At 46.4% G+C, this 115,343-nt stretch carries 106 protein-coding genes (2 of these 106 only partly in view); 86 read left to right on the top strand and 20 right to left on the bottom strand.

Translation table 11 applies throughout. From position 1 onward, the window contains the following. Together AXG56_RS10705 and AXG56_RS10700 are read left to right on the top strand one after the other, a co-directional pair. Positions 1 to 196 carry the final stretch of a lactoylglutathione lyase family protein gene (locus AXG56_RS10705; protein WP_026578129.1) on the top strand. It extends 299 nt beyond the left edge of the window, so only the last 196 of its 495 coding nucleotides appear in the window; its start codon lies beyond the left edge, outside the window; it ends in the stop codon at positions 194 to 196. Between the two features lie 115 nt (positions 197 to 311). Then, complete coding sequence (locus tag AXG56_RS10700) at positions 312 to 749, top strand: RDD family protein (protein WP_062514402.1); 438 nt, start codon at positions 312 to 314, stop codon at positions 747 to 749. Positions 750 to 824: 75 nt separating this feature from the next. Here AXG56_RS10700 and AXG56_RS10695 read toward each other — a convergent pair whose 3' ends face one another. Genes AXG56_RS10695 through garR form a run of 3 tightly spaced genes read right to left on the bottom strand, consistent with a single transcriptional unit; the run spans position 825 to position 4,568 of the window. Beyond that, entirely contained in the window at positions 825 to 2,174 is a 1,350-nt protein-coding gene (locus tag AXG56_RS10695) for a GntP family permease (protein ID WP_008636753.1), read from the bottom strand. Between the two features lie 23 nt (positions 2,175 to 2,197). Beyond that, positions 2,198 to 3,625, bottom strand: a complete 1,428-nt coding sequence (locus AXG56_RS10690) for a four-carbon acid sugar kinase family protein (RefSeq protein WP_082794469.1) — start codon at positions 3,623 to 3,625, stop codon at positions 2,198 to 2,200. A 16-nt stretch (positions 3,626 to 3,641) separates the two neighbouring features. Further along, positions 3,642 to 4,568, bottom strand: coding sequence for a 2-hydroxy-3-oxopropionate reductase (gene garR / locus AXG56_RS10685; RefSeq protein ID WP_255358537.1), 927 nt, complete (start codon positions 4,566 to 4,568; stop codon positions 3,642 to 3,644). A 161-nt stretch (positions 4,569 to 4,729) separates the two neighbouring features. Here garR and AXG56_RS10680 point away from each other — a divergent pair, with 161 nt between their 5' ends. Then, positions 4,730 to 5,341 (top strand): GntR family transcriptional regulator, encoded by a 612-nt coding sequence (locus tag AXG56_RS10680; protein ID WP_008636750.1) that lies wholly within the window; start codon positions 4,730 to 4,732, stop codon positions 5,339 to 5,341. Between the two features lie 79 nt (positions 5,342 to 5,420). Here AXG56_RS10680 and AXG56_RS10675 read toward each other — a convergent pair whose 3' ends face one another. After that, complete coding sequence (locus tag AXG56_RS10675; RefSeq protein WP_008636749.1) at positions 5,421 to 6,539, bottom strand: copper resistance D family protein; 1,119 nt, start codon at positions 6,537 to 6,539, stop codon at positions 5,421 to 5,423. Positions 6,540 to 6,545: 6 nt separating this feature from the next. Continuing rightward, positions 6,546 to 7,115: a copper resistance CopC family protein gene (locus tag AXG56_RS10670; RefSeq protein ID WP_008636747.1), complete on the bottom strand. Its 570-nt coding sequence runs from the start codon at positions 7,113 to 7,115 to the stop codon at positions 6,546 to 6,548. Positions 7,116 to 7,392: 277 nt separating this feature from the next. Between AXG56_RS10670 and AXG56_RS10665 the strand changes: the two genes are divergently transcribed. Continuing rightward, positions 7,393 to 9,276: an LTA synthase family protein gene (locus AXG56_RS10665; protein ID WP_062514396.1), complete on the top strand. Its 1,884-nt coding sequence runs from the start codon at positions 7,393 to 7,395 to the stop codon at positions 9,274 to 9,276. Between the two features lie 40 nt (positions 9,277 to 9,316). On the opposite strand, the gene AXG56_RS10660 is transcribed toward AXG56_RS10665, so the two are convergent. Next, entirely contained in the window at positions 9,317 to 11,821 is a 2,505-nt protein-coding gene (locus AXG56_RS10660; RefSeq protein ID WP_062514394.1) for a cell wall-binding repeat-containing protein, read from the bottom strand. Positions 11,822 to 12,091: 270 nt separating this feature from the next. On the opposite strand from AXG56_RS10660, the gene AXG56_RS10655 reads away from it, so the two are divergent. The 9 genes from AXG56_RS10655 to AXG56_RS10615 all read left to right on the top strand — a co-directional run bounded on the left by AXG56_RS10655 (position 12,092) and on the right by AXG56_RS10615 (position 21,278). Further along, positions 12,092 to 13,027: an LCP family protein gene (locus AXG56_RS10655; RefSeq protein WP_026578135.1), complete on the top strand. Its 936-nt coding sequence runs from the start codon at positions 12,092 to 12,094 to the stop codon at positions 13,025 to 13,027. Positions 13,028 to 13,087: 60 nt separating this feature from the next. Continuing rightward, positions 13,088 to 13,972: a hypothetical protein gene (locus AXG56_RS10650; protein WP_062514392.1), complete on the top strand. Its 885-nt coding sequence runs from the start codon at positions 13,088 to 13,090 to the stop codon at positions 13,970 to 13,972. A gap of 492 nt (positions 13,973 to 14,464) precedes the next feature. Further along, positions 14,465 to 15,292: an MIP/aquaporin family protein gene (locus AXG56_RS10645; protein ID WP_062514390.1), complete on the top strand. Its 828-nt coding sequence runs from the start codon at positions 14,465 to 14,467 to the stop codon at positions 15,290 to 15,292. Between the two features lie 28 nt (positions 15,293 to 15,320). Further along, positions 15,321 to 16,814 (top strand): glycerol kinase GlpK, encoded by a 1,494-nt coding sequence (gene glpK / locus AXG56_RS10640; RefSeq protein WP_026578138.1) that lies wholly within the window; start codon positions 15,321 to 15,323, stop codon positions 16,812 to 16,814. A 71-nt stretch (positions 16,815 to 16,885) separates the two neighbouring features. Further along, positions 16,886 to 17,881: a dihydroxyacetone kinase subunit DhaK gene (gene dhaK / locus AXG56_RS10635; RefSeq protein WP_062514388.1), complete on the top strand. Its 996-nt coding sequence runs from the start codon at positions 16,886 to 16,888 to the stop codon at positions 17,879 to 17,881. A gap of 16 nt (positions 17,882 to 17,897) precedes the next feature. Then, positions 17,898 to 18,509 carry a dihydroxyacetone kinase subunit DhaL gene (gene dhaL, locus AXG56_RS10630; RefSeq protein WP_062514386.1) on the top strand — a complete coding sequence of 204 codons (612 nt, stop codon included), beginning with the start codon at positions 17,898 to 17,900 and terminating at the stop codon, positions 18,507 to 18,509. Between the two features lie 2 nt (positions 18,510 to 18,511). Continuing rightward, entirely contained in the window at positions 18,512 to 18,889 is a 378-nt protein-coding gene (gene dhaM, locus AXG56_RS10625; RefSeq protein WP_008633086.1) for a dihydroxyacetone kinase phosphoryl donor subunit DhaM, read from the top strand. A gap of 126 nt (positions 18,890 to 19,015) precedes the next feature. Continuing rightward, positions 19,016 to 20,620: a sensor histidine kinase gene (locus tag AXG56_RS10620; RefSeq protein ID WP_008633087.1), complete on the top strand. Its 1,605-nt coding sequence runs from the start codon at positions 19,016 to 19,018 to the stop codon at positions 20,618 to 20,620. Continuing rightward, positions 20,601 to 21,278 (top strand): response regulator, encoded by a 678-nt coding sequence (locus AXG56_RS10615; protein ID WP_008633089.1) that lies wholly within the window; start codon positions 20,601 to 20,603, stop codon positions 21,276 to 21,278. Before AXG56_RS10620 ends, AXG56_RS10615 begins: the two co-directional genes overlap by 20 nt. A gap of 128 nt (positions 21,279 to 21,406) precedes the next feature. On the opposite strand, the gene AXG56_RS10610 is transcribed toward AXG56_RS10615, so the two are convergent. The 4 genes from AXG56_RS10610 to AXG56_RS10595 form a co-directional block, all read right to left on the bottom strand. Then, positions 21,407 to 22,087 (bottom strand): ABC transporter ATP-binding protein, encoded by a 681-nt coding sequence (locus tag AXG56_RS10610; RefSeq protein ID WP_062514384.1) that lies wholly within the window; start codon positions 22,085 to 22,087, stop codon positions 21,407 to 21,409. Between the two features lies 1 nt (position 22,088). Continuing rightward, complete coding sequence (locus AXG56_RS10605) at positions 22,089 to 23,096, bottom strand: ABC transporter permease (protein ID WP_026578145.1); 1,008 nt, start codon at positions 23,094 to 23,096, stop codon at positions 22,089 to 22,091. A gap of 71 nt (positions 23,097 to 23,167) precedes the next feature. Continuing rightward, on the bottom strand, positions 23,168 to 24,541 hold the full coding sequence (locus AXG56_RS10600; protein ID WP_062514382.1) for a cell wall metabolism sensor histidine kinase WalK: 1,374 nt from the start codon (positions 24,539 to 24,541) through the stop codon (positions 23,168 to 23,170). Beyond that, entirely contained in the window at positions 24,538 to 25,215 is a 678-nt protein-coding gene (locus AXG56_RS10595) for a response regulator transcription factor (protein ID WP_082794468.1), read from the bottom strand. The genes AXG56_RS10600 and AXG56_RS10595 overlap by 4 nt, the downstream gene beginning before the upstream one ends. 207 nt (positions 25,216 to 25,422) lie before the next feature. Here AXG56_RS10595 and AXG56_RS10590 point away from each other — a divergent pair, with 207 nt between their 5' ends. The 4 genes from AXG56_RS10590 to AXG56_RS10575 all read left to right on the top strand — a co-directional run bounded on the left by AXG56_RS10590 (position 25,423) and on the right by AXG56_RS10575 (position 30,249). Continuing rightward, positions 25,423 to 26,994 (top strand): metal ABC transporter solute-binding protein, Zn/Mn family, encoded by a 1,572-nt coding sequence (locus AXG56_RS10590; protein WP_064503494.1) that lies wholly within the window; start codon positions 25,423 to 25,425, stop codon positions 26,992 to 26,994. Between the two features lie 202 nt (positions 26,995 to 27,196). Further along, positions 27,197 to 28,195, top strand: a complete 999-nt coding sequence (locus tag AXG56_RS10585) for a tripartite tricarboxylate transporter substrate binding protein (protein WP_008633106.1) — start codon at positions 27,197 to 27,199, stop codon at positions 28,193 to 28,195. Between the two features lie 57 nt (positions 28,196 to 28,252). Next, positions 28,253 to 28,711 (top strand): tripartite tricarboxylate transporter TctB family protein, encoded by a 459-nt coding sequence (locus tag AXG56_RS10580; protein ID WP_008633108.1) that lies wholly within the window; start codon positions 28,253 to 28,255, stop codon positions 28,709 to 28,711. A gap of 14 nt (positions 28,712 to 28,725) precedes the next feature. Continuing rightward, the gene (locus AXG56_RS10575; RefSeq protein ID WP_008633113.1) at positions 28,726 to 30,249 is read left to right on the top strand and encodes a tripartite tricarboxylate transporter permease; all 1,524 of its coding nucleotides are present in this window, start codon (positions 28,726 to 28,728) and stop codon (positions 30,247 to 30,249) included. Positions 30,250 to 30,287: 38 nt separating this feature from the next. Here AXG56_RS10575 and AXG56_RS10570 read toward each other — a convergent pair whose 3' ends face one another. Then, complete coding sequence (locus AXG56_RS10570; RefSeq protein WP_062514380.1) at positions 30,288 to 32,024, bottom strand: ABC transporter ATP-binding protein; 1,737 nt, start codon at positions 32,022 to 32,024, stop codon at positions 30,288 to 30,290. Between the two features lie 407 nt (positions 32,025 to 32,431). Here AXG56_RS10570 and AXG56_RS10565 point away from each other — a divergent pair, with 407 nt between their 5' ends. The 33 genes from AXG56_RS10565 to AXG56_RS10405 all read left to right on the top strand — a co-directional run bounded on the left by AXG56_RS10565 (position 32,432) and on the right by AXG56_RS10405 (position 68,806). Further along, positions 32,432 to 33,358, top strand: a complete 927-nt coding sequence (locus AXG56_RS10565; protein WP_062514378.1) for an NAD-dependent epimerase/dehydratase family protein — start codon at positions 32,432 to 32,434, stop codon at positions 33,356 to 33,358. A 22-nt stretch (positions 33,359 to 33,380) separates the two neighbouring features. Then, complete coding sequence (locus tag AXG56_RS10560; protein WP_062514376.1) at positions 33,381 to 34,121, top strand: YveK family protein; 741 nt, start codon at positions 33,381 to 33,383, stop codon at positions 34,119 to 34,121. Continuing rightward, entirely contained in the window at positions 34,114 to 34,761 is a 648-nt protein-coding gene (locus AXG56_RS10555) for a CpsD/CapB family tyrosine-protein kinase (RefSeq protein WP_062514374.1), read from the top strand. Before AXG56_RS10560 ends, AXG56_RS10555 begins: the two co-directional genes overlap by 8 nt. Positions 34,762 to 34,771: 10 nt before the next feature. Next, positions 34,772 to 36,244 carry a lipopolysaccharide biosynthesis protein gene (locus tag AXG56_RS10550; protein WP_062514372.1) on the top strand — a complete coding sequence of 491 codons (1,473 nt, stop codon included), beginning with the start codon at positions 34,772 to 34,774 and terminating at the stop codon, positions 36,242 to 36,244. Then, on the top strand, positions 36,225 to 37,472 hold the full coding sequence (locus AXG56_RS10545; RefSeq protein ID WP_153017416.1) for an O-antigen ligase: 1,248 nt from the start codon (positions 36,225 to 36,227) through the stop codon (positions 37,470 to 37,472). Before AXG56_RS10550 ends, AXG56_RS10545 begins: the two co-directional genes overlap by 20 nt. A 14-nt stretch (positions 37,473 to 37,486) precedes the next feature. Next, on the top strand, positions 37,487 to 38,554 hold the full coding sequence (locus AXG56_RS10540) for a glycosyltransferase family 4 protein (RefSeq protein WP_062514370.1): 1,068 nt from the start codon (positions 37,487 to 37,489) through the stop codon (positions 38,552 to 38,554). Positions 38,555 to 38,713: 159 nt separating this feature from the next. Continuing rightward, a complete protein-coding gene (locus AXG56_RS10535; protein WP_062514368.1) occupies positions 38,714 to 40,084 on the top strand; it encodes a sugar transferase in 1,371 nt (456 codons plus the stop codon). Between the two features lie 13 nt (positions 40,085 to 40,097). Continuing rightward, on the top strand, positions 40,098 to 40,847 hold the full coding sequence (locus AXG56_RS10530; RefSeq protein ID WP_062514365.1) for a glycosyltransferase family 2 protein: 750 nt from the start codon (positions 40,098 to 40,100) through the stop codon (positions 40,845 to 40,847). Positions 40,848 to 40,886: 39 nt separating this feature from the next. After that, positions 40,887 to 41,948 carry an acyltransferase gene (locus AXG56_RS10525; RefSeq protein ID WP_062514363.1) on the top strand — a complete coding sequence of 354 codons (1,062 nt, stop codon included), beginning with the start codon at positions 40,887 to 40,889 and terminating at the stop codon, positions 41,946 to 41,948. A gap of 265 nt (positions 41,949 to 42,213) precedes the next feature. Continuing rightward, positions 42,214 to 42,981, top strand: coding sequence for a tyrosine-protein phosphatase (locus tag AXG56_RS10520; RefSeq protein ID WP_062514361.1), 768 nt, complete (start codon positions 42,214 to 42,216; stop codon positions 42,979 to 42,981). Positions 42,982 to 43,225: 244 nt separating this feature from the next. Then, positions 43,226 to 45,280 (top strand): S8 family serine peptidase, encoded by a 2,055-nt coding sequence (locus AXG56_RS10515; protein ID WP_062514359.1) that lies wholly within the window; start codon positions 43,226 to 43,228, stop codon positions 45,278 to 45,280. A 338-nt stretch (positions 45,281 to 45,618) separates the two neighbouring features. Beyond that, complete coding sequence (locus AXG56_RS10510) at positions 45,619 to 49,899, top strand: cell wall-binding repeat-containing protein (protein ID WP_235601512.1); 4,281 nt, start codon at positions 45,619 to 45,621, stop codon at positions 49,897 to 49,899. A 108-nt stretch (positions 49,900 to 50,007) separates the two neighbouring features. Next, on the top strand, positions 50,008 to 50,691 hold the full coding sequence (locus AXG56_RS10505; protein ID WP_062514355.1) for a DUF421 domain-containing protein: 684 nt from the start codon (positions 50,008 to 50,010) through the stop codon (positions 50,689 to 50,691). A 163-nt stretch (positions 50,692 to 50,854) separates the two neighbouring features. Then, positions 50,855 to 52,024 carry an acyl-CoA dehydrogenase family protein gene (locus tag AXG56_RS10500; protein WP_062514353.1) on the top strand — a complete coding sequence of 390 codons (1,170 nt, stop codon included), beginning with the start codon at positions 50,855 to 50,857 and terminating at the stop codon, positions 52,022 to 52,024. Positions 52,025 to 52,039: 15 nt separating this feature from the next. Continuing rightward, on the top strand, positions 52,040 to 52,804 hold the full coding sequence (gene fabG / locus AXG56_RS10495; protein WP_026578156.1) for a 3-oxoacyl-ACP reductase FabG: 765 nt from the start codon (positions 52,040 to 52,042) through the stop codon (positions 52,802 to 52,804). A gap of 13 nt (positions 52,805 to 52,817) precedes the next feature. Further along, on the top strand, positions 52,818 to 53,252 hold the full coding sequence (locus AXG56_RS10490) for a MaoC family dehydratase N-terminal domain-containing protein (protein ID WP_008637657.1): 435 nt from the start codon (positions 52,818 to 52,820) through the stop codon (positions 53,250 to 53,252). After that, complete coding sequence (locus tag AXG56_RS10485) at positions 53,249 to 53,662, top strand: MaoC/PaaZ C-terminal domain-containing protein (RefSeq protein ID WP_008637658.1); 414 nt, start codon at positions 53,249 to 53,251, stop codon at positions 53,660 to 53,662. The genes AXG56_RS10490 and AXG56_RS10485 overlap by 4 nt, the downstream gene beginning before the upstream one ends. 12 nt (positions 53,663 to 53,674) lie before the next feature. Next, positions 53,675 to 54,904 carry an acyl-CoA dehydrogenase family protein gene (locus tag AXG56_RS10480; RefSeq protein WP_026578157.1) on the top strand — a complete coding sequence of 410 codons (1,230 nt, stop codon included), beginning with the start codon at positions 53,675 to 53,677 and terminating at the stop codon, positions 54,902 to 54,904. After that, on the top strand, positions 54,894 to 55,667 hold the full coding sequence (locus AXG56_RS10475) for an SDR family oxidoreductase (RefSeq protein ID WP_008637662.1): 774 nt from the start codon (positions 54,894 to 54,896) through the stop codon (positions 55,665 to 55,667). Before AXG56_RS10480 ends, AXG56_RS10475 begins: the two co-directional genes overlap by 11 nt. A 23-nt stretch (positions 55,668 to 55,690) precedes the next feature. Continuing rightward, positions 55,691 to 56,863, top strand: a complete 1,173-nt coding sequence (locus tag AXG56_RS10470) for a thiolase family protein (protein WP_008637665.1) — start codon at positions 55,691 to 55,693, stop codon at positions 56,861 to 56,863. A gap of 76 nt (positions 56,864 to 56,939) precedes the next feature. After that, entirely contained in the window at positions 56,940 to 57,506 is a 567-nt protein-coding gene (locus tag AXG56_RS10465; RefSeq protein WP_008637667.1) for a TetR/AcrR family transcriptional regulator, read from the top strand. A gap of 55 nt (positions 57,507 to 57,561) precedes the next feature. Then, on the top strand, positions 57,562 to 57,990 hold the full coding sequence (locus AXG56_RS10460; RefSeq protein ID WP_008637669.1) for a thioesterase family protein: 429 nt from the start codon (positions 57,562 to 57,564) through the stop codon (positions 57,988 to 57,990). After that, the gene (locus AXG56_RS10455) at positions 57,977 to 58,741 is read left to right on the top strand and encodes an SDR family NAD(P)-dependent oxidoreductase (RefSeq protein WP_008637671.1); all 765 of its coding nucleotides are present in this window, start codon (positions 57,977 to 57,979) and stop codon (positions 58,739 to 58,741) included. The genes AXG56_RS10460 and AXG56_RS10455 overlap by 14 nt, the downstream gene beginning before the upstream one ends. Before the next feature lie 66 nt (positions 58,742 to 58,807). After that, positions 58,808 to 60,487 (top strand): long-chain-fatty-acid--CoA ligase, encoded by a 1,680-nt coding sequence (locus AXG56_RS10450; RefSeq protein ID WP_062514351.1) that lies wholly within the window; start codon positions 58,808 to 58,810, stop codon positions 60,485 to 60,487. A gap of 61 nt (positions 60,488 to 60,548) precedes the next feature. Further along, entirely contained in the window at positions 60,549 to 61,412 is an 864-nt protein-coding gene (locus AXG56_RS10445; RefSeq protein ID WP_026578162.1) for a branched-chain amino acid ABC transporter permease, read from the top strand. Then, positions 61,413 to 62,441 carry a branched-chain amino acid ABC transporter permease gene (locus AXG56_RS10440; protein ID WP_008637679.1) on the top strand — a complete coding sequence of 343 codons (1,029 nt, stop codon included), beginning with the start codon at positions 61,413 to 61,415 and terminating at the stop codon, positions 62,439 to 62,441. A gap of 2 nt (positions 62,442 to 62,443) precedes the next feature. Further along, positions 62,444 to 63,208, top strand: coding sequence for an ABC transporter ATP-binding protein (locus tag AXG56_RS10435; protein ID WP_008637680.1), 765 nt, complete (start codon positions 62,444 to 62,446; stop codon positions 63,206 to 63,208). Then, entirely contained in the window at positions 63,201 to 63,908 is a 708-nt protein-coding gene (locus AXG56_RS10430; RefSeq protein WP_008637681.1) for an ABC transporter ATP-binding protein, read from the top strand. The genes AXG56_RS10435 and AXG56_RS10430 overlap by 8 nt, the downstream gene beginning before the upstream one ends. A 36-nt stretch (positions 63,909 to 63,944) precedes the next feature. Further along, positions 63,945 to 65,165 carry an ABC transporter substrate-binding protein gene (locus AXG56_RS10425; protein ID WP_026578164.1) on the top strand — a complete coding sequence of 407 codons (1,221 nt, stop codon included), beginning with the start codon at positions 63,945 to 63,947 and terminating at the stop codon, positions 65,163 to 65,165. An 81-nt stretch (positions 65,166 to 65,246) separates the two neighbouring features. Continuing rightward, complete coding sequence (locus AXG56_RS10420) at positions 65,247 to 66,398, top strand: acyl-CoA dehydrogenase family protein (protein ID WP_008637683.1); 1,152 nt, start codon at positions 65,247 to 65,249, stop codon at positions 66,396 to 66,398. A 10-nt stretch (positions 66,399 to 66,408) separates the two neighbouring features. After that, complete coding sequence (locus AXG56_RS10415; RefSeq protein WP_008637684.1) at positions 66,409 to 67,608, top strand: thiolase family protein; 1,200 nt, start codon at positions 66,409 to 66,411, stop codon at positions 67,606 to 67,608. Between the two features lie 5 nt (positions 67,609 to 67,613). Further along, positions 67,614 to 68,393, top strand: a complete 780-nt coding sequence (locus AXG56_RS10410; protein WP_026578166.1) for an enoyl-CoA hydratase/isomerase family protein — start codon at positions 67,614 to 67,616, stop codon at positions 68,391 to 68,393. A gap of 14 nt (positions 68,394 to 68,407) precedes the next feature. After that, positions 68,408 to 68,806 carry a PaaI family thioesterase gene (locus tag AXG56_RS10405; protein WP_026578167.1) on the top strand — a complete coding sequence of 133 codons (399 nt, stop codon included), beginning with the start codon at positions 68,408 to 68,410 and terminating at the stop codon, positions 68,804 to 68,806. A 27-nt stretch (positions 68,807 to 68,833) separates the two neighbouring features. Here AXG56_RS10405 and AXG56_RS10400 read toward each other — a convergent pair whose 3' ends face one another. Further along, positions 68,834 to 69,952, bottom strand: coding sequence for a glycerate kinase (locus AXG56_RS10400; protein WP_062514349.1), 1,119 nt, complete (start codon positions 69,950 to 69,952; stop codon positions 68,834 to 68,836). Between the two features lie 113 nt (positions 69,953 to 70,065). Here AXG56_RS10400 and AXG56_RS10395 point away from each other — a divergent pair, with 113 nt between their 5' ends. The 4 genes from AXG56_RS10395 to lhgO all read left to right on the top strand — a co-directional run bounded on the left by AXG56_RS10395 (position 70,066) and on the right by lhgO (position 73,559). Further along, positions 70,066 to 70,620, top strand: a complete 555-nt coding sequence (locus AXG56_RS10395; RefSeq protein ID WP_026578169.1) for a chromate transporter — start codon at positions 70,066 to 70,068, stop codon at positions 70,618 to 70,620. Further along, entirely contained in the window at positions 70,617 to 71,147 is a 531-nt protein-coding gene (locus tag AXG56_RS10390; RefSeq protein WP_008637689.1) for a chromate transporter, read from the top strand. The genes AXG56_RS10395 and AXG56_RS10390 overlap by 4 nt, the downstream gene beginning before the upstream one ends. Before the next feature lie 258 nt (positions 71,148 to 71,405). After that, positions 71,406 to 72,341 (top strand): glutarate dioxygenase GlaH, encoded by a 936-nt coding sequence (gene glaH, locus AXG56_RS10385; protein ID WP_062514347.1) that lies wholly within the window; start codon positions 71,406 to 71,408, stop codon positions 72,339 to 72,341. 12 nt (positions 72,342 to 72,353) lie between these two features. After that, positions 72,354 to 73,559 carry an L-2-hydroxyglutarate oxidase gene (lhgO, locus tag AXG56_RS10380; protein WP_008637691.1) on the top strand — a complete coding sequence of 402 codons (1,206 nt, stop codon included), beginning with the start codon at positions 72,354 to 72,356 and terminating at the stop codon, positions 73,557 to 73,559. Positions 73,560 to 73,634: 75 nt separating this feature from the next. Here lhgO and AXG56_RS10375 read toward each other — a convergent pair whose 3' ends face one another. Beyond that, positions 73,635 to 73,940 (bottom strand): DUF3870 domain-containing protein, encoded by a 306-nt coding sequence (locus AXG56_RS10375; protein WP_008634146.1) that lies wholly within the window; start codon positions 73,938 to 73,940, stop codon positions 73,635 to 73,637. Positions 73,941 to 73,958: 18 nt separating this feature from the next. Further along, positions 73,959 to 74,975, bottom strand: coding sequence for a DctP family TRAP transporter solute-binding subunit (locus tag AXG56_RS10370; RefSeq protein WP_062514345.1), 1,017 nt, complete (start codon positions 74,973 to 74,975; stop codon positions 73,959 to 73,961). A 96-nt stretch (positions 74,976 to 75,071) separates the two neighbouring features. Here AXG56_RS10370 and AXG56_RS10365 point away from each other — a divergent pair, with 96 nt between their 5' ends. From AXG56_RS10365 to AXG56_RS10330, 8 genes are all read left to right on the top strand, one after another. Beyond that, complete coding sequence (locus AXG56_RS10365; RefSeq protein ID WP_082794467.1) at positions 75,072 to 76,664, top strand: sensor histidine kinase; 1,593 nt, start codon at positions 75,072 to 75,074, stop codon at positions 76,662 to 76,664. Further along, positions 76,661 to 77,344 carry a response regulator gene (locus AXG56_RS10360; protein WP_062514343.1) on the top strand — a complete coding sequence of 228 codons (684 nt, stop codon included), beginning with the start codon at positions 76,661 to 76,663 and terminating at the stop codon, positions 77,342 to 77,344. Before AXG56_RS10365 ends, AXG56_RS10360 begins: the two co-directional genes overlap by 4 nt. A gap of 16 nt (positions 77,345 to 77,360) precedes the next feature. Then, positions 77,361 to 77,915 carry a GNAT family N-acetyltransferase gene (locus AXG56_RS10355; protein ID WP_062514341.1) on the top strand — a complete coding sequence of 185 codons (555 nt, stop codon included), beginning with the start codon at positions 77,361 to 77,363 and terminating at the stop codon, positions 77,913 to 77,915. Positions 77,916 to 78,049: 134 nt separating this feature from the next. Then, entirely contained in the window at positions 78,050 to 79,039 is a 990-nt protein-coding gene (locus AXG56_RS10350; protein ID WP_035388316.1) for a TAXI family TRAP transporter solute-binding subunit, read from the top strand. After that, on the top strand, positions 79,036 to 79,551 hold the full coding sequence (locus AXG56_RS10345) for a DUF1850 domain-containing protein (protein ID WP_062514339.1): 516 nt from the start codon (positions 79,036 to 79,038) through the stop codon (positions 79,549 to 79,551). Before AXG56_RS10350 ends, AXG56_RS10345 begins: the two co-directional genes overlap by 4 nt. A 15-nt stretch (positions 79,552 to 79,566) precedes the next feature. After that, positions 79,567 to 81,717 (top strand): TRAP transporter permease, encoded by a 2,151-nt coding sequence (locus AXG56_RS10340; RefSeq protein WP_062514337.1) that lies wholly within the window; start codon positions 79,567 to 79,569, stop codon positions 81,715 to 81,717. A gap of 19 nt (positions 81,718 to 81,736) precedes the next feature. Beyond that, on the top strand, positions 81,737 to 82,528 hold the full coding sequence (locus tag AXG56_RS10335) for an SDR family oxidoreductase (RefSeq protein WP_008634153.1): 792 nt from the start codon (positions 81,737 to 81,739) through the stop codon (positions 82,526 to 82,528). Positions 82,529 to 82,621: 93 nt separating this feature from the next. Then, positions 82,622 to 83,170: a GNAT family N-acetyltransferase gene (locus tag AXG56_RS10330; protein WP_062514335.1), complete on the top strand. Its 549-nt coding sequence runs from the start codon at positions 82,622 to 82,624 to the stop codon at positions 83,168 to 83,170. 37 nt (positions 83,171 to 83,207) lie between these two features. On the opposite strand, the gene ald is transcribed toward AXG56_RS10330, so the two are convergent. Further along, positions 83,208 to 84,338: an alanine dehydrogenase gene (ald, locus tag AXG56_RS10325; RefSeq protein ID WP_008634155.1), complete on the bottom strand. Its 1,131-nt coding sequence runs from the start codon at positions 84,336 to 84,338 to the stop codon at positions 83,208 to 83,210. Positions 84,339 to 84,444: 106 nt separating this feature from the next. Then, positions 84,445 to 85,695 carry a CdaR family transcriptional regulator gene (locus AXG56_RS10320; RefSeq protein ID WP_062514333.1) on the bottom strand — a complete coding sequence of 417 codons (1,251 nt, stop codon included), beginning with the start codon at positions 85,693 to 85,695 and terminating at the stop codon, positions 84,445 to 84,447. Positions 85,696 to 85,934: 239 nt separating this feature from the next. Between AXG56_RS10320 and AXG56_RS10315 the strand changes: the two genes are divergently transcribed. The 13 genes from AXG56_RS10315 to AXG56_RS10255 all read left to right on the top strand — a co-directional run bounded on the left by AXG56_RS10315 (position 85,935) and on the right by AXG56_RS10255 (position 99,235). Beyond that, positions 85,935 to 87,008, top strand: a complete 1,074-nt coding sequence (locus AXG56_RS10315; RefSeq protein WP_008634157.1) for a hypothetical protein — start codon at positions 85,935 to 85,937, stop codon at positions 87,006 to 87,008. A gap of 143 nt (positions 87,009 to 87,151) precedes the next feature. Beyond that, positions 87,152 to 88,123 carry an N-acetylglucosamine kinase gene (locus AXG56_RS10310; RefSeq protein ID WP_062514331.1) on the top strand — a complete coding sequence of 324 codons (972 nt, stop codon included), beginning with the start codon at positions 87,152 to 87,154 and terminating at the stop codon, positions 88,121 to 88,123. Further along, positions 88,120 to 89,025 carry an N-acetylmuramic acid 6-phosphate etherase gene (gene murQ / locus AXG56_RS10305; protein WP_062514328.1) on the top strand — a complete coding sequence of 302 codons (906 nt, stop codon included), beginning with the start codon at positions 88,120 to 88,122 and terminating at the stop codon, positions 89,023 to 89,025. The genes AXG56_RS10310 and murQ overlap by 4 nt, the downstream gene beginning before the upstream one ends. 90 nt (positions 89,026 to 89,115) lie before the next feature. Next, positions 89,116 to 90,447, top strand: a complete 1,332-nt coding sequence (locus tag AXG56_RS10300; protein ID WP_039870803.1) for an extracellular solute-binding protein — start codon at positions 89,116 to 89,118, stop codon at positions 90,445 to 90,447. Positions 90,448 to 90,540: 93 nt separating this feature from the next. After that, positions 90,541 to 91,434: a carbohydrate ABC transporter permease gene (locus AXG56_RS10295; protein ID WP_062514326.1), complete on the top strand. Its 894-nt coding sequence runs from the start codon at positions 90,541 to 90,543 to the stop codon at positions 91,432 to 91,434. 19 nt (positions 91,435 to 91,453) lie between these two features. Beyond that, a complete protein-coding gene (locus AXG56_RS10290; RefSeq protein WP_008634174.1) occupies positions 91,454 to 92,290 on the top strand; it encodes a carbohydrate ABC transporter permease in 837 nt (278 codons plus the stop codon). 14 nt (positions 92,291 to 92,304) lie between these two features. Beyond that, entirely contained in the window at positions 92,305 to 93,204 is a 900-nt protein-coding gene (locus AXG56_RS10285; RefSeq protein WP_026578181.1) for a MurR/RpiR family transcriptional regulator, read from the top strand. 18 nt (positions 93,205 to 93,222) lie between these two features. Beyond that, a complete protein-coding gene (locus AXG56_RS10280; protein ID WP_062514324.1) occupies positions 93,223 to 94,626 on the top strand; it encodes an FAD-binding oxidoreductase in 1,404 nt (467 codons plus the stop codon). After that, positions 94,619 to 95,911, top strand: coding sequence for a (Fe-S)-binding protein (locus AXG56_RS10275; RefSeq protein WP_062514322.1), 1,293 nt, complete (start codon positions 94,619 to 94,621; stop codon positions 95,909 to 95,911). Before AXG56_RS10280 ends, AXG56_RS10275 begins: the two co-directional genes overlap by 8 nt. A gap of 103 nt (positions 95,912 to 96,014) precedes the next feature. After that, positions 96,015 to 96,701 (top strand): response regulator transcription factor, encoded by a 687-nt coding sequence (locus tag AXG56_RS10270; protein ID WP_026578184.1) that lies wholly within the window; start codon positions 96,015 to 96,017, stop codon positions 96,699 to 96,701. Further along, on the top strand, positions 96,698 to 98,050 hold the full coding sequence (locus tag AXG56_RS10265; RefSeq protein WP_062514320.1) for a cell wall metabolism sensor histidine kinase WalK: 1,353 nt from the start codon (positions 96,698 to 96,700) through the stop codon (positions 98,048 to 98,050). Before AXG56_RS10270 ends, AXG56_RS10265 begins: the two co-directional genes overlap by 4 nt. Positions 98,051 to 98,083: 33 nt before the next feature. Further along, on the top strand, positions 98,084 to 98,626 hold the full coding sequence (locus tag AXG56_RS10260) for a PepSY domain-containing protein (protein ID WP_062514318.1): 543 nt from the start codon (positions 98,084 to 98,086) through the stop codon (positions 98,624 to 98,626). A gap of 90 nt (positions 98,627 to 98,716) precedes the next feature. Then, the gene (locus AXG56_RS10255; protein ID WP_026578187.1) at positions 98,717 to 99,235 is read left to right on the top strand and encodes a PepSY domain-containing protein; all 519 of its coding nucleotides are present in this window, start codon (positions 98,717 to 98,719) and stop codon (positions 99,233 to 99,235) included. A gap of 32 nt (positions 99,236 to 99,267) precedes the next feature. On the opposite strand, the gene AXG56_RS10250 is transcribed toward AXG56_RS10255, so the two are convergent. Then, positions 99,268 to 100,125 (bottom strand): STAS domain-containing protein, encoded by an 858-nt coding sequence (locus tag AXG56_RS10250; protein ID WP_062514316.1) that lies wholly within the window; start codon positions 100,123 to 100,125, stop codon positions 99,268 to 99,270. A gap of 265 nt (positions 100,126 to 100,390) precedes the next feature. Here AXG56_RS10250 and AXG56_RS10245 point away from each other — a divergent pair, with 265 nt between their 5' ends. The 3 genes from AXG56_RS10245 to AXG56_RS10235 all read left to right on the top strand — a co-directional run bounded on the left by AXG56_RS10245 (position 100,391) and on the right by AXG56_RS10235 (position 102,673). Beyond that, complete coding sequence (locus AXG56_RS10245; RefSeq protein WP_008634193.1) at positions 100,391 to 101,179, top strand: glutamine ABC transporter substrate-binding protein; 789 nt, start codon at positions 100,391 to 100,393, stop codon at positions 101,177 to 101,179. 115 nt (positions 101,180 to 101,294) lie between these two features. Beyond that, positions 101,295 to 101,951: an amino acid ABC transporter permease gene (locus tag AXG56_RS10240; RefSeq protein WP_008634195.1), complete on the top strand. Its 657-nt coding sequence runs from the start codon at positions 101,295 to 101,297 to the stop codon at positions 101,949 to 101,951. Beyond that, positions 101,951 to 102,673, top strand: a complete 723-nt coding sequence (locus tag AXG56_RS10235) for an amino acid ABC transporter ATP-binding protein (RefSeq protein ID WP_008634196.1) — start codon at positions 101,951 to 101,953, stop codon at positions 102,671 to 102,673. Before AXG56_RS10240 ends, AXG56_RS10235 begins: the two co-directional genes overlap by 1 nt. Before the next feature lie 124 nt (positions 102,674 to 102,797). On the opposite strand, the gene AXG56_RS10230 is transcribed toward AXG56_RS10235, so the two are convergent. Both AXG56_RS10230 and AXG56_RS10225 read right to left on the bottom strand, forming a co-directional pair. After that, on the bottom strand, positions 102,798 to 103,769 hold the full coding sequence (locus AXG56_RS10230) for a sodium:calcium antiporter (protein WP_062514314.1): 972 nt from the start codon (positions 103,767 to 103,769) through the stop codon (positions 102,798 to 102,800). A 295-nt stretch (positions 103,770 to 104,064) separates the two neighbouring features. Next, positions 104,065 to 105,276 (bottom strand): S8 family peptidase, encoded by a 1,212-nt coding sequence (locus tag AXG56_RS10225; RefSeq protein WP_008634198.1) that lies wholly within the window; start codon positions 105,274 to 105,276, stop codon positions 104,065 to 104,067. A 247-nt stretch (positions 105,277 to 105,523) separates the two neighbouring features. Between AXG56_RS10225 and AXG56_RS10220 the strand changes: the two genes are divergently transcribed. The 4 genes from AXG56_RS10220 to AXG56_RS10205 all read left to right on the top strand — a co-directional run bounded on the left by AXG56_RS10220 (position 105,524) and on the right by AXG56_RS10205 (position 110,370). Beyond that, a complete protein-coding gene (locus AXG56_RS10220; protein ID WP_026578189.1) occupies positions 105,524 to 107,260 on the top strand; it encodes a carbon starvation protein A in 1,737 nt (578 codons plus the stop codon). A 57-nt stretch (positions 107,261 to 107,317) separates the two neighbouring features. Next, positions 107,318 to 107,545 carry a cory-CC-star protein gene (locus tag AXG56_RS10215; protein WP_235601511.1) on the top strand — a complete coding sequence of 76 codons (228 nt, stop codon included), beginning with the start codon at positions 107,318 to 107,320 and terminating at the stop codon, positions 107,543 to 107,545. An 11-nt stretch (positions 107,546 to 107,556) separates the two neighbouring features. Beyond that, positions 107,557 to 108,501: an ArsA family ATPase gene (locus AXG56_RS10210; protein WP_008634212.1), complete on the top strand. Its 945-nt coding sequence runs from the start codon at positions 107,557 to 107,559 to the stop codon at positions 108,499 to 108,501. A gap of 168 nt (positions 108,502 to 108,669) precedes the next feature. After that, complete coding sequence (locus AXG56_RS10205; protein ID WP_062514312.1) at positions 108,670 to 110,370, top strand: methyl-accepting chemotaxis protein; 1,701 nt, start codon at positions 108,670 to 108,672, stop codon at positions 110,368 to 110,370. A gap of 31 nt (positions 110,371 to 110,401) precedes the next feature. On the opposite strand, the gene AXG56_RS10200 is transcribed toward AXG56_RS10205, so the two are convergent. Beyond that, positions 110,402 to 111,787, bottom strand: a complete 1,386-nt coding sequence (locus AXG56_RS10200) for an MATE family efflux transporter (protein WP_062514310.1) — start codon at positions 111,785 to 111,787, stop codon at positions 110,402 to 110,404. Between the two features lie 237 nt (positions 111,788 to 112,024). Here AXG56_RS10200 and AXG56_RS10195 point away from each other — a divergent pair, with 237 nt between their 5' ends. The 4 genes from AXG56_RS10195 to AXG56_RS10180 all read left to right on the top strand — a co-directional run. After that, the gene (locus AXG56_RS10195; RefSeq protein ID WP_062514307.1) at positions 112,025 to 112,915 is read left to right on the top strand and encodes a cupin domain-containing protein; all 891 of its coding nucleotides are present in this window, start codon (positions 112,025 to 112,027) and stop codon (positions 112,913 to 112,915) included. Positions 112,916 to 113,017: 102 nt separating this feature from the next. Next, on the top strand, positions 113,018 to 113,719 hold the full coding sequence (locus AXG56_RS10190) for an ABC transporter ATP-binding protein (protein ID WP_062514305.1): 702 nt from the start codon (positions 113,018 to 113,020) through the stop codon (positions 113,717 to 113,719). Further along, positions 113,716 to 115,083: an ABC transporter permease gene (locus AXG56_RS10185; RefSeq protein ID WP_062514303.1), complete on the top strand. Its 1,368-nt coding sequence runs from the start codon at positions 113,716 to 113,718 to the stop codon at positions 115,081 to 115,083. Before AXG56_RS10190 ends, AXG56_RS10185 begins: the two co-directional genes overlap by 4 nt. 142 nt (positions 115,084 to 115,225) lie before the next feature. Further along, a protein-coding gene (locus AXG56_RS10180; RefSeq protein ID WP_008634230.1) for a YecA family protein crosses the window boundary here: on the top strand, positions 115,226 to 115,343 show its 5' portion. It continues 908 nt past the right edge of the window; only the first 118 of its 1,026 coding nucleotides appear in the window; it begins with the start codon at positions 115,226 to 115,228; the stop codon falls past the right edge of the window.

The following is a 115,343-nucleotide window of genomic DNA, read 5'->3' as shown; positions in this document are numbered from 1 at the left end:
CTGTATTCAAGACCCGGATATTGAAGGCATGGTCGATAAGATCAAGGCTCATGGTGGGAAACAGCGCATGCCGATCCGGGAATATTATCCGGGAGAAAAGCCGTTTAAAATGGTCTATGTGGAAGACCCATTCGGAAATATCTTTGAAATATACACCCACAGTTATGAACTGACTTATTCAGAAGGCGCTTATTAATAGAGAGGCCGGGCAGATAATCCTCCCGGCCTCTCTATTATCATGACTGGATGTCCGCCTGTCAGCTCTGGTAAAATCGTAGGGTATTGTAGAAAGAGAAAAAGGGGGAGATCCCGTGGAACGTAAACAACCAGCAGGGTTCGGATCGAGACTGCTCGCTTCGTTCCTTGATTCATTAATCCTCGTCTCTGTAATCGGACTGCTTTATTTTGCAATTACCGGGGAATTTTCAACCGATTGGGCGGACACGTTGGAGTGGCAGCTGCTCTACACCTTTTACTTAATCATCACACCGTTAATCTGGAGTGGTTATGTCCTTGGTAAGCGAATTTGTAAAATCAAGGTGCATCGTTATGAAGATGGGGGACAGGTGAAACTATCGAATATGATTCTTCGAGAATTCGTCGGCTATTACCTGCTGAGTATCGTGAGCTTCGGAGTGACCATTATCGTCAGCATTTTCATGGTCATTTTCCGGGAAGATAAGCGGGCCATCCATGATTTCATCGGAGGCACACAGGTAATTAAGGCGGAAACATCGTATAAAAACTGAGGTTTCACACGTATAAGCAAGCGGAACAGGAAAGTTAAAAAGCCCGTCGGTTCCATTGGAACGACGGGCTTTATTTTATATGCCGGGCAGGATGCCGCTGAACAGACTCAGGAGGAAGACCATAACAAGAGCACTGACCCCGGCAATAAATCCACCGAGTGTCCAGGCCTTCAGTGTATCTGGAACAGAGAGCTTGCTGAACCGATTGACCACCCAGAATCCGGAATCGTTCGGAAGGGATAACCCGACACCACCGGCACAGATCGCCAGACCGACAAGGACAGGGGAGACGCCCAGTTCTACTATCATCGGTCCCATGATGCTGGAAGTGGTGACAAGCGCAACAGTCGTGGAACCGAGGGAAGCGCGCAGAATTTGAGAAAACAGGAAGGCAAGCAGGATGACCGGGATACTCCAGCTCTGCATCGTCTGAATCAAATGATCTCCGATACCGCTCTCATTTATTACGGCACCAAATCCTCCGCCGGCTCCTGTAATAAGCAGGATGCTTCCTGATGTACTAAGCGCTTCATTATACAACGTTTGGTTAGGTTTCTGAATGTACTTTGGCAGCACGATAATCGCAACGAGGACACTGAGGAACAACGCGACGTTTTTATCTCCGATCAGTCCGATAATGCTTGCGAATCCCGTATTCGGTACCGCTAAATTTGTAACCGTATTCAAAAGAATCAATACGATAGGAAGCAGGAGGATGGTAAACGATAAGCCAGTGCTGATCGTCGGTCCTGTTTCTTCAACGGTCGCTGCCACTTCGGCAGACGCGTCCTCATCCTGACCGGAGCGGACGCGTTTACCGATGAATGTACCGTATAAGTATCCCCCGACAAGCGTCGCAGGAATGGCGCAGATTAATCCGTATAAAATGAAGAGTCCTAAATCAGCACCGGTATTTTCTGCGACAACGAGCGGGCCCGGAGTCGGGGCAATCATACTGTGGGAAACGATCAAACCGACCCCGAGAGCTGTGACAAAGGTGACGATCGAAATGCCGGTACGACGGGATAAGCTGCGGACAAGCCCGGATAGGATGACGAAAGCGGCGTCAAAGTAAACGGGAATACCAACCGTAGCTCCAGTAAGACCAAGACCTGCCGGGGACTTCTTGAGTCCAAAGACGGTCAGGATGGACTTGGCGATTTTTTCGATAGCACCGGAAGCGGCGAGAAACTGGCCGAAGATGACGCCGAGGCCGATAAGAATACCGACCCCTGCCAGTGTGTTACCGAAACCGCCGACGATAATGCCTGGAATTTCCGAAACCGGCATGCCGATGATCAAACCTGTCATCAATGCCACAGCAAGTAAAGAAAGAAACGGCTCAAGCTTGACCTTTAGAATAAGGAAGAATAGGAGAGCCAAAGAAAGGAAGAACACGAGAATCAGTAGATTTCCTGTTAGCATTAGGGTTCACCTCTTCAAAGGATTTAGTCGATCAACGCGACGACTTCTTTCAATGTATGGATTGTTCCGACGTTGCCCGGGAAAATAATATACGGGAGATGTGGGTATTTGCTTTCTTCGCTCGTCTCCCAAACAGGTACACCTGGCGCCACCTGTCCTTTGACCGTCGCCTGTTTTACACCAAGACCATTTGTCCCAACGTCGCTTGAAGTAATACCACCCTTAGCGATGATATATTTCGGAGAGCTCTTTAACTGCCGGACGATGGCTGTTACGGCTTCCGATATCTGGACGGAAAGCATCAGCTCTTTCTCTTCCTGGCCGTCCCCCAACTCCAGACGGTCCCTTCTTGTGTAAATAACAGTTGATGTTCCCTCTTCCACTTTCTCATCTGCTTCTCGTCTCACACGTTCCACTTCTTCACGGAATGCTTTTGGTTCAAGGACAAGGTGGCTGTTGAATTCGATGAAGTGAAGGCCGGAGATCGTTTTTAACTGCTCCAGCTGGTCTGTCGTCTTTTGGACATGGGAACCGACAACGACAAGGCCGCCTTGTTCAGAGCGGTCATGGACGAGTTCTTCTTTCGTCAACAGAGGCTTTGAATGGATATTGCCTACAATTTTCGTAAAGGTTGCCGCCGTTCGATATAAGAATTCTTTTCCAGACTGGAGTGCCTGGATGAGAGCGATGGTAAATACTTTTACATCTGTTTCCGTCACGGCATCGACGATGACTTTGCCGAAATGATCGACCTTCATCAGTTGGTCTGTAATCGCTTCGATTTCGCCTTGGCGTATAGAAGCGAGTGTGACATGGGTAACGTCTTCAGCCTTGTAAGCACCGTTGGTCATTTCTTCCACATAGTCGCCCAGGTGACTGGCTGAGAAGCCAAACGTCCGGTCTCCGGCAAATTCCGATTCTCCAACGGGGGTCCAGCTTCCGTCGCTGACGATATAGTGAACGCCCTCCACCGTCAGCCTTCCTCCTTCCTTAAAATAAGGAAGAATTACTTCCCCATCAATCCTGCGTTCTGACCTTCTTTCCAATTCGTTTTTTAATACTTCTGTCTCTAATGGGTAGTGGCCGCGAAGTGTCGAATCTCCCCGACTGATTAGAAGATAGGGAGTGTTGTTTTCCTGTGCAATCTGCTCGACACGAGCGGCGATTCTTCTGTGGACTTCTTCCGTCTTCTTCGCACGGAAAGCACGGGAATTCGTCAAGATGAAGAAGATCTGTCCGTCTTCTTCAAACCCTTTGCGGATCGTCGCTTCCTCCCAGTCGGTAAAAACGGTAACGCCGTGTACAGTCTGCACACCAGTGGGATCATCATCAAGAACAACGATTTTGTGCTGGAAGTCTGCGTAGGCATCCTTAAATGCGTTTTCCCATTCTTCTTCGTTCTGTACAGGCAGGCTTTTGATATAAGATTCTGGATTATGTGTCTCGATCATTCTCATCATCCTTTCTTTATTTTCCTTCGAAAACTGGTGCAGCTACCTTCGTACCGGCTGTTTTCTCGTAGTACTGGATCAGTCCGCCGTGATCGTCTGATGCCTTCCCATCTGTAATTAGTTCATTAAACATGGATAGAACACGATCGGAGAGCGGCATATCTACTTCCAATTCTTTCGCTGTGTTCAATACATTCGTCAAGTCCTTTGCGTTGATATCGATTCTGCCACCGGCAACAAAATTTCGTTCGAAAATAAGCGGTGCTTTCGCATCCAGTACAGCGCTTCCTGCAAGGCCGCTTCGAATCGCTTCGTACATCTTCGGAAGGTCGATACCTGCTTTCGCAGCCAGAATGAAGGCTTCTGACATCGCTGCGATATTAACATTGACCATGACCTGATTGGCCAGTTTCGCTGTTGTACCACTGCCAACCGCTCCTACCAAAACGATGTTCGTTCCCATACATTCCAACAGCGGCAGCACTTCCTGGAAAGCTTCTTCTTCTCCGCCTGCCATAATAGCAAGGGTTCCGTCCAACGCTTTCGGCTCGCCACCACTCACTGGTGCATCCATCATCCGCAGGTGATGCGTTTTCAATTCTGTCGCTATTTTCTTCGTTTCGACCGGGGAGATCGAACTCATATCGATGACGATGGCGCCCGGTTTGGCGCCTTCCACCACGCCGTTTTCTGCGAATAAGGCGCTCTCCACATGCGCAGCTTTGGGAAGCATCGTAATGATGACATCGCTTTCATAAGCGGCATCTTTGGAACTCGTACAAGCGATGGCTCCTTGGGCGGCCAGTGCCTCTGTCGCCTTCTGGTTAAGGTCGAAAGCTTTCACTGTATGTCCATGGGCGATCAGATGACCTGCCATCGGTTTCCCCATAATTCCTAAGCCGATAAATCCTATCTTCATTGTAGAATCCCTCCGTTTTGTAATGGTATCGCTTTCATTTATTGTTCTTATTGTATAGTATATACTCTATTTTGTATACAAAAAAATAAAAAATGTACACAAATAAGTATTTGCCAACCATGTTATAATTGGAAAAAGGTGTATTAGAGGAGGGCGAAAGCTGCTGGACTATGCAGCGTACATAGATGAAAAAGAACACAGCATACGTGCAAGCATATGAATACTTAAGAGAGCAGATAGTAGACGGGGAGATCCCTGCAGGAACAAAACTGGTAGAAGATAAATACGCAAAGCTCCTCGGAATCAGCCGGACGCCGATTCGCGAAGCGTTACGCAAGCTGGAGGAGGAAGGGCTTGTAAAAGAAAAAAAAGTCGTTCAGCCGACAGAAGCAGATCTGCGTGATATCTTCCGTGTACGCATCTTATTGGAAGGCGACGCAGCCAGAACAGCGGCAACGTATATGGACAAAGAGACGCTTGCGGAACTGAAGGAAACGATCGTTGTCAGCCGCCGCGGCAATCATGAAGAGATGATGAATTCAAACAAGCGCTTCCATGATATTATCGTAGAATCGAGTAAGAACCGGTTTATGATCGAGACGATCAACCGGATGCAGTCGATTATTTACTTGTTTCGTAAAACGGTCGTCTATCATGACCGCCCGCGCTTGATTGATGAGCATGAGGAGATATATGAGGCAATCGAACGCAGGGATGCAGCAGAAGCGGAACGCCTTCTACAAATCCATCTCCAGGAAGATCTTGATTTCTTTCTGCATATATCAAAGACAAAATGAACCAGTGAGACTGGAGTAGAAAGATGTTTCTAAACAAAATAAAAAAACGAATCCTTATAAGGATTCGTTTTTTTTATATTTATTGGACACCGGTCATGACGCCGAGATAGAAGGTAATGATCATGGCGGCGCCCGCCGTTGCTGTCATGGATACAGAAGATTTTTTCACTGCTGTCACCAAGGCAAGCAGAAGAAAAAGTGTACCAAGCAGGAGCAACAGCCAGCTCATTGGACCGAAAGCAAAAGTGACATCGACGATTCCGCTTTCTTGTTTGTCGGTAAAGACCGAGTATAAGAAAGAGGCATCAGCAGCCGGTGTGCCTCCCTGACTCGGTATTCCCACCCTTCCCATGTAAGACGTCCATAAGAAGGCAATCAGAGCGAACAGACTTTCCGCCTTGGTCCATGGAAACGGATTGAATGTTTGATCTTCCCGTTTCCTCCTGAAGAGAATACCGTTAATCACAGCGAACATAATGATGGCCAAGAAAAACAGATGTTTCCAAAGCAGCCCTTGTCCATAGCTTGAGGCGAGACCGTCTTCATAGGCTTGAACAGTACCTAAGTTCGTATTCCCGTATGCATGCAGATCGATCGACATCGTAAAGAAACCGGAGACGGTTACGATGAGCAGGGCAGCGATTGCCGTCGGTGTAAACCAGCGTAAAAAAGCACTCCAGTTTTCCGTTCCTTTAGACAGCCAACTGACAATGAACAAAATCCCCAGCCAGAGGGAGACGGCAAGAAAATGAATTGTGTGAGCCATTTGCCCCTGCCAGCCTGCAAGGGAAGTGGTATGGCTGGATTGGGTGTAACTGATAATCATGGCAATGACGAGTGCGAGCGAAAGCGACACAAGGTACTTATTCTCCGCTGCCCCTTTGATTGTCCAAATCAAAAGAAGCAGCACGCCGAATAAGGTGATGAATAAAAATGATTTTCCTATGGAAAATGTAAACAGGACGTTCATGAATGCCTGCTGCCACGTGTCTACCCTGGCAAGCGTTCGGGTAACGGGCAGGATCGGCAGAAAGGCCGCAGCGATCGTAAGCATACTCGCCGTGATAATCAGCTTATTCGGTATAACCATCGGTGGTTTAGACGTTTCTGCAATCAGTAATAACAATAATCCCCCAATTAAAAGAGAGAAAGAGATATAGAGAGCGACTTCAGCTGCGAAAAGCGTAATTTCCATCATCTATTATCACTTCTTACTAAAGGCAAGACGTCCGATTAAAACGAGAACAAGTGCAATAATGATGCCGAGAAGTACGTAAAAGAAGACGGGGAATCCTGAGTCCTCATCTGCAGTATCCTGCTCGGACTCAACGGCGGAATCTTCCTGATCTGGAGACTCTTCCTGTCCTTCATCGGATGGTGTTTCCACCGCTTCTTCTTCCACTGTTTCCGGCTCTTCGTAAGTTGTGGTGAAGGTAAATTCCTTTTCAATGATATGACCGTCTGCACCGACGATGTTCCAGTTCACCGTATAGTCACCGGCAGGAAGCGGATCATTAAGGTTTGCGGTCATCATATTATCTGCAATGTCTACAGAAGCAGGCTCCATCACTTCTCCGTTTCCGTCTGTGATGGTCAGGGTGCTCGCTTCTTCAATCTCAGTATTGAAGGTAAGTTCAATCGATTCCACAGGTTCCTCCACGGTAGAATCAGCTTCTGGATTAGAACTCTCCAGTGAGGTATGTGCTTCTACAATAGTTAAAGGCGCCATTACAAAGAATAAGAGGGCTGCCATTATAATCGTCCATTGTTTCATGGATCTCTCCCTTTCTTTTCTATTGTCCGATCGTCCCGGTGCTGCAATCATGTCGTCATTGGAATGTAATGTTGACGGCAGTGGGAAGGTGCGGCTTTTTGACGTAGTCATTTTAGTCTATAGTACACAGGATAGTCAAAACATATCAAAGAGATTCCACACAATCGTCATAGAAATGTGAACAAAATAAGAATAAGAGCGGCTTATGACCCTGTGATTATTTACAAATCGTTTACATAATCTTAACACTTCGATAGAATATTGTAGAGGTGTTTATATGAAAGATTCTATTACAAGGTTAATAAAGAGTTACTTTTTCTATTTTTCTATCATGATCGCTTTAAAGTTTATTATATTTCGATATGTACTGCTGTACGACACGAACATTTTCAGGGGGATATGGTTTGAATTCATGGTCGTGTTGACCTTAATTGCCGCCTTTGAATTGGTTCTGAAGAAAGGGAAAGTCTATGTCTACATAGTTCTGGATGTCATTCTTACCCTCCTGTTCATTTCCATGCTTGTCTATGAGCGGTATTTCGGTACCATTCCTACCTATTATGATTTGACTCAGCTTAATCAAGTAGGAAGTGTCAATGAAAGTGCGATGATGCTCTTCCGGCCGACAGACTTATTGTTCTTCGCCGACCTCGTCCTCTTCGCCATCCTTACGGTATGGACGAGAAAGTGGGGCAGAAAGACCCGCAACTACACATCGAACGTATGGATGGGCAGCCTGCTTGTTATTGGATTAATTGCTTCCATCGTCAATTTTCAGATGAGTAAGAGCGATCCGATGCTGGACAGCGCTTTGTTTGCGAAGGAGAACGGATTGTTTAATTCACAGTTTGTCCAGTTTTACCAGGACCGGGCAAACAGTGAGACGGCTCTCGCTTTCTCCGGCGCAGATCAGAACGTGACGCAGGAGATGATTGAAGAAACAAAAGGAAATGATTATGTACCAATGAGTGAGCACAATCATTTCGGTGTAGCTGAAGATCGTAACTTGATTGTGATTCAGGTGGAATCTCTGCAGAACTTCGTCATTGGAAAATCACTAAACGGTCAGGAGATAACGCCTAACATCAATAAATGGATCAAAGACAGCATGTACTTCTCCAATCTTTATCAGCAGATCGGATCTGCCAATACTGCTGATGCGGAATACTTGATGAATACATCTCTCTATCCACTGGGAAATAAGGCTACCTCAGAGGAAATGACCGATATGAAGATTCCGTCCCTGCCGAGAATTCTTGATCAGAACGGATACCACTCCGTTACGATGCACGCGGACGAAGTCGAGTATTGGAACAGAGATGTCATGTATCCGGCCCTCGGTTTCGATGATTACTATGCAAAGGAATTCTACGGGGAGAAAGATACGGTGGGCTTTGGCCCATCCGATGGAGTTTTCTTCGAACGTTCGCTTGCTGCTTTGGACAATATTGCGGACAAAGAAGGTAAATTCTACGCGCATGCGCTTACGTTAACAAGTCATACCCCGTTTGAAATGCCGGAAGATAAGGAAGGACTTGATCTTCCTGAGGAATACGAAGGGACATTGACCGGTAACTATCTACAGTCTGTCCATTACGCGGATCAGGAGCTAGGGAAGTTCTTCCAAGGTCTGAAAGATAAAGGACTCTGGGAAAATTCCGTCATCGCCATGTATGGGGATCATTCCGGCCTTCACGGAAAACTGCTTACATCCAAAGACCAGGATTTGCTTGATGATTTCATTGGTGGCCGTTATTCACTGGCCAAGCGTTTCAACATTCCATTTGTTATCGGCGTTCCGGGAGAGGAAGAGGAGCTTTCGGGTGAAGTGGATCACCTCGGCGGTCAAATCGATATGATGCCGACCGTTTTGAATCTTCTTGGTGTGGAACCGGATACTATTTATTTCGGACATGATCTGCTTCATTATGAGAATAACCTTTTAGGTATGAGGTATTATGTACCGACAAGTTCCTTCTTTAAAAACGGCAGGTTCTACATCGCTGAGAACAGTCGTTTCGCACCACGCATTATCGATCTGGAAACAAACGAGCGTATTGAGAACCAATATGACGATCCAAAAGCATCATTTGCCAAGGAACAGCAGGACATTCTGCAGCTTCTGGAATGGTCGGATGCCTATTTTGAGTCATTGAAGTAAAGGAAGAGCCCTCTCCATTTATGGAGAGGGCTCTTCCTATTTATTGATCCAAAAACTTTCTTAAATGATATCCTACCTCTTTGCTGATGGCGGCTGTACCACCCAGAATGGAGATCACCTCAGGAGAGGCGCTGTTCAAGAATGTGATGACTTCCGGTGGTATCCGGTCGTGACGTACGAGCACGATCGGTTTCGATTCCGTGGCTGCAAGGACGGAACCGGTCAACGCATCTGCGAATTGAAAGCCGGTAGCAGCATATATTCCATCAGCCTCCATACCTGTACCTTCTATAAACCTTACAGCCGTATCAAAGCGATTCTCTCCTGCATATCGGACGGGATTCGGGAGCATACGCACGACGGAATCATTCACGACACCCGTTCCGCCTATGACAATGGTTTCCTGCAAGGTATCGGTAATCTCTTTCACTTCAGGTGACAGCGTTTTTTCCTTTGTCAATAATATGGGCAGGGAATGCCTTGCAGCGTAGGGAGCGGACGCAAGGGCATCCGGGAAGTTTCGGCCGGACGAAACGACAGCACTCGTCAGTGACCTTCCCAGTAATAGCTTCAGTTCTTCAGCAATCTCTACAGAAGTTTCATAGCGGTCACCCCCTGCAACTCTTGTCACTTGGAGGCCTTGTGACCGTATTTCTTTTTCTACGTTGGCAGATACCGCGTTGATGCCTCCGATGATATAAACCGAAGATGCACCCAGTCGTCCTATTTCCCGTTTCGTTTCTGTTCCCAACCGATCAGGTCTTGTCAAAAGGATGGGAGCATCCAACTGATACGCCAGCGGAGAAGCGGAAAGAGCATCGGGAAAGTCAAATCCTGTTGCAATCAGGACGGAACCTGCTCCATCCTGCCATCCCTGTTTGGAGATCTCTACTGCTGTCTCGAATCTGTCTGTACCGCTGATTCTCTCGGCCTGTGGAAGCTCCTGATCAAGCGTAAGAGTATAGGGCTGCGCAGACCAGTTCTCATAGTAGTCATACACACCGATGTAATAGGTGCCCTCTCCAGCTTGAAACGTGAGCGTCTCGGCTATTCCTTGACCATGTTCGTCGATGTAGTCCTGCTCATAAATCGATCCGTTCATTTCCCGGTATACGACCAGGACGGGGTCGATGTGCCCGGCTGGATGGTGAAGCCTTAGTGAAGCTTGCCCTGGTGCCTCCGCGTTCCATTTATATAAGTCTCTGTCACTTGGATAATTTAACGATTCGGAAAGCGATCCGATTTGAAGGGGCCTTGTTTTACTGAGGTCCCATGCAGTGGAGTCCTCTTCTAAAGATTTTAGTCCGGTGCGAAGAGCAGCAGCGCCGTTTACTTGTCCAAATCCCAGCTGTTCATTAGATTCTCCGCGGAGCAGCTGATCGGAACTTGCCTGAAGGGCATATTCCACATCGGCAGGCTCCCAGTCTCTATGTTCGGATATCAGTAAGGCGGCTAGTCCGCTGACAATCGGTGCAGAGTAGGAAGTACCACTGCCGACTCCGTATGTGCCGTCGTAACTTGTGCTGAAAATGTCCACCCCCGGCGCAGCGACATCAATGTGGCTGCCGATATTGGAGAACGGCGCATGTCTTGGGGAGGATGAGGTCGTGTCGGTTGCGCCGACGGCAATCACCCAAGGGTAGCCGGCCGGGTAAGCAGGGACGTTGGTCTCTTCATTCCCGGAAGCGGCTACGAGTGTAATTCCAGCGTCGTAGGCTTCCAGCAGCTTTTCCTGTACGGCTGGGTCATTATAAAAGCTTCCAAAACTCATATTGATGACATCGGCATGGTTATCGACAGCGTAATCGATTCCGCGCAGGACTGCTGAAGTGTAGACGCTTCGGTCATCTCCAGCTTTGATAGGAATCACTTTAATACCGGGTGCAACACCGATACCACCTCTGCTATTGGTGTTTGCAGCAAGTATCCCTGTTACATGGGTTCCATGTCCCGCACCATCAGAACGGACGGGACCGTTCGTAAATGCATCGAACCCTGCTGTCAAACGACCCTGCAGATCCTCATGGGAAGGCAGTGCTCCCGAGTCGATCACTGCCACGCTCACTTCTTTTGTGCCCTTGGTCACATCCCAGGCCTGTTCCATACCAATCTTTTTTAAATAATCCTGGTAAGAGCGGTAATAGACATCCGAGGGCTTGTACATCGGAGTATAAATGATATTAGGGGAAGCGCTTTCCACTCCCTCCATACTTTGAATCCGGCGGAGTTCCTGATGGTAGTCAAGCTGTACAGGGATACGTAATAGGAGTAATGGATCCGCTTGGACCTCTTCATATTCAGGGAAATCTAAAGAAGTTCCGGGAGTTAGTTGGACGACTACCTGCCTGTCATGAATCGCCGTCATGGGCACTTTCTTTATACTCTGAACATATACACCCTTATGCTTTTCTCCAAGACGTATGGCTTCTATTTCTTTATCAAAGCTGTCAATCTTTCTCATTGCTTCTGCTGATATGGGAACAGCGGACATAAGTGTAAAAGACAGGATGGTTAGAATTAGGAAGCCGAGTCGATTCTTATTCAATACGATCCCCCCCTGTTTTTTTGAGATAATATGATTATACTTATACGTAAGACTTATGACTTATGCTCCATTCCGTACTGCATAGGATAGATTCAGGAATATAGTCCTGTTAGGTATATACCCCGGGGTAGGGATCTTAGCTGTGTTTTTGTCATTTTTTACATAATAATGACGGAGTCCCGTTCTTTTCTACTAAAAACGAATTGTATAAATATTCTACTTTTTATATAATGGGGAATAGATTGCTAGAAAAAATTGGAGTGAAAGAGAATGGGTCGTGCAAACAAGAAGAAAAAAGGATTATGGTGGAAGGTTCCCGTTATTGTTGTCGTACTATTGGCGATTACTACGGGGGTATATGCCTTCACCGTTTACAATGGTGCCAAAGCCACAGTCGATAAGAAGATGAACCAGCAGGTCGCTGCCATAGACACAAAGGTGACCAAGAAGAAAGTGAAAGCAACCGAACCTCTGAACATTCTTCTGCTCGGCGTAGATCAACGGGCGAATGACCGCGGAAGATCGGATGCACTGATGGTGCTGTCCCTTGATCCGAAGAATGACAGAAGTCAAATCGTTAGTATTCCAAGGGATTCACGAACCGAAATGGTCGGCGACTCCAAGCATAACGGCGAACTGGATAAGATTAATCACGCCTATGCTTTCGGAGGTGCAGATATGTCGATTCAAACGGTAGAGAACTTTCTAGATATCGATCTCGATTATTATGTGCGGATCAATATGGAAGGCCTCTCGGAACTGGTTGATGCTGTCGGTGGTGTCACCATTGATAACAACCTGGATTGGCAAGGTTCCAATGGTTTCCACTACAAGAAAGGGACGCTGAACCTGGATGGGGACGAAGCACTCGGCTATGTACGCATGCGTTATGAAGATCCTAAAGGTGATTTGGGGCGGAACGAGCGCCAGCGCCAGATTATCCAGGCTGTCGTCGACAAAGGAGCTAATGTCGGTTCTGTCAATAAGATCGATGATGTTCTCGACGTCCTTGGAAACAATGTGGCGACAAACTTGGATTTTGATACGATGAAAGATCTCATGGTCAATTATAAAGATACACGCAAGGACATGACTACCTACCAAATGTCCGGTTCAGGCACTAGGATCGGCGGTATCTACTACATGCAGATCAGTGATCAAGAAGTTCAGAAAGCTCGTCAAAAAATCCAGGATTATAATTCATAAACGGTAAAGTTCCGCCTTCCAAGCGGAACTTTTTCATTTTGTCGAAAGGAGGGAGTTTCCATGTTGAAATTTAAGAAGGGTGCCGGCTGGATCTTGGTCATTGCATCGGTCTTCTTGGGGCTCGGTATCGTCCTTGGTGAAAATTTATCCCTGTTTAAGAAGGTACTTCCATATACAGGATTGGGACTGTTGCCGGCTTTCGCCGGTTTTTACCTGATTAGAGGAAAGGAGAAAATCCGTGTAACGCTCAGGGACATGAAAGTGTACACCTTAATCACCTTGTTCCTTCCATTATTCGCTTACATTCTGATATGGCTGCCTGCTAAGTGGAAAGGTGTTTCCCGGACGGAGCAGGACTTGGCGTTCGATGCTTCGTCTGTCGGGTGGATTTCCAACGTGCAGACTATTCTGCTAACGGGTCTTCTTATCTGTTTCTCTTACATATTTCTAAAGACCTTCAGAAGGATACGAGGGTATGTTTGGGGGCTGCTTGTTTTGTTTCTTTTCTTATACAGTGGCACGCTGCTTTCTACGATGGATGATTTTCGTGCAATAAGAGATGATGGGATTGTTCAGGTGGAATTAGGCACGAAAGGGAAGGTGTCGTGGATGGAGGTGGAGGAAGCCCGGCTCATTCCCTTCATCGATTATCCATTGTTTACGGACGAAGAAGTGCTGAGCTGGAAGTTTGAATTCGATACGGAAGAAGGCGAAACGTACACCTTTGATTCTTTCTTTTATGAAGACAAGCAGGTGAAGGAGAGTCTGTCTGTCAAAGCGAAGGTGATGGAAGAAGGGATTCCGTTTACGATCGTGAAAATGAATGAAGACCAGTGGAATCTTCTGGAGGAGGAAGACAGGGAAGGAACTAATTTACGCAGGGATTATTATGAATTGATCGGCTACGATGCTTTTTACGGGAAGTATCTTGGAGATATAGAGTAAAAAGCTCCCTGACGACACGTTCTAAGTGAAGCACCCCGCTCTTCTGTGGTCTCACCTCTACACCCACACTCCGATATTATGAGCAGGGTATCGTTTTTCCATTCGTTTAGTGCGATGAAATGGACTGAAGTTTTAGTTGGAAAGACAATAACCTAAAGGACAAATGGATACGAAGCCTATTCCTTACACAACGTGGAACGGAAGCTTCAGACATAGGAGGATATAGAAGCGAATTTGAACCATACTAAGGAAACAACAAATCCAATGGAAATAGAGAAATAGTAATTTTTTCTAGTTCCATTTGTTCATTTAATTATGAAAATAAAGTTGACAGCGTTTACATGTGAGTGTATAGTAGGAATCAACAAGTTAAGCATGTGATGGAGACGAGGAGACTCACACTATTCGCTACTTTTTCATCAAAAAGTAAGCGCTTTAGGTGAGTCTTTTTTTAATCCATGCAGCTTGAAAACAAGATAAGGGGTGTGGCTGATGTCTGAATTCCTTGGTGAATTGATTGGTACAATGATTTTGATCATCTTCGGCGGCGGTGTCGTCGGCGGTGTTGTTTTGAAGAAGTCGAAAGCGGAAGGTGCCGGCTGGGTCGTCATTACGATCGGATGGGGGCTGGCTGTTACGATGGGGGTTTATGCGGTCGGGGGATTTACCGGCGCACACTTGAACCCGGCGGTGACGCTCGGATTTGCGGCGATCGGTGAATTTGCATGGGCGAAGGTTCCTGTTTATATTGCGGGACAAATGGTTGGTGCCTTCATCGGTGGAGTGATTGTGTTCTTGAACTACCTTCCTCACTGGAGGGAAACGGAAGATAAAGGTGCGAAGCTGGCTGTGTTCTCCACAGATCCCGCTGTACGAAGCCCTTTCTCAAACCTTGTAAGTGAAATTATCGGTACGTTCGTATTGGTTATGGGCTTGTTGTTCATTGGTGCAAACGAATTCACGGAAGGATTAAATCCGCTGATCGTCGGTGCTTTGATTATCGCGATCGGAATGTCACTGGGTGGAGCTACAGGATATGCCATTAACCCGGCACGAGATCTTGGGCCGAGAATCGCCCACGCTCTGCTTCCAATCCCGGGCAAAGGCGGATCGGACTGGAGCTATGCATGGGTACCGATTGTCGGACCTGTTCTTGGTGGTATTTATGGGGCGGTATTCTACCGAGCAATATTCATGCAGGACTATACTGCTGTTTTCTGGGGATTGTCAATCGTCGTAGCAGTTATTCTTATTGCGGCAGCAAGTTCTGAATTAAAGAAGAATGCATCCGTAACGAAGATTGAAGAAAAAATCAGCTGATAGAGATATAAAAAAGGAGAGGATTTTCATGGCAGAGAAGTACATTTTGTCTATTGATCAGGGGACGACGAGCTCGAGAGCAATTCTTTTTAACAAAGAAGGAAAAATTGTAGAAACAGGCCAGAAGGAATTTGAACAATTTTTCCCGAAACCAGGCTGGGTCGAACATAATGCGAATGAAATTTGGACATCCGTCCTTGCTTGTATCGCCGACGTACTACGTAAAGCAGACGTAGAACCACAGCAGGTTGCCGGAATCGGTATTACGAACCAGCGGGAAACAGCTGTCGTATGGGACCGTCATACAGGGAAACCAATCTATAATGCAATTGTCTGGCAGTCCAGACAGACGGAAGACATTTGTAAAGAGCTGCGTGCGGCGGGTCATAATGAGTTGTTCCGTTCGAAAACAGGTCTTCTGCTCGATCCGTATTTCTCTGGTACAAAGGTGAAGTGGATTCTGGATAACGTGGAAGGTGCCCGTGAAAAAGCGGAGAACGGGGACTTGATGTTCGGTACGATCGATACGTGGCTTGTCTACCGCCTTTCCGGTGGAAAAGCGCATATCACCGACTATTCCAACGCATCACGGACGTTGATGTACAACATTTACGACCTTAAATGGGATGAAGAGCTTCTTGATATTTTAGGTGTACCTAAATCCATGCTTCCTGAAGTCAAACCATCTTCAGAAGTGTATGCGAAGACAGTGGATTACCATTTCTTCGGACAGGAGGTCCCTATTGCCGGTATCGCAGGAGATCAACAGGCGGCATTGTTCGGACAAGCCTGCTTTGAGAAAGGGATGGCTAAGAATACGTATGGAACCGGCTGCTTCATGCTTATGAATACAGGGGAAGAAGGGGTCGCTTCTGAACATGGTCTCTTGACGACACTTGCGTGGGGGATCGATGGAAAAGTCGAATATGCCTTGGAAGGAAGTATTTTTGTAGCAGGATCAGCTATCCAATGGCTGCGTGACGGTTTGAATCTCATCGATAGTGCACCGGAGTCAGAAGGATATGCGACTTCTGTCGATTCTTCCGACGGTGTATATCTTGTACCGGCATTCGTCGGTCTTGGAACACCGTACTGGGACAGCGATGCCCGCGGAGCTGTCTTCGGATTGACTCGTGGTACGTCCAAAGCCCACTTTGTCCGGGCTACACTGGAATCACTCGCTTATCAAACGAAAGATGTGCTGGATGCAATGATTGCTGATTCCGGCATCGATTTGAAGGCCCTTCGTGTGGACGGTGGAGCCGTGAAGAACGATTTCCTCATGCAGTTCCAGAGCGACATGCTTGGTGTGCCTGTTGAGCGGCCGGTCGTTCAGGAAACAACAGCACTGGGTGCTGCCTTCCTGGCAGGACTTGCCGTCGGTTATTGGAAAGATAAAGATGAAATTAAGCAGCATTCTGATAATGAGCGTACGTTTACGGTAGAAATGAGCAAAGAGGAACAAGATAAGTTGTACAGCGGCTGGAAGAAAGCTGTAGAAGCAACAAGACAATTCAAGTAATGAAGAAGGGCACCTTTTTTCCATGGAAAGAGGGTGCCCTCTTACATATTGTCAAAAGGGAGTGAGTATGGATGAAGAAAATAATGAATGAACCTGAACAAATTATTCATGAGATGTTGGACGGTTTGACGTCTGCTTACCCTGAAAAAATGAGACGCCTGGAAGAAACTACGGTGATTGTAAGAAAAGACGCACCCGTGGAAGGAAAGGTCGGGATAGTGAGCGGAGGCGGGAGCGGACATGAACCCGCTCATGCTGGTTTTGTGGGCAAAGGCATGTTGGACGCAGCCGTTTCCGGAGAGGTGTTCACATCTCCTACTCCTGATCAAATATTAGAAGCCATTAAAGCCGTTGACAGCGGAGCCGGCGTCCTGCTGGTCGTCAAAAACTATACGGGAGATGTCATGAACTTCGATATGGCTAAAGAGTTGGCAGAAGCAGAAGGAATTGCTGTGGAAAGTGTGCTTGTGAATGATGACGTAGCCGTCGAGGATAGCTCATTTACGACAGGCAGACGCGGGGTCGCCGGTACGGTGTTCGTCCACAAAATTGCCGGGGCGAAAGCAGAAGAAGGAGCTTCCCTTGAAGAAGTCAAGAAGACAGCTGAACACGTTGTTCATAATGTCCGGACGATGGGGGTGGCACTAAGCCCGTGCATCATGCCGACATCCGGGGAGCCGAGCTTTCATTTGGAGGACGGTGAGATGGAACTCGGGATCGGCATTCACGGGGAGCCGGGGGTGGAGACCAAGCCCCTGGCCACCGCAGACGAAATCGCCACAGCGCTTCTGGACAGTGTGCTGTCAGAATTGGAGCCGGTAGGAAACGACCAGGCTGCGGTCATGATCAATGGGATGGGAGCTACACCGGAGATGGAACTGTACGTGTTTAACCGCAAAGTACAGGAATTGCTTGCCGAGAAAGGGGTTTCCGTTTGTCGTACTTTTGTTGGGGAATATATGACATCCCTTGAAATGGCAGGCTGCTCTCTGACTATATTGAAGGTGGATGACGACTTGAAGGCGTTATTGAATGCGCCGTCCGAGGCTCCCGCATTCCGTTATTGAGAAGGAGGAGTATACGATGTTGAACGTCGAAAATACCATCCAATGGATGATGATTACGAATGAGAAGTATCAGGAACAGAAAGATTATCTCACCTCCCTGGACCGCGCGGTCGGAGACGGCGATCACGGTATTAATATGGCTAGAGGGTTCAAGGAAGTGGCTTCTGCTTTGGAAGAAGGGTCCTTCAGCGACGTTTCAGATGTGTTGAAAAAGGCAGCCATGACCGTGATGTCAAAAGTGGGCGGAGCATCTGGCCCCCTTTATGGTACCGCATTTTTGAAAATGTCGACGGCATGCAAAGGAAGAGACGTCGATGCGTCCGTCTTCAGTGAAATGGTGCAGGAAGCACTGGAAGGTTTGAAGCAGAGAGGAAAAGCAGAGGTTGGCGAGAAGACGATGATCGATGTGTGGTCTCCAGTCGCCGAAGCAGTAAAAGAGGAAGGCACTTGGGAGCCTGTGAAATGGAAAGAAGCTGCAGAAACGGCAATGGAAGCTACAGAATCTCTCCAAGCGACGAAAGGACGGGCTTCCTACTTGAAAGAACGGTCCGTCGGTCATCTTGATCCTGGTGCTGTCTCTTCCTTTTACTTATTTGAAGCGCTGGCATCTGTGGAAGGGGCTGAGTGATCATGTCGAATGTCGGAATCGTGCTTGTTTCCCACAGCGATAAGGTGACCGAAGGAATAAAAGAACTGTTGGATCAGGTTGTCGGCAGCGTTCCGGTCGTATCTGCCGGGGGGAGTGAAGACGGTGGGATCGGGACAAGCTTTGACCGAATTCAAACAGCGATTCAGTCGATCGAAGCAGAAAACGTTCTTGTTTTTTTTGATTTAGGAAGTGCAAAGATGAATGCGGAAATGGCGATTGAAATGAGCGAACAGGTGAAAGCTCAGCTTGTATCCTATCCTATCCTTGAGGGTGCTTATTTAGCAGCGGTGGAAGCAAGCATCGACAAGTCGTTGGAGGATATATTGGCCTCCTTGCAGAAAGAATTCGGCAGGGACTGAAGAACCGGGGGATCCTTCCCCCGGTTTTCTGTTTTTTACAACGTCTGACAAATTAGAAAACTCAAATGAATCGGAATATGATACGATGGAAATAAGATAACGGTTTCATAAAAGGAGGGAATGAAGATGAGAGTATCACTCAGAACGAAGATATCGGGCTTGGTTCTTTCATTGCTCCTTCTTGTCATTGCCCTCCTTACCGGTGCGTTTGCTTATATTGAGAAAGAAGATGTAGAAGATCAAATGGGGCAGCTCGCTCTTCGTGTTGCGAGTACCGTCTCCTTTATGCCTTCTGTCCAACAGGCGTTTCAGCAGGAGGACCCGTCCAGGACTATTCAACCCATTGCGTTACGAGTGCAGGAAGAAACGGGAGCGGAATTCGTTGTAGTCGGCAATGCCGCCGGCATCCGCTATGCCCATCCGGACCCGGACAAAATCGGGAAGAAGATGGTTGGTGGCGATAACGATCGTGCGGTGATGGACGGGGAGTATTACGTTTCCACCGCTGAAGGTTCGCTCGGTCCTTCAATGCGGGGAAAGGCACCGATTTACTCCAATGACGGGGATATTGTAGGTCTCGTGTCGGTCGGTTTTCTGTTGGAAGACGTGCGTTCTTCTGTTTGGAAGAAGATGAGCCACGTCTTCGGTATCGCTCTCCTGACGTTATTGATCGGGGTCATCGGAAGTCTTTTCCTGGCACGCAGTATTAAGAAAGACACGCTTGGTCTCGAACCATATCAAATCACCTCCTTCTATCAAGCACGGCAGGCAATCCTTTCTTCGGTCAAAGAAGGAATCATTTCCATAAATGAACAGGGAAATGTCACGATGATCAATAATTCCGCCATGGAGCTTTTGAACATCAAGGATAAGACGGAAGGACGACCGATTAAGGAAGTCTTTCCTAATACGAAGATGCTGGAGGTCTTGAGGACGGGACGGATGGTGAAAGATGAGGAAATGCGCCTCCAAAACAAGATTGTCATCGTCAACCGAACCCCGATCATCCAGGAGGACAAAGTCATCGGTGTCGTTTCCAGTTTTCGTGATAAAACGGAGGTAAGGGAAATGGTGCAGGCGTTATCAGAGGTGAAGCGTTATTCAGAAGGCCTGCGTTCACAAACGCATGAGCATGCCAACAAAATGTACCTGCTGCTCGGCCTTCTTCAATTAGGGAAACAAAACGAAGCCGTCGCGATGATCGAGGAGGAGTACACCTATGCGGAGAAGAACAAACGGATTATTTTCGACCGCATCGGGGATGACACCGTACAGGCGATCCTGGCAGGCAAGATGAGTAAAGCGAGTGAGTTGAAGGTGGAGTTTGTGATACAGGAAGAATCGGAGCTGCAGCGGGTCCCGAGTCATATCAGCAGGACGGATCTTGTGACGGTCCTCGGAAACATCATTGATAATGCTTTCGAAGCCGTACAAAATCAGGAGGAAAAACGGGTGGAGTTCTTTGCGACAGATGTGGGGGAAGCAGTCGTTTTTGAAGTGACGGACAGTGGCGGGGGGATCCCGGAAGATTCTTTCTGCTATTTGTTTATCCGGGGATATTCAACAAAACAAGGGGAAATGCGCGGGTATGGTTTGTCTAATGTTAAAGAGGTCATAGACAAGCAGAAGGGATCGATGGAAATCAGTGATGCGCCGGATGGAGGAACCGTGTTCTCCATTTTCTTCCCTAAAGTGAAAGGGGCGGATGAGTATGAAAGTGATGGTCAGTGAAGATGATTTTCGGGTGGCTGACATGCATGCACAGTTTTTGCAGAGCATGCCCGGTATTACAGTGGTAGGAAAAGCGCTGAATGCGTCAGAGACGCTGGTGCTCCTCGAGGAAAAGCGGCCCGACCTGTTACTGCTCGATGTGTATATGCCGGACAGGCTTGGTGTTGAAATTCTTCATGAAATCAGAGAAACTGCTTTGGAGGTGGACATTATCATGATCACGGCCGCCAAAGAGAAAGAAGTTGTTGAACAAGCCTTGAAATACGGGGTCGTCGATTATATTATCAAGCCGATTACACTGGAGCGCTTCCAGCAGACTATAGAAGACTACCGCCGCAGGCGTACGTTATTAAAGAATGCCGACTCTTTCGATCAAGCGGGGATCGACCGCCTCCTGAAAGCTTCGGCACTGATAGAAGCGGAAGAACCGATTCACGTACCGAAAGGAATCGATCCACGGACGCTGAAAAAAGTCGAAGGGCTGCTAAGGGACTCCGCGGACGGATTGACGGCGGAGCAGGCCAGTAATGAAATGGGAGCATCGAAGACGACGGCACGAAGATACTTGGAATACTTAATCAGCATCAGGAAAGGGAAGGCGGAGATGAATTACGGGCGGGTAGGCAGGCCGGAGCGGAAATACTACAGTAATAAATAAAGCCGGACGTGACGTCCGGCTTTATTTGCTCTGCAGTTTAACTGTTATGAAAGTCTTTCTTATCTAGTTCCCATCTGTGGTGAATGAACAATCCCCCTGAGCACCCTCCCCCCAGGACACTGGCTTCTTCACGATGTAGTTATCCTGCCGTCGGACATCTTTACGGTCCGATCGACGTAAGAAAGCAGTTCTTCTTCGTGGGTGATCATTAAAGTTGTGGTACGGGAAGACTGGGTCACATCCTGGATCAGCTCTATAATTTCGATGGAACGTTTCGAATCGAGACTCGCTGTCGGTTCATCGGCAAACAGCACCTTTGGATCATGGATGATCGCCCGTGCCACGGCCACCCTCTGTTTTTCGCCGCCGGAAAGCGAGGAAGGATAAGCGTTTGTCCGGTGTGTCATGGCGACTTTATCCAGGGCCTCCCGGATCCGCTGTTTCTTCTCCCTTTTATACGCTGTCCATCCGGAGACATCCAGCATCATTGCAAGCTGCTCTTCCACGGTCAGGAAAGGAACAAGGTGGGAAGATTGAAAAATGAATCCGAATGCTTCCGCTCTCGCCTGCCGCATGGCTTTTTTATTGTTGGAATCCAAAACCTTGCCATCAAAGATGACTTCGCCTGCGGTAGCAGGTTGAAGTCCTGCTGCAATCGTAAGAAGTGTGCTCTTTCCCGAACCGGATGCCCCTGTCAAAGCGGTCCATTCCCCTTCTTTTAAGGATAGGTTAATTCCCTTCAGTACCTCTTCTTCCACCTCTCCGCTCTGAAAGGTTTTCTTTATCTGTTTCAGTTCTAAACGTTTCATCTTATGCATCTCCTCGTTGAATGGCTGTGAGTGGATCAATTCGCCTGATTTGAACGGCAGATAATGTCGAACCTGCAAATCCGACAATGAAAAACACGAGAGACAAGCGCAGAACGGTTTGTACCGACAGCGAGTAAGGCGTACCTTCAGGGAGAAGGTGGATCAGGTTCAAACTGACGGCACTTGCAGCCACAATGGATAAGACGATGAGTACCCCCATTTGAGTCCACATCATTTGAAAAAGTGTCCTCGTCCGCAGCCCCAAGGCTTTTAGAATTCCATACATCCCAACTTTCTGTACATTCATCATGTAGAAGAAGACAGCGAACAACAGGCCGCTGATCCCGACCAGGAACCAGACGATCATGGTCAATGTGGTCTGTTCGGCTTGGTAACTAGGAATGGTAGTTAAAAATTCTTGTTTTGAGAAGGGGCGTAATTCTGTAGTGTTCTTTTCATCTGATGCAACGAGAACCTGCCACTCCTTCAGTCCTGTCATCCTTTGGTAGGTGGACTCGTTTAGCAAAGCGACAGGGGAGTGGTTAAACCGTTTATGGTCTGTGAACCCTGCAATCCGCAGCGGTTCTTTCAACAAAGGTGTCTTAATCCATTCTCCTTCCGACAGCCCTTCTTTCTTAAGCGATGAATCTAGGATGACCTCCCCATCGCCGACCTGTTGTACCTGTTCCGGTTCATTAGAAGAAAAAAAGGCCACCGTATGCTTTTCTTCCTGTTCACCTGTCATCGTTCCCATCTGAATGGAGAAAGCAAATATCCCGCTTTCCGCTTCTGTCGACGGGATGGTCGACTGTGCATAAGACCCTTCTGCTCCTGCATTTAAGTGAAAAGTTTTGTCAGGCATCTGCTTGACCAACGAAACGTTATCTTCCGACAACCCTTCGGAAAGTCCGGACAAGATAAAGGTCATTAAGCTTAATAGAAAAACGATGGATCCGAGCAGCAGAAATCTTGCTTTATTTTTCTTCATTTCCTTCCATGCCATATTCATCTACTTCATTCCTCTCTGTTCTTTCTGCTTCCATGTTAATCATCCTGTGTGAACAGAAGGTGAATGAAAGATTACAGCCTTGGCAGGGTGACAAGGAAAGTGGACCCGGAACCAGGTTCACTGTGTAAATGGACGCTCCCATCATGGAGGTCGATGATTTCTTTGACGATGGAAAGCCCCAGTCCAGTACCCGGCACAGAACGGGATCTGGCTTGATCCGCCCGGTAGAAGCGGTCGAATACCTGCTCCTGCTCCTCTTCTGATAAACCGATGCCGCAATCCGTTATGGAGACGTTTATCTCATCCGCTGTGGCGGTTCCCTGAATCGATATTGTCCCCTCTGTGCTGTTATACTTGATTGCGTTTGTCAGCAAATTTTCCCAGACTGTATAAAGTAGAGCTTCGTTCCCAAGGCAGATCATTTCGTCCAGATTGTAGCTGATCGACATCCCCGCTTCATCTATTCTCCAGTGATACCTTCGTATCAATTGCTTTAATTGGCCGCTTACGTCGACCGGGCTCTTCTTTATGTTTTCTTCTTCCGGAGAAAGTGAAGAGAGAGTCAGCAATTGACTGGATAAGGCAGACATCCGTTCTGCTTCTTCCTGGATGACGGCCAAATATTTCTGCCGCTCTGCATGCGGAAGATTGTCATTCTCCAGCAGACGGCTGTATCCCTGAATATTGGAGAGCGGCGTCCGGATGTCGTGGGATACGTTTGAAACGAAACTTTTTCTCATTTCATCCAGCTTGCCCAGCCGGGTGATCATGTCATTGAAACGGCGGGCCAGCTGGCCGATTTCGTCTTTCCTTGTCACCTTCAAGTAAACACCGAACCCTTCTTCGCCGACCTTGTTGACAGCAGCCGTCAATTTCCGGATGGGGTGAATGATCAACCCTGACCAAATCAGCATAGCCGCAAGACTTAATAATACGATGGCAGCAACCATCCACGCGAGCAGGATGTGAAGTTCATTGAACAGCAGTTCGATGTCCGGCCGCATGAACAAGGCGTATCGTGTTCCCTCATATGTTAGAGGCACCCCGACGGTGTTCCGCAGTTCATTGGCGAAGAAGCCTGTCACAAACGTCTCCTTCGGAAAATCACGCATACCATGATAGATGTCTCCCTCGATCACCCGGCTGACGGCGGATGCCGGCAAATTATGTTCATTAAACGAGCGTCCAAAGTATTGTTCCCCTTCCTTCTCACTGAAAAGGTAGAGCTGATAGCCGGTGGAGGCGGTATGTTGAAGAAAATCCTCAAGGCTTTTCTCTGTTTCTCCATAGGCAGCCATTTGAAGCGCAATCTTCGTGTTCTTCGTGTCATTTTCCGGCTTCAGCTCATTCTGATAGTAAAGATTGGAAAGGAGAAATCCGGTAACAGCGCTTCCGATCATAATGAACAACGTCGTCCATAGGAATTTAGAATACAGGGTTTTCATAAAAGAGACGCCTCCAACTTGTAACCGATCCCTCGGACCGTGGTAATTTTGACAGATGATTCAGCGCCGGCCAGCCTTTCTCTGATTCGTTTGATATGCACATTGAGTGTTCGTTCATCGCCTTCAAAATCGAGTCCCCATATTTGCTCAATCAGCATATCACGCTGGAGGACACGATTCGGGCGGCTGGCTAATAAGCTTAACAGTTCGAATTCCTTGAGAGGAAGTAGAAGATGCTGCCTGCCGATTGCCACTTCATAATTTTTTCTATCTATGATTATATCTCCGGCGCGGACGACCAAATCAGCAGGCTTATCATAACGTCGCAGAACGGCTCGTATTCGGAAGACCAATTCCCTCGGCTCAAACGGCTTCACGATATAATCATCTGTCCCCGCATCATAGCCCTGTTCTTTATCGTAGAGCTCTCCTTTAGCTGTGAGCAGGATTACAGGCAGGTCATAAAATTTACGAATTTCTTTTGTTAGCGAGAAACCATCCAGCCCCGGCATCATCACATCGACAATGACGAGATCAAAGGATTCCTTCTCGAGCATAAGAAGCGCTGCTTTGCCGTCTTCAGCAGTCCGTGCAAGGAACCCTGCCTGTTCTACAGTAAGTTTTACAAGATCCAATATATGGGGATCGTCATCAACGATTAAAATGGAAATCATTCATTTCATCCTCTCTTTACTCCTTCTTTCCCTTTACCTTTACACAGTAAAGTGAACAGAAGGTGAACGGATAACCTCATCCTACCCATTTTACTATGTAACTAAAAAACAAGTCTGTCATGGAATTGATAAAAATCGTAATAATTACTGTTTACAAATAGTAATGATTACGATAATATAAGTTTGAACAAAAGGAGGAGAGAGAACTTGGTTAAGAAATTACTAGGAATCATCAGTTTACTTACTGTACTAATTGCTCTTGCTGCATGTGGAAACGATACGGCGAGCAGTGGAGAAGGGGAAAAAGAAACCTCGGAGGAACCGCTGAAGATATTTACCACGGTGTATCCGCTCCAGTTTTTTGCTCAGCAGATTGCAGGGGATGGTGCTTCGGTTGAGTCCATTCTCGCACCAGGTTCAGATGCGCATACATATGAACCGACGACGAAGGAAATGATAGAAATCGCGGAAGCAGATGCTTTCCTTTACAACGGTGCAGGGCTTGAGACATACGCACAGAAAATCTCTGATTCTATTAAGGATGAAGATGTGACGATTTTAGAAGCGACGGATGGAGTAGAACTGGCGGAACACGCCCATGACCATGATCATGGAGATGATCACGACCACGGACACAGCCACGGAGATCAGGATCCGCACGTCTGGCTTGATCCTGTCCGTTCCATAAAAATGGCAGAAAATATTAAAGATACACTGGTAGAACTTCGTCCGGAACAAGAAGAGGTATTCGAGCAGAATTTCGAAGAGTTAAAAGGTCAGCTTGAAAGCCTGGATGAGGAGTTCCGTACCCAAATTGACAGCCTTCCGGAGAATAAAATTATTGTCTCCCATGCAGCCTATGGATATTGGGAAGATTTATACGGCATTGAACAAATCGCAGTTTCCGGTTTAAGTCCGACGAATGAGCCTTCGCAGAAAGACTTACAGGGGATTGTTGAAACTGCGGAGAAGTACGGCTTAAACTATGTGCTTTTCGAACAGAACATTACACCGAAAGTTGCGGACGTCGTCCGGGAGGAAATAGATGCGGAAACATTGCGTATCCATAACCTTGCAACATTAACAGAAGAAGATATCGATAACGAGGAAGACTACTTCTCTTTAATGGAGAAGAATTTGGATGTTCTAACCAAAGCGCTTTCTGAAAAGTCGGACGTTGATATAGAAGTGGAGGAAGAGCATGGACATGATCATGATCATGCCTTAAGTGAAGAGGAACAGAAGATCTATGATGGATATTTTGAAGACAGCCAGGTAAAAGACCGCCCCCTTTCCGATTGGGCCGGTGACTGGCAGTCTGTCTACCCTTACCTTCAAGACGGCACGTTAGATGAGGTGTTCGCACATAAAGCGGAAGATGAAGGAGATAAGACAGAAGCGGAGTACAAAGAGTACTATGAAACAGGCTATAAAACAAATGTCGATCGTATCATCATGGAAGAAGACGGCAGCGTGACTTTCTTTGAAGACGGCGAAGAGAAATCTGCCATGTACAGTTATGATGGCTATGAGATCCTGGAATACGAAGGAGGAAATCGCGGCGTGCGCTACATTTTCAAGAAGGAAGACGGATCAGAAGGAATGCCTGCTTACTTCCAGTTCAGCGACCACAGTATCGAACCGACAGATGCTGGACATTATCACCTCTACTGGGGAGATGATCGTGAAGCACTGCTTGAGGAAGTGACAAACTGGCCGACTTATTACCCGAGTGACATGGACGGAGAGGAGATAGCTCATGAGATGATGGCTCACTAATTTAATTCCTAAGAAAGCATATCCGAATTGGATATGCTTTTTTTTCTGTTTTGCCGGCTTCGTTGTTACTTTCTATATCGTGAATTTTATTTGGTTAATTAGCTTTATTGCATTTAATATAGAATATTTTGAAAACGGTTACATTTCTGAATTCTTTCGATACACTATCATCAAGGAACGACAAATAGAGAGGGGTTATTGCATGAAACACATGTGGAAACTAGGGGCTTTATTGATTGTATTATTTTTGGCAGCGTGTGGGGGATCGCAAGCGTCCGGTGATGGAGATGACGGAGAATGGAAGCCGGATCGGAATGTTGAAATCGTTGCTCCGGCGGGCGCTGGAGGCGGATGGGATACGACTGCAAGAACCGTCGGTAAAGTGTTGGAGGAAGAAGGGATTATTGAGAAGAGCGTAGGTGTCGTCAACAAAGAAGGGGGCGGCGGTGCGGTAGGCTGGTCCTACATCGACAGTACGAACGATCCGCACAACATTTTTGTCTCCTCTCCACCACTTATTTTCGTTCCATTGAATGGACAGTCACAATTGTCTCATGAAGACTTTACACCACTTGCTAATATGATTGCGGACTATGGTGCTTTTGCCGTCGCTGATGATGCGAAATGGCAGGATTTGAATGAGTTGTTTGAAGATATGAAGAAAGATCCGGAGAGCGTGACGGTAGTCGGAACTTCTTCCCCTGGTTCTATGGACCATATGCAGTTCGTTGCCATTGCGAAGGAAGCCGGCGTCGACATCAAGAAGATCCGCTACGTATCTGCACAAGACAGTGGTGGAATGACGCAGATTCTCAACGGCAGCGCTGATGTCTATTCCACAGGGATTGCGGAAACGGTGGAGCAGGTGAGAGCGGGTAAGGTGAGAGTACTTGGTATTACTGCAGAAGAGCGTTTGGAAGGGGAAGTGCTGTCTGATTTCCAAACAGCCAAGGAGCAGGGCATCGATGCGACGTTCGTTAACTGGAGAGGCTTCTTCGGACCTGGAGATATGACCGACGGGCAGGTGAAATATTACGAAGAGAAGTTAAAAGAAGTCAGTGATTCCGACGCTTTTGCGGAAATGCGTGACAGCTACGGCTGGAACGAACTGTACATGGATTCCGAAGAATACAGTAAATACTTGAAAGAACAAAAAGAAGAGCTCTCCGGATTGATGGATGAGCTTGGACTAGGAGAGTAAGACAGGAAAGGGTCGCTTCGACCCTTTCTATTTACCATTAAGGTGAAGGTGATGCATATGTTGAAAACGTTGAATCAAAAATTAAGTATTTTTCTCATCTTGTTTGCGTCCGGATACTTGTATTTGAGCTACAACTTGAAGGAATATCCTTACGTACCAGTCGATTCGGATCTCGTTCCAAAAGTTCTCGGATATTTATTGATCGTTCTTGCTATTTTCTTATTTTTTGACCGCTCGTCGGAAACCGAAGAAGCAAAAAAACAGAGGGAGGTTCCGAAGAAAGAGATTCTCTTTCTACTGGCAGTCGGCGGTATGATCTTCGTTTACATCTTTCTGTTGGAAATCCTCGGATTCGTCATCACTTCCACACTGTTTATTTTCTTCTGTTCTTTGTTCTTAGGCTACAGGAAGTATAAGACGAATGTGCTGGTTGCTGTCCTGTTCCCGCTGGTGATGTATTTATCGTTCAACTACCTGCTGCAAATTCGACTGCCGCAAGGTTTATTACCATTTTAAAGGTGTGAGTAGCTATGGGTGCAATGGAAGGGTTAATGCAAGGGATTCAAGTCGCATTTAGTCTGCAAGGTATATTATTCGTATTCATCGGAGTCATGGCGGGTACATTGATCGGTATGATGCCCGGTCTTGGACCAATCAGTGCTATCGCGATCATGATTCCGATCACTTATGGAATGGACCCGTCAATCGCACTTGTCATGATGGCCGGCGTCTATTACGGTGCCATCTTCGGAGGTTCGACATCATCTATTCTATTAAATGCTCCTGGTGTTTCCGGGACCGTTGCCACAGCGTTCGACGGCTATCCAATGGCTCAGCGCGGGGAAGCTGGAAAGGCATTGGCAATCGCAGCTATTTCCTCCTTCGTAGGTGGAACGGTTTCCGTAGTCTTGTTGATGTTGTTCGCCCCGGCTTTGGCTCAAGTGGCGGTCTCATTCGGACCGGCTCAGTATTTTGCTTTGATGTTTCTCGGTTTGACAGCTATTGCAAGTCTGTCTGATGGGTCTACAATTAAGGCGTTGATTGCGGCGACAGTCGGTTTTATGGTCGCCACTGTTGGTATTGACGGCCAGACAGGAACAGCTCGCTTCACATTTGATACGCCGAACTTATTGGAAGGAATCGATTTTCTTGTCATCGCTCTTGGACTCTTCGCTTTAGCTGAAATCTGTTTTCTTGTTATTCGAAGAAAAGATAAATCGCTGCAAAGCCAAGGGGATATCGGCAGTTTGAAACTGTCTAAATCCGATTTTAAAGAAATGCGTGGGCCGATGACAAGGCAGTCCTTCCTCGGCTTCCTGTTAGGCGTACTTCCCGGGGCCGGTGCCACGATCGCTTCCTTCATCGGTTACATTACCGAGAAGAAAATCACGAAGCGTCCGGAGGAATTCGGAAAAGGTTCTGTTAAAGGATTGTCTGCTCCTGAAACGGCAAATAACGCGGCTACAAGCGGCGCGTTCGTTCCACTTTTAAGCCTTGGTATTCCGGGATCCGGTACGACCGCCGTCATGCTCGGCGCCTTCCTTGTGCTCGGCATCCAGCCTGGACCGCTTCTTATGACGGACAGGCCGGAAGTATTCTGGGGAATCATTGCAAGTATGTATATCGGTAACATTTTCCTGCTTATTTTGAATCTGCCGCTGATTCCGTACATCGCCAAGATTCTGAAAATCGCTCGTCCGCTGCTGATTTCGCTTGTCGCCATCTTCAGTTTGATCGGTGTATATGCCATAAGCTTCAGTACGTTCGATTTGTACTTACTCCTGATCTTCGGTGTCATCGGTTACTTGATGCGTCTGTTTCAGTTCCCGGCAGCACCGTTCATTCTCGCTTTCATCCTTGGTGGTATGATGGAGCAGTCGCTTCGTCAGGCGTTGACGGCTTCTGGTGGGGATATGATGATCCTCGTCTCTGACCCTGTATCCATCAGCCTTTACATTGTAAGTATTCTTTCATTCGTTATTCCTTTCATTCGCAGTAAAAAGCAGACGAAGAAAGAAGAAGAGGAATCAGAAAGCAACTCTGCATCAGCATAAAAGAAAAGCAGGCATCTGCCTGCTTTTTTTGTGTCACCTTATTCAACGCGCAGTTGTTGACGGGCGAAGTCATGATAGAGCGCATGTTTCTCAAAAAGTTCCTCATGAGTGCCGATTCCTGTGACGTGTCCTTTCTCTAAAAAGATGATTTGATCGGCATCCACGATCGTTGAAAGCCGGTGGGCGATGACGAGCGTGGTTCTGCCGTTCATCAAATTCTTTAAGGCCTGTTGGACGACGATTTCAGATTGACTGTCGAGACTGGATGTCGCCTCATCCAGCATGAGGATTTCCGGATCCCGGAGCAGGGCTCGGGCAATGGCAATCCGCTGGCGCTGTCCCCCGGATAGTTTGATGCCGCGCTCCCCGACCTCTGTGTCATATCCATTGGTGAATGCTTCGATGAACGTATGCGCATAAGCCATTTCAGCAGCTGCTTTCACTTTTTCAAAGGGAACTTCTCCCTCCAGACCATAGGTCAAGTTTTCACGGATCGTTCCTGCATAAATCGGGCTCTCCTGAGATACATAGCCGAGTTTCCGTCGCCAGGACTTTAATGTGAACGCATCGATCGGTTCATTCCCATAGCGGATGACTCCTGAACTTGGTTTGTAAAATTGTTCGATTAAAGAGAACAAGGTCGTCTTCCCGCTCCCGCTTGGCCCCACCACTGCCGTAACCTCTCCTTTCACAGCTGTAAATGTTACATCATGCAGAATCCTTTCAGCAGGATCATACCCAAAATGGATGCCGTCGATGATGAGACTGTCATCCCTTGTGTATACATCATGTCCTTCCTCCAATTTCTCTTCTTCCAGCGTAAGGATGTCCATCACTTTCTCCGTGGCTCCGATCGTTTTCTGGAATTGGGTCGCAAAGAAAACGATCTGGGTGATCGGCATAATGATCTGAAACAGATAGATAAAGAAAGCGGCAAGTTCTCCGGCAGTCATGGCGCCGGAAGAGACACGGATGCCTCCGAAGCCGATGATCAGAACAAGGACGACGATGATCAGCGAAGAGACGAGAGGAGACATTAATGCCTGGATGACGCCTTCCTTCAATCCCAGTCGATACAGCTTATGTATGCCTGATTTACCTTTATCCCATTCCATGTCTTCTGCATTCGATGCTTTCACTAAGCGGATTTCAGAGATGACGCGAGTCAGGTTGGCGGAGAAGCTGGCCGTCTCGGATTGGAGACCGCGGGATATTTCCGCCATTTTCTTACCGGTGGGAATAAGGAACAAAAGGGAAAGCGGAATGATCGAAAACATGACGAGCGTGAGCGGCCAGTCCAGGTAGAACAGGATGACGATTGCTCCTGTCACCGAGATGATCCCTGTCACGAATCCGGTGAAATGATCGGTGATCAAATCGCGGATCACTCCGGTGTCGTTCGTCATCCGGCTGACGGAATCTCCTGTTTCGTGTGTGTCGTAATGCGATACAGGAAGGACCAGAAGCTTCTTCCACAGCCTTTCCCGCAAGGATGCGATGATATGCTGGCCGACACGGGCGAGCATGTACACAGAAACACCGCCGGCGACCGCCTGAATCAGGAAGGCTGCTCCGATTCCAATAAGGATGGGGGTATTCAAGTCCTTCCAATCGAAATCGTCGATCAATCTGCTTGCAAAAAGCGGGATGGCAAGGCTTGCCAAAGTTGTGAGCAGACTTAGGAAGAGGGCAGTGCTGAATAGGATCTTCGGTGGGTCTGTCGCTTTGACCAAGCTGAGGAGTTGTTTCCATTTTGGTTGTTCTATATCACTCATGTAGGTCCCCTCCTAATTACTGAATAAATATATTATATAAAAATTAATAGAACAAAGCCTCCTTGACATCATATTTATTAGCAAATACTTCTTTAAAGTAACTTTATCTGAAACTCAGCAAACTATTTCTGAATAAAAAAGCTTTTTAATATCATGCGTTCCTATAGTTTCTTCACAAAGAACTAGAAACATTTTGTTCATTAAAAAGAACGAAAGTGAGAAAACAGAAGATAACTAGTAATTTCGGGAGGTTTTTACGTGGTTTTTTTACTTATTAGCGGTTTTTGGCGATTTATAAATTATAAAGAATGCATTATAATCATCTAAAGTATTCTTTATAAAGAACGATATGTTGAACTGTTTTTATGCTTTGTTGTTCTTTGTGAAGAACGGAGAGGGTGGAGGACATGAAGGTACTGGTAACGGGAGGAGCAGGTTTTATCGGGTCACATATTGCGGAGGAACTGATCAGACAAAATTATGAGGTTGTGGTCGTAGATAATCTAGTGACAGGTAAAAAAGAAAACATTCCTAACGAAGCTCCTTTCTATTTCGCTGATGTCCGTGGAGATATAGATGAAGTTTTTGCAAAAGAAAAACCTCATATAGTTATTCATCAAGCAGCTCAAGTATCGGTTTCCTACTCCATGACTCATCCTGGATATGATGCGGAGGAGAATATAAGAGGAACTATCAATGTTATGGAAATGTGTGTTAAATACAACGTGCAGAAATTTATCTTTGCTTCTTCTGCGGCCGTTTATGGAACCCCTGAATACTTATCCATTGATGAGAATCATCCAGTGTCCCCCATATCTTTCTATGGGCTTTCCAAGCAGAATGCTGAGAAGTATATTCAAATGTTTTCAGATGCATTCGGATTAAATTATACTATTCTTCGTTATTCCAACGTGTATGGAATAAGGCAGGATACCAAAGGAGAAGCGGGGGTAGTCGCCCTTTTTATTGAGAAAGCTATCAAGGGCGAGGACATTAAGGTATTCGGTGATGGAAAACAGACAAGAGATTTTATCTTCGTGAAAGACGTAGCAGCGGCAAATGCGGCTGCATGCATGATGGGAAATCGTGAGATTATTAATATCAGTCATCATTCCAGTACCTCTGTAATGAACATTATAGAGCAACTCTCCTTAATTTCAGGGGAAAGATTACCATATTCGCTCCATCCCGAAAGACCGGGAGATATCCGGGACAGTATCCTCTCTAATTCGAAAGCTTCTCAAGTATTAAAATGGGCACCAAGCTACAATTTCTCCCAAGGTTTGAAAGAGACAATGAATGACTACCAAAAAGACATGATGCAAGTGTTGTGACGAACAGAAAAGGGGGAGCAACATGGAAATCAAGACGTTTTTAAGTATATTGAAAAAAAGGATTTTGACCATCATATTCGTTAGCCTTTCTATACTTATTCTTGTTATTTCCGGATCTTATTTTTTTGTTAAACCGACGTATCAATCCATGGAAAATATCGTTGTTGGTCAGTTGAACAAAGAGAATAGTGAGTATAGAGAAACAAGAGAGCTAAGTATGCTTCTGGCCTCGACCATCGATTTTATTAAGAGCCCGAGTGTGTTGAATGCTGCCAGCGAGGAATTTAATTCCACCTATGAAGAACTGAGTGATCAAGTAGTTGTTCAGAATACAATGGATTCCCAAATTGTAAGTGTTGTTGTTCGAGATGACAGCCCGGAGGAAGCAAAGAAGATAGCTAAATTCATTGCGGTCACAACGGAAAAGAAAATGGCAGATCTTTTTGATGTAAAGGACATTTCGGTTTTAAGTGACTCTGTTGGTAACCCTTCAGCTCAAAGGGTGGACCATATGCTTGTCAACATAGGCTTAGGGTTAGTCGTTGGTATTCTTGTTGGAATAGGTACAGCTGTTATGAGAGAGCACTTTGATGACAGTGTTAAATCTTCAGAACAGATTGAGAAAAAATTAGGAATAAAGGTTTACGGTACCGTCCATTTAAAAAAGAAAGTTCCAAAAAAGAAATTAGTATTGGAGCCTCCGATAGAAACTACTGATTATGTAAGGGCGGAGAATAAAAAAGGGGGGGAAATGCGTGTCTAGAAAGCTGACAAAGCAACAAGCGAAACGAAAACAACAAGTACTTTTAAATAGTCGGATGTCTAGTACGGAACAAATTCGAATGGTACAGATTCAAATGGAGACATCAAAGGATTTGAAAGGTGGGAAATGGCTGATTACTTCCCCGGATAATAAATCAAATCAATCACTGATTACATCCAAACTTGCTATCTCTATTGCTAACCAAGGGAAGGAAGTACTTGTAATCGAGGGTGATATACGTAATCCAAGCTGCCACGAGTGGTTTAATATATCAAATAGTTATGGATGGACCGACACTTTATTAAATAAAGAATCAGCTGTTGGAATTATACAAAGGACGCATCAATCCAACCTGTCACTTTTGCCTTCAGGAAGTAATGAGTCCAGGGCAGATGAGTTATGGATCAAGGATGAAGTAGAGAAATGGATAGAGAGTGTTTCGAAAAGCTTTGATGTAGTCCTTATTAATGGGGCGCCTTATATCAGCTTTGCGGATGCACAAGTGTTAGCTTCTGTCAGTGATGGGGTCGTTTTGGTAGCAAGAGAAAATAAAACCAAAGAGAAAGATTTATTATGGGTTAATAATTCCATTCACTCCTTCGGTAAAGAGGTCCTGGGAGTAATATTACAGACCGGATAGGGATGAGAATTTGAAGCAGAAACGGAATTCTATAAGCATAAATATCCTGCACCTTTTTTACAGTACTGCTTTATCCAGTATATTAAATGCTTGTGCTTTAATTATACTCGCTTCTTATCTTCAGTCTTCTCAATATGGGCTCTTTAGTTTCATACTAGCATTTGCTATGGTCATGGGATATTTTACTGATGCGGGATTAAGTAATATTGTTTTGCGTGAGGGTGCGAAACAAGTGGTAACTCAGGAAGTTCTCCTCTCTTCCTATGTGAAGCTACGATTTCTGCTCTTAATCCTCACATTCTTTCTCGGTTTCATTACTTTACACATCCTTTATTTTGATGGCCCACAAATAATTCAAACCGGTTACTTGTTAATTATCCCGCTTGTGACTGGTGTAGCCCTACAAAGTATAGGGACTACTTACTTTCAGTTGTGTGAAAAAATGCAATACAGCGGACTGATAAGATTGTTTTCTTCCTGTTGCTTAGTCCTGTGTATGCTTACTGGAATGGTGTTACGATTTGATCCTATATGGATGTGCTTTCTCTACGGAGCTTCCTACCTATTCGCGGGCATGTTTGCACTTGTGCTCGTGAACCGCTATGTTGCCATTAGTCTGAAAACACCACTCCATAAGGGGATGTTTCGGAACTTGTGGGCATTCACTATTTGTGGTTTCCTGTTTGTATTACTGCCCCACCTCGGCCCCTTGGTTTTAAAAAGTACGCTGTCTCTTAAAGAAGTAGGTTTGTTTGCTGTAGCTTACCGAATTCCACAAGCATTACAGCAAGTCCCGTTTGTGGTAGCTGGTTCTTATTATCCTGTACTGTTCAGAACTTTCCAAAATGGAGAGAAGAATCGGAACTTGGATCATCGAATTATCCAAACGAAAATCATGACTATATTAGGAATAGTCATGACGCTCCCCTTTTTTTACTTGTCCGATTTTATAATATCAGTCCTTTTTGGGGAATCATGGAAGGATGCTTCCTTACCGTTAAAAATCCTTTCCTTGATGCTGGTGTTACAAGCTGTGAATATAGCTTTGGCGGATGGATTATCTTCTATGGAAAAACAGACACAGCGTGCTGTTATTCAGGTTATATCCATTGTTACAGGAATTATTATATATATACTTTTTAGTCGGTCATCAGGTGTGTTTGGTGCTGCAGTAGCTGGTGTTTGTGTAGAGGTGACAGCATTGATAGGTTTTTGGATATGCACTGCTCAGCGTATGTCACTGTTGAAAAGGGTTATTTTACCTTATGGAATATTCATTTCAACAGGGTTTCTGGTTGTTGATTTTTTTGATCCAGCCAGCCAAGTCCTTGCACTTAGTTTCCACGGAGTGACGATTGTACTTTTAGTCTTTTTTGATAAAGATTTAAGTGGGAAAATCATGTTTATTTCGAAGCGGTTCATCTTGAAGTATCAAACGAGAAAGAGAAGACAGGTGGGAGGGATTGAGAATAAACGGTCTTGATTCAGTAGGCACAAATCAAAGAAAAACACAGATCCTTCTCATGTTCTTCTTAGTGACTATGGCTAACTATAATATTTATATTGGCTTCGCTCTGAAACCTTATATGTTGTTTTGCTTCATTTTGTTGCTTGTCTATTTCCAATCTATCCGATTAGTGCAACTGCAGCTGTTTGAGGTAGCGATGCTTGTTTTTTATTCTGTCTATGCACTATCGGGTGCCTTTGCATTGTATTCTATATCAAGTCTTAGAATTGTAATAGGAATTATGCTTTATCTCTTCTGTTATTTCATTATTAAATCCCTGTTAGAAGGCGTGCATACAAGTCTGATAGGTATGGCTATTGGTTATGCTGGAGTACTGTTTAATTCTATTAGTCTTGTTTTGTATGTCGTTGGATTGAAGAGAGTAGGATTTTATTTTGATACAGGTGGAGAAAGAGTTATAGAATTAGGTCTTATGATTGATCGTAACTATCCGAGATTAATTGGAGTGTTGCAGGACCCAAACTTCTTTGTCTTCTATAATACAATGTTCTTTGCTTACTATCTTTGTAACACAAAAGGTTTCTGGAATAAGCTAGGATTGATGTTGTGTTTAACTACTAATGTCCTGACTTTTTCTAGAGGTGGAATTGTAATTATGGTTGTCCTGACCCTTTTTTACATTTTGTTTCAAGACCCAATGAAACAATGGAAAAAGATTTTAGGATTAGTTATATCGTTCACTTTGGCGTCTTTCGTCGCTATTTACTTTCTGCATTTTGATCTGCTGTCTATCTTGGATTCAAGAATGAAAGATTTTTCGGCAGATGGAGGTAGCGGTCGTCTGGAATTATGGGGGAGGGCGTGGGGATACTTTCAGGAGAATCCATGGACTGGGATAGGTGCATTTAATTTTGCAGACTACAATTGGTTTGAGTATGGAACGGACCTCTCTGTCCATAATACATTTTTGGATGTATTATCAGACGCGGGACTCATTGGAATTCTTTTCTATTTTCTCTTCCTTAGCCTGTGCTTGTTTCAAATGGTTCTTAACAGAGTCTATAAAAAGCAGCCGTATCTTTTTCTCACATTTGTAGGGATGGTTCTTCAAATGGCTTTTCTCTCTGTCATTATTAACGACATCTTCTTCCTGTTTCTTGCTATCCTTTCAACTTTTCTAAACCAAGATCATGTCAGCCGGAATAGCTCTTCTAACGTACGGACTAATATAAATGAAGCATAATCGAGGTGAATGTAATGAGGGTTCTTCTTCTCACGGATAAATTAATATTTGGCGGAGCGGAAATGTACTTTTGTAAATTGGAAAATCGCCTGCAGCTTCCCGGTACACAGTTTTACTTTGCCTCTAGCCCTGGAGAACTGACTGAAAAGCTGTACCATAAAGAGAATTACATTCAACTACAATTAGGAAAGCATATGTACAATTTAAGAAAACTAGCCGACTTTATTAAACAGAAGCCCATTCATGTTCTCCATGCAAACAGTCTGAGAATGGTGATCTACGCAATAATGCTTAAGCACATGACGGGAAAAGTTTTTAAAATTATCTATACCAAACATAATATTACTTCTATGGAAGTGCAAAGTCGCTCCTTGTTCGCGTGGTTGATAAATAAGTATGTATCATGCGTCATAGCTGTAAGTGAGTATGAAAAAGACAAATTGACTAGATGTGGAGTCCATCGTGAAATAATTAAGGTAGTCTATAATGGCGTAGACTTGGAACAGTTTGCGTTTCAACCCAGAAAGGAAAAGAAGAAGTTTCGGGTAGGTATTCTGGCAAGGTTATCGGAAGAGAAAAATCATTCGCTTTTTATAAAAATTGCAAATGAAATGAGAAAAGATGATCGATTCCACTTCTTCCTTGGCGGTGAAGGTCCGGAAGAGCAAAAACTGAAAAAAATGATTGCTCAGCTGGGAATTTCCGAGAGTGTGAAAATGCTGGGGAAAGTAAAAAAACCCGAACAATTTATCAGGGACATGGATGTATTGCTGCTCACTTCTAAGCGGGAAGTCTTTCCTATGGTGATTCTGGAATCCATGGCAGTAGGAACGCCGGTTATATCTATTGATCGTGGAGGTATAAAAGAAGCGGTGATTGATAAAAGTTCCGGATACCTTATAAAGGATCATACTGTGGAGGAATATTGTGAGAAGATCCGCTATTTAGCTTCCGATACATTTTCTTACGAAACCATGGCAATAACAGCCAGAAACAGGGTAATGCATCATTTTTCTCTGGATCGAATGATCGTGGAAACTTTGAATGAATACAAAACACCACTTGAACAGTCTAACCAATAATTCAATCATAAGAATAAATAACTTGAAATTAGTTTTACAGCCTTCCTTTTAGTCGTTTAGTAAGAAGAAGTGACTTGTAAGAGAATAATAAGAGGCGATACCTACCCTTTTGTTCTTTATAAAGAATTTTATTTTGTTATAAAAAAGGAGTGGAGGATTATGAAAGGGCAGTCACGCTTAGTCCGAATGGTATGGTGTTTAGTTGATTCAGCTGTTATAGCAATCAGCTATTTTGCAACGGAGAAGATATCCAAACTTTGGGGTTACGCTGGATTGGAAGAAACGGAAATTCTCTTCGTACTTTCCCTATTACTTTCCATTCTTACTATTCAATTGTTCGGCCTTTATGGTAATTGGCTGAGGAAGCCGTTCGGGTACGTCATCACCTCTCTTGTGCTTGCGATGATAACAAGTGCTTCAATAACTGGTTTCTTGGAATTGTTTCTATCTATTCGTTCCATTCCACTTAATTTATACCTACTTATCTTGCTATCTCAATCAGGATTACTAATGATGGTACGGTTTGTTCTATGGAAAAGTTACCGGAAGCTAGGAAAAGAAAAGGTTTGGGTAATTGGATCATCACATTTTAGTGTTCCTGCTTCTTTATTTAATGACTGGTATCGTGTAATTGGTAGGTCGACTTCTGTAGAGGGATGGAGAAACAACACAGAGGCTCAAGAGGCAGACGTACTTCTAGTCGGTCCGGATATAATACAAAGTGAAAAAAGTGTTCTGATGAAATGGGGAATGGAGAAGAAGCGGGAAGTCCTAGTAGTTCCTGAGCTCTATGAGTTATTGATTAAAAGATCCGTTGTAGAACAATTGGAGGATCGGATGGTTTTCTCTATCAAACCAGAAGCGACAAATCATAAAGGAAATGAATTTTTAAAACGTTCTATGGATCTCATTCTCTCAAGCTCCATCATTTTATTCTCTCTGCCTATACAACTATTATTATTTATCCTAATTCCTCTTACATCTCCAGGTCCTGCGCTATACAAACAAGAGAGGATAGGAAAAAATGGACGAACTTTCTTCATCTATAAATTCAGAAGCATGATCACTGATGCAGAGAAGTTAACAGGTCCAATACTGGCCAGCAAAAAGGACCCTCGCATTACAACATTAGGGTCCTGGATGCGCGCTGTCAGGCTGGATGAACTGCCTCAGCTTTACAACGTTTTATTCGGAACCATGAGTTTAGTGGGGCCAAGGCCGGAAAGGGAATTTTTCATAAAACAATTTAGTAGCCAATATCCGGATTATAAATACAGACATATTGTAAAACCTGGTATTACGGGATTAGCGCAAGTGATGGGCAATTACACCACCTCTCCGGTGGAAAAGCTGAGGTTCGATCTTATGTATATTAATAATTGCAATTTATGGATAGATTTAAAAATTATGTTGCTAACTGTCCAAGTACTTCTTCATAAGGAACAAGCGGAAGGGTTACGCAATGAAACTGTAAATCAGCATGATAATAGTGATCCAAAACGTATTAAGAGGAATCGTGCGGTACATTGAAGGGAGAGACAACATGGATAAGGTATGTATTATTACACCTACTTATAATGCAGATGCTTACATTCTTGATACTATTCGCTCGGTACGGGCGCAAACATATATCAATTGGGAAATGATAATAGTGGATGATGGATCAATAGATAATACAATTGATCTCGTTAAAGATCAATTGTATTTAGACAGCAGAATTATTCTAATACAATCAAGTAAAAATCAAGGTCCGGCTTATGCTAGAAATAAAGGTATTATGGCATCCAACAGCCGATATATTGCTTTCCTCGATAGTGATGACATATGGCATCCAAATAAACTAGAGAGGCAGATAGCTTTTATGAAAAAGATGGATGCTTCTTTCACGTTCACATCATACCGAATTATGAAAGAAAATGGACAAACAACCGACAAAGTAATGAATGTATCTGAACAAGTCACGTACGCCTCACTTTTGAAAAACACATCGATTGGAACCTTAACGGTGATGTTAGATAAGCAAAAATTAGGGGCGGTTCAGATGCCGTTACAAAGCAATTGTTCAGAGGATTATGGAATGTGGCTTAATATACTTTCAAAAGGAGAAGTGGCTTATGGCCTGAATGAAGTTTTGGCTTTTTATCGTAAGCGCCATAAATCTCTATCCAGTAATAAATGGATATCTGCTCGTAAAACCTGGAATACGTATAGAAAAGTCCTGGAGATCTCCATCCCATCTTCCTGTTGGTGTTTTCTTCATTACGGATATAACGCTTGGCGCAAGCATTCCTAACCTAAATGGATAATTCTATCTGGAAGGGATGGATGTGAAATGTCGAAAACATCTCGTCTTGAAATTGTTCAAGTAGCCCGGGCTATTGCTATTCTATTTGTTTTAGTAGGTCACACGAACATAACATTTATGAAAGTTTACAGATATGATTGGTTCAATATTGGGAGTTGGGAAAAAACCGGGGGTGTCGATTTCTTCTTTATTGTTACGGGTTTTATGATCTACTATTTATATCATAGACATATAGGTAATAGCAGAAAAGCAAAACAGTTTCTATTAAAGCGTATTCTACGCCTGATCCCATTATATTGGTTATTTACTACAGCTGTAATAGTTGCTACTCAATTAATCCTCGATATGCAATATGACTTTCAGACAATTATAAAATCATTATTGTTAATCCCTGGAGATCCCGTGCTCGATTCTGCTTGGTCCCTGACCTATATATTCCTTTTCTATATTTTATTTTTCTTTTATCTTATCACACCAAACCTTATGCGACTTGTAATTTCAAGTATAGTAGTTTTAATTCTTTTGGTTGAAGTTCGACTACTTCCTTTTCTACCCAGTTCTTATTTCAGTATATATCTAGTAGAAATACTTGGAGGGAGTTTTGTAGCTTTCATTTCGGGTAAGGTAAATGATGAGAGAGGATGGTTATGGGTTCTTTTTGGCCTGGGAGGATACATTTTAGGCTGGATAGATAATATATACGGGCTCATGCCTTTCGAACCAACAGTAACATTCGGTCTATCAGCCATGATCCTTATGTACGGGATTTCCCAAAAAGATAAGGTTGATAGAAAAATTCCTATATTACTTTCTTTTCTCGGTGATGCGTCGTATTCGATATATATTGCTCACGGCCCGTTTCTGCAACTGTATATACTTTTACTACTGAAGTGGGGAATACTTGAACTTACAAGTCCAGGAACATGGATGGTTTCTTTAATGATTTTAGTAACCTTCTCCTGTTGTATGACTTACTTACTTATTGAGAAACCAATGACAAAATTTTTAAGAAGAAAGTTGATTTCCGACAGCGGCCCAAGCTCTATACCTATGCCAGTTCCAATGGCTGAACAATCTACGTTCAAATAATTTTAAAATTGTAAATGTTTTATAACGAACAATCGTTGTTGTGTTTTTGTATGAAAATAAATTTAATTGAACAAATACTATTACTTATTTAATTAGTTTGACGTTGTACATTAGTTACTAATCAACTATAATAAAAATAGATTCTTTATAATGAACTAGAGCGCTGTAAATCTATAGGCGTTTTATTTTTTTATTTCTGTTCTTAACAGTGAACAGTCTGTGTTTATGTCGCACAAATAGAAAACTAATAGAAGAGGTGGATGTTATGATCGATTTACACTGTCATATACTTCCAGGTATAGATGATGGAGCAAGCCACATGGAAGAAAGTCTTGAAATGGCCCGAGCAGCACTTAAGCAGGGTATCGAGACGGTTGTAGCTGCGCCGCATCACCAAACATCTGAGTATTATAACGAACCACAACAGATCATAGAACAATGCAGGAAATTAAATGAACGTTTATATGAAGAAGGAATAGACCTTACTGTTCTGCCTGGACAAGAAGTTCGGCTCCACGAGGAATTCATAAAAGAGCTGGAACAGGGAATGGTCCTTCCGATAAATGAAAAAAGCGGGTATTTATATGTAGAGTTTCCGGAGAATACTGTTCCGCATTATGCCAAGCAGATGCTTTACGACATGCAGATGGCGGGATATAAGCCTGTGATTGTCCACCCGGAACGGAACCGTACACTTCGGGAACAGCCGGACCTTCTCTATCACTTTGTTAAAAACGGCGCGTTCACGCAGTTATCAGCCGGGAGTCTTGTCGGGAAATTCGGCAGGGATTCCCTAAAGTTTGCTTATCAGATCATTGAACATAACCTTGGACACGTCATCGCCTCCGATGCTCATGACTCAAAGAAACGGGGGTTCTTCCTGAAAGAGGCGTATGATAAAGTAGGGAAGAAATTCGGAACGGATATGATGTATCAATTCATGGAGAACGCCCATGTCGTACTGGACGGAGAAATGGTCTTCACCAATCCACCGGAGCGCATCCGTGTGAAGAAGCGGCTGGGTTTATTCTAACGGGTATTTACGTATCAAGCATAGTCGACATACATTCGACGTCTTTGAAGCTAACGACCCAGAAGCCGTTAACTTCAAAGACAGTCTGAAAAAGCACACCATTTTGTGGTGTGCTTTTTATTTGAATAATAGTAAGAAAAAAACTCGGAAACATTTAAAAGTCTTGTATTTTTATGTAAACTGAATGAGCGAAGGAACTCATATTTTGTGGAGATAGGAAAAGTTTTAGAAGAGGAGTTGCGATATGAAATCTAGAAAACTATGGGCAATTCTCATTGTCCTTGCAGCGGTTTGTTTTGGAAGCAGTCACGTCATGGCGGAAGAGGACGCGTCTGTTAAGCTGATCGTCAAATACAAGGACAGGGTTACGACTCAGTCGACAGATCCGGTATTTCCTCTGGATGTAGTGGAAACGGACAAACGAAATTGGAAAGAGAAGAAAGAAGATCTTGAGCAGGATCCGGATGTGGATTATGTGGAGCTTGATGCGAAAGTGTACTCGCAGGGTGCTCCGAATGATACGTTCTACCCCGATCAACAGGTAACCTTTCAGAGAATGAATGTAATAAAGGCTTGGGACCGTTATAAAGACGCTTCCGATGCAGACCCTGTAGTCGCCGTCGTCGATTCAGGTGTGAACGCATCTCACCCTGATTTAAAGGGACAGGTAATTAAAGGGACCAACCTTTTGGAAAGAGGTCAGAATCCAACAGATCATTATGGTCACGGAACACATGTAGCAGGGTTGATAGGAGCAGTTACGAACAATAAGACAGGAGTTGCTTCTCTATCAAAAGGTGATGTCAGAATTATGCCTGTCAAGATGATGGAAGAGAACGAAGGGAGCGTATCAGACCTTATTGATGGTATTGAGTATGCGGTTGATCACAATGCAGACATCATCAACTTGAGCCTCGGTACATATACCTACCGCTCTTCTTTGGAAGAGGCTGTCCAATATGCCGTCGAACATGGGGTGCTTGTTGTCGCGGCGGCCGGAAATGATGAGAAGAACGATACGCTTTATCCAGCGGCATTCGATCAGGTAGTCGCGGTTGGAAGCTACGACCTGAACAAGAAAGAAAAGGCCTCGTTCTCGAATTATGGTGCCGATATCGATGTCGTTACACCGGGGACGGATTTAATCAGTACATATTTGCAAGACGATTACGAATATATGGAAGGAACAAGCATGTCCACCGGCCATGTAAGCAGTCTGGCAGCTATGGTAAAGAATCAAGCTCCTTTCCTGACCGGACAACAGACGAAGCGTCTCATCGAACAGTCGGCATCCCCGGTAGCCGGTGCGTATGATTTAGGGAATGGGATGATTGATGCAGAGAAGACGCTCGCTCAGATTAAAGAATCTCACAGAATCTCAGGCGCCACCGCTGTCGATACGGCTGTCGAAATATCTAAACAGGGTTGGAATGAGCTTCAGCAACAATCCTTGATGGTGGATGGACGTAAACAGGAAGGTAAATTTGTCATCCTCGCAACAGCCAAAGATTTTCCGGACAGCCTTGCTGTATCACCACTCGCCTCCTACTTGAACAGCCCGGTTCTACTGGAGAAGAAAGATAGCTTATCTTCAACTGTTGCGAAGGAATTGAAGCGTCTCGGTGCAACCGATGTGATCATGGTAGGTGGTACCGTTGCTGTCCATCCGGATGTTGAGAAGGATTTGAAGAAAGCGGGATACCGAGTTCATCGCATCAAAGGTGCCGATCGTTACGAAACAGCGATTGCTGTCAATGAGCTGATTTCTTATGACACCAATAAAGCATTTGTTGTTTCAGGTCAGGAATTTCCGGACGCTCTTTCTGCTGCTGGGTACAGTGGGATGAAGCAGTATCCGATTATTTATGTGAAACAAAACAAGATCCCGGAGAGCGCCCGATCCTACTTGGAAGACCTGGGTATTACGAAAGCCTATATTGTCGGTGGAACGAATCCGGTTTCCAACGAGGTGGAAAAGGAACTGGAGGCTCTCAGCCCTTATCGGATATCGGGTGCCACACGTTATGAAACGAATGAAGCCATGCATCGCACCTTTGGAAATAAGCAGGCAGATACCCTCTATTTTACGACAGGTAGAAACTTCCCTGATGCCATGGCGGTGACGCCGCTTGCCGTCCAATCGAACAGCCCTGTCCTTTTGACGAACCAAAATAAGTGGACGACTATGGAACGCAGTATGAAGTTATTCGGAGAGCGCGCCGACTACCATATTATCGGCGGTTCAGAAGCAATCAGCATACCGTTGGCATGGAAAATCGACCGGGTTCTAATAAATTAGTAGTTTCTATAAAACTTTTCTTACAAACGAGTAGAAAATTAACATTTTTCCTTTGCTATCTTTTTTTGCAGGGAATTAGTAGTAGAAATTTAAGGTATAGAAAAGGCTGTCCATTTCGGATATCCCAGCCTGTGAATTCCGCGGTTTAAAAAGGCCTAACAACAGTTAGGTCTTTTTTATTAGGTAAATATTCTGAATTTAATAAATAGTTTGACCTTAATACAACTGTAAAGTAAAATTAATATTGTAATTTTTTGCAATATTTTAATAAATAAAGGAGGTAGAGGAAGGATTTAGTTTGTCAGATTACCAAGAAAACCAGGGAGGTTATTATTTTGGTGTCAAATAAGAAGAATATGAAGAAAAAAGCGCTGTCCGTCCTAGCCAGTGCGGCGATCGTAGCTTCTTCCTTTGCCGGAGTCAGTACATATAGTCCGGGAGCAGTACAGGCAGAAACGAAGGCTCCGAAGACGTTCAACACGCTGTTGAACCAGGAAGAAGTCCTGAAGCTTGCGAATAACGAAGCAGCTACACAGGAACTCGTAATCATCGGTAACGGGAAAACGGATGCTACGAAACAGTTGGAGAAGCTTGGCGTAAAAGTCAAACAAAATCATAAGAACTATGGTTATTTAGCCGATGTACCGACAAACAAAATATTGGATGTCGTCAAACTAGATTCCGTCCGTACGGTCGGAGAGAATGCTAAAGTGGAGCTTGCACCACTGGAGCCGAAGGAACTGAATGCCGATAAACAGAGTGCAGTCGATCCAAAAGCAGATGTCACTCCGGATCAATTGGAAACGCATCCAGCGACAGGGGTCGATGAAATTCAGGATAAGTTCAGCGGAGAGGGGATTCGTGTAGGAATCATTGATTCCGGTCCCGATCCAGGACATGAATCTTTTACGGATCTTCCTGAATTGACAGATGAAGAAAAAGACTCAGGTGTCACGGTGGAGGAAAAATTTGAAGATACACGCAAGTATGGAGATTCTAAGATAACTGAGGTCCGAGATTATACGATCTCTGATTTTCACGCAGCAAACACTGGTGTTTATCCCCTTGAAGACAAATACGCCGAATATCTGGAGAATGAACCATACGGTTATTTCTCAGAAGGTGATGTCGTCTTCATGGAAATTCCAGAAGAATTAGAAGATGCGTTTTCCTTGGATGAAATCAATCCAGATGGAGAAGATGCTTATTTCGGTAGCACCCATTTTAATGCGCTTGCAGACTTGAATGGGGATGGAAGCGAAGAAGTAGATGAAGACGGCAATCCTGTGATGGACAACTTCGGGGTGCTGCTTGTCGGTGATGAAGTGTACATCGATACAGATATCGACGGAGACTTCACGGACGAAACGGCTTATAAAAATGGTGAGGCAGGTACGTTCGATGTTGATGTGACAGACGAAACGGTCGGTGCCAACTTCCGAGTAAACGATATGAACCGCTATGAGGAAGACTTCGGCATTAAAACGGTCAACCTGTTTACGGACTTGAACGGCCACGGTTCTCACGTAGCAGGTATTTCCGCAGCGGATGGACCGCTACGCTCTAACGCGTATGGAGCAGTTGCAGGAGAAGGTGTCGCACCGGGGGCAGATATTGTCGGTATGCGTGTTTTCCAAGAAGACGGCGGTGCCTACACATGGAGCATACAAACGGCCATGATTGATGCGGCTCTACCGGAATCAGAAGGTGGGTTCGGCGTCGATGTTGCAAACTTAAGTCTCGGTTCTTCCCCTGACTTGAACGATGGTACAGGAAGTTACGGCGAGTTGATGACGCTGCTTTCCGATGATTTCGACATCGTTTTCGTCACATCTGCCGGTAATGCAGGTCCGGGGATCGACACGGTCGGGTCTCCCGGGGATGTAGGCAGTGTTATTTCTGTAGGGGCTTATATCAACTCTGAGATGTGGGCGAAAGAATATAACAACTTCCCATATGGAAAAGATAAAGATGGCAATCCACTTGATGGGGAAGGCTTATGGTACTTCTCATCTGTCGGACCGAACGAAGCCGGTGATCAGAAGCCGGATATCGTAGCACCTGGTTCTGCTTATGCCGCCCAGCCGGTTCACCAATATCAAGCAGAAGGCCAGACAGCATATGATGTCCTGCAGGGTACTAGTATGTCAGCGCCGTACGTCGCAGGTGCTGTTGCCGTTCTGAAGTCAGCGGCAGAGAAAGATCGTATGCCTTTTGATTACGAGCTTGCTCGTGAAGCATTGATCCAGACGGCGAGAGAGCTGGATGGTTATGATCGTGCTCAACAGGGTGGCGGCTTGATTGATGTGCCGGCTGCTTATGAGTATATGCGCGATAACTTCATCAGTGAAGTGAAGGATGTCGATGTCACTGTATTCCACGGCGAGAAAGTCGCCGGCGGACCAGGCCTATATGTCCGTAACAAAGACATCCCTGAAACAGTGGAAGTTCTTGTCCACAACACATCCGATGAAGCGAAGAAGTTGGAAGTGAAAGCTTCTGATGATTGGTTTACGCCTTCTGTTAAAGAGGTTTCTCTTGGTGCAGGAGAGTATAAGTATATTACGGTCAATTATGATGCCGAGAAGCTGAAGACGGGCGTCAACGCCGGAACGCTTACATTTGACGATCCTTCTACACCATACGTAGAAGCGCGCAGTGCCCAGACGATCGTTACAGGGTATGAGTTCACAAAAGAGAACAAGCACCGCTTCCGCGCGACGGATGAAGTGCAGGCCGCTCAAACAAAAGGATATACATTTGATGTAGATTCCGGTGTGAGTGAGCTTCGTTTCACACTTGATGCCGTAACGGAGGGTGGCGAAGAGCAGGCAAGCGTCCGTCTTATGGTCTTTGATCCGGATGGAGTTCAAGTAAATGTACCTTCTACCGGCTATGCCGGCTATGGTGGTAAAGACTTGGATGAATATGTTGCCTCCTCACCTAAGCAAGGGGTTTGGGAAGTACATGTATACGGTGCTACCAATCCTGAACAAGGAAAAGAAATGAACAAATATACGTTGGATGCCGTTGCTCAGGACTTCGTCAGTGAGCCGGGTCGTATAGATTTAGGTAAAGTTTCTTCTTCCGAGAAGATAGATAAAGAAGTTACTTTCACGAACTATATGAAGGATGCAAAAGACGTTAAATTTGAAACGGTCGGATTCACAGGACCGATCAAAGACACGATTAAGGGAACAGTGAAGCAGGATACGGAAGCATCCCAGGTGGATGGAGAAGTTATCGATATTGATATCGAGAACAACGTGTCTCTAAGTGTGGATGTTGCCCCGGCTGCCCCGGCTGATTTGGACTTGTTCCTATTCCGCGACGGAGAACTGGTAGCAGCCAGTGCGAGTGCTTCGGATAGTGAAGCTTTCTCTGTTAAAGGACTTCCGGATGGACAATACCAGATTGCTGTTGACTACTTCGGTACAGGTACCGCTTCTGTCGATTACACCTTGAATATGACAGAAGAAAAGGTCCTTTCCTATGATTCCGAAGACAAGGGTGAAGGATCCGTTAAAGCAGGGAAAGACGCTGCGAAAGTGGACGTTGGACAATCTGTAACGGTTCCTGTCTCCATTACGACACCGGAGAAATCCATCAAAGGATACTCCGCGCTTTACATGGTCGACAAAGCGACAGATGAAGTGCTCGATCTCGTTCCAATTACGACAGATGCGGACATTGTACAAGTGCTGTCCGGAAAAGAACGGGTAGGAACAGCTATTGAAATTTCTAAGGAACTTTATCCTGATGGCGGTGCAGATACAGTCATCGTAACCACAGGATTTAACTTCCCGGATGCTCTTTCTGCCGGACCACTAGCTTCCGCAGCAGAAGCACCGATCATACCGGTAAACAGTAAAGGTAAATTAACAGATGCAGCCCTTAAGGAAATCAAACGCCTTGGTGCGAAGAACGTGTATCTGTTAGGCGGTGAAGGTGCGGTTTCTAAAGAAGTGTTCAGCCAATTGAACACGATCAGCATTGCATCTGATAAGGTTGAACGTTTGTCAGGTGACACCCGTTATGAAACAAACCTTGCGATCGCAGATGAGCTGCAGAATTCCTTTGGATTCGAAGGCAACGGTGTCTTCCTTGCTACAGGTAAGAACTATGCGGATGCTTTGAGTGCTGCTTCTCTTGCCGGAGCAGAAGGAATGCCGATCGTTTTGACAGATGGTAAGAAGCTGTCTAAAGAAGCAATGGCCATCCTGGAAGATGAAGATGTCTATGTTGTCGGTGGAACTGGTGTCATCTCGGATGACCTGGTGAAACAAGTCGACAAGAAGGCTCTTTCCGTGGAACGCCTGTCCGGTACGAACCGTTACGGTACGCTTGTATCCCTGTTGAAAGAGTTCGGACCGAACACTGGTGAATTGTATGTGGCAAGCGGACGAAATTATCCGGACGCTCTCGCAGCAGCACCACTGGTAACAGGTAATGGAGGATCGCTTCTATTGGTCGATCCAGAGAAGCTTCCGAAAGAATTGGATGCTTATTTGACGAAATACGTCTATACGACTGATGTTACATCCGTAACCGTTCTTGGTGGAGACGGCGCTGTCAGCCCGGCAGTTAAAGAAGCTCTACAGAAGAAAGTTACAGAATAAAGTAGTCGCAGGAGAGTACTTTCCCGAGTCAGGGAAGGTACTCTTTTTGTGTATAGATTTCGTTCGGCTCCTGATAATAGAAGATAAAGAAGATAGGGAGTGAACGAAATGTCTACTGTGGAACTTATCCTCAGGCTGTTACTTGCCTTTACGACGTTACTTCTTCTTACTAGGTTGATGGGGAGGAAAGAGATATCCCAGATGACTTTCTTTAATTTCGTTTCGGCAATCTCTGTAGGCACAATAGGAGCTTCACTTGCCATTGATTCTACCCTGAGTGTTCGGAACGGCATCATCGCTCTTCTTGCATGGAGTGTCTTTACCGTTCTGCTCGGTTATTTGGATCTCAAGTCAAAGCCTATCAGGGAAGTGATGAACGGGCAGCCCATCATCTTGATTAAAGATGGAAAGATAGAAAAAAATGCCTTAAAGAAGGCACGCCTGGATTTGGATGCGCTGCGGGTATTGCTGAGGAAAAAGAATGCATTTGCGGTCGCTGAGGTTGACATGGCTGTGTTTGAAATCGACGGTACGGTTTCTGTCCTGAAATACCAGCAGAATAGAACGGCTACGAAAAGGGATACCGGTACTCCACCAATCAGAAAAGTGTACCCTGCGCCGACGACTTTAATAGCGGATGGAAGAAAGATTGAACACAATTTGAAAGAATTGGGCATTACAGAGCAGTGGCTGGATGCAAGGTTGGCAGACAGTGGTGTGCAGGACATAAAAAATGTCTATTATGCAGAAGTACAGGAAGATGGAAAACTCCATGTAGATTGCAGCGAATGAAAATGAAACACCTAAAAAAGCCGCCTGTTTTTCCAGGTGGCTTTTTTAGGTGTTTCATATGGATATTTCTTCAAAAGTTGTTGTTTTTTTAGAAAATTTCAAATAATATAGAAGTAACATACTAACCGGTAGGTATGTGTATCGATGAAGAGGGGGAAAAGTTATGCATTTACGTTTGACCGATGAACAGGAAATGGTCAGAAAAACAATACGAAAATTTGTGGAGAAAGAATTGATACCTCTTGAAAATGATGTGCTTAGAAGTGAACGGGAAGGAAAGCCCAGTCTTCCTGCCGGGAAATTAGAGGAGCTGCAGCAGAAAGCGAAGGATGCCGGGTTCTGGGGCATAAATACCCCTGAAGAATATGGAGGAGCTGACCTCGGTCAGATGATGCTCGCCATCGTCATGATGGAGGTTTCCCGCACGTTCGTTCCGTTTCAGTTCGGTGGTTCTGCAGACAATATTCTTTACTATGGGAACGAAGAGCAAAAGGAGAAATACCTGCTCCCTACCATCAATGGAGAGAAGAAATCCTGCTTTGCCATGACAGAACCGGGGGCGGGATCGGATACGAGGAACATAAGGATGACGGCCGTGAAAGATGGAGACGGCTGGGTGTTAAACGGGGAGAAAACATTCATCACTGGTGGAAACGAAGCGGATTTCGTTATGGTCATCGCCATCACGGACAAAGAGCTTCACCAAACGTCCAACGGAAGGGAAGGAGTCACCTGCTTTATCGCTGACCGCGATATGGGGTGGAAGTCTGAATATATTCACACGATGGGAGAATGGGGACCGGCGGGGCTTGTTTTCGACAATGTACGTGTCCCGGAAGAAAATATTCTCGGTGAACTTCATAAAGGATACGACCTCGGCTTGGAATGGATTGGCTTCGCCCGCTGGATCGTTGGAGCACGGGCGGTCGGCGCAGCAGAACGTCTTCTCAATATGGCAATCGACTACGCCAATGAGCGGGAAACCTTTGGTAAGCCGATTTCAACGAGACAGGCGATCCAGTGGCAGATTGCTGATTCCGCAGTAGAGATTGAAGCGGCGAAGTGGCTGGTGTTAAACGCTGCGTTCACCCTGGATCAGGGGGAAGATAACAGACATTATGCTTCGATGGCCAAACTGTATGGGGCTAACATGGGAAACAACGTTATCGACCGCGTCTTACAGATCCATGGCGGCATGGGGTATACGAAGGAACTGCCGATTGAGCGCTGGTACAGAGAAGCGAGGCTTTGGAGGATTTACGACGGAACAGATGAAATTCAAAGGCTGATCATATCTCGAAATTTACTTAAAGGGCATGTGAAAATTGGATAAAGGAGGGGAAGCATCATGGCGGACAGATTTAAGAATCGTGTCGCTTTTGTAACCGGTGGAAGCCGCGGGATCGGCAAGGGTATTGCCAAACACTTGGCATTGGACGGTGCAAAAATCGCTGTCATCGATATTAATGAAGAAGCGCTGCAGGAAGTAGAAGCAGAATTTAAAGAAGAAGGACTTGAGCTGTACACGAAAGTCGCGGACGTCAGTGACTTCAGCCAGGTGGAAGATGCGATGCAGGAAGCCTATAAGCGCTTTGGATCGATCGACATTCTTGTCAACAATGCTGGTGTAATCAAAGATAATATGCTGTTTAAAATGACAGCAGAGGACTGGGATACAGTCATGAACGTTCATTTGAAAGGGTCGTTCAACGCTGCCAAAGCTGCACAAAAGTACATGGTTGAAAGTAAATACGGAAGAATTATAAACATTTCCTCCACATCTGCTTTAGGAAACCGGGGACAGGCAAACTATGCCACAGCGAAAGCCGGCCTGCAGGGGTTTACAAAAACGCTTGCCATTGAGCTTGGAAAATTCGGTATTACCGCAAATGCCGTTGCGCCGGGATTCATCGAAACAGAAATGACGAAGCAGACGGCTGAAAGGGTAGGAATTTCTTTTGAAGAAATGATTCGCTTAAGCGTTCAGAATATACCGGTAGGCCGGAGCGGGCATCCGGAAGATATTGCGAACGCAGTGGCGTTTTTCGCTGACGAAAAATCTTCGTTCGTAAGCGGGCAGGTCATCTATGTCGCCGGTGGCCCGAGAAACTAAAAGGAGGATACCTATGTTTAAACATGCGGTCGGAAAGAAATCCGAAAAAGTGAAGAACACGGTAGAGCGGGGAGCGGTCATCAAGTTCGCCGAGGCAATCGGTGACCCTCACCCTGTTTATTTGGATGATGTCGCTTACACGCGTAATATTGCTCCACCAACATTTCCGAGAGTGTTTGATTATGGAAGCGTGAAGGGTCTGGATCTTCCCGCTAAAGGGCTTATCCACGGAGAGCAGCACTATCATTATGAGCGCCCGCTGTTCGTTGGGGAGGAAGTGCTCTGTTATACGGTCATCGAAGATTATTACGAACGGAGCGGCTCCAGCGGCAATATGGGATTCTTGAAAGTGAAGAAGTATGGAGAGGACTTGGAAGGTCGTTTGATTTTCTCAGAGGAGCAGACAGCGATCATTACGGAGGCGGTCAGGAAGGAGATGCGCGTATGACGAATTGGAAAGCTGGGGAAACCCTCGATACGGTGACGATGAAACCGGTAACGAGGCTGGATTTGATCAAGTATGCAGGAGCATCCGGCGATTACAATCCGATCCACACGATCGATAAGGAAGCGGAAAGGGCAGGACTTCCGGGGGTGATCGCTCACGGCATGTGGACGATGGGGAATTTGTCCAAGCTGTTTACTCCTTACTATGACCAAGGCTTCATCCAGGATTATTCCATCCGCTTCAAGGGCATGGTGTTCCTTGGTGATGTACTCACCCTTCATGCGGAAGTGGAAGAGGATACGGAAGAGAAGACTACGTTCCGCGTGTATGCAAGGAATCAGAAAGAAGAAGATGTCATCAAAGGGAATGTTGTATTTTGTAAGCGTTTAATAGAAGCGCCTATTCATTAAGGAGGATGTTATATGTACTTTGAACATTCCGATAAGGTAAAAGCCTTGCAGGAGAAGTTGAAGGAATTCATGGATACACATATCTACCCGAACGAAGCGATCTACGAAGAACAGCTTGGAAAACAGGATCGTTTCGAGAACATTCCGCCAATCATGGACGAATGGAAGCAGAAGGCCAAAGAAGCAGGGCTTTGGAACTTGTTCTTACCGGACAGCGAATATGGAGCAGGTTTGACGAACATGGAGTATGCTCCACTGTGTGAAATTATGGGACGTTCCTTCGTCGGACCGGAAGTGTTCAACTGTGCGGCACCTGACACAGGTAACATGGAAGTGCTCGTCCGATACGGAACGGACGAGCAGAAGAAGCAGTGGCTTGAACCGTTATTAAACGGAGAGATCCGTTCCTGTTTCTCGATGACCGAGCCGGATGTTGCTTCATCGGATGCTACGAATGTGCAGACGAGTATCACGAGGGTCGGGGATGAATATGTCATCAACGGAACGAAATGGTGGTCCTCCGGAGCAGGAGATCCTCGTTGTAAAATCAGCATTTTAATGGGTAAAACGGACCCCGATGCACCGAAGCATGAGCAGCAGTCGATGATTCTTGTTCCACTGGATACAAAAGGCGTCACTATCAAACGGATGCTTCCGGTATTCGGTTATGACCATGCGCCTCACGGTCATGCGGAGATAGAATTCAAGGATGTGCGCGTTCCGGCCACTAATTTGCTTTGGGGAGAAGGAAAAGGATTTGCCATCGCACAAGGCCGTCTCGGCCCGGGACGTATTCACCACTGTATGCGCACAATCGGTGCAGCAGAACGCGCGCTTGAACAGATGTGTGCACGTGTTCAGGAACGTACAGCGTTTGGAAAGAAAATCGCGGATCAAGGAGTTGTTCGGGAATGGATCGCTGATTCACGGATAGAAATCGAACAGGCCCGTCTTTTGACACTGAAGGCTGCGTACATGATGGATACAGTTGGAAACAAGGAAGCAAAATCGGAAATCGCGATGATCAAAGTAGTGGCACCCAACATTGCCTTGAATGTCATCGACAGAGCCATCCAGGCTTTCGGTGCTTCCGGTGTCAGTGAAGATCAGTCCCTTGCCGCAAGCTGGGCCAACATCCGCACCCTTCGTCTTGCGGACGGTCCGGATGAGGTACACCGGCGTGCGGTAGCGAAGTATGAACTGCAAAAAGCTTCAAAGAGGAGCGAAGTCCATGCACGCTAAAGACCTTTTCGATTTAAGCGGCAAAGTAGCCGTCGTTACCGGAGGTGGTCGCGGGCTTGGGAAGCAGATCGCGCTTGGCTTGGCCGAGTCAGGTGCACATGTCGTCGTTTGTTCAAGGAAACTAGAGCCCTGTGAACAAGTGCGTGATTTGCTTAAAAAAGAAGGGGTCGATGCGCTGGCGTTCGAGTGCGACGTAACAGATGCTTCCAGCATTCAGCATGTGGTCGATCAGACCGTGGATCATTTCGGCCGCATTGATATTTTGGTCAATAACAGCGGGGCGACCTGGGGAGCACCAATGGAAGAAATGCCGCTTGCAGCCTGGCAGAAGGTCATGGATGTGAACGTCACAGGAACGTTCCTCATGTCCCAGGCCGTAGGAAAAATAATGCTGGAACAAGGAGAAGGAAACATTATTAACATCGCTTCCGTAGCTGGAATGAAAGGGTCTGATCCGGAACAAATGGATACAATCGGTTATAACTCAAGCAAAGGTGCCGTCCTTACGTTTACAAAAGATCTTGCCGTCAAATGGGGTCCCCGTGGTATCCGCGTTAATGCGATTGCACCTGGATTCTTCCCGACGAAAATGTCCAAGGTTCTGATGGAGCGGGGAGAGGATACGTTTCTTAATCGGACGCCTCTGCGGAAGTTCGGCGGCGATGATGATTTGAAAGGAACGGCAATATTCTTAAGTTCACGGGCGTCGAACCATATTACAGGGGATGTCGTCATCATCGATGGTGGTTCTCATGCTATGTGACATTTTCGAAGGGAGTGGAGTAATTGGGGAATAGAGATGCAGTGATCGTATCAGCAGTCCGGACGGCCATTGGAAAGCAGGGAGGTTCTCTTGCAACCGTACCGGCGCATGTTCTTGGCGCAGAAGTTATTAAGGAAGCCGTGAAGCGTGCGAAAGTCAATCCCGAACAGATTGAAGACGTCATTTTCGGTAATGTTTTGAGCGGGGGAGGAAATATTGCCAGATTTTCCGCCCTGCAGACAGGGTTATCAATGAAAATCCCCGGATTGACGGTGGACCGCCAGTGCGGGTCCGGGGTGAATGCTATTCACTTAGCTGCTCAAGCCATTAGATCTGGAGACGGAGATGTATATGTCGCTGGGGGAACAGAAAGCATGAGCAGGGCTCCTTATCTGATGGATCGGCCGGAGCGTCCCTACAGTCCTGTCCCCCCATCGTTCCGATCCTCACAGTTATCGCCGAAGGAGATTGGAGATCCACCCATGGGAATCACGGCAGAAAACCTTGCCGAACAGTACAATATATCCCGGGAGGATCAAGATGCGTTTGCCCAGCGTAGTCAGGAGCGGATGGGGCTGGCCATGGCAGAAGGGCGGTTCGATGAACAGATTGTACCTCTTCACATTCCAGTGCGGAAAGGTGAACCGGTCGAATTTAAACAGGATGAACATCCACGACCGTCCTCAACGATTGAGGGGATGGCGAAGCTGAAGCCTGCATTTGCTCAAGGGGGCAGTGTGACGGCAGCCAACAGTTCCGGGTTGAACGATGCCGCTGCTGCATTAACCCTTATGTCGCGTGAAAAAGCGGAGGCGGTTGGAGTGGAGCCGCTCGCAAAAATTGTTGCCTGTACGGTTGCCGGCGTTGACCCTAACATTATGGGGATAGGTCCGGTTCCCGCCACACAAAAAATCATGGAGCAGACGGGATTATCACTGGCTGACATGGATGTCATTGAAATTAATGAGGCGTTCGCAGCCCAGGTTCTTGCCTGTCAGGCGGAATTGAAAATGAATATGGAGAAGGTGAACGTTAACGGCGGAGCCATTTCTCATGGCCATCCACTTGGTGCGACCGGAGCGATCCTGACGACGAAAGCAGCCTATGAGCTGAAACGCATCGGTGGAAGATATGCGTTGATCACGGCTTGTATCGGAGGCGGCCAGGGGATATCGATGATCATCGAACGTGATTGACGAAATCCGTCGCTTTTTCCCGATTTAGGAATGTTATAATTTATATCATCCCTAAACGAGAGGATCGTGTTGTTCTATGCGAGATAAAATCATTCATACCAGTATCCACCTTTTTGATGAAAAAGGATTTACCGAAACGTCTCTGCAGGAAATCGTGGAAGAGATCGGTGTAACAAAAGGTACCTTTTACTATTATTTCAAAAACAAACAGGAGCTTTTGACGGTCATCCATTTGGACTTCATTGAATTTCTTTTGCGGAACCAGGAGGAGATTCTGCATGACGTCTCGAAAGATAGCAAGCAAAAGCTCCGCAGCATGATTTATATGAGTATCCACAGCATTAAGGATCGAAAGCAGAGTGCCCGAATCTTTTTCCGTGAAATGCGGAATCTGGGTCCGGATTACTTGGAACCGATTATTGAAAAGAGGGACCAGTTCCGGGTGAATGTCCAAAAGGTAGTCGAGGAAGGAATCTCGAACGGGGAGTTCGAGGAAGGGATGAATCCGGATATGGTGACACGTGGAATTCTTGGTATGACAAACTGGAGCTATTATTGGTTCGATCCAACCGGGAAAGTTTCGGAGGAGGATCTCACTTCCATTTATCTTGAAATGATTTTGAACGGAATTGCAAAATCCTGATAGCTCTTTAAGAGCTATCGCCATAACATACTGACTGGTCAGAAGGGGTGAGGAAGTGGAGCATGAGAGTAAAGTGAGGGTCCGTTTCTGCGAGACGGATATGGCTGGACACGTCAATAATACAAGCTACTTCATCTACTTGGAAGAGGCACGGGGAAAGTTCTTTCAAGATATTTTCCCGAGCCACTTGAATACAGTTGGAACGTTCATCCTTGCAACAACGACGTGTGATTTCGTCAGCCAGGCCTATTTCGGACAGCCGCTTATTGTCCAGTCCTGGGTATCTGATATCGGCAACAGCAGTTTTTCCTTCGGGCATCGGATCATCGTCGAAGGAACAGAGGAGCTGGTAGCGAAAGCGAGTGCCGTCATTGTTCATTTCAATTATGATAAGCAAATAAGTGAACGGATTCCCGATGAGCTTCGCCTTTTACTTGACGATTGTCTTATGACGGAAAGGAGTGGGAGCCGTGGGAAGATTTGATTCCACAGTCGCCGTCGTGACCGGAGCCGGCAGCGGAATCGGAGCAGCGACTGCTATGAGACTGGCTGAAGAAGGAGCGGTTGTGGTCCTTGTAGGACGGACGACTTCCAAGCTTGAGCATGTGGCAGCGGATATTCAGGAAGCGTTCGGAGCGCGAAGAGCTTCGATTTATCAAGCAGACGTTTCCGAAGAGGAGCAGGTAGCTGGTCTTGCTGCTTTTCTCTACGAAACATATGGGAACGTGGATGTTCTGGTTAACAACGCGGGAACCTCCGGGAAATCTTCTATTCTGGAAATGGAAGCGTCGGAATGGGACCGCATTCAGGACGTGAACCTGAAGAGTGTCTTCCTCGTATCGAAGGCATTGGCACCACTGATGATGGAGAAGGAAAGTAGAAAACGGTCGATTGTGAATGTTGCTTCTTTGTCCGGACATAAGGCAGGAGCGAAAATTCCGCATTACAGTTCATCAAAAGCCGCGGTCATCAATTTCACGAAAGCGCTGGCATTGGAGTTCGCAGATTCCGGTGTACGCGTCAATTCCGTTTCTCCCGGATTTGCAGTGACATCGATGACCGAAGAAGGGTTGAAAAATGAAAAATTTGAGAAGTCTATTCAACGTCATACAGCATTGAAAAGGGTAGGAAAACCGGAAGAGATTGCAGCCGTCATCTGCTTTGCAGCTTCCGAAGAAGCATCCTATATGACAGGCACCGATTTGCTGGTCGATGGAGGATGGATGATCAGCTGAATTTTCGCCCCTTTTAGAAAGCGCTTACAGAAAAGTCTTGTGAAAAAGGAAGAAGGAGGACTATGTATGCACACGAAACATTATGAATTCTGGCCTAAGCTTACGAAGTCACTGACCATTCCGGAAACCTCGATATATGAAAACCTGCAAGTGTCCGCACGCCGCTATCCGAAGCATGCGGCCATTTCTTATTATGGCACGACTATACCGTATGAGAAGCTGCTGGGGGAAGTTGATGCCCTTGCCGGATATATGCAGAAAGAGTGGGAGGTCAAAAAAGGGGATAAAATCCTTTTATTGATGCAGAATGCCCCTCAGTATATCGTCAGTTTTTTTGCCATTCTGCGTACAGGAGCTGTTGTCGTTCCCATCAATCCGATGTTGAAAGCAGAAGAGCTCGCGTTTTATGTGAAAGACGGATCCATCGAGCATGCCATTGCAGGTCAGGAGCTTATGTCCGTCGTGGAACCGCTGCTAACATCTACGACTTTACATAGCATTCTGTCTGCGGCGTATTCCGATTATCGCGGGAAGAAGGATGAAGAACTCCAGCCGCAGGAAGTAACAGCAGAGAAAAGGGTATTCGAATCGGAAGCGATTACGCACTGGAGCGATGCTCTGGAGCGGGAGCATACACCGATAGATGTCGATGTCCGCGCAGAAGATCTTGCCGTCATGCCTTATACTTCGGGAACGACAGGGCTGCCGAAAGGATGTATGCATACGCATCGTACGGTTCAGGCAAATACACTCGGTGCCTTCTATTGGTCCAGGACGACGATGGATTCCAAGTCGCTCGCGACGCTTCCATTCTTCCATGTTACAGGTATGGTCCACAGTATGCTTATGCCTGTCTATAGTGGCAATACCGCAGTCGTAATGACGCGGTGGAACCGGGAAATGGCAAGACGGACGATCAGAGATGAAACATGTACGCACTGGGTGACAATCAGCACAATGCTTGTTGATTTTCTTGCCAATCCGGAAGTGAAAGCAGAGGATTTGACCACTCTCTACGCCATCTCCGGCGGAGGAGCATCCTTTCCAAAAGCGCTTGGTGAAAAACTGTACAAGCTTACCGGCCTCGAATTTGTTGAAGGATACGGTTTGTCCGAAACAATCGCCCAAACCCATTTTAATCCACCGGATCGTCCGAAGATGCAATGTCTCGGTATTCCATCGTTCAATGTGGATGCGAGAATTATAGATCCTGCGACCTTGGAGGAGGTCGGGACGGGAGAAGTCGGTGAAATCGTTGTGAACGGTCCACAAATCATGGTCGGGTATTACAATCGTCCGGAGGAGAACGAGCATGCGTTTCTTGATATGGACGGAAAGAGCTTTTTCCGAACGGGGGACATCGGCCGGATGGATGAGGAGGGCTATTACTTTATCGTCGATCGACTGAAACGAATGATCAATGCTTCAGGGTATAACGTATGGCCGACAGAGGTGGAATCCGCTCTCTATGATCATCCCGCTGTCCAGCAGGCCTGTGTCGTCGGTGTACCGGATCCGCGTAAAGGAGAAAATATCAAAGCGTTCGTCATTCTGAACGAATCCTACGAAGGTGATATTACAGAAGAAGAAATCATTGCATGGTCGAAAGAGAGAATGGCCGCTTATAAATATCCGCGGATGATTGAATTCATCCAGGAACTTCCGATGACCAACAGCGGAAAGATTTTGTGGCGGAAACTGCAGGAGGATGAACGCAAAAAGGTCGAAGCCAATCAAGAATCCTGAACACCGATGCCCCGGGCGGCCGGGGCATATGCTTAAAAATCGAGCGTAAAGGGGAAGTTTCATGGATATTCTGATGCAACAGTTGTTCAATGGCTTGACAATCGGAAGTGTCTACAGTCTGGTTGCCCTTGGTCTCACCCTTGTTTACGGTATTCTTCATATTCCTAACTTTGCTCACGGTGCATTATATATGCTCGGGGCGTATGTCACTCTGACTATGATGCTGCTTTACGGTGTCCATTACTGGGTTGCTATGGCCGTCTCCGTCCTCGTTGTCGGTCTGCTTGGTGTACTGATGGACCGGATTGTATTTCATCCGCTCCGTAACGCCCCGCCGATCCATGACAAAATTGCCGCCATCGGAATCCTGTTATTTTTGGAAGCTTTCGCTCAATTAATTTGGGGAGCAGATTACCGCACGATGGTTACCCCATATGGGCAGGTCGTCGATATTTTTGGAATGACGGCGACGGTGCAGCGGGTGCTGATCAACGTTGGTGCCATTGTTGTCATGGTCCTCCTCTATTTGTTCCTGAAAAAGACATACGTCGGAGCGACGATTATCGCGATGGCTCAGAATCGGGAAGGGGCACACCTTGTCGGTATCAACACAAACAAAGTTGCCATGCTGACGTTCATGATCTCAGGCGCGCTTGCCGCCATTGCTGCTTCCTTGTCTGCACCGATTAACCTCGTTTTTCCGGGAATGGGCCACCTCGTTATATTGAAGGCATTTGTCATCATTATCATCGGTGGTATGGGCAGCGTCCCGGGGGCGATTCTCGGCGGCTATATTCTTGGCTTTACCGAGAGTCTCGGTGCAACCTATATATCCAACGATTATAAAGACATTATCGCGTTTCTGCTTCTGGTCGCCATCTTGTCCATCAAGCCTAAAGGTTTATTTGCAAGGGAGGGATTTTGATTGGGAGCGCTTCTTAAACAACGGGGCTGGATTATTGGGTTCATCCTCGTCGCTGTTTTGTTTCCCTTCGTTCTGAATAACGGTTATTTCCTTCATGTATTGACTTTGGCCTTCATATGGATGATTGCGGTCTATGGGTTGAACCTGCTCGCTGGTTATACGGGATATCTGTCCCTTGCCCATGCCGGCTTCTTCGCTGTCGGAGCTTATGCTCTGGGACTCCTCACGGTCAAGGCAGAACTCAACTACTGGCTGTCTCTTCTGCTTGCCTGCCTGATCACAAGCGCCATCGGCTGTCTCGTCGGATTAATTGCTCTTCGGACGAGAGAACACTTCTTTGCGATCTACACGCTTTGTGTCGGTTACATCATCTACCTTGTCATTGATAAATGGGACAGTCTCACAGGCGGTGTCCGCGGTTTGATTGGAATCCCCGCCCCCTCCGCAATTGGACCATTGTCATTTGACACACCACTCTCTCAATATTACTTAATCCTATTTTTTCTTTTACTCACCATACTCGTTATGTACCGCATCGTACACTCGCTGACCGGCCGTACTTTTATAGCCATCCGTAATGGGGAGGATCTTGCAAAAACTATCGGTATTTCGACCATGAAGAATAAGCTGATTGTCTTTGTCCTGTCTGCCTTCTTTGCTGGATTTGCCGGTGCTCTCTATGCATCTTTCATTCGATTCATAGGTCCTGATATTGGCTATATGACGGTCATCTTCGACTTGTTGACGTACATGCTTGTCGGCGGGATCGGCACTTTAGCAGGACCGATAGTCGGTACGTTTCTCATCGTAGCCCTGTCCCAGTCGCTTCAATTTCTGCAGGATTATCGAATGCTGATCTTCGGTCCACTCCTCACCCTGTTAATCATTTTCTATCCGAGGGGGATTGCCGGAGCTTATATGGACTGGCGCGTAAAGATGGGGTCGAAGAAGCGGTCGGAAACGAAAAGGCGCCAAGCGTATTTCGACCCACAGGAAGAAGAATCGGAACAAAAAGTGAAGGAGGGATGAGGATGTTAATGGAAACGAAGGGGCTGACGAAACGCTTCGGAGGCCTTGTCGCTGTCAATGAAGTGGACTTCACAATTGAAGCAGGGAAAATCAATGCCATTATCGGTCCGAACGGTGCCGGGAAATCGACATTCTTCAATTTGTTAAGCGGGACCTATACACCGAGTACCGGTCAAGTATTCTACAAGGGAGAAGATATTACAAAGCTGCCTCCGAACAGGATTGCGAAGCTCGGAGTGGCACGAACCTTCCAAACCACTAATTTATTTGAACAGGCAACGGTGCTTGATAACGTCATTGTTGGACATCGTCTGAGAACGAATTCCAATCTGTGGGATGCCATTCTCCGAACGAAGCGATTCCACAGAGAGGAGAAGAAGTGTCGGGATAAGGCGATGGAAGTCCTGGAGTTTGTCGGACTGACGGACGTCCGCGACAAAGTTGCGGGAGGAATATCCCAGGAAGAAAAGAAACGTGTCGCTTTTGCTCTGGCACTCGCTACCGACCCGGAAGTGGTTTTTCTCGATGAACCGACCGCAGGTATTAACCCCGGGGAGACGGAGGGCCTGGCAGAGCTCATGCAGAAAATGGTCAAACGTGGTATTACTGTCTGTCTGATTGAGCACAAAATGAAGATGATTATGAAACTTGCAGGCAAAATCATGGTGCTGAATTACGGCGAGAAGATTGCGGAAGGGACAGCTGATGAAGTAATGAATAACCAAGCTGTCATCGAAGCCTACCTGGGAGGGAGTGCCAGTGCTTGAACTGTTGGATGTGACTGTGAAATATGGCGATCTTGCCGCTGTCGAACATGTCAATCTCCGCGTAGCGGAAGGGGAACTCGTTGTGCTCCTCGGTTCGAACGGTGCGGGGAAAAGCACTACTTTCCATACGGTGAGCGGACTTCATAAACCGAGCACCGGTACAATTCTGTTTGAAGGAAAACCCATTCAAGGGACAGCTCCGGATAAAATTGTCCGTTCCGGTATTGTTCAGTGTGCGGAAGATCGAAAACTTTTTCCGCAAATGTCTGTGAAAGAGAATCTTGTAATGGGAGCATATGTGCACAGGAGAAAGCGGAAACAGGTTCAACAATCTTTGGAAGAAGCCTATGAGCTCTTTCCGATCCTTCGCGATAAGAAGGAAGATGCTGCCGGATCACTCAGTGGAGGACAGCAGCAGATGCTGGCCATTGGACGGGCTATGATGGCGAAGCCTAAGCTTCTGCTTCTAGACGAGCCATCCATCGGACTCGCACCGCTCATTGTCGAGCAAATGTTTGACGTCATCCGGAAGATTAATAAGGACGGGACAACGGTGCTGCTTGCGGAACAGAATGCCTATGCAGCTTTGAAGATTGCGGATCGCGGCTACGTATACGAAAGCGGCAGAGTTGTTGTCCAAGGAACGGCGGAAGAACTGCTGGCCAACGATACCGTAAGAAAAGCATATATTGGTGCGTAATCACAAGTCAGTTAAAAACCATAGGAGGATTATACGATGAAATCTATGAAACTATCGGTTTTGTTCGTGATGTTGGCGATGATGATGGTTATGGCAGGATGTATTGATAACCCGTCCACCCAGTCGGGAGGAGAAGGAGAGGCAGATGCAAAAACGAATGAGCCGGAAGTGAAGGACGGGGAGGAAGTCGTCCATATCGGATACAGTGGTCCTTTGAGTGGTCCTGCGGCCTACTATGGGGAAAGAACCTTGAACGGGCTTTCGATGGCAGTGGATGAAATTAATGAGAACGGTGGTTTTGAAATCGATGGACAGACGTATAAGTTCAACGTCGTTGCTCTCGACGACAAATACCTCCCGAACGAAACGGCAGCGAACGCTAAACGCATGCTTCAGGAGAATGACACACCGATCATTTTCTCTCCTCACAGCGGTGGAATCAAAGCAATGCAGGTCTTCAATGAAGAGGAAAATTTCTTAGTAGCCGCCTATTCCAGTGAGCCGGACATTACAGCAGCAGGCAATGAACTGACGGTAAGAATTCCGCCCAGCTATGATGGCTATTTGGAGCCGTTCACTAATTATGCCATGGAGAACCATGGGAAGAAGCTCGCAGCACTCCCTGCAGCGACACAATACGGAAAAGACTGGACGGAAGCACTTGTTCCTTACTGGGAGGAGCAGGGTGGCGAGGTCGTCTACAACTCCTCCATCGATTTCACAAAAGATACGGATTTCTTCACACTCGTGACAAATGCGCTGAAGGAAGATCCGGACGTACTCTTTATCGGAGGACCTTCGGAACCGACGGCGAAAGTAGCCAAGCAGGCAAGAGAGCTTGGTTTTGAAGGCGGATTCCTTGTCATGGACCAGGCGAAGTTCGATGAGATGAAAGTCGTTACAGAATCCTATGACATGTTGAACGGTTCTGTCGGAGTGCTTCCATTAGTAGATTCTGATTTTCCGGGTACGGCTGAATTCATAGAAAAATATGAAGCTGAACATGGGGAAACACCTGGATCGGAGGCCGGCTATCACTATGTTGCCACGTATATTTTTATGGAAGCAATGAAAGCAGCAGGCAGTGTCGATAATCCTGAGGCAATCCGGGCAAATATGCAGAAAGGTCTGGAAGCACTGCCGGAAGAGAAGCAGGTTTATACCATTGTTAAGTTGGATGAGAACGGTGGCTTCCATACCAATCTTCGTATCGGTGTCATTGAAGAGGGCAAAGTTGTCGACCTGGCTGTAGAATGACGGGATGGCCGGTTTTATCAGTAGACTGATAGACCGGCTTTTTCTTATATAGAAGGAAGAAAAAGGAAGGGAGAGCGGCAGATGGATTTCACCTTGGGAAAAGACGTGGAATTATTGAAGAAAAACGTCAGAGAATTTGTCCAGTCGGAAGTGGAAGCGGCAGCGGCAGTCATCGAAAAAGAAGACAGGATTCCCGATAAGATCTTGGAAGCTTCCAAACAGATGGGCTTGTTTGGTTTGAGTATACCGGAAGCCTATGGAGGACTTGGCATTGGAATGGTCGGTAAGTGTGCACTTTATGAAGAAATTGGAGCGACACACAACGGTTATACCACGATGATCGGTGCGCATACGGGTATTGGAACAGTGGGCATTGTCGAGATGGGAAATGATCTTCAGAAAGAAAGGTATCTTCCCTCTATGGCAAGGGGGGATTCGATTGGCGCATTCGCCCTTACCGAGCCGAGTGCCGGTTCCAACGCCTCCAATTTGAAGACGACAGCCGTCAAACATGGCGATACGTATCTGTTAAACGGAACGAAGCACTATATAACAAACGCACCTATTGCGGATGTGTTCACGGTAATGGCAGTGACCGATCCGGAGAAAGGAGCGAAGGGGATTACGTCGTTCCTCATACAGAAGGATTTTCCGGGCTTTCACGTAGGGGCAGTAGAACCGAAGATGGGGCTTCACGGCTCCCAGTCGGCGGAAGTCATTATGGAAGATTGTGAGGTGCCGGAAGCGAATGTTCTTGGAGAAATCGGTCAAGGTTATGTCAACGCGCTTAAGATACTTGCCAATGGCCGGGCAGGACTGGCTGCAAGGAATCTCGGCTCCTGTCAAAAGCTGCTCGACTTATCGATGCACTATACCCGGGAACGGGAACAGTTCGGCGTTCCAATCATTGATCATCAAGCAGTAGCTCATATGGTCTCGGAAATGGCGGTGGAAATAGAAGCACTTCGCGCACTGACCTACAAAGTTGCCTGGATGGTCGATCAAGGACAGAAGGTGATCAAGGAAGCTGCCATGCTTAAGTTATATGGTTCCGAGGTCTACAACCGCGTCGCTGATAAAGCGGTACAAGTCCATGGCGGGATTGGATACATATCCGATTACCCGATCGAACGATTTTACCGTGACGCCAGGATTACAAGAATATATGAGGGAACCTCTGAAATTCAGAAAAACATCATTGCGGGACAATTGAAGAAGGAATATGCCAGGTAGGAGGAATGAGATGGAAGACGTCGTCATTGTCAGTGCTGTCCGAACCGCAATCGGCCGATACGGGGGAGCGTTGAAGGACCAGCCCTCCTCAAGCCTAGCAGCGACTGTCATTAAAGCTTCTCTGGACCGTTCGGGAGTGGGAAAAGATCAAGTCGACGAGGTGATTTTTGGAGAAGTCAGGCAGACAACGGAAGCCTCCAATGTCGCAAGGGTCGCAGCTCTGCGTGCAGGAATTCCGGAAGAATCTCCCGCCTATACGATCAACCGCTTATGTGCTTCCGGTCTGCAGTGTGTCGCTTCCGCCGTCCAGCAAATCCTTTTCAAGCAGGCGGACATCGTTGTGGCAGGAGGAACGGAAAGCATGAGCAGATCACCAATATATCTTAGAAACGCAAGGTTTGGGGGCGACCGGACACACCTTGTCGACTCCAATACAGAAGCAGGGCAGCAACCTCATGAACTATATGGAAGTGGTCTTGGGATGGGGGTGACAGCGGAAAATGTCGCAGAGCGCTACGGTATTTCACGGAAAGAACAGGATCAGTTTGCTGCGGAAAGCCAGCGGCGGGCTGGAAGAGCTGTCAGCAACGGGAAGTTTAAGAATGAGATTGTTCCGGTTTCTTTAAATAAGCGGGGAGGTACCAGTATTTTTGAAACGGATGAATATCCACGTCCGGAGACAACGGAGGAGAAACTAGCCGCATTACCGACCGTTTTTAAAGAAGGCGGCACCGTAACAGCCGGAAATGCCTGTGGTCGTAATGATGGTGCAGCTGCACTAATTATGATGCGCGCATCAAAGGCTGAGGAGATGGGGCTGACTCCTCTCGCCCGGGTTGTGGATTGGGCTGCTTCGGGAGTGTCTCCGGAGATTATGGGGATCGGCCCGATACCTGCCGTTATGAAGCTTCTGCAAAGGACAGGGAAGAGAATGGAAGATATCGGCTTATTCGAACTGAACGAAGCGTTCGCCTCTCAATCCCTTGCTGTCATACAGGAGCTCGGACTGGACAGGGAACGCGTCAACGTCAATGGAGGAGCCATCGCCTTAGGTCATCCAGTCGGTGCCAGCGGCGCGAGGATACTTGTAACCCTGCTCCACGAAATGAGGAAACGTAACGAACAGGTAGGAATTGCTGCTTTATGCGCCGGCGGAGGACAGGGAATGGCATTGATGGTGGAACAAATCGACCAAAAAAGGAAGGGATGAGACGTATGAAGGAGAAAATGCTTCAATATGGAAAAGAAGGGAAGCTCGCATATTTAAGGATCGATCGTCCGGAAGTAAGGAATGCACTGAATAAACAGACGCTTGAGGAGATGAGTGAGGCACTGGATCGAGCGTCAGCCGATCCGGAAGTCGAACTCGTCGTCTTCACTGGAAGCGGGGAGAAAGCGTTCGCAGCCGGAGCGGATATTAGTCAAATGCCTGACAAGAAAGGCATCGATGCCTTAAAGGAAAACGATATGCAGCAAGTGTACGATCGTATCGAGAGTTTTGAAAAGCCGACGGTTGCCATGGTCAACGGTCTCGCCTTAGGTGGCGGATGTGAACTGGCTATGGCTTGTGATATCCGTATCGCTTCTTCTAACGCAAAGTTTGGTCTTCCTGAACTGAATTTGTCCATCATCCCCGGGGCAGGAGGCACCCAGCGGCTTACAAGGCTTGTCGGAAAAGGAAAAGCATTGGAAATGATTTTGACCGGAAAAGTCATCGAAGCAGAGGAGGCGCTTAGAATAGGACTTGTAACCGACATGGTACCGCCGGAGCACCTGAAAGCAAAAGTGGAGGAAGTGTCTGCAAAGATCCTCGCCAAAGGACCGTTGGCAGTCCAGCTTGCCAAGCTGACCGTACACATGGGAGCGGAGACGGATATGAAGACCGGCTTGCTTCTTGAAAAGCTGTCTCAGGCGATCCTGTTCAATTCGGAAGATAAAAATGAGGGGACCAAGGCCTTTATGGAAAAACGCAGAGCTGTTTTCCAGGGGAAATGAAGGGGGATAACTCCATGCTTGCTTCTGTTGATGATGTTCGTTTGAGTTTTGAACAAAGTCCTTATTTCCAGCACATTGGGTTTGAAATTATACGCTTTGAAGAGGGGGATGTTCTTCTGAAGCTTGCTGTGACAGATAAGCTTAGAAATGTAAACGGCACGTTGCACGGAGGCGTCCACGCATCCATGATCGACTTGATTCTCGGGATGACCATCCGTTCTGCGACCAAGACGCGCTGTTCTACTATAAACCTGAATGTCCATTATCTTGCACCGGTTTCTGGAGGCGATCTCTACGCCAAAGGAAAGTTGCTGCAGCAAGGCTATAAGATTGTTACTGCGGAAGCAGAAATGTATGACACGGAGGGTGTGATGGCTGCCAAAGGAATGGGGACGTTCAAGTTGATCAGATAAAAAAGAGGAGGGCCATGCGCCCTCCTCTCACTTATGGTTAAATAACCGTACGATTTGTGTGGTTGCTTGCTTCACATAGGCTTCTGCATGGTCCAGGCAGTCATCGAGTGTCCTGGGTCCTGGTACAATGGAGAAGCAGGCGGTGAATCGATCGTTGAGTTTTTCAATATCTCCATCCAGGCTTCCGGAGAGGAGAATGACCGGCTTTTTGTGCCGGTGGCATAGCTCGGCGATATACCCTGGTGCTTTGCCGTAAAGTGTTTGATCGTCACTCTGCCCTTCCCCCGTAATCACCAAATCTGCATGCCGGACCGCTTCTTCCAATTGGACGGCCTCTCCCACGAGTTGGGCTCCGGACGTAAGGATGCCGCCAAGCGCCAGGAAAGCAAATCCAAGTCCTCCTGCAGCACCTGCTCCCTTCTGATCCATCAGTGGATGACCTACTGCTTCTTCTACCAATTTCCCATAACACGATAACGCTTGATCATAGGCGAGTATCTGCTCTGTTGTTGCTCCCTTTTGCCTGCCATAAACGTGACTGGCCCCGGATTTACCTGTTAATGGATTATCGACATCACAGGCTACTTGAATTGTCGCTTCCGACACCCTTGGGTCGATGGTCGTAAAGTCCATATGCTCGACGTTATGTAAGTCTTTACCGAAGATACCTGCAGCCTGTCGGTTACCATCTAATGCTTTTATTCCAAGAGCCTGAAGCATACCGAGTCCCCCGTCATTTGTAGAACTGCCGCCGATTGCGATGATGAAGTCGCGCAGCCCCTCATCGAGCGCATGTCTGATTGCGTGGCCAATGCCGTAGCTTGTCGTATGATCAGGGTTTCTTTTGTCCTTCGGGACGAGAGGAAGTCCCGCGATGGCTGCACCTTCTATAATTGCTCTATCTTCCGTCTTGACATACCAGCCCGTCGATTCTTCTCCCAGGGGGCCGGTACATGGGAAGGAGATTTTTTCATGAGGAATAGAGGCTGCCAATGCTTCGATGGTTCCTTCTCCTCCATCCGCCATCGGTATAGCCCTGATTTCTGTATCCGGTAGAACGGCGCGAATGGCCTGTTTCATCGCCTGACTGACTTCGATTGACGATAAACTGCCTTTGAATGAATCCGGTGCTAATACAAATTTCATGAACGGCAAGACTCCCTTCTTTTGCTTCCCTTTATTGTACCAGAGGAGATAGGTAAGAGTAGAAAATCCAATCGATTTGGAGTACAGTGGGGAGCGGAGAAAGGAGTATGGTAATGGTACAGTGGGATATTTTTATAGCATTTTTCCGAGTAGGCATGCTCGGCTATGGCGGCGGCCCATCTTCTATTCCTCTTGTGCATAAGGAAGTGGTCGAGAAATATAAATGGATGTCGGATGATGAGTTCGGGGACGTCCTTGCTCTTGCGAATTCCCTGCCCGGCCCAATTGCCACAAAAATGGCTGGATATATTGGTTATCGCGTGTCGGGCGTAGTCGGGATGATGAATGCACTGGTGGCTTCGGTCCTTCCAACCATCGTGTTGTTGATCATTTTCCTCACATCTTTAAATAACTTTAGAGATCAGGCATGGGTGTCCGGAATGACGAAGGCAGTCGTTCCTGTCGTCGGAGTCATGCTCGCTAAACTCACCTATGATTTTATGATAAAAGCGAAAGGACATATGGGATGGCTTCTTGCCATTTCGCTTGGACTTCTCTCGCTTTTCCTAATGGAATGGATGGGAGTTCACCCTGCTATACTTATAGCGGCCCTGTTGGCCTACGCACTGCTTCGTCCTCGTAAAAAAGAGAGGGGGCAGGCGTCATGATATTATGGAAGATCTTTCTTGCATTTTTCATCCCTGGTATCGTCGGTTATGGGGGAGGTCCTTCTGCCATTCCATTGACGGAAAACGAGATCGTTGACCGTTTCGGCTGGATGTCCGTTTCTGAATTTAGTGAAATGCTGGCCTTGGCAAATGCCCTGCCCGGACCAATTAATACGAAAATTGCCGGCTTAATCGGATATCAACAGGCTGGAGTATTAGGTGCATTTGTCGGAGTGTTTGCTACAGTTGCTCCGTCCCTGATTTTAATGATGTTCTTAATGCGTTTATTATCTAAGTTCAAGGACTCCCCGCGTGTCAAGGAAATGACGAGTTTGATCCGGCCGGTCATCGCTGTTCTGCTGGGAGTTATGGCTTTTGAATTCTTCCATAATTCTTATGAAGGTAGTGGTACCGTCCAGACAGCCGGACTGATTGTGGTCAGCTTTGTATTATTGGAGAAGGTTAAACTAAACCCTGCGTTCGTCATCCTCGGGGCTCTTATTTATGGTGCTCTCTTTTTAGGATGAAGGTATTGACAGAAATTTCAGTTAGTTGTACTATCAAATTAGAAGTAACCAGATAGAGAGGAAGCCCCTTTCATCAACCGGTTACAAAGAACGTTTCGTAAAATAAAAAATGAAACTGTAAAGACTGTCTCGTCTCTGCCGGATCCAGAGATGAATTCGCAGTATAAGCCAGTTTTCTCCTTAGAGAAGGGAGAAAACTGGCTTTTTTCGTTTCCAGGGCCCTGGATATCCTACTACTTAATAAATGGAGGAGTAAACATGTGTGCAGTAGAAATGAAGAAAGATAGTCTCCGTACTTTTGCTGGAAGAGGGTATAACATTGTGCCGCATCCGAAACACCAGCGATTATATTCCATTCAATTGGAAGAAGAAGTCGTTACCCAGTTCTTGAACGAAGTGCAGGATATCAGTGTGGAACAACTGGAGTATATACCTTACCAGCGTCTGATCGTGGCTGATGCTCTGATGCAATTGTTAGACGAAGACTTTCAAACGCTTGTCTGTACGATGCTTCACGACAGAAATTCCGGAGGCTTTACTATCGGATTACAGGGGCGTACGTCATCCACAGAGGATTATGTGAAGTTCTCGACAGCTCTTTCCCATCTTGCCGGAGTTCCTAACTTTGATGCCATGTCTAAAAAGTATTACGCACGCTTTTCCGTGAAACATACAGATGACAGTGATTCGTATCTTCGCCAGGCATATCGCCGCTTCACCCTTCATACAGATGGCACGTATGTCGATGAGCCAACGGACTGGCTCTTGATGATGAAGATGGAAGAAGAAAATGCGGTCGGTGGCAGTTCCCGTCTGCTGCACTTGGATGATTGGGAGGATTTCGATTACTTTTATAACCAGCCGCTGGGGAAACATCCATTTGTTTATAAGGCGCCGGCCAGTAAGAACGTGTCGGAGGAAGTTACGCGCAAAACATTTTATATGTGGAATAACAAACCTTGTATCTGCTTTATCGATCAATTTGTGTATCCCGAAACGATGCAGGAAGCTCAATACTTAAGTCAGTTATCCCGTTCAATGGAAAATTCGGCTGGAGTATTGGAGCTGGAACTGCCGGTCGGAGACTTGGTTATGCTCAACAACCGCTTTTGGCTGCACGGGAGAGCCGGTTTCGAGAGGAATGAATCCCTGCACCGAGAGCTGCTCCGACAGCGCGGGAGGTTCTTACAATAAGGGGGAATGCAGATGTATGATTATGGAATCATTGGTGGAGGAATTGTAGGATTATCGACTGCCTATGCACTGATGCAGGAACATCCACATGCAAGGATAATCGTTATCGAGAAAGAAAAAGAAATAGCAGAACATCAAACGGGCAGAAACAGCGGCGTCATCCATTCCGGGGTTTACTACCAGCCGGGAAGTTTAAAAGCGAGAATGGCCGTTCAGGGTCGGAACAGTATGGAAGCGTTCTGCAGGATGCATAACATTCCACACGATATCTGCGGAAAGGTTCTGGTAGCGACGGAACAGGAAGAGCTGCCGCGTTTAGAAGCGCTTTACAAACGAGTTCAGGAAAATGGGCTGAACGTGACAAGGGTGGACAAGCGGGAACTAACCGCTATTGAACCTCATGTCGCCGGGCTTGCCGGGTTAAAGGTTCCTTCCACCGGAATCGTCGATTATAAGCAGGTTAGTCACAAATTAAAGGCTCTGTTGGAAGGCGGCGGCGCAGAATTTTTAATGGGAGAAGCCGTCCGTTCCATCAACGAAGGACCCGAAGATGTGAACATCGAGACAGAAAAGAAGACGATACGAACGAGGTACATGGTCAACTGTGCAGGACTTTTCAGTGATCGACTTGTAAAGATGGCAGGTATTCACACGGATGTAAGAATCATTCCTTTCCGAGGGGAATATTTCGAATTGACACCTGAGAAGGCTCACCTGGTGAAAGGATTAATCTATCCGATACCGAACCCTGATTTCCCTTTCCTTGGCGTGCATTTGACGAAGATGATCGACGGAGGTGTCCATGCAGGACCTAATGCCGTCCTGAGCTGGAAGCGGGAAGGGTACAAGAAGACGGATTTTGGATGGAGGGATGCTTTGGACGTCCTCTCCTTCCCGGGATTTTGGAAGCTTGCCGGAGCGAACGTGAAAGAGGGATCGAAGGAAATGCTCCGCTCTTTTCATAAGCAGAGCTTCGTGAAGAGCCTGCAGCGTCTGGTTCCGGAAATTGGAACGGAGGATGTTATCCCGACAAAATCGGGGGTGCGGGCGCAGGCCATGTTGAAAGACGGAAGATTGGTAGATGATTTTCATATCATTGCAGGGAAAAGAACCGTCCATGTGTGTAATGCTCCCTCTCCTGCGGCAACGGCTTCGTTGGAGATAGGAAAAGAAATTGCCAGGAGAATGCCTGAGGTTGCCGGCAGGAAGGCCGGGTGAGAGAATGTGCAGTAAAAAAGGAAGGACCAGATGAAGTCTGGTCCTTTTACTATTGCCCGGGCAATGGTGCTTTTGTCAGTGATGGAGCTGATATTGTTTGTAAGAGTCTTTCAAGGCAGCTTCAAGAGCGTTGCCGGCTTTACCGAGGTATCCTTCTCTGAGGCTCGCAACAGGTTCTTCCGTGCCGTCTTTCAGGCTGTATCCTTTTAGGAGAGATTTTATATATTCCCTGCCATGATCGGTTGCCAGGGTACAGGAAGCATCAATAATTACCCCGTATTTCCTGTCAATCTCCAGTGTCAATGTCAACGACTCGGAGATGTGATTGGCAGCCATACCTCCGGGGAGCTTTGCGTGTCCCGCTACAAAAATGGTTTTCATTCTATTCCGCCTCTTTCTTCATTTGTTTTCGGTTAACGTGGAAGGACGTCTGTAAACAGCTTCCATCGCCTTCTGCCACTCTTCTCTTTCAGCGGGGGTCAAGTAATGAATCTCAATGGATTCGTCCCTTTTCATCTGCCTCAGATAAGCGTCATTCATTTCAATGGAATGACGTTCGATCCACGCCGTCGTTTCTTCCATAGTTTCGGTCAGTATTTGCTGATGGCTGTCCGTTAACTGTTCCCAAAAGTCTTCATTCATCAACACCACATATCCTAAATACCCATGGTTGCTGATGGTCATGTGTGCTTGTTCTATGTAAAGTTTCTTGGTGTAAATGTTGGAGATTGTATTTTCCTGTCCATCAATGAAGTCGACCTCCAGATTGTTGTAAGTTTCATTGAATGGGAGTTCGCTTGTGCTTGCTCCAAGCGCTTCGAACTGAGCTTTAAGTACTGGACTCGGCATGATCCGGAAATGCATTTGCTCAAAATCTTCCGGCAGGATGAGTGGATGCTTGTTGCTCGTTATCTGTTTAAACCCGTTATACCAGAAGGTCATTCCTTTTAAACCGTCCTCTGCTAACTCTCCGAGCAGTGCTTCACCGGTCGCTCCTTCATACACGGCTTTAACCTCGCTTACATTACGGAAAGCGAAAGGAAGATCGAGAATCTGCCAGCTTGGGAAGTGGATGGTCATTTTGGATGTTGCCGGCGCAATCATTTGGACGTGGCCGCTTTTTAATGCCTCATATTCATTCTTGTCATTGTACAGAGAGCCGTTGGAATATACATTTACTTTTATCTTGCCGGCAGAACGCTCCTCCACAAGCTCGGCGAACTTTCTTGCAGCCATTCCCTTCGGTGTGTTTTCTGCTGCAACATGACTGAAGTTGATAACAACCGCTTCCTTTAATCCTTCCTGTTCGTCGTCATATTCAAGCGACTGGGCAGTCTCACTGAAATCCCGGCCGAAGAATAATGCTGAAGCGATTCCGAGAAAGAGAAGCAGGGCAATCGCCAGAAATGATTTCAATGAGAATCCCCCTCTTGAAATCGTTTACAACAGTGTACCATAGATTTACTTTTAAGTGATACACTAGAAGAAGTGATGGAGTGAAGGAGCTTATGTATGCCAGTGAAACAAATGCCGATCCGGTGGAAGATTACCATTCTGTCTTTTGGGATTGTCCTGTTCTCCATCTTAATCGGAGGAATCGTCATTATCGGTAATGCCGTCGAGTCGCAGGAGGAGTCTTTAGGGGAACGGTCCCTTATGACAGGGAGAACGGTCGCTAACCTGCCGGCAATAGAAGATGGGTTGAGAGAATCAGAAGGGTGGAAAGTCATTAACCCGATTGTCGAACAAATCCGGATGGTCAATCAATCAGATTACATCGTCGTTTTGAACATGAATCGTATCCGCTACTCCCATCCGATGGTTTCCAAACTCGGGACAGCTTCTGCCGGGAAGGATGAAGGGCCTGCCTTCGCAGAACACAGCTATGTCTCTAAAGCCAAGGGTGATTCAGGGATTGCCGTACGAGGATTCGTGCCCGTCATGAATGAGAATCATGAACAGATCGGGGTAGTCATCGTCGGGAACCTGCTTCCTTCCTGGTTTGATATTCTTGGGGCGGTTAAAGGGGAGATATTGTTCGTATTACTTCTAACTTTGAGCTTCGGCATCGTCGGTTCCTGGATGCTCGCCCGCCATTTGAAAGAAGGGACCTATCGTCTTGAGCCTCATGAAATTGTTCAGCTGCTCGTAGAACGAACAGCTGCCTTTCAGGCGATGAATGAAGGGATCATTGCGATTGACAAGGAAGGCCGGATCACCATCATGAATGAGAAAGCAAAAGCCATCCTTTCTCTACAGGGAGATTTCCTGAATCAGCATTGGAAGCGTGTTATTCCGGATGTAGGAATTGTCCATTCATTAGTGACCGGGGAGCAGGTAAGAAACAAAGAAGTTCGAATGGATCAGACAGTTATTCTAAGTACTTCCATACCGATTAGGATTGAGGAGGAAATCGTCGGAGCTGTCATGGTATTTCAAGACCGTACGGAAGTAAAAGAGCTCGCTGAAGAACTGACGGGAGTCAAAGCGTTTGTGGAAGCGTTGAGAATACAGAACCATGAACACCTGAATAAACTACATACCATTGCAGGGTTGATTCAACTGGACAAGAGAGAAGAGGCGTTGGATTTTGTTTTTGATACATCGGAAAATCAGGAACGTTTATCCGGGTTCCTCATGCAGCGTTTTCCTCATTACAGCATTGCCGGTCTGCTTCTCAGTAAAATATCGAGAGGTCTGGAGCTTGGAATCGAGGTTACATTGGATGACTACAGTGAAATGCACGTTTTTCCTCCTTTATTGGATCAGCACGATTTCGTCATTATAATCGGCAACTTGATTGAGAACGCCTTCCAATCGTTTGACGGAATCTATAAAGAACAGAAATGGTTGGATATTTCTGTGATTCAGGGTCGATGTTCCTGTGTGATCTCAGTAGAAGACAACGGCAGAGGAATGACAGAAGAGGAACGGATTCGGATGTTCGACAAAGGGTTTACAACGAAGGAGACGGGATCCGGAATCGGTCTGTTTTTGGTGAAACAGATCGTGGAGAAGGGACGCGGGGACTGGGAGGTTGTTACCAAACCTGGAGAAGGAACGAGTGTCTTGTTAACCATACCGATGGAAGGAGAGGTATCATGAGTGTGAAGCCAGTAATTAATGTGTTGTTAATTGAGGATGATCCGATGGTGCAGGAAGTCAATCGCCAGTTCATTGAGCAGGTGACTCCCTTTCAAGTCATCGCGACAGCAGGGAATGGGAGAGAAGGAGTGGAACTGGCTGAGAAGTTGTCTCCGGATCTGATTGTACTGGATGTGTATATGCCGGAGAAAGATGGGAAGCAGACCATCAAGGAAATCAGGGCGCATGCCTTTCCCTCCGATATCATTGTCATCTCAGCAGCGAAGGAGAAAGAGACGGTACGGGCTATGCTGCGGTACGGGGTGCATGATTACATTATGAAACCTTTCAAGTTTGAAAGGCTTCAGCAGGCATTGCTGTCTTACCATTCTTATTACAGCAAAACAACCGGTGAGGGGGACTTGGGTCAGGATCAGTTGGACACCTTTTTAAAAAGAGAAAAAAAGACTAGAAACGAAACACTGCCCAAAGGGTTGAATGAGAAGACGCTGGACCAAGTCCAGGAGTATATACAAAGTCGATTGGACGCTCTGTCTGCGGAAGAAGTTGCGGACGGACTGGGTATGGCACGCGTGACTGCTCGACGTTATTTGGAGTATCTTCAAAAGCAGGGCGTGGTTACTTTGGATCTTCAGTACGGAGGTGTAGGAAGACCAGTCAACCGCTATCGCTATAATTAGAAGGAGAGAGAATGATATGGGAGACTTCCCGAAGCTCGTAACAGAACGTTTGGTTTTAAGAGAAGTATCGGATGGAGACGCAGGAGATATGTTGGAATACCTGTCGGATGAAGAGGTGGTTGCACACCTCGGATTAGCTCCATCGATCACAGTTGCTGATGCCCGGAAGGAAGTGGCATGGTACCGAAAGATTAGAAAAGAAGGTACCGGCATCCGGTGGGGAGTGACAAGGAGAGAAGACGATAAGGTCATTGGTAGCTGTGGTTATCTCCATTGGAGGAAGGAGCATTATCGTGCCGAAATCGGCTTTGAATTAAGCAGATCTCATTGGAAAAAAGGAATTGCTTCAGAAGCACTGGATGCCGTCCTTGATTATGGATTTGAAACGCTGGGTTTAGAACGGGTGGAGGCATTGATTGAACCGGATAATACTGCCTCCAGACAGATGGTCACCCGTCATGGTTTCATGAAGGAAGGACTGCTCAGGAATTATGAATATACACTTGGGAAATTTGATGATCTTTGCATATATTCCATACTGAAAGGTGACAAAAGACTATATAAAAGATAAGGCGATTCCAGAAAAGGAGTCGTCTATTTTTATGACCAAAAAGACCAAAATGTCCAATATGGTCAAAAGGTTCCCTTCCTTGAATGAAAGCGTTATCATAATTTTTAGAAAATTAAGAAACGGAGGATGGTTTGATGAAGAAATACATATGGTCTGCAGTCATGTTTTTATCGTTGGTACTTCTTGCTGCTTGCGGCGGGGGATCGGAAGGGGCTTCTGGAGAAGGTGGAGACGGTGCGGAATCGATTGTCTTTGGCACAGGTGGTACATCGGGTTCCTATTATCCGATCGGAGGTGCTTTAAAGCCTGTCCTGGAAGAAAGTGAATTAATCAGCAACGTGACGGTCGAATCCACAGGAGCATCTGTGGCTAACATTCAGAATATCAAGGACAGCCTGAATCAAATGGCCACGATCATGAGTGATGTCGGCTATGACGCGATAGAAGGAATAGGGCAGTTTGAAGGGAATTCCGTCGACGTCCAAGCCATGGCAGGCATGTATCCGAACGTGGTACAGATTGTGGCTTTGAAAAGCAGCGGTATTTCCACGGTTGAAGATTTGAAGGGGAAGAAAGTCGGTGTCGGTAAGGTAGGATCCGGAGTAGAGCAAAGTGCGAAGAAGGTGCTGGAAGCGGTCGATCTTACTTATGATGACTTATCCAAGGTCACCCATACCGGCTATGCGGACAGTGTGCAGGAAATGAAAAACGGCAACCTGGATGCCGCCTTCTTTACGTCCGGCGTACCCAACAGTAACATCACCGACTTAATGCAGCAGACGGATATTACTTTCGTCGAAATCAGTGGAGCGACGGCGGATGCCTTGATGGAGAAGTATCCTTTCTATAAACCGTATACGATCGAAGCCGGTGACGAGGCTGTTTATGACTTGTCTGACGCAGTGGAAACGGTAGGCATCCAGAACATGATCATCGTTTCTAAGGATTTGAGCGAGGACGTCGTCTATGATATGACGAAGCGCTACTACGACTATCTTGGTTCAGAGGAAGTGTCCATTGGTGTACTGAAGCAGTTGGAACGTGAAGAAATCGCAAAAGGCTTGATTGCACCTCTTCATCCTGGGGCGAAAAAATTCTATGAAGAAGAAGGCATTCTGGAGTGAAGGGGAAGGGCATCAACAGGGTGCCCTTTTTTCCATCGATGACCGGATATGTCCGAGCAGTAAATGTCGCTGCTGTCTGTTTTCTTCTTCTGACATTACAAGTCCATACGCTTACCGTTTCTTCGGAAAGCATGGAGGAGTGTTTTTTTATAAAGGATGGCACGGAGCTGTCCATCCGGTGGACACATTCCGTAGAAAATGAAGATTGGGAAGAGACGTTTCTCATGGAACAGGATAAAATCCGATTGATTAATACAAGGTTTAAAACCTTCGGGGCGGGTGTGCCCAATGATATTGGTACAGAGACATATGTGAAGGACGGCTGGGTCTACATGGAAGGGATCTCCCGAAACATTGGAGAACAACTGATCGTCCGGACGGGGGATCGAACCAACCATCGTCTGCGCATAGGAAACCGGGAGCAGTTGGACTTAGCGTCGGGGGAAGCCTTTAAGATAGCAGGGAAGGATATCTCCCTCTTGTCCATGCTCGTTCGAAATACTATTAAATAAGCAGAGGTGAAAATCATGAACAAGCAGGAAGTAGATGGGAATTTCGATAGAGAAAGTACGACGAGGAGTGCCATTGCCAAACCGATCGCTTTGACGGTATCTGTTTTGGCTGTCGCTTTATCTATTTTTCATTTATACACATCTTATGCAGGGTCTCTGGTAGATATTAAACAGAGGAGTATTCATTTATACACGTTGATGACGTTAGGGTTTCTGATGTATCCATTCATCAAGAAGAAAGGGAGCAGAGGGGTTCCATTCTATGATTACATAACGGCTGGACTGTCTTTATTTGTAGCAGTATATATGTTGATGACAGCCGAGCGCATTATCCAAACAGGCGGCCAAATTAACGACGTTGATTTCTATGTCGGAATCCTGATCCTCCTGCTTTTGTTTGATATAACAAGAAGGGTGACAGGGTGGGGGCTTTCGCTTTTGGGGCTGGGTTTTCTCATTTATGGCTTTTACGTCAAGCTGTCCGTGTATCCAGAATGGAATCCTGTCGTCATTCAAAGCGTTGCGAAACAAATCATTTCTCAGCTGATCTTCATAACGGAGGGGGTACTGGGTACAGCCGTTGGTGTATCTGCCAGTTACATTATTCTGTTCATTTTGTTCGGAGCGTTCCTTGGTCGGTCCGGCATGGGACAGTTATTTAATGATCTGGCACTAGCTGTAGCGGGACATACGAAGGGAGGCCCCGCGAAAGTAGCGGTCATTGCAAGCGGGTTTCTTGGTTCGATCAACGGTTCTGCCATAGCGAACGTTGTAACGACCGGAACGTTCACCATTCCTTTGATGAAGAAGATTGGTTATAAAAAAGATTTTGCCGGGGCAGTAGAGTCGGCAGCAAGTGTGGGCGGGCAGATTCTGCCGCCGATCATGGGTGCAGCGGCCTTTATTATGGCCGAAAACTTGAATGTCGCCTATACAAAAATCATTTTGGCGGGAATCATACCAGCCCTTCTGTTTTATGTCGGCATCCTGCTGCAAGTCCATTTCCGTGCATCGAAACGAGGGTTGAAAGGAATCCCTAAAAGTGAACTTCCTTCATTACGAGCCGTGCTGGCAGAAAGAGGTCATTTAATTGTTCCGATGTTGACATTGCTGTATCTCCTTTTCTCAGGGAAAACACCGTTTTATGCAGCATTCTGGTCCATTATTGCAACGGTTGTCATTGCGGGATCGAAGCGGATGATTCCGGTTATCCTTGGAGTATCGCTGTTCTTGATTTTTCAGCCTCAGCTGTCTGCTCTTCTATCAGGCGGGTCTATGCCGAACGTACGGGGAGACTGGTGGGAGCTGCTTCTCATTCTTGCTGTCCCGCTCGTTATAAATCTTTGGAGAAAGTGGCTGAAGATCGAAGGCGATGAAGTCACCATCATCGATTGCCTGAAGGCTCTGGAAGATGGAGCGAAGACCACTGTTCCGGTAGCCATTGCATGTGGAGCCGTAGGAATTGTGGTGGGTATTGCGTCCCTCACCGGTGTGGCGCTTGAGATTGCCAACAGCATTGTCAGTATCGGAAGCGCCGTGAACAGTCCGCTTATCCAATTGCTGATAACCTTGGTCCTTACGATGATTACATCCATTGTCCTGGGAATGGGGCTTCCAAGTATTCCAACCTATATTATTACAAGTACGATGGCAGCACCAATCCTGCTTCAGCTTCCATTGTATCGGGAATTGGCGGGATCTCCGGAAACAGCTACGTTTGTCGCCCACATGTTCGTTTTTTATTTCGGGATCTTTGCGAATATTACGCCGCCGGTTGCCCTTGCTGCCTTTGCTGGAGCCGGAATCGCAGGAGGAAATCCGAACAAAACCGGGTTCCAGGCTATGAAACTCGCGATTGCTGGATTCATTGTCCCGTTTATGTTCGTATTCTCTCATGAAATGCTGATGATTGATGCAACGGCAGGAAATATTCTTTTAATTACGATTACATCGTTAGCCGGAGTGTTCCTTCTTTCTGTCATGACGGAAGGTCATTTCAGACAAAGAGTGCCGTTCTGGCTGCGAGCAGTCGCTGGTATAGGAGCATTACTTCTTATCTATCCGGGTATTGTAACAGACATCATGGGGGTCGCTGCTCTGGCGCTTCTGCTTATTACCAGTTCTAAAAAGGAAAAGGCGATCCCGGAACAGCGCTCCGCTTTGTAGTAGAAAGGAGAATGGGAAGATGGATTTGAATTTGGAAGGGAAATCTGTCGTTGTTTTGGCTGCGAGCAAAGGATTAGGGAAGGCTGTAGCAACTGTTTATGCACAGGAAGGTGCGCACGTAGTGATTTCCAGCAGACAGGAAAAAGAATTGAAAAGGACCGTAGAGGGACTGAAAGAAGCAACAGGAAATGAGCACGTCCATTACCATGTTTGTGATGTCACCAAACCGGAAGATATTCGTAGTTTGATGGAAAGAACAGTGGAGCTGAACGGGAAAGTGGATGTGTTAATTAACAATGCCGGCGGTCCGCCGGCAGGAACGTTCGATGATTTCCATGATGAAGATTGGCAGCAGGCCTTCGAATTGAATTTATTGAGTTTCACGAGAGCCATTCGTGCAGTACTCCCTTCGATGAGGAAAGAGGGCGGTGGACGCATCGTCAATATTGCTTCTTCCTCCATCAAGCAGTCTCTCGATCATCTCATTCTGTCCAACACATTTCGTGCCGGTATCGTAGGCCTGTCAAAAAGCCTCTCCCAAGAGCTTGCACCGGATAATATATTGATCAACACCGTCGGCCCTGGCAGGATTGCGACAGAACGCGTCGAGCAATTAGATCAGAAGCGGGCGGATGAATCAGGCGTGTCTGTGGAAGAGTTGAAACAAAAGGCAGAGGGAGCCATTCCTCTGCAGAGATACGGGACACCGGAGGAATTCGCGGCATCTGTTGCCTTTATCGGCTCGTTTGCCAATACGTACATGACAGGGCAGGCCCTGGTCGTCGATGGCGGTTTAGTGAAAGCCTATTGAATACGGAAAACGTCCGAAAGTTTATTCTTCGGACGTTTTTTTATCCTTTTCTTTATTATTATAGTAGTAGGTAAAAGAAGGGAAGGATGCCGGGTGATTACATTACATGATTTTAGAAAGGAAGATTTCACTCAGCTTATCCAGTGGGTGAAATCTCCGGAGTTTCTGATGCAGTGGGCGGGTCCGACTTTCGATTATCCTTTAGATCGAGAGCAGCTTGAAGTTTATAGGAGGGGATCGAACAAAAAGGGTTCAGAAGTGCTCATCTTTAAAGCGGTGGACATGGAGAATGAGCGGGTCATCGGACATATTTCTCTCGGGAGGATCGATCATCATAATAAGTCGGCACGGATCGGGAAAGTATTAATTGGTGAAGAATCATCCAGAGGGAAAGGCTATGCCGGTCAAATGATCGACAGAGTTCTTGCTGTCGCCTTCGGTGAACTGGAATTACACCGGGTCAGCTTAGGGGTCTTTGACTTCAACAAAGCAGCCATCTCCTGTTATGAGAAGGCAGGATTTATTAAGGAAGGGTTACATAGAGACAAACGAAAAGTGGGAGAGGAATATTGGAGCTTATGGGAGATGAGTATGCTGGAATCTGAGTGGCGGAGCAGACAATCGGAGACATATATATACTGAATGGAAAAGCCCCGTCGGGAAGGACGGGGCTTTTGTGTCAGGCTTCTATGGTTTGACGAATGGCTTCACGAGCCGGTTTATATTCATAACCGAGATCGTTTGCTACTGCTTCATAAGTCAAGTGGCCGTTCGCTGTATTTAAGCCGTGCTCGATGGCTGTATTTTCTTCTACTGCTTTCACGACACCCTTCGATGCGATTTGGACCGCATAAGGAATCGTCACGTTTGTAAGGGCGATGGTGGACGTACGTGGAACAGCTCCAGGGATGTTTGCGACAGCATAATGGAGGACGCCATGTTTCTCATAGATCGGCTCATCATGTGTCGTGATGTGATCGACTGTTTCAAAGTTACCACCCTGGTCGATGGCGACGTCAACGATAACAGAGCCTGCTTTCATTTCCTTCACCATGTCCTCGGTTACGAGTTTCGGTGCTTTCGCTCCAGGAATCAAAACCGCGCCAATTACTAGATCCGCATTTTTAACTGATTCCGCGATATTGAAAGGATTCGACATTAACGTCTGGACATCTCCCCCGAACTGATCATCCAATTCACGGAGACGAGTAGGGTTTAAATCAAGAATGGTTACGTGTGCACCGAGACCGACTGCGATTTTCGCCGCGTTTGTTCCGACGATACCGCCTCCGATGATCACGACATTCCCGCGGGATACACCCGGCACGCCACTCAATAGAATTCCTTTACCGCCGAAAGATTTTTCTAAGTACTGTGCGCCTACTTGTGTAGCCATACGTCCGGCTACTTCACTCATTGGAGTAAGCAATGGAAGCTTATTATCTGCACTTACCGTTTCATAAGCGATTGCTGTCACTTCGTTATCCACCAATGCTTTTGTTAAGCCCGGCTCAGCAGCGAGGTGAAGGTAGGTGAAAAGGATCAACCCTTTGCGGAAATATCCATATTCTGCAGGCAGTGGTTCTTTCACCTTCATTACCATCTCGGCCTGCTCCCAAACGGATGAAGCGCTTTCAATAATGGTTGCTCCGGATGCAATATATTCTTCGTCCGTGAAGTTGCTGCCAAGTCCAGCTTCTGTCTCGATCAACACTTTGTGCCCGGCTTTCAGCAGGTGAATAACACCGGATGGAGTGATGGCTACGCGGTTCTCGTTGTTTTTAATTTCTTTTGGAATACCGATAATCATGGGATAGGTCCACCTTTCGTAATCGAATGTAAGAAAAGTATATCTCGTCTGACTATTTTTTTGTTTAGGGGAAAGTGAAAAAATGAAAGAGAGGATTTGTGAAAAATCACAAATCCTCTCTTTCGCTTTCCTGTATTAGCAAATCTAAATAAAGCATCGTCTTCTGGTTAGTATCCTTAAAATCGATATGGCCAATTTCGCGGATTCGTTTCAAGCGGTAATTCAGCGTGTTTGTGTGTATGTGCATGTGGGAAGCGGCTTTGTGAACGTTGCTGTTCATCTCCAGGAAGACTTTTAATGTTTCCAATAGGGAAGAACGGTTTTGTTCGTCGTAAGCCTTCAATCTCATCAAGGAATCATTTTTATAGTTTTCCCGCTTCTGTAAGGAGGCGAGTTCGTTAATGAATTGATAAATACCGAGATCCTGATAGTTATCGACCTCTGCGAGCTTCACAGGGAACTGCTCCTTCAGCTCCAATACCTTCAACGCTTGTTTATAACTGTCCTTAATAGACTGTGGATTATCATAGACCAGTCCGAAAGCACCTTTTAAATCTTCAAATCCAAGCCTTTCCTTCATCTTTTGTGTGAATTCACGAATGAAGGCCTGGCTCATTTTGTTCGCATCTTCTAAGTTGTCGGTTCTCACAAGCAGGATGAGCTGGCGGTCATCAAATATACGGCTGATAATCTTTGTCTGCTGCAGTGTCTCCGATAAATAATAGGCATGACGCTCGACGGACTGGCTCGTGTCTTCTGTAAATTCAAAGACCGCAACACAAAGCTGACCGTACAAATGAAGGCCAAACCGCTTTGCCTGTTTATGAATATCCTCTGAATTGGTGGCGGATCCGGTCAATAACTGCCAGAAGAATTCTTTTTCGTTTTCTTCGGATTTCTGCTTCTTCGCCTGCTGGCGCTGGAGGTGCTGGGCTACCATTTGAGCTGCTTCGCGAATAGTGGACAAATGTTCCGTCGTTACGGTGACCTTATCTGTCTGTGCCCAAATGAAACCAAGGATTTCCTTGTTGTTGCGAACAGACACAGCCAGTCGATTACCTAGCCCAATAGAGTCTATACTGTCGACAATAATAGGTTCGCCGCTTTCGAACAGCTGGGACATGATTCCGTGTTTCCAAAGCCCGTTGACAACATGCTCTGGAACTTTACGCCGCATAATCGTAGCCGTTCGCGCATCGTCGACGTTGGACTCATGCTTGCTGTAGGAAACTATGTGATGGTTTGCATCTTCGATAGTCACGGGACAGCCAAGATTGTCGGCAATTTGATCCGCCATCCCCTCTGGAGAATCCAACATATCTTTATAGGGGTGGTGCTGACGTGTCGAATGTTTCATAGCCGTTCTCCTTCTATAACAATGGTTAGTTCTATTTTATCATGCTTTCTCAGAACAGACATCCGCATTTTTACACTTGATTTATTTGTGTAAATAAACGAACATATATGTTATGGTTTGTTTAAAATGACAAACATAAGAAAACGCATTCATGATAAGTTGAGGTAGTTCAACCGGTTTGAAAGCCTTTACATTTTGTTGAATCACCAGGTGAAGACAGAGTTGGGAGGATGTATGTTTTGATTAGGGTATTGAAAATTGCTAGTGCATTCATTGGAATCATTGTGGGAGCAGGATTTGCTTCCGGTCAGGAAATTCTTCAATATTTCACGAGTTTCGGTACGATCGGTACGATAGGAGCGGTCATTTCAACCGCGCTCTTTGCTTACCTTGGAATGATGCTTACAAAAATAGGGACACGCTTAAAGGCAAAATCTCATAAAGAAGCGATCTACCGCGTAAGCGGAAAATACTTAGGGGTCGTCGTTGATTACGTTATCATTTTCACTTTGTTCGGTATCGGAGTCGTCATGATTGCTGGTGCTGGATCGATACCTAGTCAGCAGTTCGGTCTTTCCCCGTTATTCGGCGTCATTCTTATGAGTGTTATCGTTCTGGCGACGGTTATGTTAAATGTAGAGAAAGTCATTCGGATCATCGGCAGCGTCACCCCATTCCTGGTCGTTTCGGTGGTCGGTGTATCGATATACAGCTTAATCACCATGGACGGGACGTTCTCCGAGTGGAACTCGGTTGCTCAGGAGCAGCCATCGGCCGTTTCCAATTGGTTCATGTCCTCCATTAATTATGTATCTTTGAACTTGGCATTAGGAGCTTCCATGTCTCTATTGATGGGAGGAAATGAAGACGATGAGCGCATTTCTTCTCTCGGCGGTCTTGTAGGTGGACTGGTCCTCGGTCTGATGATCGTATTGAGTCATTTAGCTATGTTCGCTCAAATAGAGGTCGTGGGCACGTATGATATGCCGATGCTGAAGATGGTGGACGATCTCTCTCCTGCCCTCGGAATCCTATATTCCATTATTCTATTCGGGATGGTATTCAATACCGCAGTAAGTATGTTCTTCTCCCTTTCCGCAAGGTTTACGACGGTCGGCACACCTGCCCACCGTAAGTTCGTTACTGTTTCCATCATAGCCGCATTTATCTTAAGCTTTGCAGGGTTTACAAAGCTTGTCAGTATCTTTTATCCGGTAATCGGATACATGGGAATATTTTTAATTCTGGCATTGATTACGGCTCCGTTTCGTTTAAAGCAGGAGATGCACAATCAAGAACGTCGTTCAGCATAGAAACAGGGTAGCCGGGGAATTCGAGTTCCCCGGCTTTTTGCTTTGTTATTTTTGAAATAAAATAACGGAATATAAAAAGGTATATTGACATAAAAATTCAATAAATCTATAATATAGTCAATCATTCCCATTGGAGGTCGTCTATGGAATATGTGATTGGAATAGACGGAGGAGGAACGAAAACGGCGTGTCTATTTATGGAAGCAGGGAAAACAACCAGCTCTCCGGATCCTATGGTAGTGGTAGGACCTGGAACGAATCCACATATCATTGGCTTTGAAAAGGCGTGGGGCCGGATTCAGTCTTTAATTTCGGAAGGTATGGAGCAATTCAGCATTGATCCACAGGAAGTTGCAGGAGTGGGAGTCGGTCTTGCGGGAGTCGGAAGAGCAGAAGATAAGCAGCAAATGAAGGCAATAGCCAAAAAAAAATTTTCAAATCAAATTTTTTCTGAAAATTGCCACTTGTTTATCGGATCGGACAGTCATGCGGCTTTAAGAGGTGCACTACCACCGCACGAGGAGTCGGGTATTCTTGTCATTTCAGGGACTGGTTCAAGCGCCATCGGAATTGCTCCGGACCACAGGCTGCATCGGTGCGGCGGCTGGGGGCATATCCTTGGTGATGAAGGAAGTGGATATTACATATCTTTGAAAGCGTTATCAGAAGTGACGAAGGCGGCAGATGGACGAAGAGGGGAAACCATTCTGACAGAACTGCTTCTGGAAAAGTGGCAGTTGGATAAACCGGAACAGCTGATCCGGTTTATCCATGAGGGAAATCGAATGGAAAAGCAGACAATCGCCGGTGTTGCAGAATGTGTTATTGCAGCCTCGGAGACGGGGGACAGTACGGCAACACGCATTTTGCATACAGCTGCGGAGGAATTGCTGCTTCATCTCTACTCTATAAGACGTAAAGGATTTAACACGATACCGGCAGTCGTGACGGCTGGATCAATTTTCACTCATTCCCATGTATTGAAGAAATACTTCATCAGACAAATGGAGGAACGGGGGTTGGGTCGGTATGTGGAAGCATACGGACCTCCGGAATTCGGGGCGGCCTTACTGGCTCAGCCGTCCTTGGTATTAAAGGAGGGGGAGAATAGATGACAGATTCCTTGGCATCTTTGACGACGGAACAGAGAAATGAACGTACAAAAGAGTTGGATCGCATGACGACCGCAGAAATTTTGACGGTTATGAATGAAGAAGATCAAAAAGTGGCGGAAGCGGTCAGACAGGTGCTGCCTCAGATAACGAAGGCAGTGGATCGGATTTCGGAAGCCCTGAAGCGTGGAGGACGTCTCTTTTATGTAGGGGCAGGTACAAGCGGCCGCCTTGGCGTTTTGGATGCTTCTGAATGTCCGCCTACCTTTCAAGTGGACTATGATATGGTCCAGGCGGTCATGGCAGGGGGCGGAGAAGCTTTTTTTAAGGCGAAAGAAAACTCTGAGGACGATGAACGACAAGGAGAAGAGGATTTACAACAGAAGAAAGTCTCCACCATGGATGTGGTCGTCGGCATCACGGCAAGCGGCAGGACGCCTTATCCTATTGGTGCTCTGAAGGCGGCACGCCGAGTCGGTGCATTTACGGTTTCACTTTCTTGTAATGAAGCATCAGAAATCAGCACCTTCGCGGACTGTCCGATCGAAGTCATCGTCGGACCGGAAGTATTGACTGGTTCGACGCGGTTGAAATCAGCATCCGCTCATAAAATGGTGCTTAATATGCTCAGTACCGTCAGTATGGTGAAACTTGGCAAAGTCTATGAGAACTTGATGGTTGACGTCCACGCAAGCAACCATAAACTCCGTGAACGCGCGAAAAGCATCTTGATGGAAAGCACGAAGACGAAGTATGAAGAGGCGGAATCTGCTTTGGAACAAGCGGATATGCAGGTAAAACCGGCTATTTTAATGCTTTTAAAGTCTGTATCTTATGAAGAAGCACAAACATTGCTCACGGCTCACGACGGGCAGCTGAGAGAAGCGCTGGAAACGAACAGTTGATTTGCAAACCATTCAATGGTTTCAAATAAATGACCAAAACAAAGGGGGAGCTTTGCTTTGAACAAGTGGCGGAACGTTTCATCTTGGTGGATGATAGGTATTCTGTTTGTATTCGTGGTGCTGGCTGGATGTGCTCCAGGGGCAGGATCAGATGAGTCGAGCGAGGAGGACTCAGGAGATGGTTCAGGAGAGGAAAGTTCATCCGGAGAAATTTCCGGCGAGCTGGAAATCCAGTATTTTGTCGGAGGCTACGGGGATTCGTGGTGGAAAGAAGTCATTGCAGATTTTCAGGAAGAATACCCGGATGTGACCATTACAGAACATGCCGGACCGAACATTAACGAAGAAATGAGATCACGCTGGGTATCCGACGATCCGCCTGATGTCGTTTACATTGACGGTGCCGGTTCCAGTGAAACACAAATGGTGGAAGACGGGCAGTTGATGAATTTGTCGGAATGGGTGAGCGGTATAGAGTTGGAAGACGGTTCCAAGCTGAACGAAAGCTTTATCGTCGACCCGGCTGACTATGACGGCGATATTTACAGCCTTCCATTAGTCTTCGATACATGGGGAACGTGGTATGACAATGCTTGGTTTGAAGAAAAAGGCTGGGATGTTCCGAAAGATTTCCCTGGCTTTATGGAAACGATGAAGACGATCAAGGACGAAGAGGATATCGCACCGTTCGTTACAACCGGTCAATATCCATATTATTTCCTTCGTGGTGTCCTTTACCCGGCATTCGGTGCAGCCGGTGGGGATGAACTATTAACGGATGTCATCACAGGTAAAGAAGGTGCGTGGACGAGTGAGCCGGTGCTGGAAGTGATGAAGAATGTGGAGCAGATGCAGAAGGATGGGCTGATCGATCCTGGATTTGGTGCTCTCAATCATACACAGTCCCAAATGAACTTCCTTCTCCATGATAATGCATTTATCCCGGTTGGTTTCTGGCTGCCGAATGAAATGGCCAATGACACACCGGAAGATTTCGAATACGGATTTATTCCATCTCCAATGCAGGCAGAGGGTGAACCATATGCGATCGTACCGGATCTTCGCCCACTGGCGATCGCAGAGAAGGCCGAAAATCCGGAAGCTGCCAAAGCGTTCGTTGAGTTCGTGTTTACGAAGGAATATGCGAAGAGCTTTTCTGAGCATACCGGTGCAATTATGAACCTTCAGGGAGTCGACCTTTCTTCCAGTGAGGAAGTCCCGCCGTTCCTTATTGAAGCGAACGAGATGATTAACGATCCGGAGCAGGTTCAAATCTATCAGAAACCGCATCCGATGAGCTCTGAATTGGAAACGCCTGTAAGTAATTCGTTGGTCTCTCTCATGCTGGGTAATATTACTGCGGAAGAATTCGTGGAGGAAGCAGAAAAAGCAGCTGCGGAATATCGTAAGAGTCTCGAGTAGGAATTTCAGCGGAATGTGGAGGATTCACTCTTCTGCATTCCCTTTTTCTTCCTTTGTCCAAGAAAGAATCTGAAAGAGAAAGAGGTGGGAAGGATGGTCCAGTCGAAGCGGCAGAGATATTTGTTTTTGGCGTTCTGCCTTGTTCCGACGTTTCTTTTGTTTGCGGTTTTCACCCTTTATCCCTTGTTCAACGGGCTTTATTATTCATTATTTAAATGGTCAGGTTCCTCTTCGATTGCTGAATTTGTCGGCTTTGATAATTATCGCCGGTTGTTCAGTGATGGAATTATCCCTGATACGATCCTCCATGATTATTTCCTCGTCGTTACGAAGGTAATCGGCATCATGGTACTAGCGACGTTCTTCGCGGTTGCGTTGACTCAGTTGAAAATTAAAGAAGCACCATTTTATCGGATCGTATTTTTCTTCCCAAATATTATGTCCGTCGTTGTTATCGGTATTCTCTGGATGTTCATCTACAACCCAAGCCTTGGTTTGGTAAACTCGGGGCTTGAATTTATCGGTCTTGAAAGCCTGCAGCGTCCATGGCTTGGAAGTGAAGACTGGGCTCTGCCGAGTCTGGTACTGCCGTCGATATGGGCCGGTATCGGCTTGTTCATGCTTATGCTCATGGGAGGAATTTCGAACATTTCGAAGAGCTACTATGAAGCGGCGGAGATAGACGGTGCGACCGAGTGGCAGCAATTTTGGAAAGTAACGCTTCCACTTGTATGGCCACAGATCAAAATTTCGATCCTTTATATCATTATCACAACATTGAACGGCTCCTTCATCATCGTCCAGGTCATGACCCAGGGTGGGCCGAACAATTCGACACATGTGATGGGGTCCTATTTATATGAGCAGGCATTCGTCAAATACAATTTCGGTTACGGGGCTACAATCGGGGTAATGATATTGATTCTGTCCCTCGTGACGGTACTTATCCTGCAGTTTTTTATGAGGCGGGAGAAAGTAGAGTATTAAACGACAGGAGGGGAATACCGTGCACAAAGGCAGTTTTTTCTCACGGACGATCGTCCGTGTCCCACTGATCATCTGGTCCTTGGCCGTTCTGTATCCGATTTTCTGGATGATTCTTGGTGCGTTCAAGTCGAATGCGGAGATATACCGAAATCCATGGGGGATTCCGGAGAGCTTCTCGTTTTCCAACTTCGTGGACGCCTGGAGTAACTATAATATAGATACAAGCGTATTCAACAGCTTCCTTGTCACAGGGCTTGGAGCGACGCTTACGTTAATGATGGCGATTCCGACATCTTATGCGCTCGAACGGATGGTTTTCCGTGGGAACCGTGTCTTGTTTACTTTATACATTTCTGCGATGATGATCCCAATGGTACTCGGCTGGATTCCGTTGTTTTTCCTGCTCATGCAGCTGAATCTGCTTGATAACATCTTCGGATTGAGCATTGTCTATGCTGTCAGCCAACTGCCATTCAGCATTTTCGTACTTACGAGTTTCATGGCCACGATCCCAAAATCATTGGAAGAAGCGGCAGCTATCGACGGGATGTCTCCTTACGGTGTCTTGTGGAAAGTGATCACGCCGTTGTCTACTACAGGAATTATTACCGTAACGATTATGAATATGATTCAGTTCTGGAATGAATATTTTATGGCATTGATTTTTCTCCAGACAGAAGAAAACTATACATTGGCACTGGCTATTGACTTTATTAGTAACGAAACCCAGTATACCAATGCCTGGGGAACATTATTTGCGAGTCTCGTCATCGCTATCATTCCGGTCATCGTTCTTTATGCGATTTTCCAACGCCGGATTGTGAAAGGGATGACGGAAGGAGCTATTAAAGGATAAGAGTGGTGATGATCATGAAAGCTTCGCTTACAGGCGGTCTAGTCATGCTTAAAGAAATGAAGGATAAATTACCTCCTTCAGAAAGAAAGATTGCGGGCTTCATTCTGGATCAGCCGCATGAAGCGATACACTGCACAGCGTCTCAGCTCGGGGAGTTGAGTTCAACAAGCAGCGCGGCTGTCATCCGCCTCTGCAAATCACTTGGTTTAAAGGGGCTTCAGGAGTTGAAACTTCGAATCTCCGGTGACCTGCAGAAGAAACCGGAGGAACAGTATCGGGATATTCAGCCCGGAGAGCCTTCGGATTTAATTGTAGAGAAAGTAACTAACAACAGTGTGCAGGCAATTAAGGAAACCACCGAGCTGGTCGATTACAAGACCCTGTCTGAAGCCATCAAGTTTTTGAAAAATGCCGAGAGAATTCATTTTTTCGGTGTTGGCGCGTCGGGCATTATTGCTCAGGATGCCCAACAGAAGTTCATGCGCATGAATAAGGCTACTTCGGCATTCAACGATTTACATAACGCTGCCATGAACATCGCGAACGTTTCTGACCGGGATGTGGTGTTCGGTATTTCCTTCTCCGGGGAGACATACGAAACAGCCAAAGTTATGGAAATTGCTAAACGAAAAGGAGCCAAAACGATCAGCCTCACAAGATATGGACAGTCTCCGGTTACAGCCTGTGCGGATGTTTCGCTGTATATATCCGCCTCTAGAGAGATTCCAGCACCTTTCCGCAGCGGTGCTACATCCTCGCGGCTTGCCCAGCTCCACATGATCGATATTCTTTTTGTCAATCTTGTCACAGAACAATGGGGAGAAGCATCGGATTACTTTGAGGAAATAACCGAAGTCATTAATGATTTGAAAGGAAAGCCGTCTCTGAAAAACGTCAAATCTATGAAGCAATGACCAGGGAGGTTGGATAGAATGAAAGATTGGTTGAGGGAACTCCAGCAGATTCTGCCGGAAGAAAGAATTCTCACATCGGCCGCCGATCGTTACAGCTACAGTTTTGACGCATCCTTCGGTGAATATATGCCCGAAGCCGTCGTCCAGGTGAAGAAGAAAGAGGAAGTAGCAGCTGTCTTGAAGGTAGCGAACCGCTGTCGTGTGCCGGTTTATCCAAGGGGATCGGGTACTTGTCTGAGTGGCGGGCCTCTTCCTGTCTATGGAGGAATCGTTCTTGATATGTCCCAATGGCCTGCGGTGATCGAAATGCAGCCTTATGATTTGACTGTAGACGTTACGCCGAGTGTGAAGACCGTGGATATTAATGCGGAGGCTGCGGAGCATGGTTTAATGTATGCTCCTGATCCAAGCAGTGCTCATGTTGCGACAATCGGCGGCAACCTTGCGGAGAATTCCGGCGGGCCCCGGGGCTTGAAGTATGGTGTGACGAAGGATCACGTTCTCGGCCTTGAAGTAGTGACACCGGAGGGGGAAATAATCAGAACCGGTGGCCGGACGATTAAGAACGTGACAGGTTTCGATCTTACGAAGCTGATAGTCGGGTCGGAAGGAACGCTTGCGGTCATTGTCGGAGCGACCTTGAAGCTGATGCCGAAACCGAAAGCTGTACAAACGATGATGGTCGCGTTCCAAGAGGTGAGGAAAGCAGGAGAGGCGATTTCTCGGACGCTCACTTCCGGGATTCTACCAGCTAAGATGGAATTTATGGACCAGGCCTGTATCGTCGCTGTCGAGAACTTCCAGCCTGTCGGTCTTCCCGTCGATGCTGCTGCTATCGTCATCATTGAGCTTGACGGTCATCCGGAAACGCTTCGGGTGGAACGCGGGCTTGTCGAAGAAATCATGCTGGATGTCGGTGCTGTGGAAATCATCATCCCTAAAACCGAAGAGGAAGCAGCTGCCATCTGGCACGCAAGAAAACAAGTATCCCCTGCAATCGCCAAAATCAAACCGACCAAAGTCTCGGAAGACGCTACCGTTCCCAGAAGCAAAATTCCTGACTTCATCGACCGGTTACATACAATAAAAGAAAAATATCATGTCGAAGTTGTCGCATTCGGACATGCAGGAGATGGAAACCTTCACCCAAATGTACTATGTGACAAAAGGGATAAGGAAGAGATGAAGCGTGCAGAAGCTGCCGTGGAAGCCATGTTTGAAGCTGCACTGGAACTCGGAGGTACATTGTCAGGAGAACACGGGATAGGCACGATGAAAGCTCCCTTCATGGAGGCAGAGCTCGGAGCAGTCGGTCTTGAGATGATGAAACGCATCAAGGACAGTTGGGACCCGAATGGAATTCTTAACCCGGGAAAGATCTTTCCAGAGAAGGGTCAGAAGCTGGTGTTGACAGATGAGTGAACAATTGAAAGAAAGGTTGTCCTATGACAGGACCATTGATTGTGTCCAGTGCGGCTATTGCCTCCCAGCCTGTCCGACATATGAAACGATGGAGAAAGAAACGCACTCGCCAAGGGGAAGGATCAATCTGATTAAAATGGTGGCAGAAGGAAAAGCGGCAGTAGAGGAATTGAAAGAACCGATTGAGAAATGCCTTGGCTGTATGGCCTGTACAGTCGTCTGTCCCACTAACGTCCAGTACGGAGAGCTTTTGGAAAGTGCAAAGACGGTCATGGAAGAAGAAACAGGAAAGCCCCGCCCGCAAAGATGGATGGAAAGCTTCTTATACAAGGAGTTTTTTCCTTCCTCGAAGTGGATGGATTTCCTGGGAAATGCGGCGTGGCTCTATCAGAAGACGGGGATACAGAAAGCAGCTGGTCATTTCGGACTCCTGAAGCGTATTTCCGAGCCGCTTGGACAGATGGAATCGGTGCTCCCGGCCATGCCGCCGCCGAATCTGCGTAAGCAGAGAGCGAATCGCTATGTAAGGATGCGCCCGGCTAAGGCTAAGGTTGGGTTTTTTAGAGGATGTATCATGGACAGCGTTTTTTTTGAATCCAATGAAAATACGCTCGAACTGCTCCTGCGAAGCGGAGCAGAGATCGTTATTCCTGAGCAGCAGACGTGCTGTGGGGCCCTTCATGGTCACTCCGGAAAAAAGGAAGAGGCGACGGAGCTGGCCAAGAGAAATATAGAAGCATTTGAGGAAGAGAACTTCGATTATATTGTGAATAATGCAGGAGGATGCGGAGCACGTTTAATCGAATATGCCACTCTTTTTGAAGAAGGAACAACATGGCACAAGCGGGCTCTCCAATTTACACATCGGGTGAAAGACATATCGGAAGTATTGGTGGAGATGGACGGCCTTATCTTTAATAAGTCGTTGGATGTGGCAGTTACTTATCAGCCATCCTGTCATTTGAGAAATGTTCAGAAGGTGACGAACGAACCCATCGATCTCTTAAAGCGTATTCCGGGGCTTACCTTAAAAGAGCTGGATCGACCGGAGTTCTGCTGCGGATCTGCGGGGGTATATAACATTGTCAACTATGAAGAGGCGATGGATATCCTGGATGTTAAAATGAAGGACGTTTGTCAGACGGGGCCGGACAGGATCATAACGTCCAACCCAGGCTGCCTCCTGCAGATGAAGCTTGGTGTCGAAAGGGAAGGAAAGAGTGGGGTGATGGATTCGGTTCACATCGTCGATCTGCTGATGGAAGCGGATCCGCTCCCGAAATAGTTTAAAGGCGATTCGTTTATCGAATCGTCTTTTCTTATGCGCGTTAATGGGTATGTCTGCTAGAATGATGCTAAACAATAAAAGGGAAAGAGGGATGAAGGTGATGAAAGCGGATATTCTCGTTATTGAAGATGAACAGAAAATTGCGCGTGTGCTTGAAATCGAACTCGAGTATGAAGGTTACACCGTGACAAAGGCACACGATGGAGCGGAGGGGATGGACCTTTTCCGTTCGAAGTCCTGGGACCTGGTTCTCCTTGATGTCATGCTTCCAAGTATGAGCGGTACCGATGTGCTGAAGCGAATAAGAAAGGGAGATACGGCAACTCCTGTAATTATGCTGACGGCTAAAGATAACGTCGAAGATAAAGTGACAGGGCTGGACCTTGGCGCAAACGATTATGTGACCAAGCCGTTTGATTTTGAAGAATTATTAGCAAGAATTCGAGCTGCTCTACGCTTCAAACCTGCTGATGAAACAGGCGAACCGGGTTTGTCTCTTGCGGACCTTAAAGTAAATGAATCGACACATGAGGTGAGCCGCGGAGAGGATAAGATCGATTTGACCGCTAAAGAATTCGCGCTGCTCGTTTATTTATTGAAGAACAAGCGGCAGGTCTTGAACAGGGAGCAGCTTCTCGACGGGGTGTGGGGCTATGACTACTATGGAGATACGAATATCGTCGACGTCTATATTCGTTATCTTCGTAACAAAATGGACAAGAACTATGAACCGAAGCTGCTGCACACCGTCCGGGGCGTCGGTTATGTGTTAAAGGATCCGCGATGAAATTATCGAATAAAATCCACGTCTACACCACAGTGCTGTTCACTGTCTTACTGGTCCTGATCAGCCTGTCTGTTTATTTCACGTTCAGCCATATCAGTTACGACAGCGACTTGGAACAAACGCGTCTCGAGGCAGAGCGTATCGCTGCCGGTATCAACGAACAGGAGAGCACTTCCCTGTCCACAGACCTTCTCAGGGCTTATGTACCGGCAAACGGTATGATTAGAATCATACGCCGAAACGGACAAGCGGAAACGGTGGCGGCAGGCAGTCAGCAGGACCTCGCTGATCAGGAGTACCGGTATTATCAGGGAGAACAGGTGGAAGTAGAGAAATACGACGAAACACCTCACGCTGTAGCTGCTGTTCCGGTTCTCTGGATGAATGGAGAAGTGGCGTCTCTGCAATTGACGCAGAGTCTTGCTTCAACGTCGTCCAACTTAGAAGTTTTAAGACTAGTGCTTTTGGTCGTTACCATTCTTGCTATCCTTCCACTTTTTCTTTCTGCGCGCATCCTTAGCAACCTAATAACGAAGCCGATCGTATCGCTTACCGATACGATGCAGGAAATCAGGGGAAGTGGAGAGTTCAAGCAGATTGAGACAGAGAAGCAGTCCAAGGATGAACTTGATCAGATGGCGGATGCCTTTAATCAAATGATCATACAGCTCGAGCGAAATTATGAACGTCAAGAGCAGTTCGTATCCAATGCATCCCATGAATTGAAAACACCATTGACTGTTATTGAATCCTATTCCAGCTTACTGAAACGTCGTGGGAATAAAGACGAGAAACTCTTCCGTGAATCTATAGAAGCAATCTATTCTGAGGCGAAGCAAATGAGAGCACTGACTCAGCAGCTGCTTTTATTGGCGAAACAAGAGGAGCACTGGAATGTGAAGAAGGAGAATATACCGCTGGTTTCGTTACTTGAGTCAACGGTAGTCTCCTTTGAAAAAGCCTATAGTCGACAGGTGCGCTTACTTTCAGATAGTGCCGTAACCGTATATACAGACGAACAGAAGCTGAAGCAGCTGCTTTATATCTTAATGGACAATGCAAAAAAATACAGCGACGAAGCAATCGCTGTTTTTGTCAAACAGCACAGTAGTAAGGTCATTATTGATGTGGTTGATGAAGGGATTGGAATGACGGATCAGGAACTTGAACACGTGTTCGACCGATTTTATCAGGTTGATCAATCCCGCTCGGAAGGATATGGCCTCGGGTTATCCCTTGCACAGGAGCTTGCCGAGGCAATTGGGGCGGAATTGAAGTTGACGAGTATTAAAGGGAAAGGCACGACGGCTTCGATAATCCTTGCCCATTCTCAGAAGAATCTCAGATAACTCCTATACAATGAGAAGAACAGGAGGGATCCTATGTCAAAATTATGGAAGTTATTGTTGTCAACAGTCGGCCTGCTCCTTTTCCTTCTCCTTGGCTGGCAGATGATTAATGACCGTTCCAGTGCAGAGCCGTTAACTGATAACGATGTCCGCACGAAAGTGGAAGACCAGTACAGTGGAGAAGTGAGCCGAATAATAGCTGAGGATGACCACTATACAGCCACTGTTCAAACAGCTGCAGGGACGTATGAAGTCACGGTGCTGAAAGTAGATGGAAGTATTGCCAATGTGCAGAGGGTCGCTGGAAGCGACACTACAGATCAACAGCAGAAGGGAGAGTCGTCTGACCCACCGGAGGAAAACAGTCCATCCTCTGAAACTAAGACAATTTCCGAGCAGGAAGCGGAAAGGCTCGCATTAGCGGAAGCAGACGGAGAGGTAGATGACGTGGACCTCGAAGAGAATGACGGAACTATCTATTATTTAGTGGAAATTGAACAAAAGGATGAGCGAGAAGCAACCGTCCAGGTACACGCCGTGACAGGAGAGGTCATGTCCGTGAGTTGGGACGATTAATCGGTTCTCATGAAATTCTCATTTTATACTCCATTTGTTCTCATCTTGCCTGGATATAGTGTAAGTAGATAAAACAAAGGAGGAAACAAAATGAAGAAAACATGGATGATTGCTGGAGTGGCAGGAGTAATGATTCTGGGCGGTGCATTCGGTGTCAGTGCGGTAAGTAACGATGGTCAATGGTCTGATAAGAACGTCAAAGTATCCCAGAAACAGGCAGAAGATACGGCGGTTAAAGAAGTGGAAGGTTTGGAAATCACTAAAGTAGAAAAAGATGTAGACGACGGTGTACAGAAGTATGAAGTGAAAGGAATGACCAAAGACGGCCAGGAAATGGACGTAGACATTCACGCAGAATCCGGAGAAGTGTTGGAAGTGGATCGTGAGGATTCGGACAGTGATTCTGATCAAGTATCCGCAGCTGATTTGAAGGTGGACCAAGCGACTGCTGAAAAGACTGCAGAACAGGAAACCGGCGGGACCATTACAGAATCAGAGGTTGATGACGGCCACTTTGAATTCGAGCTTGTCGATGATACCCACGAATACGATGTTACGGTGGATGGACAAACAGGAGAAGTCATTGAATATGAAAAGGAAAAGAAATAATGAAAAGAAAAACCTCGTCCAGTGACGAGGTTTTATTGTTTCTCTACTAAAGAAAATCCGATAGACGAGAGAGCTGCTTCCAAATTAACAACGGTTCTCGCTTTTAGTTTGTTGAACTTTACATTTTCCACTTCGCGCTGGGCGATTGCCGGGGTAATACCTGTCATTAGTGCTTCAATTCCCATTAATTCCAGGGAATGAACGAGCTTCGCCAGCACGTCCGGGAAAAGATCATCCAAAATGACCAGCCCGGACAAATCAATGATGAAATAATCAATGTCCTTCTCCGCCCCGTATCGAAGGGTAGTGTCCATAATCTTTTTCGCCCGTCGTTCATCAATAATTCCTTGGATAGTCAAAATCGATACACCCTTTGTAATCGGTATGATCGGGACATTCAGCAAAGCCATATTATACTGCGTTTGATCCAATTCGATTATATGGGAGAGAACCTCAGCAATAGATTTCAGGAAACGAATATCTTCCTGCTCAAATACCTTTTCCTCGGAATCCATTACACAAAGGGTACCGAACGTGTTGCCATCAACATCCGTAAGCTCCACGCCGAGAAACCCTCTTTTGCGCAGCTCATCCGTAACTGCCAAGTCTTTCGTCCGTGCTTCCTGCATTAAATTTTCTGTGGTCATTGCTTTATTGCGGCTGTTTAATATAAACCGACAGTATGTACCTCCGTAATCCACCGTATATCCCTCGTTGATGATACCTTCATCTCTGTTATAAGAACTAAGCACAGTCATGGTTGTATCATCTTTTTTAGCAATATAGGCAGTTTGGACGTCCAGATGTTCGCTGATAATATGGAACATTTTCCTGGAAGCGGTCCTTAAGGACTGGAAATCTGTCGTATCCAACTTGTACTCGTTAGGCATGATTACCCTTCCTCTATTAGAAATTAAAAGTCCAATATTCCCCACTACCCTTTGGTGAAATCTTTAAACGACTTTTTTTGACTTTTTTTAGTTTAATAACGAGGAAAGCCGATGAAAAAGTCGTAAATATGAGAAAAATGTCTTCCTGACATCTAAATTAGGTGAATATCCAATAATAAGGCTGAAAACAAATAATTCAGAAAATTTTAATTATTATTTATATTTGAGATAATGGGGAAGCGATCTTTCATAAGGGGGAGAAAAAATGAAAAAGAAGTGGGTCTTATTAATTACGATTTTTGCTATGGTATCTATTCTTGCCGCTTGTGGCGGGGATGAAGATGCTTCCGGCGACTCTGGTGAAACGTACACCGTCGCTACCGATAACAACTTCGTTCCGTTTGAGTTTATGAATGAAGAGACAGGCGAAATGGAAGGCTTCGATATCGATCTTATTAAAGCGGTCGCAGATGAAGCAGGTTTCAACGTGGATATCGAATCCATGAAATTTGATGGTGTCGTAGCGGGCATGCAGTCCGGCCGCTATGATATTGGTATTGCCGGTATGACAATTACGGAAGAGCGTAAAGAATCGATTGCTTTCTCCGATCCATACTATGATGCCGGCTTAATGATAGCAGTCAATGGAGATAACGAAGAAATCCAATCGGAGGATGACCTTGCTGGTAAAAAGGTGGGAACTCGTTCCGGTACGACCAGTGAAACATATCTGAAAGAGAACCATCCGGATGCCGAGCTCGTTACGTTCCCCGGCATTGTTGAAGCGTATTTGGATTTGGAATCCGGTCGTTTAGATGCCGTCATGTACGATGTGCCAAACGTACAGTATTATGTGGCAAACGATGCAGAGAATTTGAAGACCGCTGGAGATATTCTCCAGGGAGAGCAGTACGGGATAGCCTTTCCGAAGGACTCCGAGCTTGTAGAAGATGTGAATGAAGCGCTCCAGACGTTGATTGACAACGGAACGTATGACGACATTTATGAAGAGTGGTTCGGAGAGCGTAAATACGGAACGGAATCATCAGAGTAACAGACACTATTATGACCAAGCTGATCAAGAGGAGCGTAACAAGTGGCCGGCTTGTTACGCTTTCTTTAACGTACGGCATCGACTGAATTACAAAACTTAAGGAGCGGTCTCTCATATGGAGTTTATAACAGAATCCCATTATTACCGTGTCATGCCTTTCCTGCTTGAAGGTCTGGTATGGACATTGATCATAACATTCGTCGGTCTGATTTTCGGTTTTATCCTGGGCGCAGTTTTCGGCTTTGCCCGTCTTTCCAAGAACAAACTGGTGTATGGCATTGCTACCGTCTACGTCGAAGCCGTTCGCGGGACGCCGATTCTTGCACAGATATTATTCATTTATTTCGGGATATCTGATTTGACAGGAATCAACATCGATAAAATCACTGCATCTATCATTGCGATCGCTATCAATGCAGGAGCTTATATTGCTGAAATCGTCCGCGGTGCCGTTTACTCCATTGATAAGGGACAGGAAGAAGCGGGGCGTTCCATCGGCCTGACGAGAAACCAAACGATGCGGTACATTATTTGGCCGCAAGCTTTCAGGCGAATGATTCCGCCTCTCGGTAACCAATTCGTGATAAGTCTGAAAGATACTTCTTTATTCTCTGTCATAGCCGTAGGGGAGCTGTTGTATATGGGGCAGCAATACTACGGAATGACCTTTCAGCCGTTTCAGGCACTGACGATGGTTTGTGTGATGTACTTGATCATCACTGTACCAACAGCTGTTTATTTAAGGAGAGTGGAAAGGAGACTGGACGTCTGATGATTACTGTGAAAGATTTACATAAATCGTTTGGTTCCAACGAAGTACTGAAAGGAATTAACACAGAAATCGATGAAAAAGAGGTCGTATGTGTCATAGGACCATCTGGATCGGGGAAAAGCACCTTCCTTCGCTGTTTGAACCTCCTGGAAGAAGTGACGTCGGGGGATGTGTATATTGAGGGTGATAATCTTACGGATTCTAAAGTGAATATCAATGATGTGCGATCACGGGTTGGGATGGTATTCCAACACTTTAACTTATTTCCACATAAAACCGTTCTTGAGAATATAACGATCGGTCCAATGAAAGTGAAAAAGATGAAGAAAGCAGCGGCTGAGGCGATTGCCCGTCCTCTGCTGGAGAAAGTCGGCTTGGCCGATAAGGCGAATGTTTATCCGGAGAGTCTTTCCGGTGGACAGAAGCAGCGGGTAGCCATTGCCCGGTCTTTGGCTATGGAGCCGAAAATTATGTTGTTTGATGAGCCGACATCGGCCCTCGATCCTGAACTCGTCGGTGATGTCCTTGCTGTTATGAAGGAGCTTGCGAAAGAAGGGATGACGATGGTCGTCGTGACTCATGAAATGGGATTCGCAAGGGAGGTTGGAGATAGGGTGTTGTTCATGGATGAAGGTATCATCATGGAAGAGGGACTGCCTGCAGATATTTTCAGCAACCCTCAAAACCCAAGGACACAGGAATTTTTAAGCAAAGTTTTATAGCATTTCAAAAACATGCGTAAGAGTAGGGAGAAGTATCGGGTGTATTGCCGCTCGATACTTCTCCCTTTCTGTTCTTTCTCTAGAACGTAAGAAAAGACACAGGGAGACTGTGTCTTTTCTGCGGTCAAAATAGATTGTAAGAAGTAATGAAGTACATCAGAATTATTAAAAGCGATGGCGCTGCATAATAAAAACTATTGGTTCGCGGCTTGCGTCCGATCGTCAAAACGGTCAACAAAAGCATGGCTACGCTCAACAGCGCAATCGGAAGGTGAGAAGAGCTTAAAACGGTCAGAATTGCTCCTTTTGTATAGAAAACATCCGTTACTGCAAGAAGCTGTAAGTTGAACAGGTTACTCCCGAGGATTGACCCCACGGCCATCCCGTAATTAGCCATTCGAAATGCAACGAGGACGGTCACCAATTCAGGAAGCGAAGTGGAAGCAGCTATGAGGAAACTTCCTACGAAGCTTGAACTCATTCCTGTCTGCTGGGCTAGCTGGTCTCCGAAGATCGACAAGGCACTACCTGCTGCAAAAACAACGACGGCTGCAACACCGAAGCCGATACTGGCCCCTTTAAGCGTATAATCTTTGCCTGCGGCGGCAGCCTCGTCCATCTCCTCTTCTTCCTCTTCGGAGTTCCCGAAGAATTTCATCGTAACCACATAGAGGGCAACGAGGACGAACATTTCCCATCCAATATGGAAGAGTGACGCTTGAAACGGAAGAATAAGGGACAGAACGACAACCATTGTGAGAACGATTCCTGCAATGGCAGAAGGCAGGTGCTGCTTCTGATTGATGGTGTTAAACATTCTTTTTCTCCGGTAAATCATATCGACGACAGCAAGGATTAATAGATTGAACGTATTACTTCCAAGCATGTTTCCGACGGCGATGTCGGGGTTGTCAATATAGACGGCCGTTAAGCTTGTTGTCAGCTCAGGCAGGGATGTTGCTCCTGCTATAAGAAAAGTACCGACAACAGCACCGCTGAGCGAAGACTTTCGACTGATCACATCTCCGAAACGGTTTAATTGGACTGCCGCATACACGACAATCACAGCGGATAAGGCAAATAAGAAAAATACCAAAGTAAATCCTCCTTTTGATAACTTTCAGAGCCTTGATCACAAAAAAACAGACCTCGGCCCTGATGGCCAAGGTCTTGCGTACTAGTTGATAGTTTGATGGACCGAGTGCCGCAGCACTGGAATGACGATCCAACAATCCGTATTATACGGCCGCTACTCCCCTTGTTGATTCTAATATAGCCGAGGTAGAAGTCGGCGTCAATAGATAAGTGTCGATACCCACTGTACAATCGTCTCTAAATTAAAAAGAGCCTCAAGTTTCCTTGAGGCCCTTCGGAGGCTGTTAAGAATCCGTTTAATAGTTTACGGCGTTATAAGAGTTGATCAACCCGTGCTGGAAGTAAGAACCTGTCCCGCTGATCGGATCCGCTGTTTGTTCGATTGCTGCCCGTATATTGCTGTTTGAACGTCCTTGAGAAGCAAGGAGTCCTGCAAGTCCGGCAACGTGTGGCGAAGCCATGGACGTTCCGGAAAGGTAGGCGTATCCTCCATTAGGAACGGTGGATGCAATGTCTACACCAGGAGCGGTGACGTCCACCCATGTTCCATAGTTTGAAAAGGAGGCTTTACGATTATATCGGTCGACAGCTCCGACCGCGATCACATTATCATAAGATGCCGGCTCGAACGTCGTTCTTACTCCGTCGTTTCCAGCAGCAGCGATAATGACAGAGCCTTTATTCCATGCATAATTCACAGCGTCTTCGAGTGTTTGGGTATCACAATTACATCCGAGGGAAAGGTTAATGACTTCTGCCCCTTGATCAGCAGAATAACGGATGGCGTTGGCGATATTGTTCAATGAGCCGCTGCCATTGGCATCCAAGGCGCGGACGGCAAGGATTTTAGTATTGGGTGCCATTCCTGCGACACCGCTTCCGTTGTTCGTCTGTGCTGCAGCTGTCCCTGCTACGTGAGTACCGTGATTATTCAAGTCCATCGGATCATAGTCATTATCAACGAAATCATAGCCCTTTATCGTTTTGTTTTTTAGATCAGGATGGTTATAGTCTACTCCGGAGTCTACGATGGCAATTTCCTGGTTACTGCTCCCCCGGGTGATATCCCAAGCGGCTTCGGTGTTCGTGTTCTGAGGTCCATATTGATAGCCGGAGTAGTAGGTGTCATTCGGCGTCCATGTGACATCGAATATGTAGTTAGGTTCTGCGTATTCGACATTCGGGTTATTGTTCAAGGCTTTTACGACTGCATCCACGTTGCCGACTTCGAGAACTTTCACATTTGAATCAACGACCTTTTTTTCTTCCTTCGCTTTTTCTGCACCGAAGGCTTGAAGCTGTTTGCTGCTCAACGTTTTCCCTTCTTTGAATTTAACGACGACTTCTCCTTTAACGTAGTCCCCTTTTTGGACATCTGTCTGTACCTTCATTTCTTTCTTCAATGGTTCCGGCGTCTGATCGGCGAAGACTTGTCCTGTTGTCGGAATCAGTGCAAGACTTGCAGCCAGGGATAAGGTTGCTAATTTCTTAAACTTTTTCAACTTCATGAAACATTCCTCCTTGATAAGATATATATAAGTAATTCGAAAGAATCAGGAAAAACCCTCTCAAATAGGGGTTGGGATAGTGGCAGGGAAAAAGAGGGGGTAACATGCATTTTTTGACACATACTTTCCCAAGTCGTCGAAAATCCTTTTGTTATCTGACTTATCTGTAAATTTATTGGGGTATTACCTGTTTCTGGTGTATAATACCAACTATAATGAAAGCGCGTACATTAAGAGGAGGGATTGTGTGAGTGGTATTTGGCTTGCGGTTGTAGGCAGCTTCGTGTTTTTTCTGGGTTATCGCTATTATTCGAGATTCATAGCAGACAAAATTTACAGGTTGGATCCAAACTATGTAACGCCTGCCCATCAATATAAAGATGGTGTCGATTTCGTCCCAACCAATAAGTTTATCTTATGGGGGCATCACTTCACTTCCGTAGCAGGCGCAGCGCCAATCGTAGGACCAGCAATCGCTGTTTACTGGGGATGGCTTCCAGCAGTGTTATGGGTGCTTCTCGGTACCGTTTTCGCGGCCGGCGTACATGACTTCGGTACGCTTGTTCTATCCGTGCGGAACAAAGGCCAGTCAATCGGCACACTTGCCAGCAAGTTGATCGGTCAGCGGGCAAAGGTCTTATTCCTATTCATCATCTTATTGTTGGTGTTGATGGTTAACGCTGTCTTCGCCTGGGTGATCGCCAACCTTTTCATTTCTTTTCCTGCCAGTGTCCTGTCCGTATTTATTCAAATCCCGTTAGCAGTATGGATCGGTTATCACGTGTATAAAAGACAGGGAAATATGCTGCTTCCATCCGTTGTCGCTCTTGCTGTCATGTATCTTTCTGCAATCGTAGCCAGCTACGTTCCTGCTCTGCAAATTGATCTCGTCCGCTATTTTGGAGGAGAAGGTGCAGAAACAATTTTCGGTTTGAATGCAACATCCATGTCCTTCTTTGTCTGGATTGTTGTTCTGATGGTTTATGTGTACATTGCATCCACTTTGCCTGTATGGAAACTATTGCAGCCGAGGGATTATATTAATTCCCACCAACTTATTGTCGGGCTAGGTCTGCTTTATCTCGGCCTTTTGTTCACCAACCCTGAGATTACGGCTCCTGTGACCAATGGTGCTGCGGACACTTCCTGGTTTCCACTATTATTCATCACGATCGCCTGTGGAGCGATTTCCGGTTTCCATGGACTTGTATCCTCGGGGACCTCTTCCAAACAGTTGAATAATGAAAAAGATGCACGATTTGTCGGGTATCTGGGATCGGTTGGTGAAGGTGCACTCGCTCTTGTCGCTATCATCGCAGTTATCACATTCTTCCCGACCAGGGGAGAATTCACAGCAACGTACAGTGGGTTTGCCGAAGCGAGCAATGCAGGCCTCGGTGTATTTATTCAAGGTGCCGGCCAGCTGGCGTCGGGACTAGGTATTCCTGCTTCTGTCGCTTCTACGATCGTATCTGTCATTGTTGTAAGCTTTGCGGCGACAACGCTGGATTCATCCGTCCGTCTGATGCGATACATTATTGCAGAGCTTGGATCGGAATATAATGTTACTCCGCTTACAAAGACACATGCAGCGACAACGCTTGCCGTCGTGTCCAGTGCGGCTCTCACATTAATTCCGCAAGGACCAAAAGGGTTTGGATCTGGTGGTTACCTGCTTTGGCCGTTGTTCGGTACATCCAATCAGCTGCTCGCAGGCATCAGTCTTCTCCTTGTATCCATTTGGCTGAAGAGGCAGGGGAGAAATTACCTGCCGACGATCATTCCTATGGTATTCCTTATGTTTATGACATTATGGGCCATGATCACCCAGGTTTTCATGGAATGGGCACCGTGGGCGGAAAGCAGTGATTGGATGCTCTTCACCTTCGGGGCAATTATTCTTGTATTTACGTTATGGATCTTGTTGACAGCTGTTTCCACCCTTACCGGCAGGAATAAGGATTCTATTGAAAAAAGTGCATAAAAGTTTGGAGGGATGTCGGCAGTGAAGAAAAGCTACTCCATTAAACGCCTGATACAAATGTATGATGAAATGCTGCGGGTCCCTCATAAGCGTGAAATTGCAAGGGAGCTGAGGCAGGAGGAGGACTTGTTTCTTCTCCTGATTTATTCAGACATGCTGGGGATTCCAAACCCTGCCTTTTACTACACGCTCGAGTTGTATCCTCATATCGTGGAGAAATTCCATGATTGGCATCTCCGGATGGGTATGGAGAAATCACCTCTGGAGGGAATCCGCTGCTGTTGAGGAGGGGTAAGATGACAAGTATAGAGAAGAACAAAATCATTTTTGTAGGAGGAAAAGGAGGAGTGGGAAAGTCGACGACGGCAGCAGCTCTTGCACTAAGCTACACGAGCCGTGGTTATCGGACACTCGTTGTCTCCACAGATCCAGCTCACAACTTAGGTGATATTTTTCATAAGCAATTAGAAAATAGTAAAAAGCCGCTGATGGATGGCTTGTGGGGATTAGAGATCGATCCAGGGAAGGAAGCGAAGCGGTATATTCAAGGAGTGAAAAATAACCTGAAGGGACTCGTTCATGCGAAAATGATCGAGGAAGTACATAGACAAATCGATCTTGCTTCTTCTACCCCCGGGGCAGAAGAAGCGGCACTGTTCGATAAGCTGATATCCATTATGATCGAGGAGAAGGATTTCGATAAGATCATTTTTGACACAGCCCCAACCGGGCACACGATCCGTCTCCTTACTCTGCCGGAAATGATGACCGTTTGGGTGGACGGGCTGTTGGAAAGGCGGAAGAAAGTGAATGATACCTATACGCAGCTGCTTCATGATGGAGAACCTGTGGAAGATCCGATATACGAGGTGCTGCAGGAGCGGCGCGAGAAGTTTGCCAAAGCCCGAGGAATTATCCTTGATGAAGATAAGACGGGCTTCCTGTTTGTTTTAAATCCGGAGCGCCTTCCAATTCTTGAAACAAAGCAGGCAGTCCGTCAGTTGGACACCTACGACATCCGTGTCCATACGCTGGTAGTTAACAAAGTGCTTCCGCCTGATGCAGACGGAAGCTTTCTTGAACGTAGAAGAAAGCAGGAACAGATGTACATGCAGGACATCGGTGAGATTTTCAAGGAACAACGGCTTTTGAAGATTCCTTTATTCACGGAAGACATTGCGGACCTGGATCAATTGCAGGCATTTTCCAGACAGTTTGATCAAGAGAACCTATCCGTATAAACCGGACTTTTCAGAGTCCGGTTTATTTTTTATTTCGTAGTCGAAAAGTATTAAGTCATTATCCGTAAATAGAACTATATTATCAGAAATTTCCGCCGATATAAGAAAGAGTGTAAATAGGTGATACCAACCTACTCAATCTTAAGGAAAGGAAAGTGAAGCAGATTTATGAACCCTAAAAAGTCGCTGCGGGCGCAGCTGTTTCTTAACTTCTTGATTCCTATTGTTATATTAGGAGTCCTTGTTTTTGGATTTGTCAAAGTGTTGTCCAGCCATATCATTGATTCCTATCTTGTTCCTCAATTTGAAAGCACACTGGAAGACACGGGGGATGAACTTGTTCAGGCGGTCGATGATTACCGCATACTTCAGGCGATCCGCAATCCCGAAGGAAATCATGCGGGTTTATTAAAAACCATGGACTCTATCGTAGAGGACAATGATAAACTCAAGCATGCTTATATCCTTACACAAAAGGAAGGGAAAGGTTACTCCGTTAGCAGAAATGGAAGCGGAGAAATGATGGTGGAGTCGCCCCTTACGAAAGAACAAAAGCAGGCTCTGGATAACAAACAGACAGTCATGACAGATTTCTATAAAGACCCGGTAGACGGAGACACGCATAAATCAATAGTTATCCCATTGGAAAATTCGGATGCCGTTGCAGGGGTGGATATGGATGGTTCATTCATTATGACCCTGGAAAACAGTATCAACGTCTTCCTTATTGCTTTCCTAATCCTTGCATTACTGCTCGGCGCGTTGTTTGCATACGTCTTTGGAGGAAGACTGAATAAGTCCATCCAAATTCTTCTGGGATCAATGAAGCGAATTCGTGATGGGGATTTGACAGGCCGTGTGGAAGTGAAGAGGCAGGACGAAATCGGTCAGCTTGCCAACGCAGTTAATGACATGGTGGACGGCCTTCGTTCTTTGGTGAAGCGTGTATCTCAGGCATCTAATGACGTAGCAGGACGAAGTATGGAGCTGACTCACTCCGCCAATGAAGTAAAAGAAGGAAGCGGTCAGGTGGCTTCCACCATGCAGGAACTTTCCTCAGGAGCAGAATCCCAGGCGAACAGTTCCGGCAATCTTTCCGTTATGATGGATCGGTTTACGCTGAAAATTAAGGAGGCAGATCAGACCGGCAAGGAAATAGCCGGTACGTCTCATGAGGTGCTTCAGATGACGGATGAAGGAAGGAAGCTGATGCAGCAGTCTGTTCATCAGATGAACAAGATTCATACTATTGTTAAAGGTGCTGTGGACAAGGTGCAGGGATTGGAACATCAATCCAAGGAAATCACCAACCTGGTCCAAGTCATTCAGGCAATTGCCGACCAGACGAACCTCCTTTCCCTGAATGCTGCAATAGAAGCAGCAAGAGCAGGAGAACACGGAAAAGGGTTTGCTGTCGTTGCGGGTGAAGTCCGCAAATTGGCAGAGCAAGTATCCTCATCTATAGGAAGCATTACGAAGATTGTACATACTATCCAGCAGGAATCTACGAATGTAGCGGGTTCTTTAGAGAGCGGGTATAAAGAGGTTACTACCGGGTCTGAGCAGCTTGAGCAAACAGAGGGAACGTTCCTTACTATTCAAGGATCTGTGACGCAGATGGCTGAGCGAATCAAGCATATATCCACCCATCTGGAAGATATAACGACAGACAGCAGCCACATGAGTGCCTCAATTGAAGAGATTGCATCCGTCACAGAAGAAGCAGCTGCGAGCGTGGAGGAAGTGGCTGCCTCCACCAATCAAACGACGGTTTCAATGGAGGAGGTTTCTGCCAGTGCGCAGCAGCTGTCGGAGCTTTCTGAGCAATTAAGTGGAAACGTGCGTGAGTTCAAGACAGATTTGAGATGAAGAAAACCTGTGCTTTGGAGGCACAGGTTTTTTATGCATGGTTTTTTTTCTTTAACTCAGTATCATGGTTATTTTGGTGAACGAATGATTTCTTGTACCAGGTCCTTCCCCTCCACCTTCGCAGCATAAGCAGTCCGCGCAGCCATTCGTCGACAATAAAGGCGATCCATATACCGATCAGCCCGTAGGAAAGCGGAAGACCGAGCAGCCAGGCGATCGTGACTTGGACCCCCCACATGGAAAGAATACCGATGACGACGGGATAACGAACATCGCCTGCCGCTCTTAGAGAATTGATGACGACAAGATTGAACGCCCTCCCTGGTTCCAGTAGGATACTGAGCAGCAGTAAGGTCCCGCCCGATGCAATAATTAATGGGTCGTCCGTAAACAAACCGAGCAGGATATCGCTTGAGAAGTAGAAAACGACAGCGACTACAATCGAGACAGCAATCGCAAGCTTCAGACTGCGCATGCACTGCCTGTATGCCTGCTCGGTTTCCTTTGCTCCTATATGATGGCCAATCAGAATTTGTGTGCCCTGGCCGATTGCGACTGAGAAAAGGAATATGAACATCATCAAATTTTGAGCGTACACCTTGGTTGTGAGAGCAGTCGCGCCCATCTGTGCGACGAAGTACGTAATGACCATCTGGCTTGCATTGTACGATAATTGTTCTCCCGCTGATGGAATTCCGATATTCAGTAAACTTTTGATATGCTTGATTTCATAACGGTAGAGGGCTGTCCAAGGAAGAGAACCCGACACGCGTTTCACTAATAGGAGAAAGAGCACGATGAATCCTAAACCACGGGAAACGGCGGTAGAGACGGCTACTCCCTGGACGCCGTAAACAGGCAGCCCGAACGGTCCGAAAATGACAATGTAGTTTCCTATTACGTTGACAATATTCATGCCGATCGTGACATACATCGTATCCTTTGTATGCCCATAACTCCTCAGAATAGCGCCTGCTGTCATGAGCAATGCTTGGACAAAAATCAATCCACCGACGATATTCATATAATCGACAGCTTCCCCCATAAGCTGGGGAGGAAGGTCCATTACGGCAAGAATAGGCTCACTGAAAAGAAATAAGCCGAAACTTAAGAGAAGCGAGAACCACAAGTTCACGCTGAGGGAAGTAACGGAAATGGCTCCTGCCTCTTTCGGTTTTCCGGCTCCTAGGTTTTGAGCGACAAGGATAGCCGCTCCCGTTGCAATAAATCCGAACATGACGATGATAACGGAAAGGATCTGGTTGGCTACCCCTACAGCGGCGACTGCCTCATCCGAGTACTGACTGAGCATGAGGGTATCGGCGTTCCCCATCAGCATATGTAGAAGCACTTCGATGAAAATAGGCCATGTGAGCGTAAACAGTGTCAGTTTCTTAACATCTTTTTCATGAGTCATGACAGGACTCCTTTACACATATATTGGGGCAAACGTTTGCATGAATAAAATAACGAACGCTTCCTACTAAAACTATAGAAAGATTCCTTCCCCGTCAATATAAAAATGGTTCCGCTTACAAAAATGTTAAAAAAAGAATGATCCTTATGGGAAGGAAGTAGGTAATCTTGAAAATGACGGACACTTGGGCACAGGTTGCATAGGATATGGGAGATCATGGATCGAGGAGATGATAGTATGTATCCGAACAGTCATAGGTCGTACCAGAGCCCGGCGCATCCGTCCGTCTATAGACAGGATGGTTCTGAACAAATGCTGAACGGTCTTAAAAATGCAATTAAGTCAGAGGCGGAAGCGGTAGACTTGTACACCCGACTGCTTGCATCAGCGCCCTCTTCTATGCACCAAGGGGAGATGCAGAAGTCGTTGGAAGAGGGGAACGACCGTTTGCAGCAAAGGACAGCGCTTTATATTCAGCTTGCGGGCAAACAGCCGGAATACAAGATTGAAAGGATGCCGTTTCATAGTTATCCGGAAGGTTTGATAAAAGCATATGAAGTAAATGTGCGTAATTATCAGATGGACCGCCAGCAATACTACACCAATCAGCATCCAACCATTCGTCAGTGGTTCGGGAGAGTATGCAATGACGAAGTCATTCAGGCGAATCGCCTGCAGACGCTCGCATATGATGGGAGGTCGGAGGGCAAAGATTTTGGCAAGCAGCCTTATGTGCTTAATATCGATGAAGCGACGAAAGCGAATGACACATTTCGGACGGCGATATGGACGGGAGATCATCTGCAGGTAACGCTAATGAGCATCGGTGTCGGCGATGATATCGGCCTGGAAATCCATCCGGACGTCGATCAATTTCTACGTGTCGAAGAAGGGGAAGGACTCGTACAAATGGGGAGCACGAAAGAAACGGTTACATTTGAGGACAGAGCGTACGATGGTTATGCCATCATGGTCCCTGCCGGAACATGGCATAACTTAATCAATACAGGTGACAAACCGTTGAAGCTCTATTCCATCTATGCCCCGCCCCAGCATCCGTTTGGAACTGTCCACCAAACGAAAGCAGACGCTCTTGCAGCGGAATCCGGGAATCACGGATCAGCTTGAGAACTTCCTTAAGGGAAGTTCTTTTTTTATGAAAATAAATGAAATGATCCCATCTTCCTCCTCGTCTTATGTAGTAGAAGAGGAAAAGGGAGGAAGGTAAACGTGATTGTCATACGTGGTTTGGCACATTCTTTTTATGTCGGAAAGAAAAATAGTCGTCAGGAAATACCTGTGTTGAAAGGGATTGATCTTAAAATCAATAAAGGGGAAATTGTTGCAGTCATCGGCAAGAGTGGTTCAGGCAAGTCCACACTTCTGAATTTGTTAAGTGGATATATCAAGCCACTGCAAGGGGAAATTGTACTTAATGGTACAGACGTTACTGCTTTATCAGAAGGCGATTGGGCTACGTTTCGTGCAGAGAATCTGGGATTCATTTTCCAAAGCTTTCAATTGATTCCGAGTATGACAGCCTTTCAAAATATTGAACTCCCGCTTGTCATGAAGGGGATCAATGAGGCTGACAGAGAAGCGATTGTCAAATCAATGCTTGCGAAAGTCGGTCTTGACGACTATGCAGAGCATTATCCGTCCGAACTGTCTGGAGGACAGCAGCAGCGGGTATCCGTGGCACGGGCGCTCATAGTCGAGCCCCCCATTATCTTAGCGGACGAGCCTACCGGAAGCCTGGATCAGGAAACAGAAGACGAACTGCTTTCTTTTGTTAAACAATTGAATGAAGAAGAAGGCATCACCTTCGTTCTGATTACTCATGATGAAGAAGTGGCTTCCGTTGCGGACAGGGTCATCCGTCTGGAAGATGGCTCGGTCGTTGAACGATTGGATAAGGGGGCGATCCGATGAAGTGGAAAGACAGGTTCCGATTTATCCGGCAGAACATGAAGAAAAACAGATCCCGTGTTGCGATGACCATGCTGGCGACAGCGATCGGCTGCGCGTTCCTTATCATACTTGCTTCCGTAGGTATTGGGGCGCAGAAATATATTGTCGATGATTTGATGAAGGATAGGGCTGTTACGGAAGTTTCCATCTTTGGGAAATCAGAAGTGGCCGAGAGAGAGAATCCTGCACTCACACAGCAGGACGTCAATCGTCTGGAGGAACTGGATGGGGTAAAAGCCGTCTCCCGTTCTACGATAGTGGAGAACCCGGCTGTAACCAAACTTGGAGACTATGAAGTCCAACCTTCTGTGGAAATGGTGGATTTTAATTCTGAGAAGAAGGCTGGATTGAAGCTGGCTGAAGGACGCATGCCGGAGAAAGAAAATGAAGTGCTGGTCGGCTATCATTTCGACAAACTACTCGTCAATCAGGAGGAAGGGGCGGATAAAGAGCTTTATGATTCCGATGGGCTTGTTAAAAAACAGCATCGCTATGATGAACCGGTATTAGGGAAGTCAGCAGACATTGAAATAGAACAGATCAAAGAAGGGGAGCGCGTAACGAACATGTATCCTGTTACGATTGTAGGTGTGGCGGAAGAACCTGCACGGGATTGGGAAGTAGGAAATGAAGTATTAATCTCTGAATCCATGCTTGAGAAAATCGAAGCATTTACCGGTACGAAGAATGGTGCACAAATACAGACAGCGATGAGCGATGACGAGATTGCACTGCTCCAGGATCTAAACGAACCTCGTTCTTTCAGTGAAGTCAATGTCATTGCCGGAAGCCTGGAACAGGTGGAGAACGTAACAGAGGAATTGAAGAAAGAAGGGTATAATGTTTATTCCGTAACCGAGCAGATTGATGAAGTGAATGTCGTTTTTGCAGTCATCAAGACCGGTCTTGTCATCATCGGAACTATTGCTCTTCTAATCGCGTCCATCGGTATATTCAATACGATGTCCATGGCCGTAACGGAACGGACACAGGATATCGGCATCATGAAAGCGATCGGCGGTCACCCGAAGATGATTCGAAGTATCTTTTTAATGGAAAGTGGCTGCATTGGTTTGATCGGTGCCTTAGCAGGTGTCCTCGCTGCTTACGCTGTCAGCATTGGTATTAACTTTATTCTGCCTTTGGTAATGAAACAAGTGTTTGAGGAAACGCCGGAGGCAGCGATTCAGTTGTCCTTTATCCCACCCTATCTAGCAGTCGCCTGTGTCATTCTCAGCATCGGCATTGCTATGATATCAGGATGGAAGCCTGCGAACAAGGCAACGAGGATTGATGTTCTGCGTGCGCTCAGAAGGGATATATAGCTGTCAGGATAGGTCCTTGCACCCCGATTTCCATTAGGAGTGCAGGGTCCTTTTTCTTAGATTTTTTTAAGAATTTTTGCATGTTCGGTCAATATCCGTTACCCTAGTAGAGTTGACGTTTAGAATTAGGAGAGGAATTAATATGAGTAAGATCAAACGGAATGACCCATGCCCTTGTGGAAGTGGGAAAAAATATAAGAAATGTTGTATGAATAAGAACGTAGAGGGATTAGGTTCTGTATCGCTCCATGAGGAGCTGA

Origin of the sequence: Halobacillus sp. KGW1, from assembly GCF_001592845.1 — a bacterium.
Taxonomy (GTDB): domain Bacteria; phylum Bacillota; class Bacilli; order Bacillales; family Halobacillaceae; genus Halobacillus.
The sequence above is the reverse complement of the archived record's forward strand: the minus strand, read 5'-3'. Positions and strand labels throughout refer to the sequence as shown.

What these genes read in the sequence shown, in the direction of transcription:
- AXG56_RS10695 (WP_008636753.1), bottom strand. Translation starts at nt 2,174, where the DNA reads ATGCTAACAGGAAATCTACTGATTCTCGTGTTCTTCCTTTCTTTGGCT.
- AXG56_RS10690 (WP_082794469.1), bottom strand. Translation starts at nt 3,625, where the DNA reads ATGATCGAGACACATAATCCAGAATCTTATATCAAAAGCCTGCCTGTA.
- AXG56_RS10680 (WP_008636750.1), top strand. Translation starts at nt 4,730, where the DNA reads ATGAAAAAGAACACAGCATACGTGCAAGCATATGAATACTTAAGAGAG.
- AXG56_RS10675 (WP_008636749.1), bottom strand. Translation starts at nt 6,539, where the DNA reads ATGATGGAAATTACGCTTTTCGCAGCTGAAGTCGCTCTCTATATCTCT.
- AXG56_RS10670 (WP_008636747.1), bottom strand. Translation starts at nt 7,115, where the DNA reads ATGAAACAATGGACGATTATAATGGCAGCCCTCTTATTCTTTGTAATG.
- AXG56_RS10665 (WP_062514396.1), top strand. Translation starts at nt 7,393, where the DNA reads ATGAAAGATTCTATTACAAGGTTAATAAAGAGTTACTTTTTCTATTTT.
- AXG56_RS10655 (WP_026578135.1), top strand. Translation starts at nt 12,092, where the DNA reads ATGGGTCGTGCAAACAAGAAGAAAAAAGGATTATGGTGGAAGGTTCCC.
- AXG56_RS10650 (WP_062514392.1), top strand. Translation starts at nt 13,088, where the DNA reads ATGTTGAAATTTAAGAAGGGTGCCGGCTGGATCTTGGTCATTGCATCG.
- AXG56_RS10645 (WP_062514390.1), top strand. Translation starts at nt 14,465, where the DNA reads ATGTCTGAATTCCTTGGTGAATTGATTGGTACAATGATTTTGATCATC.
- glpK (WP_026578138.1), top strand. Translation starts at nt 15,321, where the DNA reads ATGGCAGAGAAGTACATTTTGTCTATTGATCAGGGGACGACGAGCTCG.
- dhaK (WP_062514388.1), top strand. Translation starts at nt 16,886, where the DNA reads ATGAAGAAAATAATGAATGAACCTGAACAAATTATTCATGAGATGTTG.
- dhaL (WP_062514386.1), top strand. Translation starts at nt 17,898, where the DNA reads ATGTTGAACGTCGAAAATACCATCCAATGGATGATGATTACGAATGAG.
- dhaM (WP_008633086.1), top strand. Translation starts at nt 18,512, where the DNA reads ATGTCGAATGTCGGAATCGTGCTTGTTTCCCACAGCGATAAGGTGACC.
- AXG56_RS10620 (WP_008633087.1), top strand. Translation starts at nt 19,016, where the DNA reads ATGAGAGTATCACTCAGAACGAAGATATCGGGCTTGGTTCTTTCATTG.
- AXG56_RS10615 (WP_008633089.1), top strand. Translation starts at nt 20,601, where the DNA reads ATGAAAGTGATGGTCAGTGAAGATGATTTTCGGGTGGCTGACATGCAT.
- AXG56_RS10610 (WP_062514384.1), bottom strand. Translation starts at nt 22,087, where the DNA reads ATGAAACGTTTAGAACTGAAACAGATAAAGAAAACCTTTCAGAGCGGA.
- AXG56_RS10605 (WP_026578145.1), bottom strand. Translation starts at nt 23,096, where the DNA reads ATGAATATGGCATGGAAGGAAATGAAGAAAAATAAAGCAAGATTTCTG.
- AXG56_RS10600 (WP_062514382.1), bottom strand. Translation starts at nt 24,541, where the DNA reads ATGAAAACCCTGTATTCTAAATTCCTATGGACGACGTTGTTCATTATG.
- AXG56_RS10595 (WP_082794468.1), bottom strand. Translation starts at nt 25,215, where the DNA reads ATGATTTCCATTTTAATCGTTGATGACGATCCCCATATATTGGATCTT.
- AXG56_RS10585 (WP_008633106.1), top strand. Translation starts at nt 27,197, where the DNA reads ATGAAACACATGTGGAAACTAGGGGCTTTATTGATTGTATTATTTTTG.
- AXG56_RS10580 (WP_008633108.1), top strand. Translation starts at nt 28,253, where the DNA reads ATGTTGAAAACGTTGAATCAAAAATTAAGTATTTTTCTCATCTTGTTT.
- AXG56_RS10575 (WP_008633113.1), top strand. Translation starts at nt 28,726, where the DNA reads ATGGGTGCAATGGAAGGGTTAATGCAAGGGATTCAAGTCGCATTTAGT.
- AXG56_RS10570 (WP_062514380.1), bottom strand. Translation starts at nt 32,024, where the DNA reads ATGAGTGATATAGAACAACCAAAATGGAAACAACTCCTCAGCTTGGTC.
- AXG56_RS10565 (WP_062514378.1), top strand. Translation starts at nt 32,432, where the DNA reads ATGAAGGTACTGGTAACGGGAGGAGCAGGTTTTATCGGGTCACATATT.
- AXG56_RS10560 (WP_062514376.1), top strand. Translation starts at nt 33,381, where the DNA reads ATGGAAATCAAGACGTTTTTAAGTATATTGAAAAAAAGGATTTTGACC.
- AXG56_RS10540 (WP_062514370.1), top strand. Translation starts at nt 37,487, where the DNA reads ATGAGGGTTCTTCTTCTCACGGATAAATTAATATTTGGCGGAGCGGAA.
- AXG56_RS10535 (WP_062514368.1), top strand. Translation starts at nt 38,714, where the DNA reads ATGAAAGGGCAGTCACGCTTAGTCCGAATGGTATGGTGTTTAGTTGAT.
- AXG56_RS10530 (WP_062514365.1), top strand. Translation starts at nt 40,098, where the DNA reads ATGGATAAGGTATGTATTATTACACCTACTTATAATGCAGATGCTTAC.
- AXG56_RS10525 (WP_062514363.1), top strand. Translation starts at nt 40,887, where the DNA reads ATGTCGAAAACATCTCGTCTTGAAATTGTTCAAGTAGCCCGGGCTATT.
- AXG56_RS10520 (WP_062514361.1), top strand. Translation starts at nt 42,214, where the DNA reads ATGATCGATTTACACTGTCATATACTTCCAGGTATAGATGATGGAGCA.
- AXG56_RS10515 (WP_062514359.1), top strand. Translation starts at nt 43,226, where the DNA reads ATGAAATCTAGAAAACTATGGGCAATTCTCATTGTCCTTGCAGCGGTT.
- AXG56_RS10505 (WP_062514355.1), top strand. Translation starts at nt 50,008, where the DNA reads ATGTCTACTGTGGAACTTATCCTCAGGCTGTTACTTGCCTTTACGACG.
- AXG56_RS10500 (WP_062514353.1), top strand. Translation starts at nt 50,855, where the DNA reads ATGCATTTACGTTTGACCGATGAACAGGAAATGGTCAGAAAAACAATA.
- fabG (WP_026578156.1), top strand. Translation starts at nt 52,040, where the DNA reads ATGGCGGACAGATTTAAGAATCGTGTCGCTTTTGTAACCGGTGGAAGC.
- AXG56_RS10490 (WP_008637657.1), top strand. Translation starts at nt 52,818, where the DNA reads ATGTTTAAACATGCGGTCGGAAAGAAATCCGAAAAAGTGAAGAACACG.
- AXG56_RS10485 (WP_008637658.1), top strand. Translation starts at nt 53,249, where the DNA reads ATGACGAATTGGAAAGCTGGGGAAACCCTCGATACGGTGACGATGAAA.
- AXG56_RS10480 (WP_026578157.1), top strand. Translation starts at nt 53,675, where the DNA reads ATGTACTTTGAACATTCCGATAAGGTAAAAGCCTTGCAGGAGAAGTTG.
- AXG56_RS10475 (WP_008637662.1), top strand. Translation starts at nt 54,894, where the DNA reads ATGCACGCTAAAGACCTTTTCGATTTAAGCGGCAAAGTAGCCGTCGTT.
- AXG56_RS10465 (WP_008637667.1), top strand. Translation starts at nt 56,940, where the DNA reads ATGCGAGATAAAATCATTCATACCAGTATCCACCTTTTTGATGAAAAA.
- AXG56_RS10450 (WP_062514351.1), top strand. Translation starts at nt 58,808, where the DNA reads ATGCACACGAAACATTATGAATTCTGGCCTAAGCTTACGAAGTCACTG.
- AXG56_RS10445 (WP_026578162.1), top strand. Translation starts at nt 60,549, where the DNA reads ATGGATATTCTGATGCAACAGTTGTTCAATGGCTTGACAATCGGAAGT.
- AXG56_RS10435 (WP_008637680.1), top strand. Translation starts at nt 62,444, where the DNA reads ATGTTAATGGAAACGAAGGGGCTGACGAAACGCTTCGGAGGCCTTGTC.
- AXG56_RS10425 (WP_026578164.1), top strand. Translation starts at nt 63,945, where the DNA reads ATGAAATCTATGAAACTATCGGTTTTGTTCGTGATGTTGGCGATGATG.
- AXG56_RS10420 (WP_008637683.1), top strand. Translation starts at nt 65,247, where the DNA reads ATGGATTTCACCTTGGGAAAAGACGTGGAATTATTGAAGAAAAACGTC.
- AXG56_RS10415 (WP_008637684.1), top strand. Translation starts at nt 66,409, where the DNA reads ATGGAAGACGTCGTCATTGTCAGTGCTGTCCGAACCGCAATCGGCCGA.
- AXG56_RS10410 (WP_026578166.1), top strand. Translation starts at nt 67,614, where the DNA reads ATGAAGGAGAAAATGCTTCAATATGGAAAAGAAGGGAAGCTCGCATAT.
- AXG56_RS10405 (WP_026578167.1), top strand. Translation starts at nt 68,408, where the DNA reads ATGCTTGCTTCTGTTGATGATGTTCGTTTGAGTTTTGAACAAAGTCCT.
- AXG56_RS10400 (WP_062514349.1), bottom strand. Translation starts at nt 69,952, where the DNA reads ATGAAATTTGTATTAGCACCGGATTCATTCAAAGGCAGTTTATCGTCA.
- AXG56_RS10395 (WP_026578169.1), top strand. Translation starts at nt 70,066, where the DNA reads ATGGTACAGTGGGATATTTTTATAGCATTTTTCCGAGTAGGCATGCTC.
- AXG56_RS10390 (WP_008637689.1), top strand. Translation starts at nt 70,617, where the DNA reads ATGATATTATGGAAGATCTTTCTTGCATTTTTCATCCCTGGTATCGTC.
- glaH (WP_062514347.1), top strand. Translation starts at nt 71,406, where the DNA reads ATGTGTGCAGTAGAAATGAAGAAAGATAGTCTCCGTACTTTTGCTGGA.
- lhgO (WP_008637691.1), top strand. Translation starts at nt 72,354, where the DNA reads ATGTATGATTATGGAATCATTGGTGGAGGAATTGTAGGATTATCGACT.
- AXG56_RS10375 (WP_008634146.1), bottom strand. Translation starts at nt 73,940, where the DNA reads ATGAAAACCATTTTTGTAGCGGGACACGCAAAGCTCCCCGGAGGTATG.
- AXG56_RS10365 (WP_082794467.1), top strand. Translation starts at nt 75,072, where the DNA reads ATGCCAGTGAAACAAATGCCGATCCGGTGGAAGATTACCATTCTGTCT.
- AXG56_RS10360 (WP_062514343.1), top strand. Translation starts at nt 76,661, where the DNA reads ATGAGTGTGAAGCCAGTAATTAATGTGTTGTTAATTGAGGATGATCCG.
- AXG56_RS10355 (WP_062514341.1), top strand. Translation starts at nt 77,361, where the DNA reads ATGGGAGACTTCCCGAAGCTCGTAACAGAACGTTTGGTTTTAAGAGAA.
- AXG56_RS10350 (WP_035388316.1), top strand. Translation starts at nt 78,050, where the DNA reads ATGAAGAAATACATATGGTCTGCAGTCATGTTTTTATCGTTGGTACTT.
- AXG56_RS10340 (WP_062514337.1), top strand. Translation starts at nt 79,567, where the DNA reads ATGAACAAGCAGGAAGTAGATGGGAATTTCGATAGAGAAAGTACGACG.
- AXG56_RS10335 (WP_008634153.1), top strand. Translation starts at nt 81,737, where the DNA reads ATGGATTTGAATTTGGAAGGGAAATCTGTCGTTGTTTTGGCTGCGAGC.
- ald (WP_008634155.1), bottom strand. Translation starts at nt 84,338, where the DNA reads ATGATTATCGGTATTCCAAAAGAAATTAAAAACAACGAGAACCGCGTA.
- AXG56_RS10320 (WP_062514333.1), bottom strand. Translation starts at nt 85,695, where the DNA reads ATGAAACATTCGACACGTCAGCACCACCCCTATAAAGATATGTTGGAT.
- AXG56_RS10310 (WP_062514331.1), top strand. Translation starts at nt 87,152, where the DNA reads ATGGAATATGTGATTGGAATAGACGGAGGAGGAACGAAAACGGCGTGT.
- murQ (WP_062514328.1), top strand. Translation starts at nt 88,120, where the DNA reads ATGACAGATTCCTTGGCATCTTTGACGACGGAACAGAGAAATGAACGT.
- AXG56_RS10300 (WP_039870803.1), top strand. Translation starts at nt 89,116, where the DNA reads ATGATAGGTATTCTGTTTGTATTCGTGGTGCTGGCTGGATGTGCTCCA.
- AXG56_RS10295 (WP_062514326.1), top strand. Translation starts at nt 90,541, where the DNA reads ATGGTCCAGTCGAAGCGGCAGAGATATTTGTTTTTGGCGTTCTGCCTT.
- AXG56_RS10285 (WP_026578181.1), top strand. Translation starts at nt 92,305, where the DNA reads ATGAAAGCTTCGCTTACAGGCGGTCTAGTCATGCTTAAAGAAATGAAG.
- AXG56_RS10280 (WP_062514324.1), top strand. Translation starts at nt 93,223, where the DNA reads ATGAAAGATTGGTTGAGGGAACTCCAGCAGATTCTGCCGGAAGAAAGA.
- AXG56_RS10275 (WP_062514322.1), top strand. Translation starts at nt 94,619, where the DNA reads ATGAGTGAACAATTGAAAGAAAGGTTGTCCTATGACAGGACCATTGAT.
- AXG56_RS10270 (WP_026578184.1), top strand. Translation starts at nt 96,015, where the DNA reads ATGAAAGCGGATATTCTCGTTATTGAAGATGAACAGAAAATTGCGCGT.
- AXG56_RS10265 (WP_062514320.1), top strand. Translation starts at nt 96,698, where the DNA reads ATGAAATTATCGAATAAAATCCACGTCTACACCACAGTGCTGTTCACT.
- AXG56_RS10260 (WP_062514318.1), top strand. Translation starts at nt 98,084, where the DNA reads ATGTCAAAATTATGGAAGTTATTGTTGTCAACAGTCGGCCTGCTCCTT.
- AXG56_RS10255 (WP_026578187.1), top strand. Translation starts at nt 98,717, where the DNA reads ATGAAGAAAACATGGATGATTGCTGGAGTGGCAGGAGTAATGATTCTG.
- AXG56_RS10250 (WP_062514316.1), bottom strand. Translation starts at nt 100,125, where the DNA reads ATGCCTAACGAGTACAAGTTGGATACGACAGATTTCCAGTCCTTAAGG.
- AXG56_RS10245 (WP_008634193.1), top strand. Translation starts at nt 100,391, where the DNA reads ATGAAAAAGAAGTGGGTCTTATTAATTACGATTTTTGCTATGGTATCT.
- AXG56_RS10240 (WP_008634195.1), top strand. Translation starts at nt 101,295, where the DNA reads ATGGAGTTTATAACAGAATCCCATTATTACCGTGTCATGCCTTTCCTG.
- AXG56_RS10235 (WP_008634196.1), top strand. Translation starts at nt 101,951, where the DNA reads ATGATTACTGTGAAAGATTTACATAAATCGTTTGGTTCCAACGAAGTA.
- AXG56_RS10225 (WP_008634198.1), bottom strand. Translation starts at nt 105,276, where the DNA reads ATGAAGTTGAAAAAGTTTAAGAAATTAGCAACCTTATCCCTGGCTGCA.
- AXG56_RS10215 (WP_235601511.1), top strand. Translation starts at nt 107,318, where the DNA reads ATGTATGATGAAATGCTGCGGGTCCCTCATAAGCGTGAAATTGCAAGG.
- AXG56_RS10210 (WP_008634212.1), top strand. Translation starts at nt 107,557, where the DNA reads ATGACAAGTATAGAGAAGAACAAAATCATTTTTGTAGGAGGAAAAGGA.
- AXG56_RS10205 (WP_062514312.1), top strand. Translation starts at nt 108,670, where the DNA reads ATGAACCCTAAAAAGTCGCTGCGGGCGCAGCTGTTTCTTAACTTCTTG.
- AXG56_RS10200 (WP_062514310.1), bottom strand. Translation starts at nt 111,787, where the DNA reads ATGACTCATGAAAAAGATGTTAAGAAACTGACACTGTTTACGCTCACA.
- AXG56_RS10195 (WP_062514307.1), top strand. Translation starts at nt 112,025, where the DNA reads ATGTATCCGAACAGTCATAGGTCGTACCAGAGCCCGGCGCATCCGTCC.
- AXG56_RS10185 (WP_062514303.1), top strand. Translation starts at nt 113,716, where the DNA reads ATGAAGTGGAAAGACAGGTTCCGATTTATCCGGCAGAACATGAAGAAA.